97 protein-coding genes, 5 tRNA genes and 2 pseudogenes (1 of these 104 cut by a window edge) are annotated in these 115343 nt (G+C 61.6%); 46 read left to right on the top strand and 58 right to left on the bottom strand.

Annotation, left to right across the window (positions count from 1 at the left end; genetic code table 11):
- From dapE to cls, 3 genes are all read left to right on the top strand, one after another.
- Window positions 1-545, top strand: the 3' end of a protein-coding gene (dapE, locus tag OKW43_RS24035) for a succinyl-diaminopimelate desuccinylase (protein WP_187633010.1). The gene continues 595 nt to the left of window position 1, outside the view; only the last 545 of its 1140 coding nucleotides appear in the window; the start codon falls outside the window, past its left edge; it ends in the stop codon at window positions 543-545.
- Window positions 546-559: 14 nt separating this feature from the next.
- A complete protein-coding gene (gene prmB, locus OKW43_RS24040) occupies window positions 560-1444 on the top strand; it encodes a 50S ribosomal protein L3 N(5)-glutamine methyltransferase (RefSeq protein ID WP_187633011.1) in 885 nt (294 codons plus the stop codon).
- A 201-nt stretch (window positions 1445-1645) separates the two neighbouring features.
- Window positions 1646-3133, top strand: coding sequence for a cardiolipin synthase (cls, locus tag OKW43_RS24045; protein WP_187633012.1), 1488 nt, complete (start codon window positions 1646-1648; stop codon window positions 3131-3133).
- A 10-nt stretch (window positions 3134-3143) separates the two neighbouring features.
- Here the strand turns inward: cls and OKW43_RS24050 are convergent, their stop codons facing one another.
- Window positions 3144-3623 (bottom strand): glutathione peroxidase, encoded by a 480-nt coding sequence (locus OKW43_RS24050; protein ID WP_187633013.1) that lies wholly within the window; start codon window positions 3621-3623, stop codon window positions 3144-3146.
- A 166-nt stretch (window positions 3624-3789) separates the two neighbouring features.
- On the opposite strand from OKW43_RS24050, the gene OKW43_RS24055 reads away from it, so the two are divergent.
- Window positions 3790-5745 carry an ATP-binding cassette domain-containing protein gene (locus tag OKW43_RS24055; RefSeq protein WP_429450303.1) on the top strand — a complete coding sequence of 652 codons (1956 nt, stop codon included), beginning with the start codon at window positions 3790-3792 and terminating at the stop codon, window positions 5743-5745.
- 88 nt (window positions 5746-5833) lie between these two features.
- The gene (locus tag OKW43_RS24060; protein WP_429451772.1) at window positions 5834-6901 is read left to right on the top strand and encodes a CaiB/BaiF CoA transferase family protein; all 1068 of its coding nucleotides are present in this window, start codon (window positions 5834-5836) and stop codon (window positions 6899-6901) included.
- Window positions 6902-6937: 36 nt separating this feature from the next.
- On the opposite strand, the gene OKW43_RS24065 is transcribed toward OKW43_RS24060, so the two are convergent.
- From OKW43_RS24065 to alr, 3 genes are all read right to left on the bottom strand, one after another.
- Window positions 6938-7216, bottom strand: a complete 279-nt coding sequence (locus OKW43_RS24065; RefSeq protein WP_429450306.1) for a DUF2866 domain-containing protein — start codon at window positions 7214-7216, stop codon at window positions 6938-6940.
- Window positions 7217-7369: 153 nt separating this feature from the next.
- A complete protein-coding gene (gene radA, locus OKW43_RS24070; RefSeq protein ID WP_187633016.1) occupies window positions 7370-8746 on the bottom strand; it encodes a DNA repair protein RadA in 1377 nt (458 codons plus the stop codon).
- Window positions 8747-8749: 3 nt separating this feature from the next.
- On the bottom strand, window positions 8750-9820 hold the full coding sequence (alr, locus tag OKW43_RS24075) for an alanine racemase (protein ID WP_187633017.1): 1071 nt from the start codon (window positions 9818-9820) through the stop codon (window positions 8750-8752).
- Between the two features lie 219 nt (window positions 9821-10039).
- Here alr and lplT point away from each other — a divergent pair, with 219 nt between their 5' ends.
- Both lplT and thiD read left to right on the top strand, forming a co-directional pair.
- Window positions 10040-11347, top strand: a complete 1308-nt coding sequence (lplT, locus tag OKW43_RS24080; RefSeq protein ID WP_187633018.1) for a lysophospholipid transporter LplT — start codon at window positions 10040-10042, stop codon at window positions 11345-11347.
- Window positions 11348-11409: 62 nt separating this feature from the next.
- Window positions 11410-12216, top strand: coding sequence for a bifunctional hydroxymethylpyrimidine kinase/phosphomethylpyrimidine kinase (gene thiD / locus OKW43_RS24085; protein WP_187633019.1), 807 nt, complete (start codon window positions 11410-11412; stop codon window positions 12214-12216).
- Between the two features lie 6 nt (window positions 12217-12222).
- Here the strand turns inward: thiD and OKW43_RS24090 are convergent, their stop codons facing one another.
- Genes OKW43_RS24090 through tsaB form a run of 4 tightly spaced genes read right to left on the bottom strand, consistent with a single transcriptional unit; the run spans window position 12223 to window position 15581 of the window.
- On the bottom strand, window positions 12223-13248 hold the full coding sequence (locus tag OKW43_RS24090; protein WP_429451774.1) for a DUF1853 family protein: 1026 nt from the start codon (window positions 13246-13248) through the stop codon (window positions 12223-12225).
- Window positions 13249-13250: 2 nt separating this feature from the next.
- Complete coding sequence (locus tag OKW43_RS24095) at window positions 13251-14267, bottom strand: uracil-DNA glycosylase family protein (RefSeq protein ID WP_429450310.1); 1017 nt, start codon at window positions 14265-14267, stop codon at window positions 13251-13253.
- Window positions 14254-14748: a ribosomal protein S18-alanine N-acetyltransferase gene (gene rimI / locus OKW43_RS24100; protein ID WP_187633021.1), complete on the bottom strand. Its 495-nt coding sequence runs from the start codon at window positions 14746-14748 to the stop codon at window positions 14254-14256. Before rimI ends, OKW43_RS24095 begins: the two co-directional genes overlap by 14 nt.
- The gene (tsaB, locus tag OKW43_RS24105) at window positions 14745-15581 is read right to left on the bottom strand and encodes a tRNA (adenosine(37)-N6)-threonylcarbamoyltransferase complex dimerization subunit type 1 TsaB (protein WP_429450312.1); all 837 of its coding nucleotides are present in this window, start codon (window positions 15579-15581) and stop codon (window positions 14745-14747) included. The genes rimI and tsaB overlap by 4 nt, the downstream gene beginning before the upstream one ends.
- Window positions 15582-15748: 167 nt before the next feature.
- Here tsaB and OKW43_RS24110 point away from each other — a divergent pair, with 167 nt between their 5' ends.
- Entirely contained in the window at window positions 15749-16018 is a 270-nt protein-coding gene (locus OKW43_RS24110) for an acyl-CoA-binding protein (protein ID WP_187633023.1), read from the top strand.
- 278 nt (window positions 16019-16296) lie between these two features.
- Here the strand turns inward: OKW43_RS24110 and OKW43_RS24115 are convergent, their stop codons facing one another.
- On the bottom strand, window positions 16297-16512 hold the full coding sequence (locus OKW43_RS24115; protein WP_187633024.1) for a hypothetical protein: 216 nt from the start codon (window positions 16510-16512) through the stop codon (window positions 16297-16299).
- A gap of 8 nt (window positions 16513-16520) precedes the next feature.
- Between OKW43_RS24115 and OKW43_RS24120 the strand changes: the two genes are divergently transcribed.
- Both OKW43_RS24120 and aceA read left to right on the top strand, forming a co-directional pair.
- Complete coding sequence (locus OKW43_RS24120) at window positions 16521-18131, top strand: DEAD/DEAH box helicase (protein WP_187633025.1); 1611 nt, start codon at window positions 16521-16523, stop codon at window positions 18129-18131.
- A 399-nt stretch (window positions 18132-18530) separates the two neighbouring features.
- Window positions 18531-19835 carry an isocitrate lyase gene (gene aceA / locus OKW43_RS24125; RefSeq protein ID WP_429451776.1) on the top strand — a complete coding sequence of 435 codons (1305 nt, stop codon included), beginning with the start codon at window positions 18531-18533 and terminating at the stop codon, window positions 19833-19835.
- Between the two features lie 281 nt (window positions 19836-20116).
- On the opposite strand, the gene OKW43_RS24130 is transcribed toward aceA, so the two are convergent.
- Complete coding sequence (locus OKW43_RS24130) at window positions 20117-20551, bottom strand: universal stress protein (RefSeq protein ID WP_187633026.1); 435 nt, start codon at window positions 20549-20551, stop codon at window positions 20117-20119.
- 136 nt (window positions 20552-20687) lie between these two features.
- Window positions 20688-21590: a LysR family transcriptional regulator gene (locus OKW43_RS24135; RefSeq protein ID WP_429450315.1), complete on the bottom strand. Its 903-nt coding sequence runs from the start codon at window positions 21588-21590 to the stop codon at window positions 20688-20690.
- 149 nt (window positions 21591-21739) lie between these two features.
- On the opposite strand from OKW43_RS24135, the gene OKW43_RS24140 reads away from it, so the two are divergent.
- Together OKW43_RS24140 and aceB are read left to right on the top strand one after the other, a co-directional pair.
- Window positions 21740-22546 (top strand): haloacid dehalogenase type II, encoded by an 807-nt coding sequence (locus OKW43_RS24140; RefSeq protein WP_187633028.1) that lies wholly within the window; start codon window positions 21740-21742, stop codon window positions 22544-22546.
- Between the two features lie 73 nt (window positions 22547-22619).
- Window positions 22620-24206, top strand: coding sequence for a malate synthase A (aceB, locus tag OKW43_RS24145; RefSeq protein WP_429450318.1), 1587 nt, complete (start codon window positions 22620-22622; stop codon window positions 24204-24206).
- 124 nt (window positions 24207-24330) lie between these two features.
- Here aceB and OKW43_RS24150 read toward each other — a convergent pair whose 3' ends face one another.
- Window positions 24331-24732 carry a gamma-glutamylcyclotransferase family protein gene (locus OKW43_RS24150; RefSeq protein ID WP_429450320.1) on the bottom strand — a complete coding sequence of 134 codons (402 nt, stop codon included), beginning with the start codon at window positions 24730-24732 and terminating at the stop codon, window positions 24331-24333.
- Between the two features lie 180 nt (window positions 24733-24912).
- On the opposite strand from OKW43_RS24150, the gene OKW43_RS24155 reads away from it, so the two are divergent.
- On the top strand, window positions 24913-25812 hold the full coding sequence (locus OKW43_RS24155) for an AraC family transcriptional regulator (protein ID WP_429450322.1): 900 nt from the start codon (window positions 24913-24915) through the stop codon (window positions 25810-25812).
- A 47-nt stretch (window positions 25813-25859) separates the two neighbouring features.
- On the opposite strand, the gene OKW43_RS24160 is transcribed toward OKW43_RS24155, so the two are convergent.
- From OKW43_RS24160 to gltX, 7 genes are all read right to left on the bottom strand, one after another.
- Window positions 25860-26324 carry a GNAT family N-acetyltransferase gene (locus tag OKW43_RS24160; protein ID WP_187633032.1) on the bottom strand — a complete coding sequence of 155 codons (465 nt, stop codon included), beginning with the start codon at window positions 26322-26324 and terminating at the stop codon, window positions 25860-25862.
- Between the two features lie 150 nt (window positions 26325-26474).
- A tRNA-Asp gene (locus OKW43_RS24165) sits at window positions 26475-26551 on the bottom strand.
- Window positions 26552-26632: 81 nt separating this feature from the next.
- Window positions 26633-26708: transfer RNA gene (locus OKW43_RS24170), tRNA-Glu, on the bottom strand.
- 61 nt (window positions 26709-26769) lie between these two features.
- Window positions 26770-26846, bottom strand: a tRNA-Asp gene (locus OKW43_RS24175).
- A 90-nt stretch (window positions 26847-26936) separates the two neighbouring features.
- Window positions 26937-27012 (bottom strand) — tRNA-Glu (locus OKW43_RS24180).
- A 189-nt stretch (window positions 27013-27201) separates the two neighbouring features.
- Window positions 27202-27277 (bottom strand) — tRNA-Ala (locus OKW43_RS24185).
- Between the two features lie 118 nt (window positions 27278-27395).
- A complete protein-coding gene (gltX, locus tag OKW43_RS24190; protein WP_187633033.1) occupies window positions 27396-28805 on the bottom strand; it encodes a glutamate--tRNA ligase in 1410 nt (469 codons plus the stop codon).
- Between the two features lie 488 nt (window positions 28806-29293).
- On the opposite strand from gltX, the gene OKW43_RS24195 reads away from it, so the two are divergent.
- Window positions 29294-30244 carry a patatin-like phospholipase family protein gene (locus tag OKW43_RS24195; protein WP_187633034.1) on the top strand — a complete coding sequence of 317 codons (951 nt, stop codon included), beginning with the start codon at window positions 29294-29296 and terminating at the stop codon, window positions 30242-30244.
- 112 nt (window positions 30245-30356) lie between these two features.
- Here the strand turns inward: OKW43_RS24195 and OKW43_RS24200 are convergent, their stop codons facing one another.
- The 6 genes from OKW43_RS24200 to OKW43_RS24225 form a co-directional block, all read right to left on the bottom strand.
- Complete coding sequence (locus OKW43_RS24200) at window positions 30357-31019, bottom strand: C40 family peptidase (RefSeq protein WP_187633035.1); 663 nt, start codon at window positions 31017-31019, stop codon at window positions 30357-30359.
- A gap of 136 nt (window positions 31020-31155) precedes the next feature.
- On the bottom strand, window positions 31156-32787 hold the full coding sequence (locus OKW43_RS24205) for an ABC transporter ATP-binding protein (protein ID WP_187633036.1): 1632 nt from the start codon (window positions 32785-32787) through the stop codon (window positions 31156-31158).
- Window positions 32784-33890, bottom strand: coding sequence for an ABC transporter permease (locus OKW43_RS24210; protein WP_187633037.1), 1107 nt, complete (start codon window positions 33888-33890; stop codon window positions 32784-32786). The genes OKW43_RS24205 and OKW43_RS24210 overlap by 4 nt, the downstream gene beginning before the upstream one ends.
- Complete coding sequence (locus tag OKW43_RS24215; protein ID WP_187633038.1) at window positions 33890-34927, bottom strand: microcin C ABC transporter permease YejB; 1038 nt, start codon at window positions 34925-34927, stop codon at window positions 33890-33892. The genes OKW43_RS24210 and OKW43_RS24215 overlap by 1 nt, the downstream gene beginning before the upstream one ends.
- A gap of 49 nt (window positions 34928-34976) precedes the next feature.
- On the bottom strand, window positions 34977-36893 hold the full coding sequence (locus OKW43_RS24220) for an extracellular solute-binding protein (RefSeq protein WP_187633039.1): 1917 nt from the start codon (window positions 36891-36893) through the stop codon (window positions 34977-34979).
- A 188-nt stretch (window positions 36894-37081) separates the two neighbouring features.
- Window positions 37082-37429: a hypothetical protein gene (locus tag OKW43_RS24225; RefSeq protein ID WP_187633040.1), complete on the bottom strand. Its 348-nt coding sequence runs from the start codon at window positions 37427-37429 to the stop codon at window positions 37082-37084.
- A gap of 463 nt (window positions 37430-37892) precedes the next feature.
- On the opposite strand from OKW43_RS24225, the gene OKW43_RS24230 reads away from it, so the two are divergent.
- The 3 genes from OKW43_RS24230 to OKW43_RS24240 all read left to right on the top strand — a co-directional run bounded on the left by OKW43_RS24230 (window position 37893) and on the right by OKW43_RS24240 (window position 42878).
- Window positions 37893-39179, top strand: coding sequence for an MFS transporter (locus OKW43_RS24230; RefSeq protein ID WP_187633041.1), 1287 nt, complete (start codon window positions 37893-37895; stop codon window positions 39177-39179).
- Between the two features lie 19 nt (window positions 39180-39198).
- Window positions 39199-41622: a TIM-barrel domain-containing protein gene (locus tag OKW43_RS24235; protein WP_429450327.1), complete on the top strand. Its 2424-nt coding sequence runs from the start codon at window positions 39199-39201 to the stop codon at window positions 41620-41622.
- Window positions 41623-41693: 71 nt separating this feature from the next.
- Complete coding sequence (locus OKW43_RS24240; RefSeq protein ID WP_429450330.1) at window positions 41694-42878, top strand: porin; 1185 nt, start codon at window positions 41694-41696, stop codon at window positions 42876-42878.
- 311 nt (window positions 42879-43189) lie between these two features.
- Here the strand turns inward: OKW43_RS24240 and OKW43_RS24245 are convergent, their stop codons facing one another.
- Entirely contained in the window at window positions 43190-43828 is a 639-nt protein-coding gene (locus OKW43_RS24245) for a response regulator transcription factor (protein ID WP_187633044.1), read from the bottom strand.
- Between the two features lie 1191 nt (window positions 43829-45019).
- Between OKW43_RS24245 and OKW43_RS24250 the strand changes: the two genes are divergently transcribed.
- Both OKW43_RS24250 and OKW43_RS24255 read left to right on the top strand, forming a co-directional pair.
- Complete coding sequence (locus tag OKW43_RS24250) at window positions 45020-46894, top strand: hypothetical protein (protein ID WP_187633045.1); 1875 nt, start codon at window positions 45020-45022, stop codon at window positions 46892-46894.
- Between the two features lie 49 nt (window positions 46895-46943).
- Window positions 46944-47639 carry an adenylate/guanylate cyclase domain-containing protein gene (locus tag OKW43_RS24255; RefSeq protein WP_187633046.1) on the top strand — a complete coding sequence of 232 codons (696 nt, stop codon included), beginning with the start codon at window positions 46944-46946 and terminating at the stop codon, window positions 47637-47639.
- Between the two features lie 106 nt (window positions 47640-47745).
- Here the strand turns inward: OKW43_RS24255 and OKW43_RS24260 are convergent, their stop codons facing one another.
- The 7 genes from OKW43_RS24260 to OKW43_RS24290 all read right to left on the bottom strand — a co-directional run bounded on the left by OKW43_RS24260 (window position 47746) and on the right by OKW43_RS24290 (window position 53536).
- Window positions 47746-48657: a TIR domain-containing protein gene (locus OKW43_RS24260; RefSeq protein ID WP_187633047.1), complete on the bottom strand. Its 912-nt coding sequence runs from the start codon at window positions 48655-48657 to the stop codon at window positions 47746-47748.
- 244 nt (window positions 48658-48901) lie between these two features.
- Window positions 48902-49102 (bottom strand): hypothetical protein, encoded by a 201-nt coding sequence (locus OKW43_RS24265; RefSeq protein ID WP_187633048.1) that lies wholly within the window; start codon window positions 49100-49102, stop codon window positions 48902-48904.
- Between the two features lie 15 nt (window positions 49103-49117).
- Entirely contained in the window at window positions 49118-49450 is a 333-nt protein-coding gene (locus OKW43_RS24270) for a hypothetical protein (protein WP_187633049.1), read from the bottom strand.
- A gap of 202 nt (window positions 49451-49652) precedes the next feature.
- Complete coding sequence (locus OKW43_RS24275) at window positions 49653-51146, bottom strand: hypothetical protein (RefSeq protein ID WP_187633050.1); 1494 nt, start codon at window positions 51144-51146, stop codon at window positions 49653-49655.
- Entirely contained in the window at window positions 51147-52058 is a 912-nt protein-coding gene (locus OKW43_RS24280) for a hypothetical protein (RefSeq protein ID WP_187633051.1), read from the bottom strand.
- 14 nt (window positions 52059-52072) lie between these two features.
- A complete protein-coding gene (locus OKW43_RS24285; protein ID WP_429450335.1) occupies window positions 52073-52600 on the bottom strand; it encodes a Pycsar system effector family protein in 528 nt (175 codons plus the stop codon).
- Between the two features lie 39 nt (window positions 52601-52639).
- The gene (locus OKW43_RS24290) at window positions 52640-53536 is read right to left on the bottom strand and encodes a WYL domain-containing protein (protein WP_187633055.1); all 897 of its coding nucleotides are present in this window, start codon (window positions 53534-53536) and stop codon (window positions 52640-52642) included.
- 105 nt (window positions 53537-53641) lie between these two features.
- Here OKW43_RS24290 and OKW43_RS24295 point away from each other — a divergent pair, with 105 nt between their 5' ends.
- From OKW43_RS24295 to OKW43_RS24315, 5 genes are all read left to right on the top strand, one after another.
- Entirely contained in the window at window positions 53642-55171 is a 1530-nt protein-coding gene (locus OKW43_RS24295; protein WP_187633056.1) for an adenylate/guanylate cyclase domain-containing protein, read from the top strand.
- Window positions 55168-55950 (top strand): E2 domain-containing protein, encoded by a 783-nt coding sequence (locus OKW43_RS24300; protein WP_187633057.1) that lies wholly within the window; start codon window positions 55168-55170, stop codon window positions 55948-55950. The genes OKW43_RS24295 and OKW43_RS24300 overlap by 4 nt, the downstream gene beginning before the upstream one ends.
- Window positions 55951-56943: 993 nt before the next feature.
- Window positions 56944-57777: a DUF932 domain-containing protein gene (locus OKW43_RS24305; RefSeq protein WP_187633058.1), complete on the top strand. Its 834-nt coding sequence runs from the start codon at window positions 56944-56946 to the stop codon at window positions 57775-57777.
- A gap of 131 nt (window positions 57778-57908) precedes the next feature.
- Window positions 57909-60191, top strand: coding sequence for a ParB/RepB/Spo0J family partition protein (locus OKW43_RS24310; RefSeq protein WP_246529956.1), 2283 nt, complete (start codon window positions 57909-57911; stop codon window positions 60189-60191).
- Between the two features lie 82 nt (window positions 60192-60273).
- On the top strand, window positions 60274-60519 hold the full coding sequence (locus OKW43_RS24315; RefSeq protein WP_187633059.1) for a hypothetical protein: 246 nt from the start codon (window positions 60274-60276) through the stop codon (window positions 60517-60519).
- Here the strand turns inward: OKW43_RS24315 and OKW43_RS24320 are convergent.
- The 5 genes from OKW43_RS24320 to glcC form a co-directional block, all read right to left on the bottom strand.
- Entirely contained in the window at window positions 60420-61193 is a 774-nt protein-coding gene (locus tag OKW43_RS24320) for a hypothetical protein (protein WP_187633060.1), read from the bottom strand. The two genes, OKW43_RS24315 and OKW43_RS24320, sit on opposite strands and share 100 nt — an antisense overlap.
- Window positions 61186-61878 carry a P-loop NTPase gene (locus OKW43_RS24325; RefSeq protein ID WP_187633061.1) on the bottom strand — a complete coding sequence of 231 codons (693 nt, stop codon included), beginning with the start codon at window positions 61876-61878 and terminating at the stop codon, window positions 61186-61188. The genes OKW43_RS24320 and OKW43_RS24325 overlap by 8 nt, the downstream gene beginning before the upstream one ends.
- Before the next feature lie 9 nt (window positions 61879-61887).
- Window positions 61888-62349, bottom strand: a complete 462-nt coding sequence (locus tag OKW43_RS24330; RefSeq protein WP_187633062.1) for a hypothetical protein — start codon at window positions 62347-62349, stop codon at window positions 61888-61890.
- A 311-nt stretch (window positions 62350-62660) separates the two neighbouring features.
- Window positions 62661-63011, bottom strand: a complete 351-nt coding sequence (locus tag OKW43_RS24335; protein ID WP_429450340.1) for a hypothetical protein — start codon at window positions 63009-63011, stop codon at window positions 62661-62663.
- A gap of 328 nt (window positions 63012-63339) precedes the next feature.
- The gene (gene glcC / locus OKW43_RS24340) at window positions 63340-64116 is read right to left on the bottom strand and encodes a transcriptional regulator GlcC (protein WP_312892490.1); all 777 of its coding nucleotides are present in this window, start codon (window positions 64114-64116) and stop codon (window positions 63340-63342) included.
- Window positions 64117-64343: 227 nt separating this feature from the next.
- Here glcC and glcD point away from each other — a divergent pair, with 227 nt between their 5' ends.
- From glcD to glcF, 3 genes are read left to right on the top strand one after another with little or no spacing between them, the layout of a single operon-like run.
- On the top strand, window positions 64344-65843 hold the full coding sequence (gene glcD / locus OKW43_RS24345; protein WP_187633064.1) for a glycolate oxidase subunit GlcD: 1500 nt from the start codon (window positions 64344-64346) through the stop codon (window positions 65841-65843).
- A complete protein-coding gene (glcE, locus tag OKW43_RS24350; RefSeq protein WP_187633065.1) occupies window positions 65843-66910 on the top strand; it encodes a glycolate oxidase subunit GlcE in 1068 nt (355 codons plus the stop codon). Before glcD ends, glcE begins: the two co-directional genes overlap by 1 nt.
- Window positions 66911-66923: 13 nt before the next feature.
- Window positions 66924-68234, top strand: a complete 1311-nt coding sequence (gene glcF, locus OKW43_RS24355) for a glycolate oxidase subunit GlcF (RefSeq protein ID WP_429450342.1) — start codon at window positions 66924-66926, stop codon at window positions 68232-68234.
- Window positions 68235-68236: 2 nt separating this feature from the next.
- Here the strand turns inward: glcF and OKW43_RS24360 are convergent.
- Window positions 68237-69174: pseudogene (locus OKW43_RS24360) on the bottom strand (IS5 family transposase); the annotation flags it as partial.
- Between the two features lie 29 nt (window positions 69175-69203).
- On the opposite strand from OKW43_RS24360, the gene OKW43_RS24365 reads away from it, so the two are divergent.
- Complete coding sequence (locus OKW43_RS24365; RefSeq protein WP_187633066.1) at window positions 69204-69341, top strand: hypothetical protein; 138 nt, start codon at window positions 69204-69206, stop codon at window positions 69339-69341.
- A 166-nt stretch (window positions 69342-69507) separates the two neighbouring features.
- On the opposite strand, the gene OKW43_RS24370 is transcribed toward OKW43_RS24365, so the two are convergent.
- The gene (locus tag OKW43_RS24370) at window positions 69508-70395 is read right to left on the bottom strand and encodes an IclR family transcriptional regulator (RefSeq protein WP_187633067.1); all 888 of its coding nucleotides are present in this window, start codon (window positions 70393-70395) and stop codon (window positions 69508-69510) included.
- 455 nt (window positions 70396-70850) lie between these two features.
- Between OKW43_RS24370 and OKW43_RS24375 the strand changes: the two are divergent.
- Window positions 70851-70997: pseudogene (locus tag OKW43_RS24375) on the top strand (helix-turn-helix domain-containing protein); the annotation flags it as partial.
- Window positions 70998-71042: 45 nt separating this feature from the next.
- The gene (locus OKW43_RS24380; protein WP_312892491.1) at window positions 71043-71606 is read left to right on the top strand and encodes an IclR family transcriptional regulator; all 564 of its coding nucleotides are present in this window, start codon (window positions 71043-71045) and stop codon (window positions 71604-71606) included.
- Window positions 71607-72022: 416 nt separating this feature from the next.
- Here OKW43_RS24380 and OKW43_RS24385 read toward each other — a convergent pair whose 3' ends face one another.
- Window positions 72023-73750 (bottom strand): N-acyl-D-amino-acid deacylase family protein, encoded by a 1728-nt coding sequence (locus OKW43_RS24385; RefSeq protein WP_187633069.1) that lies wholly within the window; start codon window positions 73748-73750, stop codon window positions 72023-72025.
- A gap of 217 nt (window positions 73751-73967) precedes the next feature.
- Here OKW43_RS24385 and OKW43_RS24390 point away from each other — a divergent pair, with 217 nt between their 5' ends.
- The 3 genes from OKW43_RS24390 to OKW43_RS24400 are packed head-to-tail and all read left to right on the top strand — an operon-like array spanning window position 73968 to window position 77399.
- Entirely contained in the window at window positions 73968-74900 is a 933-nt protein-coding gene (locus OKW43_RS24390) for an alpha/beta hydrolase (RefSeq protein WP_187633070.1), read from the top strand.
- A 49-nt stretch (window positions 74901-74949) separates the two neighbouring features.
- A complete protein-coding gene (locus OKW43_RS24395) occupies window positions 74950-76632 on the top strand; it encodes a flavin-containing monooxygenase (RefSeq protein WP_187633071.1) in 1683 nt (560 codons plus the stop codon).
- Window positions 76629-77399, top strand: a complete 771-nt coding sequence (locus OKW43_RS24400; RefSeq protein ID WP_187633072.1) for an SDR family NAD(P)-dependent oxidoreductase — start codon at window positions 76629-76631, stop codon at window positions 77397-77399. The genes OKW43_RS24395 and OKW43_RS24400 overlap by 4 nt, the downstream gene beginning before the upstream one ends.
- Window positions 77400-78410: 1011 nt before the next feature.
- Here the strand turns inward: OKW43_RS24400 and OKW43_RS24405 are convergent.
- The 4 genes from OKW43_RS24405 to OKW43_RS24420 form a co-directional block, all read right to left on the bottom strand.
- A complete protein-coding gene (locus tag OKW43_RS24405; RefSeq protein ID WP_187633073.1) occupies window positions 78411-79817 on the bottom strand; it encodes an MFS transporter in 1407 nt (468 codons plus the stop codon).
- Window positions 79818-80009: 192 nt separating this feature from the next.
- Window positions 80010-80690, bottom strand: coding sequence for an SDR family NAD(P)-dependent oxidoreductase (locus OKW43_RS24410; RefSeq protein WP_187633074.1), 681 nt, complete (start codon window positions 80688-80690; stop codon window positions 80010-80012).
- A gap of 1026 nt (window positions 80691-81716) precedes the next feature.
- Window positions 81717-82895 carry an NADH:flavin oxidoreductase/NADH oxidase gene (locus OKW43_RS24415; protein WP_187633075.1) on the bottom strand — a complete coding sequence of 393 codons (1179 nt, stop codon included), beginning with the start codon at window positions 82893-82895 and terminating at the stop codon, window positions 81717-81719.
- Between the two features lie 488 nt (window positions 82896-83383).
- Complete coding sequence (locus tag OKW43_RS24420) at window positions 83384-84550, bottom strand: acyl-CoA dehydrogenase family protein (RefSeq protein ID WP_187633076.1); 1167 nt, start codon at window positions 84548-84550, stop codon at window positions 83384-83386.
- Window positions 84551-85292: 742 nt separating this feature from the next.
- On the opposite strand from OKW43_RS24420, the gene OKW43_RS24425 reads away from it, so the two are divergent.
- Entirely contained in the window at window positions 85293-86339 is a 1047-nt protein-coding gene (locus OKW43_RS24425) for a LysR family transcriptional regulator (RefSeq protein WP_187633077.1), read from the top strand.
- 480 nt (window positions 86340-86819) lie between these two features.
- A complete protein-coding gene (locus OKW43_RS24430; protein WP_187633078.1) occupies window positions 86820-88076 on the top strand; it encodes a thiolase family protein in 1257 nt (418 codons plus the stop codon).
- 38 nt (window positions 88077-88114) lie between these two features.
- Here the strand turns inward: OKW43_RS24430 and OKW43_RS24435 are convergent, their stop codons facing one another.
- The 7 genes from OKW43_RS24435 to OKW43_RS24465 all read right to left on the bottom strand — a co-directional run bounded on the left by OKW43_RS24435 (window position 88115) and on the right by OKW43_RS24465 (window position 96056).
- Complete coding sequence (locus tag OKW43_RS24435) at window positions 88115-88864, bottom strand: substrate binding domain-containing protein (RefSeq protein WP_187633214.1); 750 nt, start codon at window positions 88862-88864, stop codon at window positions 88115-88117.
- Complete coding sequence (locus OKW43_RS24440; RefSeq protein WP_376776318.1) at window positions 88780-89166, bottom strand: LysR family transcriptional regulator; 387 nt, start codon at window positions 89164-89166, stop codon at window positions 88780-88782. The genes OKW43_RS24435 and OKW43_RS24440 overlap by 85 nt, the downstream gene beginning before the upstream one ends.
- Window positions 89167-89192: 26 nt before the next feature.
- Window positions 89193-90566: an MFS transporter gene (locus OKW43_RS24445; protein WP_187633080.1), complete on the bottom strand. Its 1374-nt coding sequence runs from the start codon at window positions 90564-90566 to the stop codon at window positions 89193-89195.
- Window positions 90567-90687: 121 nt separating this feature from the next.
- Window positions 90688-92196, bottom strand: a complete 1509-nt coding sequence (locus OKW43_RS24450) for a class I adenylate-forming enzyme family protein (protein ID WP_187633081.1) — start codon at window positions 92194-92196, stop codon at window positions 90688-90690.
- 12 nt (window positions 92197-92208) lie between these two features.
- Complete coding sequence (locus OKW43_RS24455) at window positions 92209-93342, bottom strand: amidohydrolase family protein (RefSeq protein WP_184057084.1); 1134 nt, start codon at window positions 93340-93342, stop codon at window positions 92209-92211.
- A gap of 22 nt (window positions 93343-93364) precedes the next feature.
- On the bottom strand, window positions 93365-94180 hold the full coding sequence (locus OKW43_RS24460) for an SDR family NAD(P)-dependent oxidoreductase (RefSeq protein WP_184057087.1): 816 nt from the start codon (window positions 94178-94180) through the stop codon (window positions 93365-93367).
- Window positions 94181-94280: 100 nt separating this feature from the next.
- Complete coding sequence (locus OKW43_RS24465; protein ID WP_187633082.1) at window positions 94281-96056, bottom strand: flavin-containing monooxygenase; 1776 nt, start codon at window positions 96054-96056, stop codon at window positions 94281-94283.
- Window positions 96057-96461: 405 nt separating this feature from the next.
- On the opposite strand from OKW43_RS24465, the gene OKW43_RS24470 reads away from it, so the two are divergent.
- On the top strand, window positions 96462-97190 hold the full coding sequence (locus OKW43_RS24470) for a carboxymuconolactone decarboxylase family protein (protein ID WP_184057091.1): 729 nt from the start codon (window positions 96462-96464) through the stop codon (window positions 97188-97190).
- Window positions 97191-97348: 158 nt separating this feature from the next.
- Here OKW43_RS24470 and OKW43_RS24475 read toward each other — a convergent pair whose 3' ends face one another.
- The 3 genes from OKW43_RS24475 to OKW43_RS24485 form a co-directional block, all read right to left on the bottom strand.
- Window positions 97349-98050, bottom strand: coding sequence for a nitroreductase (locus tag OKW43_RS24475; protein ID WP_187633083.1), 702 nt, complete (start codon window positions 98048-98050; stop codon window positions 97349-97351).
- Between the two features lie 92 nt (window positions 98051-98142).
- Window positions 98143-99771, bottom strand: coding sequence for a tripartite tricarboxylate transporter permease (locus OKW43_RS24480; RefSeq protein WP_187633084.1), 1629 nt, complete (start codon window positions 99769-99771; stop codon window positions 98143-98145).
- 3 nt (window positions 99772-99774) lie between these two features.
- The gene (locus OKW43_RS24485; protein WP_187633085.1) at window positions 99775-100254 is read right to left on the bottom strand and encodes a tripartite tricarboxylate transporter TctB family protein; all 480 of its coding nucleotides are present in this window, start codon (window positions 100252-100254) and stop codon (window positions 99775-99777) included.
- A 340-nt stretch (window positions 100255-100594) separates the two neighbouring features.
- Between OKW43_RS24485 and OKW43_RS24490 the strand changes: the two genes are divergently transcribed.
- The gene (locus tag OKW43_RS24490) at window positions 100595-101413 is read left to right on the top strand and encodes an SDR family NAD(P)-dependent oxidoreductase (RefSeq protein ID WP_187633086.1); all 819 of its coding nucleotides are present in this window, start codon (window positions 100595-100597) and stop codon (window positions 101411-101413) included.
- 11 nt (window positions 101414-101424) lie between these two features.
- A complete protein-coding gene (locus tag OKW43_RS24495; RefSeq protein ID WP_187633087.1) occupies window positions 101425-102378 on the top strand; it encodes a zinc-binding dehydrogenase in 954 nt (317 codons plus the stop codon).
- A 101-nt stretch (window positions 102379-102479) separates the two neighbouring features.
- On the opposite strand, the gene OKW43_RS24500 is transcribed toward OKW43_RS24495, so the two are convergent.
- From OKW43_RS24500 to OKW43_RS24510, 3 genes are all read right to left on the bottom strand, one after another.
- Entirely contained in the window at window positions 102480-103454 is a 975-nt protein-coding gene (locus tag OKW43_RS24500) for an Ldh family oxidoreductase (protein ID WP_187633088.1), read from the bottom strand.
- A gap of 21 nt (window positions 103455-103475) precedes the next feature.
- Complete coding sequence (locus tag OKW43_RS24505; protein WP_187633089.1) at window positions 103476-104474, bottom strand: Bug family tripartite tricarboxylate transporter substrate binding protein; 999 nt, start codon at window positions 104472-104474, stop codon at window positions 103476-103478.
- A gap of 90 nt (window positions 104475-104564) precedes the next feature.
- Entirely contained in the window at window positions 104565-105146 is a 582-nt protein-coding gene (locus OKW43_RS24510) for a carboxymuconolactone decarboxylase family protein (RefSeq protein ID WP_187633090.1), read from the bottom strand.
- Window positions 105147-105982: 836 nt separating this feature from the next.
- Between OKW43_RS24510 and OKW43_RS24515 the strand changes: the two genes are divergently transcribed.
- The 8 genes from OKW43_RS24515 to OKW43_RS24550 all read left to right on the top strand — a co-directional run bounded on the left by OKW43_RS24515 (window position 105983) and on the right by OKW43_RS24550 (window position 114883).
- Window positions 105983-106480 (top strand): MaoC/PaaZ C-terminal domain-containing protein, encoded by a 498-nt coding sequence (locus tag OKW43_RS24515; protein ID WP_187633091.1) that lies wholly within the window; start codon window positions 105983-105985, stop codon window positions 106478-106480.
- A gap of 9 nt (window positions 106481-106489) precedes the next feature.
- Window positions 106490-107701 carry a thiolase family protein gene (locus OKW43_RS24520; RefSeq protein ID WP_184057110.1) on the top strand — a complete coding sequence of 404 codons (1212 nt, stop codon included), beginning with the start codon at window positions 106490-106492 and terminating at the stop codon, window positions 107699-107701.
- A 25-nt stretch (window positions 107702-107726) separates the two neighbouring features.
- Complete coding sequence (locus OKW43_RS24525; protein WP_187633092.1) at window positions 107727-108146, top strand: Zn-ribbon domain-containing OB-fold protein; 420 nt, start codon at window positions 107727-107729, stop codon at window positions 108144-108146.
- 51 nt (window positions 108147-108197) lie between these two features.
- Window positions 108198-109427, top strand: coding sequence for a CaiB/BaiF CoA transferase family protein (locus tag OKW43_RS24530; protein ID WP_187633093.1), 1230 nt, complete (start codon window positions 108198-108200; stop codon window positions 109425-109427).
- Window positions 109417-110571: a CaiB/BaiF CoA transferase family protein gene (locus OKW43_RS24535; RefSeq protein ID WP_187633094.1), complete on the top strand. Its 1155-nt coding sequence runs from the start codon at window positions 109417-109419 to the stop codon at window positions 110569-110571. Before OKW43_RS24530 ends, OKW43_RS24535 begins: the two co-directional genes overlap by 11 nt.
- Before the next feature lie 40 nt (window positions 110572-110611).
- Complete coding sequence (locus OKW43_RS24540) at window positions 110612-112021, top strand: MmgE/PrpD family protein (protein ID WP_187633095.1); 1410 nt, start codon at window positions 110612-110614, stop codon at window positions 112019-112021.
- Between the two features lie 138 nt (window positions 112022-112159).
- A complete protein-coding gene (locus OKW43_RS24545) occupies window positions 112160-112975 on the top strand; it encodes an enoyl-CoA hydratase/isomerase family protein (RefSeq protein WP_187633096.1) in 816 nt (271 codons plus the stop codon).
- 603 nt (window positions 112976-113578) lie between these two features.
- A complete protein-coding gene (locus OKW43_RS24550; RefSeq protein ID WP_184057120.1) occupies window positions 113579-114883 on the top strand; it encodes an MFS transporter in 1305 nt (434 codons plus the stop codon).
- The last annotated feature ends 460 nt before the right edge of the window (window positions 114884-115343 follow it).

The following is a 115343-nucleotide window of genomic DNA, read 5'->3' on the forward strand; positions in this document are numbered from 1 at the left end:
CCTACCCGCATCTGGCGAAGAATCCGGTGCACCTGCTCGCGCCAGCGCTCGCCGAACTCGTCGCCGAGCGCTGGGACGATGGCAACGAATATTTCCCGCCGACCACCTGGCAGGTGTCGAACCTCCACAGCGGCGCCGGCGCGACCAACGTGATCCCCGGCCATGCGGACGTGATGTTCAACTTCCGCTTCTCGACCGCGAGCACCGTCGAAGGACTGCAAAAGCGCGTGCATGCGATTCTCGACAGACACGGCCTCGAATACGAACTGCAATGGACCGTGAGCGGCCTGCCATTTCTCACCCCGCGTGGCGAGCTGTCGAGCGCGCTCGCGCAGGCGATCAAGGACGAGACCGGCGTCGACACCGAGCTCTCGACCACCGGCGGCACGTCGGACGGCCGCTTCATCGCGCGCATCTGCGAGCAGGTGATCGAGTTCGGTCCGCTGAACGCGAGCATCCACAAGATCGACGAACATATCGAAGTCGCCCATATCGAGCCGCTGAAGAACGTGTATCGCCGCGTGCTCGAACAACTGATCGCGTAACCAGGAACTTTGCGATGACGCTTCCTTTTTGCACCGTGCGCGACCTGCTGCGTTATGCAGTGTCGCGTTTTAGCGAGGCCAAACTGTCGTTCGGCCACGGCTCGGCCAATGCCTACGACGAAGCCGCCTATCTGATCCTGCACACGCTGCATCTGCCGCTCGACCTGCTCGAGCCGTTTCTCGACGCGCGCCTGACCACGGCCGAAATCGAGGCGGTGCTGAAGGTGATCGAGCGGCGCGCGGCCGACCGCGTGCCGGCCGCGTACATCACGCAGGAAGCGTGGATGCACGGCTATCGCTTCCACGTCGACGAGCGTGTGATCGTGCCGCGCTCGTTCATCGGCGAGCTGCTGCAGGACGGCCTGCAGCCGTACGTCGAGGATCCCGAGCAGGTCGGCGCGGTGCTCGAACTGTGCACCGGCTCCGGGTGTCTCGCGATTCTCGCCGCGCACGCGTTCCACAACGCCGACGTCGACGCGGTCGATCTGTCCGCGCCCGCGCTCGAAGTCGCGACGCGCAACGTGTTGGACTACCACCTCGACGAGCGCATCGCGCTGTTCGAAGGCGATCTGTACGCGCCGCTCGCCGAGCGCCGCTACGATGTGATCATCAGCAATCCGCCGTACGTGAACGCCACGTCGATGCAGGAGCTGCCGGCCGAATACAGGCACGAGCCGGAGATGGCGCTCGCCGGCGGCGCGGACGGCATGGACGTCGTGCGCCGGATCATCGCCGACGCGCGCAACTGGCTGACCGAAGACGGCGTGCTCGTCATCGAGATCGGCAACGAGCGCGAGCACGTCGAAGCGGCGTTCGGCGGTCTCGATCTCGTGTGGATGTCGACCAGCGCCGGCGACGACAACGTGTTCCTGATTCAGGCCAGCGACTTGCCGGTCTGAGTCCGGCATCCTGTCCGTTTGATCGACGTTTCAAGCGCGTCTCTCAGGCAGGGTTACGAGCAATCGCCGCGACAGCGCGTGGCCTTGCCCGCAACCGCAGCCTGAGCCCGTTGCCCGACGCGTTCGCCGCAGACCACGGAGCGAGCCCATGCCCGCCTCCGTTTCCTGAACCACGGCGCTTCGCCAACCGTTCGCGAGCTTATGTCATTCGACCTGCTTCATGTCGGCACGCTGGTTGTGGTTGCCCATATTCTCGGCATCGTCGCGGCCGCCCACGCGATTCTCCATACCCGCACCTCGCAAGGCGCGATTGCGTGGGCCGTATCGCTGGTCGCGATGCCTTATCTGACGCTCGTGCCCTACCTGTTCCTTGGCCGCAGCAAGTTCGCCGGCTATGCGGACGCGCGCCGCGTCGAGAACGAGCTGTTGCGCACGCGCGCGCATCCGCAGCTGTGGGACACCCAGGCGTCGTCGGCCGGGGTGCCGACGCAGCAGCTCGGCTCGCGGCTCGTGCAGTCGCTGACGCGCCTCGGCGGCATGCCGTTCCTGCCCGGCAATACCGTGCGCACGCTGGTCAACGGCACGGCGACTTTCGAGGCGATCTTCGATGCGATCGGGAACGCGCGCCGCTATGTGATCGTGCAGTTCTTCATCGTGCGCGACGACGCGCTAGGCGGCATGCTGAAGGACGCGCTGATCGCGAAAGCGCAACAGGGCGTGCGGGTCTACTTCCTGTACGACAGCATCGGCAGCTTCGATCTGCCGCACCGCTACGTCGCGGCGCTGCGCGCGGCCGGCATCGAGACGCATCCGTTCGCGACGAACCGCCGCTTCGTCAACCGTCTGCAATTGAATTTCCGCAATCACCGCAAGATCGTGTCGGTCGACGGCGAGCGTGCGTTTATCGGCGGTCATAACGTCGGTGTCGAATATCTGGGCGCGAAGCCGCCGCTATCGCCATGGCGCGATACCCATATCGAGGTGCGCGGCCCGGCGGTCGCAAGCATCCAGTTCGTGTTTATCGAGGACTGGTACTGGGCCACGCAGAAGTTGCCCAAGTTCGACGTGCCGGCCGCTGATTCAGCCGAGCCGCGCGTCGAGCAGCCCGTCGACCACGGCGCCGACGAACGCGCCGCGAACAACATGCACTGCCTGGTGCTGCCGAGCGGCCCGGCCGACAGGCAGGAGACCTGCTCGCTGTTCTTCGTCGAAGCGATCAACGCGGCGCGCGAACGCATCTGGATCACGACGCCCTATCTCGTGCCCGACGAAGCCGTGTTCGCCGCGCTGCGGCTCGCGGCGCTGCGCGGCGTCGACGTGCGCATCCTGATTCCGAGCCGGCGCGATCACCGGGTGGTGTTCGCGGCGTCGAAACTGTATGCGTACGACTCGCTGCGCGCGGGCATTCGCGTTTTCCGCTATCAGCCGGGCTTCCTGCATCAGAAGGTCGTGCTGATCGACAGCAGCGCGGCTGCGATCGGCAGCGCCAATCTCGACAACCGCTCGTTTCGCCTGAACTTCGAGATCATGGTGCTGACCGTCGATCGCGGCTTCGCGCTCGAAGTCGAAACGATGCTGCTCGACGACTTCGCCGAGTCGCGCGAAATCGACCGCGACGAGTACCGCAAGGCGAACGCGCTGCGACGCATGCTGATGCACGTCGCTCGACTCTTTTCGCCGATCCTGTAGGGGCACCCGCTTACAGCTGCGCTTCGATATCCCCGGTGATCGCCTCGGGCTTGGTCAGCGGCGCATAGCGCTTGACGACGTTGCCGTCGCGGCCGATCAGAAACTTCGTGAAATTCCACTTGATTGCCTCGAGGCCAAGCAGCCCCGGCGCCTCAATCGTCAGATAGCGGAACAGCGGGTGCGCGTTCGGACCGTTCACGTCGATCTTGTCGAACATCGGAAACGTCACGCCGTAGTTCTTCTCGCAGAAGCTGCCGATCTGCGCGGCGTCGCCCGGCTCCTGCTTGCCGAACTGGTTGCACGGAAAACCGAGCACCGCGAGCCCGCGCGCCGCGTACACGTCGTACAGTTTCTGCAAGCCCGCGTACTGCGGCGTGAACCCGCATTCGCTCGCGGTATTGACGATCAGCATCACCTTGCCCTGGTACTTCGCGAGACTCGCTTCCTCGCCGCCGAGCGTGCGTGCCGAAAACGAATAGATCGATGTCATGTGCCCTCCGCTGAAAGCCGTCAGTCTATGCCAAAAGCGCTGCCGATACAGTCGTCCGGATGGCCGATGACCGCTGCGCGCAAAGTGACAGACGGGCAATCGGCGCCGCGCGCCCGGCAACGCGCCCGGCAGTCTAAAATAGCGGTTTTCTTCAGCCGGCCACGTCGTGATCCGTTTCAATCAGTTTAGCCTCGCGCGCGGCACCAAGCCGCTTTTCGACAACACCACGTTCACGTTGAACCCCGGTGAAAAAGCCGGCCTCATCGGCGCCAACGGCGCGGGCAAGTCGACGCTGTTCGCCGTGCTGCTCGGCGAGTTGCATGCGGACGGCGGCGATTTCTCGATCCCGCCCACCTGGCGCATCGCGCACGTCGCGCAGGAAACGCCCGCCGTCGCCAAAACCGCGCTCGCCTACACGCTCGACGGCGACGCCGCGCTGCGCGACATCGAGGCGCGCATCGCGGCCGCCTCCGCGGCGCACGACGGCGCGGCCGAAGCCGAAGCGCATGCGGCGTTCGCGGACGCCGACGGCTACACCGCGCCGGCGCGAGCCGAAGCGCTGCTGCTCGGCCTCGGCTTCACGCTCGACCAGACACGCGAGCCGGTCAGCAGCTTCTCGGGCGGCTGGCGCATGCGGCTGAATCTCGCGCAGGCGCTGATGTGCCGCTCCGACCTGCTGCTACTCGACGAACCGACCAACCACCTCGACCTCGACGCGATCGTGTGGCTCGAAGACTGGCTGAATCGCTATGCGGGCACGCTGATCGTGATCTCGCACGATCGCGAATTTCTCGATTCCGTCTGCAACGTCACGCTGCATCTGGAACAGCAGCAGATCAGGCGTTACGGCGGCAATTACTCGCAATTCGAAGTGCTGCGCGCGCAGCAGATTGCGCTGCAACAGAGCGCGTACGATAAGCAGCAACGCACGGTCGCGCATCTGCAGAGCTACATCAACCGCTTCAAGGCGCAAGCCACCAAGGCGCGTCAGGCGCAAAGCCGGGTGAAGGCGCTCGAGAAGATGGAGTTGATCGCGCCCGCGCACGTCGCGTCGCCGTTCACGTTCGAGTTCCGTACGCCCGACTCCGCGCCGAATCCGATGATGGTGATGGAAGACGTGCGCTGCGGCTACCACGCCGAAGACGGCGGCGAGATTCCGATCGTCGAGCGCGTAGTGCTGTCGATCCAGAACGGTCAACGCATCGGCCTGCTCGGCGCGAACGGCCAGGGCAAGTCGACGCTGATCAAGACGCTCGCGGGCACGCTCGAACCGTTGAGCGGCCACGTACGCGAAGGCAAGGGTCTGCGCATCGGCTACTTCGCGCAGCATCAGCTCGAAACGCTGCGCCCGGACGACACGCCGTTGCAGCACCTCGCGCGCCTCGCACCCGATACTCGCGAGCAGGAGCTACGCGACTTCCTCGGCAGCTTCAACTTTTCCGGCGACATGGCGACCGCGAAGATCGCGCCATTCTCGGGCGGCGAGAAAGCACGCCTCGCGCTCGCGCTGATCATCTGGCAGAAGCCGAACCTGCTGCTGCTCGACGAGCCGACCAACCACCTCGACCTCGAAACGCGCCACGCGCTGACGATGGCGCTCGCGCAATTCGAAGGCACGCTGATTCTGGTGTCGCACGACCGCCACCTGCTGCGCGCGACGACCGATCAGTTCATGCTGGTCGCCAGGCATCGTCTGCAGGAATTCGACGGCGATCTCGATGACTATCGCGACTGGCTGTTGCAGCATGCGGCCGAGCAGCGCGCCGCGCTGAAGGCGAATGCGTCGGGCGCGCCAGGCGCATCTGTCGACGGCACGAATGGCGCCGACAGCAACGTCAATCGCAAGGAACAGCGCCGCCTCGAAGCGGAAACCCGGCAGAAGCTCGCGCATCTGAAAAAGCCGCTGCAAGGCCGCATCGCGAAGATCGAAAAGGAAATGGACGCGCTCAACGCGGAGAAAGCGACGCTCGATGCATTCGTCGCCGATTCCGCGAGTTACGAGCCGGAACACAAGAGCAAGCTGACGGAGGCGATCCGCCGTCAGGCAGACGTGAACGCGCGCCTCGACACGCTCGAAGCCGAATGGCTCGAGACGCACGAGGAACTCGAACAGATCGGCTAGCGGCACGCAGCAGCCGGGCCGCGCCGGCATCCACGGGAGCTTGGCTTTGTCATTTGCGAACTCATCGGCCGCGGAGGTGCCGCCGCCGTTGCAAGGACTGCGGGTGCTCGACCTCACGCGCCTGCTGCCCGGTCCGGTGGCCGCACTGCGCCTCGCCGAGCTCGGCGCCGATGTGCTGAAGATCGAAGCGCCCGGCGCGGGCGATCCGACGCGCACGATGATGCAGTCGTCGAGCGATCGCGTCGCGGGCCGGCCCGGCGCGTTCTATCGGATGGTCAATCGCGGCAAGCGCGAGACCCGCCTCGACCTCAAATCCGAAGCGGGACGCCACGTGCTGCGCGCGCTCGCGGCCGAAGCCGACGTGCTGATCGAGAGCTTCCGGCCGGGTGTGATGGAGCGGCTCGGCCTCGGTTACGCGACGCTTTGCGCAACCAATCCGCGGCTCGTCTATTGCGCGATCAGCGGATTCGGTGCGAGCAGTCCGTTCGCGGATCATGCGGGACATGATCTGAACTACATCGGCTATGCGGGCGTGCTCGACCAACTGGCAAGCAGCGACGGCGCGCCGATCCTGCCGAACTTCCAGATCGCCGATCTGCTCGGCGGCGCATTGAGCGCGGTCACGCAGATTCTCGCCGCGCTCTGGCATGTCGCGCGTGGCGGGGCAGGCCGCTTCGTCGATGTTTCGATGACGCACACGAGCTATGCGCACAACTTCGTCGCGCAGGTGTCGCTGGTCAACGAAGGGGCGGCGCCCGCCGCGGGCAGCGGTCTGTTGAACGGCGGCGTGCCCTGCTACAACCTGTACCGCACGAGCGATCAGCGCTGGCTCGCGGTCGGCGCGCTCGAATTGAAGTTCTGGGAAAGGCTGTGCATGGCGCTCGATCGGCCCGAATGGGCGACGCGTCACTGGAGCCTCGGTCAGGCGATCGGCGGCCCCGATGCCCTGGCACTCATTCAGGAGCTCGCCAATGTGATCGCGACGCGCACGCTCGGCGAATGGGTGGAATCGCTGGAATCGCTCGATTGCTGCGTGTCGCCGGTGCTGACGCCCGCCGAAGCGGCGCAGCATCCGCTGTTCAATCCGCCCGCGTATGCTGCGGCGGCCTCGAGCGCCGCCGCGGCAGACGACGACGGCGGCAGCGCGGAGCTCTAACGCACATGGCGCAGTCGCGGCGCGGCAGCACCTCCGTCAACGCCGCGTCACCGTCTGCCTCCGCAGCGTTTGACGCGGCGACTTCTCGTCGTCGTACAGCAGGTGTTTGCGGCCTTCCACGTGGCGGCTGATCGTGGCGCGCACTTCCGCGGCCGTCACGTCTTCTGCCACCACTCGCCGCGAAATCTGCCCCGCGGGGTCGATCCATTCGACGATCCGGCAGGCGCCGCCCCAAGGCTGATGAATCGGTGCGGAGACCCGGCAGCCGCGCACCTGGAGGTGACACTCGACTGCGATTTCATATGGCTGTTTCAAAGCGCGATCCTTTTTCGGGCATCAGAAGGGATGCATATCGTTACAGCTTAGAAAAAAGGTATGGCGACCAGGTTACAGCCAACATGGATACCTTTACCGGGCATTACGGGAGCGCAAGCGTACCAAATCCTCGCGAGCCGCCCGGACCCCCGGCTATTCGAGCGTGCGGACGCGGTCGATGGCCTGTTCGATCCGTTCGACCGCAACGACCTGTAAGCCTTCGATCGGCTGTTTCGGCGCATTGGCCTTCGGAATCACCGCGACCGAGAAGCCGAGCTTGGCCGCTTCCTTCAGGCGCTCCTGCCCGCGCGGCGATGGCCGGATTTCGCCGGCAAGGCCGACTTCGCCGAACACGACGAGCCCCTTCGGCAGCGGCTTGTTGCGCATCGAGGAATGGATCGCGAGCAGCACCGCGAGGTCGGCGGCCGGCTCGGAGATCTTCACGCCGCCCACCGCGTTCAGAAACACGTCCTGATCGAAACAGGCGATGCCCGCATGCCGATGCAGCACCGCGAGCAGCATCGCGAGGCGGTTCTGTTCGAGTCCGACCGCGAGGCGTCGCGGATTCGGCGCGTTGGCCGCATCGACCAGCGCCTGCACTTCCACGAGCAGCGGCCGCGTGCCCTCCTGCGTGACCAGCACGCACGAACCCGACACCGACTGCTCGTGCTGCGACAGAAACAGCGCCGACGGATTCGCGACGCCGCGCAGGCCGCGCTCGGTCATCGCGAATACGCCAAGTTCGTTGACCGCGCCGAAACGGTTCTTGATCGCGCGCACGAGACGGTACGACGAGTGCGTGTCGCCCTCGAAGTACAGCACCGTATCAACGATATGTTCGAGCACGCGCGGACCCGCGAGCGCGCCCTCTTTCGTGACGTGACCGACCATGATCATCGTGGTGCCGGACTGCTTGGCGATGCGCGTGAGTTGCGCCGCGCACTCGCGCACCTGCGCGACCGAGCCCGGTGCGGATGTCAAGGCATCCGAATAGACGGTCTGGATCGAATCGATCACGGCCACGTCGGGCCGTTGCTCGGCGATCGTCGCCTGAATTTTTTCGAGCTGGATTTCCGCGAGCAATTGCAGCTCGCTCGCCTTCGAGCCGGGTTCGAGCAGCGCCAGCCGTTGTGCGCGCAACGCGATCTGCGCCCCCGATTCTTCGCCGCTAATGTAGAGCGCGCGTTTGTCCGCCGCGATTTCCGCGAGTGATTGCAACAACAGCGTCGATTTACCGATGCCCGGATCGCCGCCGATCAGCACCACGCCGCCCGGCACGAGGCCGCCGCCGAGCACGCGGTCGAATTCGCTGACGCCGGTGGAAAAGCGCGGCACGTCCGACGCTTCGAGGTCGGCGAGGCGCCGTACCGGCGTACTCTTCGCGAGCGACTGGAAACGGTGCGTGGACGGCGCCTCGGCGACAGATTCGACGAGCGTATTCCACGCCTGACAGGACGGGCATTGCCCGGACCACTTCGGTGACTGACCGCCGCATTCCCCGCAGATGTACAACGTCTTCGCTTTCGCCACGCGTTACTCCGCGCGAACCGGCACACGCGGCGCGACTGCGCACATCAGCTCATAGCCGATCGTGCCGCAAGCCTGCGCGACGTCGTCGATGGGCAGCGCGGTGCCCCACAGTTCGACGCGAGAACCGACGTTGGCGGTCGGCACCGGGGTCAGGTCGACGGTCAGCATGTCCATCGACACACGTCCAACGATCCGCGTGCGCACGCCATCGACGATCACCGGCGTGCCTTCCGGCGCGATGCGCGGATAGCCGTCGGCGTAACCGCACGCGACCACGCCGATGCGCATCGGCCCGCGCGCGGTGAACGTCGAACCGTAGCCGACCGAGCTGCCTTCGCCGAGCGTCTGCACCGCGATCAGTTCCGACGCGAGTGTCATCGCGGGCTGCAGGCCCGTGCCGTCGATGGCCGCCGTCACGCCGGACGGCGACGCGCCATACAGAATGATGCCCGGGCGCACCCAGTCGAAATGCGCTTCCGGATGCCACAGCGTCGCTGCCGAATTCGCAAGACTGCGCGCACCGGCAATGCCTTGCGCGCCGCGCTCGAACGCTTGCATCTGATGCGCGACGCCGCGTTCGCCATCGGCATCGGAAAAATGCGTCATCAACGTGATCTGGCCGACGCCCTGGCAGGCGCGCGCGCGCTCCCATGCGGCACGGAATTTTTCGACGGTATAACCGAGCCGGTTCATGCCAGTGTTCATCTTCAACTGGATGTTGACCGGTTTCGACAGACGCGCCATTTCGAGCATGCGCAGCTGCTCGTCCGAATGCAGCGCCGTGGCCAGACTGTAGCGGTCGATCACGTCGATATCGGTCGGCCGGAAAAAGCCTTCCAGCAGAAGAATTGGGCCCGCCCAGCCCAATTCACGCAACTTCACCGCTTCTTCGAGGTCCAGCAACCCAAAGCCGTCGGTAGCGCGCAAACCCGGAAACACGCGAGCGAGGCCATGCCCGTATGCATTGGCCTTGACGACGGCCCAGACTTTCGATTTGGGCGCATAGCGGCGCGCGACAGCGAGGTTATTGGCGAGGGCAGCGGTATGAATCGTGGCGGAAAGGGGGCGCGGCATGGGATTTTTTCGTAAAGACACTTTGCGAATCAGCGGCTTACAGCGCGTTTTCAGCGCTCGGCGGCCCGCTGGGCGGTGCGATCAAGGATTCTGCTAGTCCGAATACAGCTATTTTCATGATATAAAGCCGTGCGCACAACCCATTTCGATCGGCATAAGCCCGGACGTATGACAAACGGCCGGGGCGGACAGACCGCAGCGAGGACAGCATCGCATCAGATGAAAAAAGGTTTTTACACCATCATGGCCGCGCAGTTTTTTTCGTCGCTGGCCGACAATGCGCTTCTGATCGCCGCTATCGCACTGCTAAAAGATCTTCACGCTCCGAACTGGATGACGCCGCTGCTCAAGCTGTTTTTTGTGCTGTCGTACGTCGTTCTTGCCGCATTCGTGGGCGCATTCGCCGACTCCCGTCCGAAAGGACGCGTGATGTTCATCACCAATACGATCAAGGTGGTCGGCTGCCTGACGATGCTGATCGGCGCGCATCCGCTCCTTGCGTATGGCGTCGTCGGCTTCGGCGCGGCGGCCTACTCGCCCGCCAAATACGGCATTCTCACCGAACTGTTGCCGCCTGACCGGCTCGTCGCCGCGAACGGATGGATCGAAGGCACCACGGTCGGCTCGATCATTCTCGGCACGGTGCTCGGCGGTGCGCTGATCAGCCCACATATCGCCGCGCCGATTCTCAGGTGGCATATCCCCAGCGTGAACACGCCCGCGGAAGCCGCGATGCTCGTGATCATGGGCATGTACGTGATCGCCGCGCTGTTCAATCTGCGCATTCCCGACACCGGCGCGCGCTATCCGCGACAGGAGCACGGGCCGATCCGCCTGATCACCGATTTCGCCGACTGCTTTGTCGTGCTGTGGCGCGACAAGCTCGGACAGATTTCGCTCGCCGTGACGACGCTGTTCTGGGGCGCGGGCGCGACGCTGCAATTCATCGTGCTGAAGTGGGCCGAGGTGTCGCTGAACATGTCGCTGTCCGAGGCGGCGATCTTGCAGGCGGTGGTCGCGGTCGGCGTCGCGGGCGGCGCGATTCTCGCGGCCTCGCGCGTGCCGCTGAAAAAATCGCTGTCGGTATTGCCGGTCGGCATCGTGATGGGTATCTCCGTGATGCTGATGGCGTTCTACACACGCGATCTGTTTCCCCCGCACTGGGGTGTTTATTTTGGCCGCATGCACGTGGCGGGCTATCTGATTTTCGCGTATATCTTCCTGATGTTCGTGGGCGGCCTGTCGGGCTTTTTCGTCGTGCCGATGAATGCGCTGCTGCAGCATCGCGGGCACGTGCTGCTGTCGGCGGGCCATTCGATCGCCGTGCAGAACTTCAACGAGAACCTGTCGGTGCTCGTGATGCTATGCCTGTACGCGGTGCTCGTGTGGCTCGACGTGCCGGTCTCCGCGGTGATCGTGCTGTTCGGCACCTTCGTCTGCCTGATGATGTGGCTCGTGATGCGGCGCCATCAGGCGAACCAGCGCGCATTCGACTCGGTCGCGCTGATCGGCGAAGCCAAGCACTGACCGGCTGCGCCAAGGCCGGCCGCGACAACCGCGAGCGCGCCCTCCTTCTTCTTCGCTCGACCATGACTCAATCGATTCCCAATGTGCTGACGATCGCCGGTTCCGATTCCGGCGGCGGCGCTGGCATCCAGGCCGATCTGAAGACCTTCTCCGCGCTCGGCGCGTATGGCGCGAGCGTCATCACCGCGCTGACCGCGCAAAACACGCGCGGCGTGACCGCGATTCACGCGCCGGACCCCGGTTTCATCACCGCGCAGCTCGACGCGGTGTTCGACGATATCCGCATCGACGCGGTGAAGATCGGCATGCTCGCGAATGCATCGATCGCGCGTGCGGTCGCCGACGCGCTGCGCCGTCACCAGCCCAAACACATCGTGCTCGACACGGTGATGATCTCGAAGAGCAACCACGCGCTACTGCTGCCCGATGCGGTCGCGGTGGTGCGCGACGAACTGCTTCCCCTCGCCGATCTGCTGACGCCGAATCTGCCGGAAGCGGCCGCGCTGCTCGGCACCCAGGCCGCCGCCGACGAAGCCGGCATGGTCGAGCAAGGCGAAGCGCTGCGCGCGCTCGGCGCGCACGCGGTGCTGATGAAGGGCGGCCATCTGAGCGCGGCGGATAGCCCCGACTGGCTCGTGCAGGAAAGCGGCACGCTGCGTCTTGGCGGTCCGCGCGTGCCGGTGAAGAACACGCATGGAACGGGCTGCACGCTGTCGTCGGCGATTGCCGCGCTGATTGCGCAGCGCGACGATCTCGCTAGCGCCGTCGCAGATGCGAAGCTTTATCTGACCGGTGCGTTGCAGGCGAGCGAGCGGCTCGACGTCGGCCACGGCGTAGGGCCGGTGCATCACTTTCATCGGTGGTGGTAAGCGGCGTCATTGCTTCGCGTAACGCCGCGCCTGCTCGGGCCAGTCGTCGGGCACGATAAAGCCGCGCGAGCATTCATGCAGATTGCCCGCGTTGTCGTCGATGAATGCGGCGACCATCGTCGGGCCATGTTGAAGTGAGGTCTGCGCGGTAAGCGTGTTTGCGTCGACGCAGCACGCGTAGTCCGTGCCGCGTTGCGTGTGATATCGCGGCGCGAGCCATTCGAGTCGCGGCAACACCCGCCACCGGTGCGCATGCGCGGATGCGAAAGCCGGCCAGTCTCGACGCGTCACCCACCAGCCACGCCCATGCGCGGGATCGAGTTCGGACGGATCAGTGGGCGTCTCGCCGTGCCGGTAAAACAGCCAGCCTTTGACGAAGATCTGCGGCGTCCACGCGCCCGCATAGCCTGCCGATGCAAATTCCTCGCGCGCGCTGAGCGGCAGCTGATGAAGGAGCAGATGCGCGAGTTTCAGATCGAAGCGGTCCTTCAGATTCGGGCCGACATAATCGGCGAGACGTGCCGCCTGTGCGCCATTCGCGTCGCCCGCATGCAGATAGCACTTCACCGCGAGTTCCCAATGCAGGCGCGCGCCCTGCCGCGTCCGCACGAGGAAATCGCATTCGCCGAGCGTGAGGCCCGCGTGCCGTAACGGCACACCGGCTGCGATCAGTTGCGTCGCCGGTCCAAGCCGCAGGAAAAAGCCCAGCAGGCGTTCAGCGTAGCGGCCAAGACGCGTGATGCGCGTAGCCGCGAGATCCTGGCGCAGAAGTTCCGGCGTGACGTCGAGCGCGCGCAGCCAGTCGAACGTGGCCTGCAATTCCTGCGGTGTGTCGAAGGGATCGGCGAGCGCGCCTACCGGAGGCTGCGGGCGCAACAGATCGGGACTCAGCAGCAGCCACGCGAGATCGCGGACAGCGGGATCGCGCAGCGCATCGACTGAAGCATCGCCACGCAAACCCAGCAACGTGTCGAGAAGCGCCGCGCGGCTGATAGACGCGCCGGGCATACGCGCCGCCGGCCCCTCGGGCATCGTCACTTTGATTCGTTCGACGGCGCGCCGCCGCTCGCGAGCCACGTCGCGCGCGCGAGACACAGGTCGCCCCAAGCTTTGGCCTTGTCGGGCAGGCTGCGCAGCAGGTAGGCCGGGTGATAGGTGACGATCACCGGCACGCCTTCGTACGTATGCACGCGGCCGCGCAGCGACGAAATGCTCGCGTCGGTCTTCAGCAGGCTCTGTGCGGCGAAACGGCCGAGCGCGACGATTAGCTTCGGCTTTACGAGCGCCACCTGGCGCTGCAGATACGGCTCGCAACGCGCGACTTCGTCGGGCTGCGGATTGCGGTTGCCAGGCGGCCGGCACTTGATCACGTTCGCGATATACACGTTGGTGCCGCGCGCGAGCGCGAGCGAATGCAGCATGTTGTCGAGCAGCTTGCCGGCCTGGCCGACGAACGGTTCGCCCTGACGGTCCTCGTTCTCGCCCGGCGCTTCGCCGATCAGCATCCAGTCGGCCTCTCGATCGCCGACGCCGAACACCGTGTTGGTGCGCTTCTCGCAAAGCCGGCACGCTTCGCATCCGGCGACACGTTCGGCTAGCGCGTCCCAGTCGAGTGTCTGGATGGGCGGCAGCGCGGGCGCGTCGCGGCGCGCTTCGGCGGCTGCGGGGACCGCTGCGGCTGGATCGTCGAACCACGCGAAGTCGTCGTCGGGCGGGGCGTCGAAAGTCGGCGGGGTCGAAGAGTCGAGTTGCGGCTGCGGCGATGTTGTTTCTCGCCGCGGCGCAGTTGCGTCGAAGCGCGGCGCAGATTCGCGCTCCGCTTGCGGCGGCTGCATGTCGACGGATGCGCGCAGCGATTCGTGCGCGGTCTGCGGCGCAGGCTCCGCGCGACGCTCGCCGCTCGTCTCTTGCCGCATCGATTGCAACGGCTCGTCCGCTTGCGCGGCAACGGCATCACCCTGCCCGGCCTCCGTCTGTGGCGCCGCGAGCCCGCGACGCACCCACAACGGCGCGAGTCCGAATTCTTCGAGCAACGATTCATGCAGCGCCATCTGCGCCCTCCGTGGCAAACGACAGACGCATCACGATCGCGTCCTCCCGGCCGCGATGCCGCGCCGGATAATAATTTTTGCGCCGGCCAATCGACGCGAAGCCGAAGCGCTCGTACAACCGGATCGCCCGATGATTCGACGGCCGCACTTCGAGCAGCAGCCCCTCGAGCTTCTCCGCGCGCGTGATGCGCACCGCCTCGCGCAGCAGCGCGAGGCCCGCGCCGGCGCCTTGCGCTTGCGGCGTGACGCATAGATTGAGCAGATGCATTTCATCGACGACCGGCATCAGTACGCAATAGCCGATCAGCGTGCCCGTCACGTGCCGCAGACAGACGCCGAAATAGCCATTGCGCAACGAGTCGCCAAAATTGACGCGGCTCCACGGAAACTCATACGCGAGTTTCTCGATCGCGACGACTTCGTCGAGGTCGCTTTCGGTCATCGGCGACATATAGCGGTCCGTGAGCAGCACGCCGCTCATGGGCGCGCCTCGTCGTCGGACGGCTGGCCGGACGCGCCGTCGCGCGCGCGGCGCGCGGGTTGCTCGGTGGTAAGAGCCGCTTTGGCCGATTTCGCCGCTTTGTCGGCCATGCGCTCGGCGGTCGTCTGCGCGACCTTGTCGCGCACGTACTCGGGCGCGGCCTGATCAGCGGGCACTGTGCGGCCCGCATGAAACGCGCGCAGCGCCGCGTACGCGAGCGGCAGCGCATGCGGCAACGCTTCGCCATCGACACTGCGCGCGGCCGCGACCGCCGGCAAGCGCTCGCCGAACGCGGCGGCGGCGTTGCCGGCGAGCGTGAACGGCACGTCGGGCAGCACGAGTCGTTCAGGTGTATCGAGCGACGCCGTCTGCACGGTGCGCCATTCGCGTTGCGCGTCGTCCCACGCGTAGTCGGCCCAGTAGATTTCGTCCATGCGCGCGTCGAGCGCGGCGAGCACGCGCGTCGTCGACCGATCGTGCAGGCGGGCGCTCTCAGCGCACACGAGCAGCGTGCCGATCGGCACGACCGGCAGGTTCAGGCCGAATGCGAGGCCTTGGGCGACGCCGGTCGCGGTGCGCAGTCCGGTAAACGAACCCGGACCCGAGCCGAACGCGATCGCGTCGCAGTCCGCCAGCGTGAGGCCGGCTTCGTCGAACAGCTCGCGGATCGCCGGCAGCAGGCGTGTACTGGACACCGCGCCGGTTTGTTCATGGCGCACCCAGACGCGGGGCTCGGCGGTGGGCTGACCGGCGGCATCGACGGCCGCGGACACGAGCGCCGCCGAACAGAATTCGGTCGATGTATCGAGGGCAAGGAGCACTATTTGAGTCATGGACCGTATTGTAATCGGCGCCGTGCGCGTGAATGGCGGTTTGCGCGGTCGCGCTGCCTACGTGCGCGGCGGCCACCGTTTGGAATAAGCCCTCGGTCCCGCCGCGGCAGGCAATTGTTATGATCTTCGGCCGATCTCATCTAACCCGCCACGCGGGCCAAACGACCATGACCGACATCAACGCACAGTTCGCGCAAGCCCAGGAAGACGTCAAGCAACTGCCCGAACGTCCGGGCAACCTGACGCTGCTGCGTCTTTATGCGCTGTTCAAGCAGGCGAGCGAAGGCAATGTGCACGGCGACAAGCCGGGCTTCACCGACATCGTCGGCAAATACAAATACGACGCGTGGGCGGCGCTCGCGGGCACCGCGCAGGACGCTGCGAAGCAGCAATACGTCGAACTCGTCGAGTCGCTGAAGAGCGGCGCCGCGGCCTGAGTTTGCGCCGCGGCGACCCTCTGCGGAGATGGCCGTCTGACAAGGTCGCGACGGCCTCGCGGCGGTTTCGGAGTCGAAGCCCAGGGCCGCAGCCCTCGCTTGCAGGCCTGATTCCGGCATTTGTTCCGTCGGAATTGTCCGAATAGTGGCGCGGCGCAGCAAATGTCGCTATAATCCCGCCTGCGCTTTCACTGCTTTGCCCGTTTTTCCAGCGGTCCTCGCGGCGCAGCGTCCCATAGCGTTTGCTCCAATCCAGTTTAGAACCTGTCCCCTTCTGCCTAGCCCACTTCGGGCTCAAGTCCCAGGCTGGCGACTCGCCATGTTGGCACGTCGCATCCGATACAGCTTCTAACGAAAAACTCGCCTTCATTGTCGCGAGTTGCCCCCGTTTTTCGATTTGCTCGCTGCTGTTTTTGCTCGCTGAATCCGACGACTTGGGTATGCCGATTGGCGTTGACGTTTTCATCCGATGATCCACCCAGGATCGTTTTCAAGGATTCACATGACTTTGAGCAACACCCCCAGCAGCCCGTTGAACGCCATCGCCGACGAAGCACTCGGTCTTTCGCCCGCCGCTCCCGAAGCCGCCGCGCAGGCTGACGCCAAGCCGACCTTCGCGTCGCTCGGCCTGTCCGCGGACGTCATCTCCGCGCTGACCGCCGCCGGCTACGAGCACCCGACGCCGGTGCAGCAACGCGCGGTGCCGGCAGGTATCGCCGGCCGCGATCTGCTCGTTTCGAGCCCGACCGGCTCGGGCAAGACCGCCGCATTCATGCTGCCCGCCATCGAGCGTTTCTCGCAGCTGCAAAAGACCCAGGCGAGCCAGCCGCGCGAACCGCGCCCGGCCGACGGTGGCCGTGGCCGCCGTCCGCAGCCGGTCGCACGTCCGACCATGCTGGTACTGACCCCGACCCGTGAACTCGCGATGCAGGTCACGACCGCCGCGGCGACGTACGGCAAGCACCTGAAGCGCCTGCGCACCGTCAGCATTCTCGGCGGCGTCGCTTATGGCCAGCAGTTGATGCTGCTCGCGAAGAACCCCGAAATCCTCGTCGCAACGCCGGGCCGTCTGATCGACCACCTCGAGCGCGGCCGCATCGATCTGTCGCAACTGCAGATCCTCGTGCTCGACGAAGCCGACCGCATGCTCGACATGGGTTTCATCGACGACATCGACACGATCGTCGCAGAAACGCCGGCTACGCGTCAGACCATGCTGTTCTCCGCCACGCTCGACGGCAAGATCGGCTCGCTGACCGGCCGTCTTTTGAAGGACCCGGAGCGTATCGAGATCGTCCAGCGCCTGGAACAACGCACCAACATCGCGCAAACCGTCCACTACGTCGACGACCGCGATCACAAGGACCGTCTGCTCGACCATCTGCTGCGCGACTCCGGCCTCGACCAGGCCATCGTCTTTACGGCAACCAAGATGGACGCCGACCAGTTGGCAGGCCGTCTGGCCGACGCCGGCTTCGAATCGGCCGCGCTGCACGGCGACCTGCCGCAAGGCGCGCGTAACCGCACGATCCGCGCACTGCGCGAGCGCCGCGTGCGCGTGCTGGTCGCAACCGACGTCGCCGCTCGCGGTATCGACATCCCCGGCATCACGCACGTGTTCAACTACGACCTGCCGAAGTTCGCCGAAGACTACGTGCACCGTATCGGCCGTACCGGCCGTGCGGGCCGCTCGGGTATTGCGGTGAGCCTCGTGCATCACGCCGAACAGGGCGCACTCAAGCGCATCGAGCGCTTCGTGCGCACGCCGCTGCCGGTCAACGTCGTCCAAGGCTTCGAGCCGCGCAAGGCGGCGCCTTCGGGCAATGGCCGTGCTGGCTTCGGCGGCCGCGGCCGTCCTGGCGGTGGTAATGGCAGTCGCTTCGGCAGCGGTTCGGGCAAGCCGGGCGGCTACGGCGGCTCGCGCAACGGTAACGGCAATGGTAACGGCAACGGCGGCGGCGGCGGCTGGGGCAACAAGTCGGCCGGCGGTTCGCGTGACGGTCATGGTTCGCGCGAAGGCTTCGGCGGTGGTTCGCGCGACGGTTACGGTTCGCGTGACGGCTACGGCGCGCGCCGTAGCGACGGTCCCCGTTCGGCACGTCGCGGCAGCTAATCGTCCCATCGGACAAACCGGACGGCGTCGCGCCGCCCGTGACACTCAAAAAAACCGGCGCTGAGGCGTCGGTTTTTTTTCGCCCGTGGGCTGCCCGCCCCAAATTTCACGATGTAAAAAAATTTTTTGCGTCGTAAAAAACCATGTTGCAAAGCACAAGAAGAGCCATTGCAACAGGGAAGATATCGTTTCTTATCGCGAAACGAAAACCTCAAGCCATTGATTTAATAGAAAAACAAATATTGGGAAAACGCTTGGTGGCGTCTATTGCGCGCCCTTCGATTTGCCTAGACTCTTATATAAGACTTCACGAAACAGAACGCCTCTCCGGGCCCGATGCTTCGAGAAGACAAAGTCACCCATCCTCCATAACTGGCATCGAAGGAGCACATCATGACCATGACCCGTGAACAGCAAGTGCAGCAACTTAAGCAGCAATGGGAAGCGGACCCGCGTTGGAAAGGTGTCAAGCGCACCTACTCGGCCGAAGACGTGGTGCGTCTGCGCGGCTCGGTGCAACCCGTGCACACGCTCGCCAAGCGCGGCGCGGAAAAGCTGTGGGCGGCCGTGAACAACGAGCCGTTCGTCAACTCGCTCGGCGCGCTGACCGGCAATCAGGCGATGCAGCAGGTGAAGGCCGGTCTGAAGGCAATCTATCTGTCGGGCTGGCAGGTCGCGGGCGATGCCAACGTCGCTGGTGAAATGTACCCGGACCAGTCGCTGTATCCGGCCAACTCGGTGCCGCTGGTCGTCAAGCGCATTAACAACACGCTGACGCGCGCCGATCAGATCCAGTGGTCGGAAGGCAAAAACCCGGGGGATGAAGGCTACGTCGATTACTTCGCACCGATCGTGGCCGACGCGGAAGCCGGTTTCGGCGGCGTGCTGAACGCGTTCGAACTGATGAAAGCGATGATTGAAGCGGGCGCGTCCGGCGTGCACTTCGAAGACCAGCTCGCGTCGGTGAAGAAGTGCGGCCACATGGGCGGCAAGGTGCTCGTGCCGACCCGTGAAGCCGTCGCGAAGCTGACCGCCGCGCGACTCGCCGCCGACGTGTCGGACGTGCCGACCGTACTGCTCGCCCGCACCGACGCGGAAGCCGCCGACCTCGTGACCTCGGACATCGACGACAACGACCGCCCGTTCCTGACCGGCGAGCGCACCGTCGAAGGCTTCTACCGCACGAAGCCGGGTCTCGAGCAGGCAATCTCGCGCGGCCTCGCGTATGCGCCGTACGCCGACATGATCTGGTGCGAGACCGGCAAGCCGGACCTCGAGTTCGCGAAGAAATTCGCCGACGCGATCCACAAGGAGTATCCGGACCAGCTGCTGTCGTACAACTGCTCGCCATCGTTCAACTGGAAGAAAAACCTCGACGACGCGACGATCGCGAAGTTCCAGCGCGAGCTCGGCGCGATGGGCTACAAGTTCCAGTTCATCACGCTGGCCGGCTTCCATGCGCTGAACTACTCGATGTTCAACCTCGCGTACGGCTATGCGCGCAACCAGATGACCGCGTTCGTCGAAATGCAGCAAGCCGAATTCGCGGCGGCCGAAAAGGGCTTCACCGCGGTCAAGCACCAGCGCGAAGTCGGCACCGGTTACTTCGATGCCGTCACGCAGACGGTCGAGCGCGAAGCATCGACGACCGCGCTGCACGGTTCGACGGAAAACGAGCAGTTTTTCGACAAGAAGGTCGCCTGAGATCAGCCGGTCGGGGTCGTGCAGTCCGAGCGCAGGAACGATCGGCAAGCGCCGAGCGGCACCGCGAGCGTGCCGCCGACGCAGGGAGGGTCTTGCCGCGCCGGATTGGCAGAAGCGTCAGCGCGCATGCCAGCGGCCCGGGTCCGAGAAAAGCCAGCACGCGACCAGCATGCGGCGAAGCTAAACGCGCCGGCAGCGCCGCCGGCGCGTTTTTTTCGAATGTGCCGCGCGCCGGCAATCGGGCGGCAATCGGACGGCAATCCGGCGGGCAGCACATCGTTTCAGCGATAGACGATCACAGGAATCTTCGTATGCGTGAGCACGCGCTGCGTTTCACTGCCGATCAGCAGGCTGCCGAGCCCGCGCCGCCCGTGCGATGCCATGAAGATCACGTCGCAACCGCCCTGCTCGGCCGCTTCGATGATGCCGAGATACGGCGCCGGATGCACGCTCGTGCGGCTCTCGACGCTGATGCCGACGCGGTGCGCCGCCTGCTCGACCTCGCGCAAATGCACGCGCGCCTCGCGCTCGCTGCGTTGCAGGAACTCGCCGGGCGGTTCGACCACGACTTCGGAGAACGGCGAGTACGGATATTGCGGCAGACACGCGTACGCGGTGACTCGCGCGCCGACGGCCTGCGCGAGATCGATCGCGCCCGCTATCGCTTTGCGCGACAGGTCTGAACCATCGGTTGGAACCAGGATGTGCCTGAACATGATGCCCTCCGTCACCAGCTGCGCGCAGCGCGGCGTCAGCGTCCAACAAAGCCCAGGGTGCAGGCTGCTCGAAGCGATTCTAATGCGGATGAATGCGGGTAAGGATCGGCTTCGTGCCGGTCTGGAGATTGGCGCCTCAGTCCCAGTAACCGGGTTCGCCGTACGTATGCTTGAGAAAGTCCAGAAACAGCCGCACCCGCAGCGGCAGATGACGGCGCTGCGGGAACACCGCGTGGATGCCGATGCGCGGCGCGGCGAATTCGTCGAGCACGCTGACGAGGCGGCCCGCCGCGATCTCCGCGCCGACCTCCCACCACGAGCGCCACGCAAGCCCGTGTCCGGCGAGACACCATTCGTGCAGCACCGCGCCGTCCGAGCACTCCATCGTGCCGGACACCTTGATCGACACGACCTTGCCGTCGTGCTGGAACATCCAGCCGCGCTGCTGGTTCGCGCTCGCGCCGAGCGCGAGGCAGTTGTGGCGTGCGAGATCGGCGAGGCTGTGCGGCGCGCCGCGCCGGCTCAGATACGCGGGCGACGCGACACACACGCGCCGGTTTTCGGCGAGCTTCAGCGACACCAGCGTCGAATCGGGCAACTCGCCGAGCCGCACCGCGCAATCGAAGCCTTCGTTGACGAGGTCGACGAGACGATCGGACAGATCGAGCGTGATCGACACGTCCGGATGCGCGACTGTGAACGCGGGCACGAGCGGCGCCACGTGCCGGCGCCCGATGCCGGCCGGCGCCGACAGCCGCAGGTGACCGCTCGCCTTCACGCCGCCCGCCGACACGCTCGCTTCGGCGTTCTGCATGTCGTGAAGGATGCGCTGACAGTCTTCGAGAAAGGCAGAGCCTTCGAAGGTCAGCGTGATCTTGCGCGTCGTGCGCACGAGCAGCTTGACACCGAGGCGCTCTTCGAGCGCGTCGATGCGCCGGCCGATGATCGCGGGCGCGACGCCTTCGGCGAGCGCCGCCGCGGACAGGCTCCCCTTGGCCGCGACGGTGGCGAAAGTCTCGATCTGCTTGAAACGGTCCATGAACGAAGACGCGCGGCGACGCGCGAAAGTGAAGGGTGCGCGTCAGATTAGGTATATGAAAGTAAAAGATCAAGTGATCTTTAGCCTATTTTTCATCAAGTACAGTCACCAATACAATCGACCCCGACCTCTGACAGGAGCGCATGGCAATGTCGGCCACAACGACACCTTCCCCGCGAGCAGTCATTTTCGACGCCTACGGCACGTTGTTCGACGTGCATTCGGTGATCGCCGCCGCGGAGCAATTGTTTCCCGGACACGGCGACGCGCTGTCGCAGCTTTGGCGTCAGAAGCAGATCGAATACACGCAACTACGCACGCTCGCCGCACGTACCGACGCCCCCGGCGAACACTATCGGCCATTCTGGGACATCACACTCGACGCACTGCGCTTCGCCGCCAAAAGACTGCAGCTCACGCTCGGCCGCGCGGCCGAAAAGCGTCTGATGGACGAATACGCGTGCCTGTCCGCGTTTCCCGACGCGGCGCCCGTGCTGCGTGCGTTGCGCGAGCCCGCCGCCGCGTCGCGCGTTGGGCTCGCGATTCTGTCGAACGGCAACCCGCAGATGCTCGACATCGCGGTCAAGAGCGCCGGCATGAACGCCCTCTTCGATCACGTGCTGTCGGTCGACGCGGTGCGCGCTTACAAACCCTCACCCGCCGCGTATGCGCTCGGCCCCGACGCGTTCGGCGTGTCCGCGCGCGAGATCGTGTTCGTGTCGTCGAACGGATGGGACGTCGCGGGCGCGACATGGTTCGGCTTCACGACGTTCTGGCTGAACCGGCAGAACCTGCCCGTCGAAGAGCTCGGCGTGACGCCGCATGGCACCGGCGCCGGCATGAACGATCTGCTGGGCTTTTTGCAGACGCTCGCGACGCCGTCGCGCTCGACCGGCAGCCATCGAACGAAAACTCATGGCAGTGGCAGCCGCAAGCGCGCCAGCCCGCGCGTATGACGACGCCCCTCGCATTCGGCCCCCCTTTTGTCAACCTTCGCATTTTTGCAATCTGACCGACCAAGGAGAAAACATGGCTATCTCGCTGCCGCAGGGCATGGAAATCACCGGCGACATCAAGCCCGGCTTCGAAGCGATCCTCACCCAGCAAGCGCTGGAACTCGTCGCGGCGTTGCATCGGACGTTCGAGCCGCGCCGTCAGCAGTTGCTGCAGGCGCGGGTCGAGCGCACCAGGCGGCTCGACGCGGGCGAGCGGCCCGACTTCCTCGCCGCCACGAAGAGCGTGCGCGAAGGCGACTGGAAGATCGCGCCGCTGCCGCAGGATCTGCAGTGCCGGCGCGTCGAGATCACCGGGCCCGTCGAGCGCAAGATGATCATCAACGCGCTCAATTCGGGCGCCGATTCCTACATGGCCGACTTCGAGGATTCGAATGCGCCGAGCTGGGACAACCAGATCACCGGTCATATCAATCTGAAGGACGCGGTGCGCCGCACGATCTCGCTCGAACAGAACGGCAAGTCGTATCGGCTCAACGACAAGACCGCGACGCTGATCGTGCGTCCGCGCGGCTGGCATCTCGACGAGAAGCACGTGAAAGTCGACGGCAAGCGCGTGTCGGGTGGCATCTTCGATTTCGCGCTGTATCTGGTGCACAACGCGAAGGAGCTGATCGCGCGCGGCTCGGGCCCGTACTTCTATCTGCCGAAGATGGAGAGCCATCTTGAGGCGCGCCTGTGGAACGACATCTTCGTCGCCGCGCAGGAAGTGGTCGGCGTGCCGCGCGGCGCGATTCGCGCGACGGTGCTGATCGAGACGATCGTCGCCGCGTTCGAAATGGACGAAATCTTGTACGAGCTGCGCGAACATAGCTCGGGCCTGAACGCGGGCCGCTGGGACTACATCTTCTCGGCGATCAAGAAGTTCAGGAGCGACCGCGACTTCTGCCTCGCCGATCGCTCGCAGATCACGATGACCTCGCCGTTCATGCGCGCGTACGCGCTGCTGTTGCTGAAGACCTGCCATCGCCGCAACGCGCCGGCAATCGGCGGCATGAGCGCGCTGATTCCGATCAAGAACGATGCGGCCGCGAATGACAAGGCGATGGCCGGGGTGCGTTCAGACAAGGCGCGCGACGCGGGTGACGGCTACGACGGCGGCTGGGTCGCGCATCCGGGTCTCGTGGCGGTCGCGATGGAAGAGTTCGTCAAAGTGCTGGGCGACCGGCCGAACCAGATCGACAAGCAGCGCGTCGACGTTCTCGTGACCGCGACCGACCTGCTCGACTTCCGCCCTGAAACGCCGATCACCGAAACGGGCTTGCGCAACAACATCAACGTCGGCATTCACTACCTCGGCTCGTGGCTCGCGGGCAATGGCTGCGTGCCGATTCACAACCTGATGGAAGACGCGGCCACCGCCGAGATTTCGCGCTCGCAGGTGTGGCAGTGGATCCGCTCGCCGAAGGGCAAGCTCGACGACGGCCGCAAGGTGACGGTCGAACTCGTGCGCGAGTTCGCGGCGCAGGAGTTCGACAAGGTCAAACAGACGGTGGGCGGAGATACGAAGCCGTATGAGCGTGCGGCGCAGATCTTCGAGCAGATGTCGACCGCGGAGCAGTTCACCGATTTTTTGACGCTGCCGCTGTACGAAGAGATTTGATGGTGTTGATGATGCGGGCTCGGGCGGCTTGGGACTGCTCGAGCCGAGTGATCGCATCAGCCTGAATGACGGCGCGCCGGGCACATACGTGGCGCGCCGTTTTTTCTCGCTGTCGTGCACCGGCTCAGCGCGTGCGCCGATGTTCGACCCAATCTCCCGAACGGATTTCGGGCAGCCCTTTTACCGCGTTCGGCGCGACCGGATAGAAGCGGCAGTTCACGACGTTGCCGTCCACCTTGACCATCACCTCGCGCACAAGAAAACGTTCCTCGACGCTCGGATAGACGGCTTCGATTTCGTCGAGCACCGCGACGAGCGCATCGTCGATTTCATAGACGTCGCCGCGCACCTCGACGCCCGCTTCGTCGACGACGAGACCCGGATAGTCGCCAAAATCGAACAGATGGCCTCGCACGGTGGTGCTGCCGAGCAGGCTCGGCGTGGGGATGTCGTTGCGCGCGGCGGCTTCGCTGATGTCGTTCGCTTCACCGGCACGCAGCGTGCCGTAGACAAAGACGGTCTGCATCGTCGTTGAGTCTCCTGGTCAGAAGTGATGTCGGTGGCTCGGGGCCATCGGGACATTATGCAACGGTGGTCCGTTGGCGGCAGAAACTGGGCACGCTCTACAATGGCTAAAGCCCACGGCGGTGAATGGCGGCGGCCACGCCTGGCCCCCATCGCCCCCGTTATCCGAACCGACCTTGCCATGACCTCGTCCGTCGACTCCGACCCGTTGCGCCGTGTACGTTTCGCCGACATAGCGCCCGAGTTCGCGCCGAACGACACGCATCCGATCCGCGTACGCTCGCGGCCCATGCCGGCGGGCTGGCATATCGCGCGTCATACGCATGCGTGGGCGCAGGTCGCGTACGCGTCGCGCGGCGTGCTGCGGGTCGCGACGACGGGCACGACATGGATGGTGCCGCCATCGCGCGCGATCTGGTTGCCGCCACATGTGACGCACGAAGTGGTCGCCGTCGAGGATGCGTTCCTGCGCACGCTGTACATCACCGAGAGTACGGTGCCGGCCGGGCTCGATACGCCGCGGGTCGTCGAAGTGTCGAACCTGTTGCGTGAGGTGATTGCCGCGCTCGATACACCCGGCCTGTCCGCCACGCGCGAGCAACTGCTCGGCGCGCTCGCGCTCGATGAATTGACGCGCTCCGAGCCGCTGCCACTGTCCGTACCGATGCCCAGCGAAAAGCGGCTGCGCGCGCTGTGCGAGGCCGTGATCGCCGACCCGATGCATGGCGAGTCGCTCGAACAGTGGGCATCGACCGTGGGTGCGAGCACGCGCACGATCGCGCGGCTGTTTCGTCAGGAATTGGGGGTGAGTTTTTCGCAGTGGCGTCAGCAGGCGATTCTCGCGCGCGCGATTCCTCTGCTGAGCCAGGGACGGCCGCTGTCGCACGTCGCGCAGGAATTGGGCTATCAGAGCCAGAGCGCGTTCTCCGCGATGTTCCGGCGCGCGTTCGGGGCGAGCCCGCGCGCGTTTATCGAGCGCGGCGCCGAGCATCGCGCGAGCAACGGCGAGCATGAGGATGCGCAAGCGGATGAGGAAACGGCGCAGGATCAAGCCAGTCCGGCAGACGTTGCTGAGCGGTGATCGGCGATCGCCAGCCTTGCGCGTCGGGCATCGACGCAGGCCCCGCATCAAACCCGCCGCGCCAGATGACGGATGGCGCCTAGCTGCGCGAGCCGCGGCCCGGCGAGCTTATAGCCCTTGCGCTGATACAGCCGCGCCGCCGGATTATCGACGAACACGCGCAACTGCAACTCGCGCAGCCCGCGTTCGCGCGCCCATTGATGCGAGACGTCGAGCAGAAACGTACCCGCGCCGAGCCGCCGATACCCTTCGGCAATCTGCACGTCGCGGATATGCAGCGAATCACCCTCCTCGGTGATACGCAGCACGCCCATCGGCACGCCATCCATTTCGAGAATGAAATTCTCCGATTCCCGCCAACTGCCGAGAAACAGATCGCTGCGCCACACCAGATGATGCCGGCGATAGTAGCCGCCCATGTTGTTGCGGGTCAGTGCCTCGGCAAACTCGAAATCGTCCATGCTGGCCGTGCGCAGATGAAACGGTAACGGAGCTTCGGTGGGATCGAACATGGCGAAACCGCTTGGATGAGTCGGATTAACGGTAAAACAGGCCGCGCGCGCTGGCAATGGCTGTTTGTCCCGAGCCTTCCGGGAGGCGGCCGGCAACGCACAGTGGAAATAAAAAAAGCCCACTTCTTGCGAAGTGGGCTTTCTCAAATCTGGCGGAGCGGACGGGGCTCGAACCCGCGACCCCCGGCGTGACAGGCCGGTATTCTGACCAACTGAACTACCGCTCCGGATTTTGCATCGCAGCCTGCGAGCCATGCTCGCTGGCTACTGCACCGTTCAAACTTCCAACCGAACGACGCCCGATGTTCTGGCGTCCCCTAGGGGATTCGAACCCCTGTACTCACCGTGAAAGGGTGATGTCCTAGGCCTCTAGACGAAGGGGACAACGTGCTGCTTACACCTTTAATGAAAAAGCCCGTTCAGGTTTGTATGAACGGGCTTTGTCTGGCGGAGTGGACGGGACTCGAACCCGCGACCCCCGGCGTGACAGGCCGGTATTCTAACCGACTGAACTACCACTCCAGTCTTTACACCCTGCTTGCGAGCGTCGGTTAGTTCTCTGCAAGCTGCGCCGCCTCAATATTACTCGAATACTAAAGCGACGCTGATGTTTGGCGTCCCCTAGGGGATTCGAACCCCTGTACTCACCGTGAAAGGGTGATGTCCTAGGCCTCTAGACGAAGGGGACAAAATCTTTTCAGATCCGTCTTAATTCGCTATTGCTTTGATCAACCCGCGCTAACTTTTCAGTTAATTCGCCAAGCTGTTTTCTCGTCAACTGCGAAGACCGTTATTTTAACTACGTTTCAGCGATTAGTGAAATCTTTTTTTCTACAACCTTAAGAGTTCTTAACCACTTTAACTTCTCTGCTCTGTTTGGTGGAGGTAAGCGGGATCGAACCGCTGACCTCTTGCATGCCATGCAAGCGCTCTCCCAGCTGAGCTATACCCCCGCAGATCAGAGAAACGAGATTCTAGAGGGCGATCTGCGCTTTGTAAACACCCTTTGAGCAATTACATGCGAATTTCTTCCGACGGCAGGGGAACCCTCTGATGCGCGCCTGCCCCTGATCAGCCGAGCGATCTTTCGATGCGGCTAACGACGACGTCGCGACCAAACAGCATCAGTACGTTATCGATCGACGGCGTATGCGTGGTGCCCGCCACCAGCAGACGCACCGGCATCGCGAGTTGCGGCATCTTCAGCTTGTGCGCGCCGAGCGTCGCCTTCAGCGCTGCGGCGATCGCCTCCCTGGTCCACTCCACCGTCTTCAATGCAGCGGCCAGATCAGCGAGCGCAGGGCGAACCGCGTCGGTCACGTGCTGTGCCAGCGACTCGGCATCAGGTGCCGGCGTGCGATAGAACATCGCGGCGTTCTGTGCGATCTCCTTCACCGTCGACGCACGGTCCTTCATTAGGCCCACCACGCCGGTCAAATCAGGACCTTGCGCGAGCGCGGCTTCATCGATGCCGAGCTTCGCGAAGAACGGTTTCGCCAGTTCGGCGAGGCGTGCGTTGTCGGCTTCCTTGATGTAGTGCGCGTTGAGCCAGTTCAGCTTGTCGTGGTCGTACTGCGCCGGCGACTTGCCGAGATGCTCGAGATCGAACCATTCGACGAACTGCTCGCGCGTGAAAATCTCCGCATCTCCGTGCGACCAGCCGAGACGCGCCAGATAGTTGACGACCGCTTCCGGCAGATAGCCCGCGTCGCGGTACCCCATCACGCTCATCGCGCCGTGGCGCTTGCTCATCTTCTCACCCTGCTCGTTCAGCACGGTCGGCAGGTGCGCGTACACCGGCGGCTCGCCGCCGAGCGCGCGCAGAATGTTGATCTGGCGCGGCGTGTTGTTGACGTGATCGTCGCCGCGGATCACGTGTGTGATGCGCATGTCGAGATCATCGACGACGACGCAGAAGTTATACGTCGGCGTGCCGTCCGGGCGCGCGATCACGAGGTCGTCGAGTTCTTCGTTCGAGATTTCGATGCGGCCTTTCACCGCGTCGTCCCACGCGACCACGCCGGTCAGCGGATTACGAAAGCGCAGCACCGGCTTCACGCCCGCGGGCGGCTCCGGCAGCACCTTGCCCGGCTCCGGACGCCACGTGCCGTCGTAGCGCGGCTTTTCGCCCGCTTCGCGCTGGCGCTCGCGCAGCGCGTCGAGTTCTTCGGTCGACATGTAGCACGGATAGACGAGCCCCGCGTCCTGCATCTGCTTCAGCACTTCGCGATAGCGGTCCATGCGCTGCATCTGGTAGAACGGGCCTTCGTCGAAATCGAGACCCAGCCACGCCATGCCTTCGAGAATCGCGTCGACGGATTCGGTCGTGGAGCGCTCGAGGTCGGTGTCCTCGACCCGCAGCACGAAGATCCCATTCATCTTGCGCGCGAACGCCCACGGATACAGCGCGGAGCGGATGTTGCCCAGGTGGATGAAGCCGGTGGGACTCGGTGCGAAACGGGTACGAACGGAGGTGGTCATTAGCGGTTACTCGGAAAACAGGCGCCGGCGCTCATGCGCACACGACTACGAAGCGCGGCAGCGAAGCGTGCCCATGCTGCGCGCAATGTCGCGCACGGCCACGAGGGAAATAAATGCAAGAGCCGAATTATACCTTCCGCACGCGGGTTGCCGCCCTCGTCCGAATGGCCTGAAGCGCACGGCCGAGCGGCGTCCGGACACCCGCGTACACGCTTCTTCGCCGCTCGCGCAACCCATCGTGGAGAAACGCCGCGCCAGTTCCGAACACTTCCTCTGCAACGATTCATTACAGCGAGCCGCGCGAGCCGATCGTTTGCTTTAAGATGTGCGCGCGCTGCGATAGAGGGCTAACCGCACATCGATCCATTAGAGAGGGACAACCTCCCAGCGCGCGGAATCGCCGTCGGCGGTCCGCCTGGCCTGACCTCAGCCTGACCGCGGTACGCGCGACGCCGCCTGCGTCGCTCGCGCCGTCGCTGGAGAACTCGTTGAAACCCTCATCCCCCAGTTTGAGCCGCCGCAACTTCTCGTTGGCGGCCGCATCCGCGGTGCTTGCCGCGTGCACCACGACCGCCGGCAAACTCGATAGCGCGCCGATCACCGCGACGGCCGCCCTGTCTCCAACGCCGCCTGAAAAAGCGCAACAGAAGCCGGTGCGCGTCGCGCTCGCACTCGGTGGCGGCGCCGCGCGCGGCTTCGCGCACATCGGCGTGATCAAGGCGCTCGAGGCGCGCAATATTCAGGTCGATCTGGTCGTCGGCACGAGCGCCGGCTCGGTGGTCGGCGCGCTGTACGCGTCGGGCATGAACGGCTTCGCGCTAAACAAGCTCGCGCTGTCGATGGACGAGGCGTCGATCAGCGACTGGGCGATGCCGTTTCGTACGCGCGGCTTCCTGCAGGGCGTCGCGCTGCAGAACTACCTGAACACGACGCTGAACAACCGCCCGATCGAGAAGATGGCGAGGCCGCTCGGTGTGGTCGCGACCGATCTGCAAACCGGCCAGCCGATCCTGTTCCAGCGCGGCAACACCGGCATCGCGGTGCGCGCGTCGTGCAGCGTGCCGTCGATTTTCGAGCCGGTGAAGATCGGCGGTCACGAGTACGTGGATGGGGGTCTCGTGAGTCCGGTACCGGCGTCGTTCGCGCGCAAGATGGGCGCGGATTTCGTGATCGCCGTCGATATCTCGCAGCGACCGGAGACCGGCGTCACGGCAAGCTCGTTCGACGTGCTGATGCAGACCTTCACGATCATGGGCCAGACGATCAAGGCCTACGAGCTCGACAAGTACGCCGACGTGGTGATCCGGCCGAATCTCGCTGCGATGAGCGGCAGCGATTTCTCACAGCGCAACGCGGCAATTCTCGCCGGCGAGGAAGCGGTCGCGAAGACGATGCCGGAATTGCAGCGCACCCTCGCCGCGCGGCGAACGGGCGCCTGAAGCGGTACGGGTGGCGCGCAGTGACCGCGCGCCACCATCGCAATTATTCGCGGATCAAACGCAAAAAAGCCTGCTTCAAATGAAGCAGGCTTTTTTTCGCCTCAGCGCGGAATCAGTTATTCCCGCCGAGCGTGGCGGTCACGCGCTTGCGCAGATCGTCGCCCTGATACGAAGTCTCGATCCGGCGCGCACCCGTGAAGCGCTTTTCCCAGTACCCGTCATCCATGTCGTCGACACGGATCGTGCTGCCGGTGGACGGCGAGTGCACGAACTTGTTGTCGCCGATATAGATACCGACGTGCGAGAACGTGCGGCGCATCGTGTTGAAGAACACCAGATCGCCCGGCTTCAGGTCGCTTACGCGCACCTTCTCGCCAACCCGGCTCATTTCCTCGGCACGGCGCGGCAGTGCGAGTCCCAGCGTGTCCTGGAACACGTAGCGTACGAAACCGCTGCAATCGAGCCCCGAATCCGGCGTATTACCGCCCCAACGGTAGCGAACGCCGATCATGTTCAGCGCGCCCACTACCACATCGCCCGCCTTGCCAGCCATGCCGGAGAGGAACGATTTGGCGCCGCTTTCGCTGCCGGCAGCCTTGGTCTGGGGAGTGAGGAGGGAGAGAGGATCCGAGCCGCTGGTGGTCGGATATGAGGCATTCTGATTAAAGTTGCTGACTTCGTCGGCGAAAGCGCCGGGAGCTGCTGCCATCAAGACGCCAATGAACATCCCGGCGACGACGCGCGTGCAAGCCTGGGTGAAGTTTCTGTGCTGCATTGGTCGGTAGTTTTTGCCAAAAAATCAGGGGTCTAGAAAAAAAGTTTGCTCGATACTAGCCAGTAAGTATTTGCGTGTCAAAAGGAATAGGAAAAATCAATCGGGTTACGCACCCAATTGGGGAAAGGGTGAAAAATCAACGATCAAGCGCTGCTTTCAGCAGCTTTCGAGTGTAAGGATGCGCCGGCGCCGCAAAAATCTTCTCGACTTCGCCCGTCTCGACAATCGATCCGTTCTGCATCACCACGACGCGGTGCGCCATTGCCCCGATCACTTCCAGATCGTGGCTGATGAACACGAAGCCGAGGTTGTATTTGTGCTGCAGCCCGGCGAGCAGCTTGAGCACCTGCTGCTGGATCGAGACGTCTAGCGCGCTGGTCGGTTCGTCGAGGATCAGCACGCGCGGCTCCAGTACCAGCGCGCGCGCGATCGCGATGCGCTGGCGCTGGCCGCCCGAAAATTCATGCGGATACCGATACAGCGCGGTACGGTCGATGCCGACTTCGCGCAGCACCGCGAGCACCTTGTCGCGCCGCGCCTGCGGTGTCATCTGCGGTCGATGCAGCGCAAGACCCTCGCCGACGATCCGCTCGATCGTCTGCCGCGGCGAAAGTGAGCTAAAAGGGTCCTGAAAGACGACCTGCATGTTCGAGCGCAATGCGGTCTTTTCGGCGCCGCGATAGCTCGCGAGCGCCCTGCCCTGAAACTCGATCTCGCCCTGAGCGGTGCGCTGCAGACCGAGCAGCGCCATCGCGAGCGTCGACTTCCCCGAACCCGACTCGCCGACGATGCCGAGCGTCTCGCCCTGGCGTACCGACACGTTCGCGTCGTCGACCGCGCGAAACCGCCCCGCGCCCAACCAGCCACGCAGGCCCGAAAGTTTCGTTCGGAAGTCGACCGATACGTCGCGCGCTTCGAGCAGCACCGGCGAGATCGGCAACACCGGCACGACCTCTCGCTGCGGCCGGCTCGCGAGCAGCCGCTGCGTATACGGATGGCGCGGCGCTTCGAACACCTGCTCGACCGTGCCGGTTTCGACCAGCACGCCCCGCTCCATCACCGCGACGCGCTGCGCGAAGTGACGCACGAGGTTCAGGTCGTGCGTGATCAAAAGAACGGCCATGCCGCGCTTTTGTGCTTCGTCGCGCTGCAGTTCCAGCAGCAGTTCGACGATCTGCGCACGAATCGTCACATCCAGCGCGGTGGTCGGCTCGTCGGCGAGCAACAGGCGCGGCCGGCAGGCGAGTGCCATCGCGATCATCGCGCGCTGCCGCTGGCCGCCCGACAGCTGATGCGGGTAGCTGTCGACACGTTTCTGCGGCTCGGTGATGCCGGTGCGCGCAAGCAGCGCGACCGCGCGCCTGCGCGCCTCGGTCGCGCTGACGCCATCGTGCACGACGATCGTCTCCGCAATCTGGTCGCCGATCGTATACAGCGGATTGAGCGCGGTCATCGGCTCCTGGAAGATCATTGCGATGGCCGAGCCACGCAGGCCACGCATCGCACGCTCGCTCTTCGCGAGCAGGTCTTCGCCATTGAAACGGATCGCGCCGCTCACCTGCGCGTCGTTGAGCAGGCGCAGCACCGACAGCGCGGTCACGCTCTTGCCCGAGCCCGATTCGCCGACGAGCGCGACGCGTTCACCGCGCGCAATCGCGAGCGTGACGTCGTCGACGGCCATCGTGTCGCCGAACGCGACACGCAGATGGTCGAGTTCGAGCAGCGGCGTATCCGTCGACTGCGGATCGATTTGCGGCAGCGCGCTCATTGCCGGCCTCCGGCGCGCATGGCATCGGAGATACGCGTGTCGAGCGCGTTGCGCAGCGCGTCGCCCATGAAGGTCAACAGCAGCAGCATCGTCACCAGCACGCCGAAGGTCGACATCGAGATCCACCACGCGTCGAGATTCGCCTTGCCCTGCGCAAGCAGTTCGCCAAGGCTCGGCGTCGGCGGCGGCACGCCGAGGCCGAGGAAGTCGAGGCTCGTTAGCGCGAGAATCGCGCTGCTCATGCTGAACGGCAGAAACGTGATGACCGGCGTCAGGCTATTCGGCAACACGTGACGCCAGATGATCTGCCCATGCGACAGGCCCATCGCGCGCGCGGCGCGCACATAGTCCTGCTGGCGGTTGCGCAGGAATTCGGCGCGCACGTAATCGGACAGGCCGATCCAGTTGAACAGCGACAGCAGCACGATCAGCAGCGCGAAACTGCGCTCGAAGATCGACGAAAAGATGATCAGCAGATAGAGCTGCGGCATCGCGTTCCAGATCTCGATCAGACGCTGTCCGACGATATCGGTTCGCCCTCCGAAGTAACCTTGCACCGCTCCCGCGGCGATGCCGACTATCGTGCTGATCACGGTCAGCACGAGCCCGAACACGACCGACACGCCGAAGCCGTACAGCAGACGCGCGAACAGATCGCGGCCGCGGTCGTCGGTGCCGAGCCAGTTTTCGCGCGACGGCGGCGCCGGGTTGGGCGCCTTGGAGAAGTAATTGAGCGTGTCGTAGTAGTAGTGATTCGGCGGATACAGCGCGAAATTGCCCGGCGCATCGAAGCGGCGACGGATGTGCGGATCGAGATAATCGGTCGGCGTGGGAAAGTCGCCACCGAAGGTAGTCTCGGCGTAGGTCTTGACCAGCGGGAAATACAGATGGCCGTCGTAGCGCACGACGACCGGCTTGTCGTTCGACCACAGCGGCCCCACGAGGCTCGCCGCGAACGCGGCGACGAAGATGATCAGGCTCCAGTAGCCGAGACGCTGCTGGCGAAAACGCCGCCACACGCGGCGCATCGGCGACGGCGACATCAGTGCGCGCGCGGGTTCGGTGCGCGCCGCCGCATCGGCGGAAAGGCGGGCTCGATTCATCAGCGCTCCAGTTGTTCGAATTGGATGCGGGGATCGACCCACACATAGCAAAGGTCGGAGATCAGCCGCGTGACGAGGCCGATCAGCGTGAACAGATATAACGTGCCGAGCACGACCGGATAGTCCCGCCGCATCACCGATTCATACGACAGCAACCCGAGCCCGTCGAGCGAGAACAGCGTTTCGATCAGCAGGCTGCCAGTGAAAAACGCGCCGATGAACGCGCCCGGGAAGTTGACGATCAGCGGCAGCAGCGCATTGCGAAACACGTGCTTCCACAGCACCCGCCGCTCGGACAAACCTTTGGCGCGTGCGGTCAGCACGTACTGCTTGCGGATTTCGTCGAGGAACGCGTTTTTCGTCAGCATCGTGACGACCGCGAAGCTGCCCACCACCGATGCCGTGATCGGCAACGTGATATGCCACAGGTAGTCGAGGATCTTGCCGACGAAGCTCAACTGGTCCCAGTTGTCAGAGGTGAGGTTGCGCAGCGGAAACAGCTGCAGGAACGTGCCACCGCCGAACAGCACGAGCAACAGCACGCCGAGCACGAAACCGGGAATCGCGTAGCCGACCAGCACGACGAGGCTCGTCGCGATATCGAAGTGTGAACCGTTGCGCACCGCCTTCGCGATGCCGAGCGGCACCGATATCAGATAGGTGAGAAAGAACGTCCACAGGCCGATGCTGATCGAAACCGGCAGCTTCGACACGATCAGCGACCACACGCTCTGATGACGGAAATAGCTCTGGCCGAGGTCGAAGGTCGCGAAGCGCTTGAGCATCAGCACATAGCGTTCGAGCGGCGGCTTGTCGAAGCCGTACAACTGCTTCAGTTGCGCGATCTGTTGCGCGTCGACGCCGCTATGCGAGCGCAGCCCGAACGGCGAGGCGCCCTCCGCGCCCTTGCGCAGCTCGTGCTGCATCTGCTCGACCGGGCCGCCCGGCACGAACTGAATCACGACGAAGGTCAGCGTCAGCACGCCGAGCAGCGTCGGGATCATCAGCAGCAGGCGTTTGAGGATGTAGCTCCACATAGGCGGTGTTCCAGTGCGAACGCGTTGGTGGGGGCGATGGATCTGCGGATCAGTCGGCGCCGCCCGTGGGCGTGCGCGCCTGCGGATCCTCGTGCCACCACATCGTCGTGATCCAGCCCTCCGCGCCATAGTACAGCGGCAGCGTCTTCGGCCACGCGAGCCCGCGCTTGAACGCGACGCGATGCGTGCCGCTGTACCAGTGCGGCACCACATAGTAGCCATGCGTCAGCAGACGGTCGAGCGCGTGCGCGGCATCGGTCAGTTGCCCGCGCGTTTGCGCATGCACGAGCGCGCTCAACACCGCGTCGACGGCCGGCGACTTCAGGCCGATCGCGTTGTCCGAGCCGGGCGTATCGGCGGCCTTGCTGCCGAAGCGGGTGATCTGCTCGGAGCCCGGCACCTGCACGTCGGGCATGCGAATCGTCGTCACGTCGAAGTCGAATGCGTCGAGCCGCTTCTGATAGACCGCGAAGTCGGTGGTGCGGAAGTTCGCGGTGATGCCGAGCTTCTGCAGATTGCGCGTGAAGGTCGCGATGATCGGCTCCATCGACGAAGCCGAACCCGAGTCGTCGAGTATCTCGAACTGGAACGGCTCGCCCTTCGCATTGCGCAGCGAACCGTCGCGATAGGTCCAGCCGGCCTGCTGCAGCAGATCGCGTGCCTGCAGCAGGTTGGCGCGCAGCGACCCGGGCGGATCGGTGTCGGGCTGCTTCGGCACCGGCCCGAATACCGCCGGGTCGAGTTGGGCGCGAAACGGCTCGAGCAGCGCGAGCTCCCCTGGCGACGGCGGCCCCTTCGCCTGCCATCCGGTGTTGGCGAAATAGCTGTCGATGCGCGTGTACTGACTGAAAAACAGCTGGCGGTTCAGCCATTGAAAGTCGAGCGCGAGGTCGAGCGCCTTGCGCACCCGCACGTCCTGGAACAACGGCCGGCGCGTGTTGAGGAAAAAGCCCTGCATGCCGGTGCCGTTGTGCTGCGGGAACTCGCGTTTGATCAACTCGCCGCTGTCGAACTTCTTGCCGACGTCGCGCCGCACCCAGTTGCGCGCGATATATTCGACGAGCGCATCGTACTCGCCGGCCTTGAACGCCTCGAGCCGCGCGGTGCTGTCCGCATACAGCTTGTAGACGATGCGATCGAAGTTGTTCACGCCGACGCGCACCGGCAGATCGGCGCCCCAGTAGTGCGGGTCGCGCTTGAACGTGATCGTGCGGCCGTTGTCGTAGCTGTCGATCAGATACGGCCCGCTGCCGATTGGCTTTTCGAATGCGAGCTGGTCGAACGGAATGCGGCTGCCGTCCGGCTTCATCCCCCACTTGCGCGAGAACACCGGCATGCTGCCCGCGAGCAGCGGCAACTCGCGATTGCGCTCGCGAAACTCGAAGCGCACCGTGGCCGGATCGACGACGACCGCGCGCTTGATCTCGCTGAAAAGCGATGCGAACTGCGGCGCGGCCTGCGGGCTCTTCAATGTGTCGAGCGAGAACTTGACGTCGTCGGCGGTCACGGGATCGCCGTTCGAAAAGCGCGCGCGCGGATTGATGTGGAAGGTAACCGACAGGCCGTCCGGGGCGACGACGATGTCGTCGGCGAGCAGCCCGTAGGCGGACGCGACTTCATCGCTGCTGCCGATCGTCAGGCTCTCGAACATCGTCTCGAGGCCGGGCGCCGCATTGCCGCGCAGCGTGAACGGATTGAACTTGTCGAAGCTCGTCAGACGGCTCGGGTTCGCGAGCACGAGCGTGCCGCCTTTCGGCGCATCAGGATTGACGTAATCGAAGTGCCTGAAGCCGGCCGGATATTTTGGCTCGCCGTATTGCGCGATCGCATGCGCGGCATGCGCGTGCGGCGCGGCGAGCAGACTCACGCACAGCAGCGCGACGGCGAACGCGGCGCGCAAGGGTCCGTGGATCACGCTGTGTCGAAGTCCCTCAGGCGTTTGAACCCGTCGCGAGCCAGTTGTCATGGAGTCGTGCTGGTAAGTGGGCAGTGGCAATGTGGGGGATTCTACCCAATTAGCTTGCGCGATCTGGCGGCCGACTGCGACGGAATGCGCAGCGATATGTTTCAGCGCAAAAACAAAAACCGCCTCGAAAGGCGGTTCTGTTATCGCTGTGGCCGGTTGGCGCGCCGCGGTGTCGACGCTGTGCCGACTCAGTGCCAGCCGCGATGTTGGTCGTAGTGACCGCGCGCATAGTCGCCGCGACCCGGCGGATGGTGGCGATACCAGTCGTCGCGCGCCCAGTAGCGACGACCGTCCCAGTAGCGGTCGCCATGCCAGCCGACCACGATTTGCGGACCGCCGTAGTACACGGGAGCCGGCTGATAGATGACGGGAGGCGGCGGCGGAGGCGGCGGTGCGTAGACCGGAGCCGGTGCGACGTAGACCGGCGCGGGAATGCCGATATTGACCCCGATGTTAAGCCCCGCGGCCATCGCGGCACCCGATGCAGCCAACGTCAACACGCCGAGCATGAGCGGAACAACACGAGCGGACTTCATTGATCACCCTTGTAAGAACATGTTTTGTTGGCGGAAATATAGCGCAACACAGCACCTCGCGTATTTCAGGTTTGTAATAACTGATGCTGACAATCTCGTCCCCACGGCGGCGTAACGTGCGGTTACATCCGCCAGACGGTCGTGAAAAACCGCCGCCCGCGCGGGCGATGACCGTCCGCCTGCAGGCCTCACGCAAACGAACATTTTCTGTGTTCGAAAGAACATTTTGACCCGACATCCTGCGCTTCTGTCATCCGACCACCGGTTCGAACTCAAGCAAAAAATCGTTAAATTTCCCCGAAAAATCAGTACATACATGCCGACAATTAATGGTTTCCCCGGATATCCGGTCTGTTTCCAAGTGGTAGGATGACTTCCAGCGAAAACCAATAAATGTTCGAATTCGCGCACAACCGAGCACGGCTTCCGAAAGCCATTGCTCCGTGCGCCACGGAGACTGATTTTGAAAACGATCAAGGGATTGCGCTGGTGGATCATCGCCCTCGTTTGCGTTGGGACGATTGTCAACTACCTGTCGCGCAACGCGCTCGGCGTGATGGCGCCCGAGCTGATGAAGCTGCTGCACATGAGCACACGGCAGTACTCGTACGTGGTCGGCGCGTTCCAGGTCGGCTATACGGTGATGCAGCCCGTCTGCGGCCTGATCATCGATCTGATCGGCCTGCGCCTCGGCTTCGCCCTGTTCGCGTGCCTGTGGTCGCTGACCGGCGTGTTCCACGGTTTCGCGGGCAGCTGGTTGTCGCTTGCGGCGTTGCGCGGCCTCATGGGCCTATCCGAAGCGGTCGCGATTCCGGCCGGCATGAAGGTCGTCGCCGAATGGTTTCCCGATCGCGAGAAATCGGTCGCGGTCGGCTATTTCAATGCCGGTACCTCATTTGGCTCGCTGCTCGCGCCGCCGCTCGTGGTGTTCCTGTCGCTGCGCTACGGCTGGCAAAGTGCGTTTGCGGTGACCGGCGCCCTCGGCTTCGTGTGGGCCGCTGCCTGGTTCGTGCTGTACCGCTCGCCCGCCGAGCACAAGCGCGTGAGCGACGCCGAGCGTAGCGCGATCGCCGAAGGCCAGGCACCGCCCGCGGCGCGCCGCGCGAGCGTGCGTGAAGTGCTGCGCACGCGCCGCTTTTGGGCGATCGCGCAAGCGCGCTTTTTCGCCGAGCCCGCGTGGCAGACGTTCAGCTTCTGGATTCCGCTGTATCTCGCCACGCAGCGTCATATGGATCTGAAGCAGATCGCGATGTTCGCGTGGCTGCCGTTTCTCGCCGCGGACCTGGGCGGTCTGTTCGGCGGCTATCTGTCGCCATTCCTGATGAAGCATTTTCGCGTGCCGCTGATCTGGTCGCGCATCTCGGGCGTCGTGCTCGGCGCGCTGATGATGATCGGGCCCGCATCGATCGGTCTGGTCGCGTCGCCGTACCAGGCCATCGCCCTCTTCTGCGTCGGCGGCTTCGCGCACCAGATGATCTCGGCGCTCGTCAACACGCTCGCCGCCGACGTATTCGATCCGGGCGAAGTCGGCACCGTCGCCGGCTTCGCGGGCATGGCCGCGTGGATCGGCGGCCTCGGCTTCTCGCTGATGGTCGGCGCGCTCGCCGATTCGATCGGCTACACGCCGCTGTTCGGCGCGCTCGGCGCGTTCGACCTCATCGGCGCGACGCTGCTGATCATCTTGATGCGCGGTGTGCCGCGCCACGGCCGCGCACGGCGCGCGGAGCTGAGCGTCAACACTGCTGCCTGACCTCCCTCGAAGACTCATCATGCCCTCATTGATCAATCTCAAACATCCGCCGCGCTTCGCGCTCGTCCCCACCGCGGGCAACCCGGTCGTGCTGACCGCGCAGCCGAATTGCCGCATCGAGCTGTTCGTGCTCGCCGAAGACATCATCCGCGTGCTCGTGCTGCCGGACGGCGCAACGCGCGGCCCGCGCACATGGGCGATCGCGCCCGGCGCGGACGACGTGCCGCTCGAAGGCCGCGAGCGCCACGACCTGAGCGGTTTCACGCCGCCGCCATTCACGGTGAACGAAGAAGCCGGGCACGTCGTGATCGAAACCGCACGCGTGCGCGTGAGCGTCGCGCTCGATGGCGGCGCCTGCGCATGGGACATCCTGCACGAAGGCACATGGCATCGCGTGATGAGCGATCGCAAGACCCAGGCGTACAACTTCGGCTGGTGGGACTCGCGCGTCTATCACTACGTCGAGCGGCGCCGCGACGAAATGTACGTGGGCCTCGGCGAGCGTGCCGGCTCGCTCGATCGCGCGCAGCAAAGCTACGAGATGCGCAACATCGACGCGATGGGCTACAGCGCGCGCACCACGGACCCGCTGTATAAGCACATCCCGTTCTACGTGACGTGGCAGCCGCAGACGTCGACGGGCTTCGGCCTCTTCTACGACACGCTCGCCGATTGCCGCTTCGACATGGGCCGCGAGCTCGACAACTATCACGGCCACTATCGGCACTTCATCGCCGAGCATGGCGACCTCGACTACTACTTCATCGCGTCGCCAGGTTCGCCGCTCGACGCGGTGCGCCGCTTCACGTGGCTCACCGGACGTCCCGCATGGATGCCGAAGTGGGGCCTCGGCTACTCGGGCTCGACGATGAGCTATACCGACGCGCCGAACGCGCAAAAGCAGATGGGCGAATTCATCGAGCGGTGCCGCGAACACGACGTGCTGTGCGATTCTTTCCATCTGTCGTCGGGCTATACGTCGATCGGGCCGAAGCGCTACGTGTTCAACTGGAATCGTGACAAGTTTCCGGACATCGACGGCTTCGTGCAAAGCTATCTCGATTACGGCGTGCGCCTGTGCGCGAACATCAAGCCGTGTCTGCTGCAGGATCACCCGGCGTTCGACGACGTCGCCCAGGCCGGCCTGCTGATCGAAGCGCGCGATGGCGAGCCCGCATGGGTGCAGTTCTGGGACGAAGTCGGCGCGTATCTCGACTTCACGAATCCCGCGACGATCGACTGGTGGAAAGCGCGCGTGAAAGACGCACTGCTCAAATACGGCATCGCGGCCACCTGGAACGACAACAACGAGTTCGAGATCTGGTCGCCGCATTCGATCGCGTGCGGCTTCGGCAAGCCCTATCCGGCGCTTGAGGCGAAGGTATTGCAAACGCAGCTGATGATGCGCGCGTCGCGCGACGCGCAGCGCGAGCACGCGCCCGACAAACGGCCCTTCCTCGTGTCGCGCTCGGGCGGCGTCGGCATGCATCGCTACGTACAGACGTGGTCCGGCGACAACTACACGTCGTGGGAAACGCTGCGCTTCAATCTGAAGATGGGACTTGGGCTCGCGATGTCGGGCGTGTCGAACAGCGGCCACGACATCGGCGGCTTCGCGGGTCCTGCACCGGAACCCGAGCTGTTCGCGCGCTGGGTCGCGTTCGGCATCTTCCTGCCGCGCTTTTCGATTCACTCGTGGAACGACGACGGCACCGTCAACGAACCGTGGATGCACCCCGGCGTCACGCGGCACGTCGCTGATCTGATCAAGCTGCGCTATCGCCTGATCCCGTATCTGTACGAGCTGCTGTGGCAATCGCATAGCGCGTACGAGCCGGTGCTGCGGCCGCTGTTCGCGGAGTTTCCGCACGATCCGCGCTGCCTCGTCGATGGCGACGACATGATGCTGGGCTCGTCGATGCTGGTCGCGCCGGTGGTCGATCCGGGCCAGAGCACGCGCGACGTGTACCTGCCGGCCGGTTCGCGCTGGGTGTCCTACTGGAGCGGCGAAGCGTTCGACGGCGGCCAGAGCGTCACGCTGCCCGCGCCGTTCGAGCGTCCGGTGTTCCTGCTGCGTGAAGGCGGCGTGATTGCGCTCAACATCGCGGAACAGCACTTCGGCCGTCCCGCCGACGAGCGCGCGTTCCTCGCGGTGCCGTATGCCGGCGCGGGCACCGCGCACGGCGGCTCCATCGTGGACGACGGCGAGACCGAAGCCTGGCGCGACGGCGAGCAAGGTCGCTGGAACGTCACGCTGACAGGCGACGCAAACACCTTGCGCGTGACGCTCGAGCGTCCGCAATGGATGCCGCGCGCGCAGCCGCAAGTTCGCGTGTTCGTGCCGATGCACGAAACACGCGCGATCGTCTGCACCAACGGCACGCTCGCAGCCGATCACATCGCGGACGGCTGGCGCTGCCTGACGATTTCATTGCCGCACTGAAACGCACCGAACAACAAACCGCACCGGCCCAAGGGATCGGGCCATCCATTCAGTCTGGAGACAGCCCAATCATGAAAACCACCCAGCGCGCGCGCGCCCGCGCGTTCGTCCTCTGCTGCCTGCCGTTCGCGAGCGCCGCATGGTCCACCAGCGCGTCGGCGCAAAGCAGCGTCACACTGTACGGCGTCGTCGACAATGCGTTCGCCTACGTCAGCAACCAGAAGGGGCATTCGAACTTCTACATGAGCCAGGGCAACCTGCAGGCGAGCAAGTTCGGCTTTATCGGTTCGGAAGATCTCGGCGGCGGCACGAAGGCGATCTTCCGGCTGGAGAGCGGCTTCAATTCACTGACCGGCGCCCAAAGCACTGCCGGCTACCTGTTCAACCGCCAGGCCTATGTCGGCCTCGCGAACGATCGCTACGGCACCGTGACACTCGGCCGCCAGTACACGCCCTACTTCCAGATGGTCGGCGCGCTCGGGCCGACCGGCGTGCTGACCGGCGCGACCGGCGCGCACCCTGGCGATGTCGACGCCCTCGACACGACGCTGCGCTTCAATAATTCGGTAACCTACCTGTCGCCGACGATCGCGGGCCTGCAGGCAAGTGCGCAATATGGTCTCGGCGGCGTGCCCGGCAGCGTCGCGAATGGCAGCCTGTTCAGCGCGGCGCTGCGTTATGACTTCCAGCCCGTGTCGCTCGCGGCCGGCTACGTGAAACTGAAGGACATCGCGACGAGCGCGGCGCTCGGCAGCTTCGCGATCAACTCGCCGGTCAACAACGGTTACGCGAGCGCGCGCAGCACGCAGCTGTTCGCCGCGGCCGGCCGCTACACGTGGCACGATCTGATGGTAGGCCTCAACTACTCGAACGTGCAGTATGCGCCGGGCCACGGGTCGCTGTTCCTCGACAAGGCCGTGTTCAACACTTACGGCGCGATTGCGACGTACCGGATCACGCCGAGCGTGACCGTCGGCGGCGGCTATAGCTTCACCCAGGCGAGCAAGGCGAACGGCATCACCGATCCGGCGCACTATCATCAGATCTCGCTCGAACAGACCTACAGCCTGTCGACGCGCACCACGCTGTACGCGCTCGAGGCCTATCAGCGTGCGAGCGGCAAGTCGCTGATCGCGTCAGGCACCGGTGTGACCATCGCCGACGCGGTCGCGGTGGTCGGCGACTCGCAGAACACGACGCCGTCGTCCGGTCCGTCGCAGTTCGTCGGGATGGTGGGGCTGCGGCACGCGTTCTAAACGATACCGTTGCCGTCAGTGGCGCGACCGGCGCGACCGGTTCCATCGTGTCGACTCGTTGCGGGTTGCGTTGAACAGCGGTCCGCGTCTTCAGTTGTGGCGGCGCGTCGATCACGCCGTACCTCGCTCGCAGCGGATCGCGCTCGTACGTGCGCAGCGTGCTGAGCGCATCCGACCCGTCGGTACCGATCCGGCTGCCGACGCGATAACCAATCCGCGTCGGCGCCAGCGCTCACGCGTCGTTGGCTGCGACGCGAAAATCCTAAATCGTCCCAAACCAGAACGCATCGGCTTATAACTATTTTTATTGACTAGCTCCGCGAAGGCAGCATGTATTCAAACAACTCGCGGTCGTTGGCAAAGCCGAGCTTTTTCATCCCCTGCTTGCGCTGGGTACTGACGGTTTGCAGGCTCCGATGACTTAATGCCGCGATTTCGCTGATACTCATGCCGCTGACATACAGACGCAGCACTTCTCCTTCACGCGCCGACAGACGTCCGACTTTCCTCGCGTCGAGTTCTTCGCAATGGTTAATACCGGCGATGCGCCGCACCGATGGCGCGACATAGGATTGGCCGCGTGAAACGGAACGCACCGCGCTAACCAGTTCTTCCGGCGTGTCGCTTTTCAGCAGCACGCCATGCGCCCGCGATCTGATTACCGCTCTCAACAACGGAGGATTGGTGAGCGTGGTGACGAAGATGACTTTCGTGGACGGATAGGTCCTGCGCAGCAGTGCCATCAGGGAGGTACCGTCCCTGTATATTTTCCCCGGGATCTCGAAATCGCTGAGCAGCACGTCGACCTCTTTTTCCCGAAGCAATTCGACGATTGCGGTGGAGTTCTCCGCCTCGCCAACCACGCTCAAGCCAGCTTGCCTTCCGAAAATACATCGCATTCCTATCCGCAGAATCGAATTGCCATCCGCGATAGCGATCTTAGTAAGCAAAACTCACCTCCAGACGATGGTTATCGATCACCACTGCATCTTTTCAGACTGACTTCCACATCTCTACTGAAAATCATAACGCCCCTTCATTCATAAAATCAGCATCGACAAATGGATAAAAACACCTTGTTTAGACGACTGGAATTCGAGATGAACTTATGCAATCAGCATCAACATAGCTGATCTTTACTTGCCCGGATAGCTGGATGAAGGTGGTGACCGCCCGCGATGCCCTACTAGCGCGTATTGTGAGGTGCGCCCGGCAAAATGCGAGATAGTATAAGCACGAAATATCTGTCAATAAGTGCAAACGTCGGACTGACATCGATTGATGTACACAGACACAATTTGTGTTCACGCGTTGATATTTGATTGGTGCTGCATCGCATCTTAAAAATTTATCGCGAAATTTGAATGAACTTGCGGACAGCCGCATTGCGTCCGTAGAGGACCGTGCGTAAAGCAACACCTGCGGGTGCATCGGGAGTCTGCGCAGGCCTGACGGGTAGATGCAGCGTGTAGGTCCGGTGAGTGCGACGCGGCATTTGCGCCACGAGGCGAATGATGCTCGGCGCAACGCCATACAGATGCCACTACCTTTCGAGTTTGTCTGTGGACCGGCTTGGCGCGCCAACGGCGCCACGTATCGATCAGTAGACCTGCATATCAACGCGGGACATAGTCATACGTGGCGGCGAGATCAAAACCCAAAAAAGACCCCGCAAAAACAAAAACCCCGCAGAGCCTAGACTCTGCGGGGTTCCACCGCCACTTCTGGCGGAGACGGAGGGATCGCGATGTTCGAGGCAAACCCATGCTGGGTTTGACTCCCAACTTTTCAGTCGGAGGCCACCCCTACTCACACCCCCACTTCGTCCAGCCACTGATTTTCCCACAATATGAAAAAATCGGACCTGCATGCTCGCTCACACCACGCTTCGCAACCACCTGCCGCAGTCTGGCGCAACACCTTATTTACCAAACGACGAGACTTGGCGGCGACCAAGGGTGCGCTGGCCAACGCCCGAAATAAAACAGCCCGCACATAGGCGGGCTGTCAAAAAGGCGGGGCGGAGAATACTGCGGAACAACGTCCAGGCCAGCAAACCCTGACCCCTTTTTTCTGTCGCTGAAGCGATAAGCCTCAACTGCGAGGCTAGAATAACGCTTTTCTCCAGACCTTGCAAGCCAATGCGTCTTGACCTCCGCATCGCCGCCGCTCACGGACTCACGCGCCGTCAGCACTTCTTCTGCGAGTGCTGGTTCAACCTCGTTCATGAAGCGTCCCTCGACGCATTCCGCGTAAGGGCAATGAACCCGCTCAATGTTCTGCGCGAACTGCTCAAAATGATCAACGTTGATCATGCGGGCGAAAGCGACATAGGCCGGGTGGCCGCCGAAGCACAGGCAATCCTAGCCGAATCAATTGTACTGAAAGACGTAGCGTTTGTTCCGAGTCACACCCACCTGGTGGCCCTGCTTGATGGAGCCAAGCCGGCGAACTTCAACCAGGCAAGCGAGGGCGACGCGAGCAAAGCCTGGGGAGTAGCGTTGATGAAGCAGCGCTCGCTCGTGGACGCCTTCGGTCGAGAGCTTGAGAAAGCGATTGAGATCCACTTCGTTCCGGCCAGCGTAGCGTGGTTGACTCGCGAACTGGCAGTACCGGAAGCCGCCGGCGGACTTGGCACAACCCCGCAGGAATTCGAGAAAATCGAAAGCGTGCTGGGGATGCTCCTCAGTACGCTGATCAACCGGGGCTGGAGCATTGAATCGTTGTTTATGCTGTACCGCCTGATGCTTCTGCCCAATCCCAACAGCAATGATGGTGCGACGCCCTATCGTTTTGATACGGCATTCCAGGCGGTATGCGAGCGGCTCAGCGCCTCCCCCAAGCCTTATCGCATCACGTTTGCGATCAGTAACGTGAGCAAACCGGAACAGTTTCCGGAACAAGTCGGCGACATCGAATTTCAACCTACGCCGCCCGACCTTGGGATCAATTCCAGCAACTACGTGAAGCGCTACGCAAAGTCCGGCGGAGGAAGACTTTTCGCGTCAATGACCGTCCCGGCACAGGATGGGCGCATTGCCGGATCGATTGCGAGCGACCGGATCGGGCAGGTACTGGACGTCGTCCGGTACGACTATGAGCGCAAAAACGTTCAACTCGCGGACAGCTTCCTCGTACAGAAGCAGGACAAGCATATGTTACTGCGTCTGCCCGGCACGGTGCCGAATCCTGACTCGTCGCTCAGCGCGGCACAACTGGACGAATTTATGCGTCGGCTACAGGATCTGGTCGGCAGCGGCACACTGTCCTCTGACGCGAAGGACCGGATCTATTCCGCGTTTCGACTCTACCGCATTGGCGCCGATACGCCGAATTTTGAGAACAAGCTCGTGAACTGGTGGACGGCCGTGGAATTCCTGATCAAGGGAAGCGGCGCAGGCGGAGGAGGCATCGGTGCTGGCGTCGAGCAATCGCTTGCACCGACGGTGACGCTTTCCTACCTACCGAAACACCTGCTCGCCCTCCGCGCGGTACTAATTGACCTCGGAATCGACCTGCGAGACAGCGCTGGACAGCCGATCGAACTCAAGCGTATTGGGCTCGCGAGATTCTATGAGCTGCTTCACGAAAAAGCGCATCGCGATGAGATCGAGCGAATCTGCCGCGATCGGCCATTCATCTGGTTTCGGACAACCCGTTTCCTTGGCGTCGCGCTGGATTGCAAAAAACTGGCTGCAGCTCTTGCGAACCACGAGCGCCGTGTACGCTGGCATGTGCAGCGAATCTATCGTGCTCGATGCGACATCGTTCACAGCGCGCAAAGGATGGTGGATGCAACGCTCTTGTGCGCGAATCTGGAGTTCTACCTCAAGACGGTTCTGTCGACTTTTCTCGAGGCATTACACCGCCATTCCACACTGCGCAGCCCGCGAGAGTTTTTCGACCGGCAGGAATACGCCTATCGGCAAATTGTTACCGATCTGAAGGCCGATAGTACTGCTTCACTGGCAACAATGCTGGCCAACAAAGACGCCGTTAGTGCAGCCACCGCGTAGACTCGCGCTCGACCAAGGCTAGGTTCGCATATTACTTTCAGGAGAGGCTGTGGCACTTGAAGATGACCTCAGGAGTTGGGTGAAGGATACGTTTCGCCTTCAATGGGACGAAGAAACAACCACTGCAGTGCCCAACGCTGAGGATCTCAGGCTCAACACAAACCATGCAAAGGATCTCGAAGAGGCTGTCGTACTCTACGCAGATCTCGACGGCTCAACAGACATGGTCGACAACTATAAGTGGTGGTTCAGCGCGGAGATCTACAAGACGTTTCTCAAGTGTTCGGCCGACATCATCAAAAGTGAGGGCGGCACGATTACAGCATACGACGGTGATCGCGTCATGGCCGTCTATACCGGCGATTCAAAAAATACGTCGGCTGCTCGTACTGCGCTCAAGATCAACTATTGCGTGAGCCAGATCATCCAGCCAGCGCTCGAAGAGCAATACAGCACGACGGATTTTGTGCTCAGACACGTGGTCGGAATCGATCGGAGTCAACTGCGTGCCGCACGAATCGGCGTGCGTGGCGACAACGACATCGTGTGGGTCGGGAGAGCCGCAAACTATGCCGCGAAGCTGACGAATCTTCCGGGAAAGCCCACCCGCATTACGGAAGCCGTCTACAACAGACTGAGCAATGATCTGAAAGAGACGGACGGCCAGAACATGTGGATCTGCGAGTACTGGAAGGAAAAGGACATGAATATCTACACGTCCACATGGCGCTGGGGCAGTTGCTAGGCGGCACTTCACAGCACCCGCCCGCTGGTTTCCACGAGAGCTCCCAAGCCCCGGGGCCAGACAGGTTGCAATCTCAAATTGGGGTAATGCGCCATCACGCCTAAAGTCAGATTCGCGGTCCCATCTGCTGGATATACTTACGCAATTCGTTACACGCAGGGGCAAACCTCGCCTCCGTATCTCGTTTCTGGTCGAACACGTACGGAATGGTTGTGATGCCCTTCATATCACTGGGGAGCTTGACACCCTCCCCGCGCGGCTCCATCAGGATGGCCCGGTTCAAACCCAGTTTCCCCATGGCAAGCCCAAGCTCGAAAATGACGTTGTCACGCGGCGCCGGCCAGTCGACGCCGCGGCTGGTCGTAACGTCATCTGTGTGAGCGATGGCAATCGCGAAATCACATTGCTCGAGTTCGCTTTCCAGAGACGTGAGCGTGTAAAACGTGACCCTGAACACGCCCTGGTGCCAGGGGACGATCACAAACGGATCGTGAGCAAACTGATCCTGTAACGCCCGAGTCACCGGGATAGCCTCCGCCGACGAGATGAGGAGAACGCGAACGAGGTCGCGCTTCTTGCTGACGAACCGGTTGCGCTCGCGCAATCGCTCGGCGAGTTCTTTCGCCATCCGGCGCCAGAGGTCCGGATAGCGGGCACCGAGATCACTTAGCTGTGGCTCCGTGACCCTAGCGACGAGCGAGTCCTCAGCCGCAACTACCGTAGCTGCACGCTTCGCAGTCGGATCGATCGCCGCCATCTCCCCGACCGCGACTCCGGCGGATCGCTGCTGAACGACTGTCGCATTCACGACCACGTCGAGCTTACCCGCGATAATGAAGTAGATGTCGTTATCGAGAGCGTCCTGCTCGATAACGGCCGCTCCCTGCTCCACTGCGAGAAACTCTGCGACATCCGCAAGCTCCGTCGCCAGGGCCTGATCGCCCCCGACCAGCTTCTGCGTCGAAAAAGCCTCAACGCGATGACGCTTTCCCTGCTCCCCTAAAAAACGCTCCAGCATCGTCTATCCTCTCCTGTATCGCCACCCCGGATCCTGGAATCCACCCCCACGCGATCTGTGACCCCAGCCGATCGCCTTCAACCGCCAGACGCGTCCACCGCACGGAACCTCCATCCTGCGCATCACGACGGCTGGCATCGTCGCATTCGGACCCCGCGGGCGCCTTCCAGTTCGTTCAACTCGGCCGTGGGATCCAGCGGCAAAAGCATCAAGCCACCCGCCGTCGTTCCCGGGTTCGCACCGACTATCCGACAATGTAGTGAATGTCTTGCGACTGCAGCACGCCCAGAAATTCGTCCGGCACGCTGGAAAAGATCACGAGGCCATCGATCCCGGCGCTCTCAGGTGGCTCGGAGACAATCGTCCACCCCTGCCCGCGGCGCCACGCTACGAAGATCTCCCGCACCCGCCTTGCCTGACTCGCATCAACGGATATTCTCGACATCACAAGTCCCTCTTCCTAGCCCATCTTGCCCATAACGTCGGCCACAAGCGCGTTGATCCGACCTGCGGCACGCTTCAATGCATTGATAGCATCACCCGGCTGCTGGTTCTCGGCCGCCAGGTGAGCCACCTGCAACTCTGCTTCGGCGTTCGACAGCAACTGCCTACGGCTCTCATCAAGTGCGCCAGCCGCCGCGAATTCACGTTCTGCCCGCACCCACGCGGCTCGAAGCGCCATGTGTATCTGCCCAACATCGGCCTTCTCAACGTTTCCATACAGCTGGTTAAAGACGTCGGCCAGTTCACTGGCCACCGCCACGGCTGATCTTTGAGCAGCACCGTTATACATGTCTTACTCCCTGTCACGTTCATTTCGATAGCGCCGCTGCATCACGCCTTCACGGATGCACAAAATCACGCAACGCGCCAACCTGCCTCTCCATCCTCTTTGCGTCAACACAAGTGACGCCCGCTTGCAGTGGCCATTGTTCCGACCTCGAAAATCGAGCATGACCGCAGCGGAAAAACGGGATAAAGCATAGCCTGAAAGCTCAAGGACTGCCCCCAATGATGCCACGCCCATAGTCGGCAAATTCATCCCGAAAGAGTTGCTCCGAAATCCGGACCGCTTCCGGGTACCGGGATTGAACCTGCCCGCCCAGTTGCCATTCCCCGCCTCGCGCGCTGAACACAGGACCTGTTACATCATTGATACTGCTACTGTTGATTGCACAACAAAATTCCTCGAATGCTTCTACGGAGACGATTGCGTAAGGGACCTCACTCTGGATCCCAGACAACCCCTTCCTTTCGAGCTGCTCTTCAATCCTGGCATGCAGATCAAACCAGGCTTGCGGACTAAGCAGATTCCAGTCTGCCAAAGTGACAACAAGGTTCATCGACGGCAACGCATTTTTCTTCCAATGCGTCTGTCCGTGCAACGCCAGCCGGATATTCCGATAGTTTTGAACGACAGCGCCCGCCAGAACGTCGAGTTCCTCGTCGAGATCGTTCTGGCTCGCGGCCACGCGTCCGCGCAGTGCCAGGCGTTTCGTCTTGCATTCCACAAACACGTTACCCGTAGCGTCGGAAAGGATGAAGTCCGCTCCGTGATTGATTTTCTTTCCGACGAAAAATGGGCGCTCACGATCGACGACAATATGGCCGGACGAGCACGCCCTCTCGATTACCCGACCTGCGTATCCTTCGAACGCACATCCGAACGCATTGCCAAACTCCGGCTGCCCGAGCAGCAGATAAAAAATGCCATCCGTGAATCGGGCCATTGCCCTTTCCGGCTCGGGACAGTACACCCGCTCGGGGTGCAACGAATCCAGGCTGACCAGCGGCTTGTCATCGAGAAAATTGAAGGTGTACTGCCAGGTATGGTCGAAGCGCCGTGCGTCGTCAAGCGACGCACGAGCCAAAGAAAAATGGCCACTCATCCGATCGAAGAACTTGTCTCTTGACGAGTCGCGAACTCCCAGTCGCGTCAGGTCAAGGTTCGTCACGAATCGCGGCCCCTTGGAAAACTGTGTATATGTCACGAAGCCGAGGATCGAGTACTCCCGCGCGGACATCTCTAGCGCTTTTTCAAACATGGGGGCTACTGCAGCATGCTCATAAAGCAGGACATACCGCATGAACTTCGAAACGGAAAACCGTCTCTGCGAAGGCAATTGCTGCTGGCCGATACGGTGCAGTTCGAGCTGAAACGTATCCTGGGTTACGCCCGACACCTTGTCGCTGAAGGCCATGATCGCATTCACCGCGGCGGCAAGATCCTGCCAGCGAGACAGATTCCGACCTTCGCCTCGCAGTGTCCCGTTCAACAGCAGCTCGCGACACAGCAAACTCAACTGAAAAGGAAAGATTTTCGTGCGGAGATCGGGAAAAGGGCATCCGCTGATGCCGTGATCCCCGTAGCCCGACACGTGGCGAGATAGCTGCCAGACGACGGGCAGAGAATCTTCCAGAGGAAATCCCCGCATCAGATGGCGCAGCGGCTCGTATTCGGCGTCCACGACGCAGTGCTCGCCTTCCATCTACAGTGCCCAGCCAATTTCACGCAGAACAAAGCTGGTCGCGTGGACCGCAAGCGCTGCGTCCTCGTCAGAAATTTCGCGCAGACCATAACGATGACGCTCGTTGTCCTTTGCACGCGGATGAAGCGAGTTGACAACCTCCAGCGTCGAGCGCAGCAGCCACCGGCTGTCCTGGCCAAACTGCCGCTGGATGGCCTTGATACAACGTGCAAGGTCCTCGCAGAGCAGCCCACTGTCACCGGAGAGCTGGTACAGCCATCGCGAAACCAGGACAACACAGAGATTCCGGCACTGGTCCACGACCGACGTCGGTAACTCCCGATATGCGGCATTCAGCACGCGTTCGAACGCCTGCTTCACCTGCGCAAGGTTCTCGGGATGAATTTTCGATTCATCCAGCGCGGGGAGAATTCCCATCGCCGACTCGGCGCGCAGCGTGACGAGCACGTCCTGGCTGACCGTCGACTCGGTTTGCAGCACGCGCCACATCGAGAACGATCCGGCATCACCGATTGCCAGTCGCATCCCCTCGCCCCCTCGCGGCCGGCTCAATAGCTCGGAGCAGTGAATGTAGACGCATAATTGCTTCGGGACGCGCCCATCGCTTCGACCTGCCCCGTAGTCAGACGATGCAAAGGGATGGACGTCGACCAGCACCGATTCCCAGCCCGAGTTGCCAAACGATTGAAAGATCCGGCCGCGCCGCACGCGAGAAACTGGATCGAACGATTCCTCCCGGAAGATCCAGGAAAAGGGATCATGGTCCAGGCCCCTGGGCATATTGCCCAGGTCCGACAGGGATTCAATGAGCCTGCATTGCGACACGACAGGCGTCGGTACCGCGAGATATCGTGGCGCGTCCTTTCCCTCGTAGACTTGCCCCGTATTCCGTTCAATCCCCAATCGAGACATGACCGTTATCTCCCCTAGAACTTTGTGTAGCTCGCCAGCGCCAACGCCCATGGAACGATCGCGAAGGCGGACCAGACATACGCCCGACGCAGCGACGCGAATTTCTGCGTCAGGATGACCGAGTTGCGCCAGCTCTGCGAGAGGAGATCCTCCGTCAGGGCAGTTGAACTGAGTCGCGAGAACGCCGCGATAAAGTCCTGTTCGCCACGGGCTGAAATCTCGCGAAAATAGACGAGTGAGCCCGCGCCGCCTGCCAGGTTCGGGAACGAGCCGCGGTACAGATGGTACGAACTGAACCCCAGCAGCATCACGAACAGGACGATCAGCCCCCAAAGCACATAGGGCGGAAACGTCGCAGTGCCGACTGCTGTCACTCGCGTGAACAGCACGCCCAGCATCCCGACATTCGCGCCAAGCACAACCGACAGCTTCGTGTCGACCCGCGAAAAGAAGCTGAGCACCAGATTCAACTGGTCCCGCGCTGCCTTGAGCTGATCGTCCTCACCCAGTCTTGCAAGTGCTGGTTGACCGTCCTCTGCCATATGGATTCCCCCCGTCACGGCGAATTACTGCCTGCGATTTCAGCCGGCCATTTTCCCCGCTTCGGCCTCGGCGATCGCTGCCTTGAATGCGTCGTAGTTTTCAACCACCAGCTGGTTCGCCGCAGGTGTCCGGTCATGCTCGTACATATCGAACCGCATCCGCTTGTTGAAATAGAAGAGCATCGCCATCCTGACCGGCAGGACCAGCCGCAGTCCGGGCATGCCGTAGTCATGCGCAACGGTCTGCCTCTGCGACTCACTGAGACCAGGATGTGGAGCAACGACCACATCGAACCGGCGATGCCAGTACGTGTCGTCGCTGCCAGTCGCCCCCGGCGGCCCGCTCTTGCCAAGATCCGCGCACCGGGACAGGACGAAATCCTTGAATCCCTCCGTCAGGTGACAGAAGGCGCGGACATGCCAGCGAACCCCGTTGAAGCCGAAGGCAAGCGGGGTAATCCGGCGCCAGAGCTTCTCCGGGCGCGCCACGTTAAACGACTGGTATTCAATTTCAACGGATTCGTTCGCCCGGATCGCCGCCAGCAGGCTACGCAGGATGTCTGGCGCCACCTTTCCCTGCGGAATGATCATGGCGTCCACATCCGGGGCCGCTGAAATCCACGTATCCCCCAAACCAAGGTCGCCGTCCGCCACTGCGCCAACCTGGCTCAGATACCGCTCCGCATCCGGCGACAGGAGATGCGGCCGGAATCCCGGTCCGGCGACGTAGCGCTTCTGGCTGCTGTCATAGACCAGATTGACCGGCGCAAGATTTTGATAAAGGGTCAAATCTGCCGACGCCTGGGGCACCGATACCCCGAACTTCTCGACGATCTCCCCGCGGTTCACCCCCCCTTCCCAATACACGCGGAACTCGATGAATTCGAGCCTGCGTTCAGTGCCCCACCGGATCTTGTCCCTCGTATCTTTGCCCATACCAGAATAGTTACTTGACGGGTTGCGTTTTGCTACCCATAATCAAACTATACGCGTTTCTGTGTTGCTGGCCAATACCGAACAACATTGCTGAGGGAAGAAACCATGTCGCACACTTGGAAGCATGACCACGCGGCAGAACAGATCGACAGGCGCATCAAGGATGTCGAAGCGGTCGAGATTGTCGACTACGTCCGGGACACCGATCTTGAAAGCATCCCTACAGCCAAAGCCTACAAGGTTGACGGTGTGCATCTGTATGCGGACATTCTCAATCTCGAGGACATGCTTCACTGCACCGAAGTCGAAGGCGAAACCTGTCACAAGCGGACGCTGAGATTTCTCAACCAGCACTTTCGCGCCGTCGACCGCATCCTTGCGAGAACCGACGCGAAACGCGTGGACTTCCACAACCAGCGTCTGCACGCGCTCATTTCCAAACCGTACAACACCCAGCCCGGCGCGCCGGCCGCGCGGGTAAGGCGCGCCGTCGCGATCGCCCAGCTCGTTATCGATGTGCTGAAGGTCACCGGGGACAGTGACGAGCATATTCCAGCGGGCAAAGTCCGCGTTGGGATCGACAGTGGTCTCGCGCTCGCGGTCAATAACGGCCGGAATGGTTATCGCGAGCCACTTTTCCTCGGTGAACCAGCGAACCATGCAGCGAAGATCGCGAACGGGCCAGTTTCGGGCATCTTCCTGACCAATGCGGCGCGCGTAGCGATCGGCCTGGACACACTCGACGATCCGTCCAGAACGGCGCTAACCAGGGCGGAAATCGAAGCCTGCGAGAACAAAGCGGCCCTGGGCGTAACGGCGCAGACCATCGTTGGAGAATGGGAAAAGGACATGGAGAATAACCCCATTGGGGTCTTCCAGTTTACGCGCCACACACCGCCCTTCCGGACCATGGACATTGCGACCCTGACCCCAGGGAACTCATGCCGCCAGGAGGCGCTCTCGATCTATGCCGACATCGACGGCTTCACAAGATTCGTGAGTCGGCACATTGACGACAGCCCCGAAGATGTTGTCAAGGCACTGCACGTCATCCGTGCCGAACTTGAACGCGTGTTGACCGGCGACTTTGACGGGCGCCGGATCCGCTTCATCGGCGATTGCGTGCAGGGGATACTGTGCGAAGGTACGGCGCAGACGACTGACGCCCATGCAACCATCAGTACCGGGACGCTGTGTGCTGGTGCCCTGCGCAGCAGCTTCAACCTCGCCCTTGAGAAACTGCGCGACGCCGGTGTCGATACCGACGGTCTGGGACTCGCCATCGGATTTGAATACGGCTTCGTGGCCGTCAGCCGCCTTGGCCTCAAAGGTGACCGCGTCCGCTGCGCGGTGAGCCGCGGGGTGCTTGCGTCCGAGCACGAACAGACGCTGTGCAACGGGACGCAAACCGGAATCGGCAGGGCCGCCTACGACAACGCAACCCAGGCGGTTCGCGACCTCTTCGGCAAAGGCCGTCGTGTTAGCCGCTTCGACTTCAACGAGGCAACAGAAGCCCTGTCCAGCAGTGGCGACGACATTGCCAAAGCCGTCAGATCGGAGGCTATGAAACTGGCGGCACCCGCAGTGCCGAAATCGGTCGCTTTTGAGGTGCGGCCACATTGCGCGAAGCAATGACCGGTTCGACAGATCCACTGGGCCTGCTCACCAGCGAGGCTCAGAGTTTCGGCGCGACGGTCCGCTCGCGCGCAGACCCTGAAATGCAGTTTGACATTGCGTTGCGTCGTGCGGATGGCCGGGAGGTGCAATATCGCATTCTGGCCCGGAACAACGACGCAGTCGTGACCGCCCGTGAATGGGAACCCCGGCGGCTGCCCGCCTTCTGCCCAGAGCGGCACATCAATCACGACGGCACGTTCTGCATGTATTGGGCAAAGCGCCATCGCATCGAGGTAAATGACCGGAACGCTGCCATCGAATGGTGGAACACCCTGGTCGCGTTCCTGTCGCTCCAGGAGCGCGCGTCGAATCTGGGGCGTTGGCCCGACAAACGGGTCTGGGCTCACGGTGACGCTGCGCAATACCAGCATATGGCCACTGAATCGGCGATCCGTCTGGGTAACTTTTTTCCGGAAGCGCTTGCAGATGGGCGCCTCACCGTCGAGCTCTGCCGGGATATGCCGGGTCGCCGCAAGATGCTTCGGCTGCGGCTTGACGCCAGACATCTCTACTCCGTCCTGGTCGACGACCTCCGGGTAGCGAACGGGAAGCAGCCCTGCCTCTGTACGAACATGCCTCGCAGAAAACCGCTACGCGCGTGCAGCGACCACGCAAGCGCAGCCGCGCAACTCGCCTGCGCCCTGCATCTCTGGGACATCAAGGAACGCGAATTCTGGACGGAACTTGCCCACAAGCCATGCTGTGCCCAGATGGCCGGATGTCCGTTGCATAGCTGAAGTGCACATTCAGGGTGGTTCGGCGCGCATCAGACTGCATGGCGGCTGGTGGTTCGGCAATGCTCACCCAACAACCTCACAGACACCCCACGGCGTGTCGAGAATCGTCCCAGTTTCGACCGACGCACCTCCGACCGGCCTTGCCAGAAAAACAACACGGCCTGACCCGCCCTCGCGGACAAACGGGCCGATCGCCGTCACCTCGAGCTCTGCGTCATGGCACATGATGCGCGACCCAACCCGCGTGCTTGCCCGCCTGTTCACTGCGAGGCACGCAGTCTTGCCCGGAAAGCGTCGATCAGGTCCATTCATACTGCATCCAGCACGTGTGCCGGCAGATAGCGACCATGCCGTAACTCTCGAACAACATCCAGGTACCTTGGACACGCGTCCATCCGTCTCGACCTCCATTCGCTGATTTCCGGCATTTTATCGGCACATCCTCCCGGGCGCACAGCTGGCTTATCCGGCGAGACGCACGCGGCGCTGCGCTTCTATCCGCGTTCATATTCGGTCAACGGATGCTCCAAAGCCCGTCATGCATAACCATCCATACAGGCCGGACGCCTCCCGACGCTGACGCACCGGGACCGGGCTTTCGCGCTGCGCGTCGAGCCGCGTCCCGCGTCTCGCCCCTGTCGGGCATCAATCCCTGGCGCAGCAGTCAACCCCGCTCATCGTCTAGTTGGAGGCCTGCCCGGTCAACCCGAGGCACGGCGTGCACCTCGCTCCCAGGTTTCCGCCCTTGACCCGCGACCGTAGCCGATATCGGGCAGGCATCAAGGGGCGAGGGACCGTGTTGCCCGCACCCCTCCCTCGCCTTTCTCCTTGACGCCTGCCCGATATCGGCTCCTTGAGTCGCACGGGCGGAAACCTGGGAGCCTGGCGGCAGCAAAGCCAACCCCGGGTTCCACCGGGAGGTGTCCAGCGCTAACAGCAAGACATATCCCGCCGCCCGGTTCAGGTCCTCAACCCTTTGCTCTGGAGACTGTCATGCAACTCGCTTCTTCCTTCCGTTACGGCTCCCCGATGCTCCGCTCCGACTCGCCGCTGTCGGACGACCAGATCCGCCGTGTTGCCCCTTCCATCTTCGCGGACGGCAAGCATCAAAGCCGCTCCGAGCGCTACACCTACATCCCCACCATCGACGTGCTGCGCGGTCTGCGCAACGAAGGTTTCCAGCCCTTCATGGTCTGCCAGACCCGCGTACGCGATCAGGACAAGCGTGAATTCACCAAACATCTGATCCGCATGCGCCCTGCAAGCGAGATTACCGGCGAGGACGTCAACGAAATCATCCTCCTCAATTCGCATGACGGAAGCAGCGGGTTCCAGCTACTCGGCGGCGTCTATCGCTTCGTCTGCCAGAACGGCATGGTTGCGGGCGAAACCATCGGCGAGGTTCGCGTCCCGCACAGGGGCAACATCGTGCAGAACGTCATTAACGGCGCATTCGACGTGCTCGACGGCTTTGACCTGATCCGCGAACAGAAAGACGGCATGAAGGCCGTCACGCTCAACCGTGACGAGCAGCACGCGCTCGCGCGCTCCGCCCTCGCGCTGCGCTACGACCCGACCGACGCGAAAGCGCCCGCCCCGATCACCGAAAGCCAGCTTCTGAACGTGCGCCGCTTCGAGGACCGCCGTGATGACCTCTGGACGGTTTTTAACCGCATTCAGGAGTCGTTGACCAAGGGTGGCCTGCACGGACGCTCGCGCACCGGACGTTCCATGTCCACCCGCCCCGTCACCGGCATCGACCAGAACGTGAAACTGAACCGCGCGCTGTGGATGCTCGCGGACGCGATGCGCCAGATGAAGGCGTAAGCACGGCACGGGCGGCGGCCCATTGCCGCACGACTTCGGTTCATACCATCAGGATTCCTATCCGGGTCAGGCCTGATGGCAAGCCGCAACATTGTGACCCGGAACCTTCCTTTCTCTATCTGGAGTGAATCATGCAAGCCGAATTCAACACGCAAATGAACGACACCGCAAACGGCGCCGAAGCCCATACCCTTACAGACGCGACGGCCAACGCTGCGCCGCTGCTCGAAACCAGTTTCGGCAACGAGCAGCCGGTCGTGTCCGTGCCGTATTCCGCGCTGCGGCGCTCGCCGCTCAATGCCCGTACGAAACCGCTATCTGGCATTGACTCGCTCGCGACGAACATCAGGGCAAAAGGGCTGTTGCAGAACTTGATTGTTCACGAACTAAAGGGCTCGCGCGGCAAACATCGCAAGCTTGGCGTCTGTGCCGGTCAACGCCGACAGGCCGCACTCGACCTGCTATTCGAGCAGAAACACATCGCCGCCGATTATCCGGTGCCGGTGCGCATCGTCAGCGAAGGCGAAGCCCTTGCCATTTCACTGATCGAGAACAGCGAACGCGAAGGACTCGACCCGTTCGACGTGCTGCGCGCGTACCGGATGTTGGCCGAGGAGGGGCGCAGCGTCGATTACATCGCCGCGCTGTTCTCCGCGTCGCCGCTCACCGTCAAACGTCGCATGAAGCTGGCGAATGTGTCGCCAAAGCTGGTCGCGTTGCTGCGCGAGGACGCCATCACGCTCGACCAGCTTTCGGCGCTCTCGCTCGCCGATGATCACGAAACGCAGGAGCACATCTGGTTCGAAGCAAACGAGTGGCAACGCCAGCCCAACTATCTGCGGCAGGCGATCACACGTACCGAGATCGACGCGAGCCGCAGCCGCTTGGTGCGCTTCGTGGGGCTGGACGCCTATGAAGCAGCGGGAGGTTACGTGAGACGTGACCTCTTCAGTGACGACGAAAACGCGGGTTACATTGCCGCCCCCGAACTGCTGCAACGTCTCGCCGCCGCGAAGCTCGACGCCGCCGCCGAAGAAGTCTGCGTCGAAGGTTGGGGCTGGACCGAACAGCGTATCGAGCGCGACGTGTTCGAACTGAACCGCTACGGCAGACTGCAACCTGTGCAGCGCCCCTTCACCGACGACGAACTGCGGGAAATGGACGCGCTCACCGCACAGCAGGATGAACTGGCCGAAAAGTTCGAAGCATTGTCTGAGGACGATGAAAACGCGTACGAGGAAGCCGAACGGCTCGAAACCGAAATCGACAGGGTGAACGCGGCCATTTTCGCGCTCGAAAGCCGCGCGGAAACATGGGACGTGCAACAGATGGCCGAAGCGGGCGCATTCGTGATGGTCGGCCCGCAGGGCGAACTGATCATCGAGCGGGGTCTGGTGCGCCGTGAAAACAGCGCGGCACTGGATGCGGTGGGCGCGACCGTGACCGGCACGCCGGAAACTGAACGCGCATCCGGCCAGACGCATGAACCCGAAGCAAAGGAGAAGCCGATCCACAGCGCAAAGCTCTGTCAGCGCCTCACCGCGCACCGCGCCGCCGCTGTTCACGCGGAACTGATCGCGCAGCCGACCATCGCCCTCGCCGCCATCCTGCAACACCTGATTCCGGAAGTCTTTCCGGGGGGATATGGGAGGGGTTTCGCACCACATGCGCTGAAACTGTCCTGCACGAGCAACCACGACAGTCTGCTCGGCGCGGCGGACGACCTGCCCGTCAGCACCGCGTGGAGTCTCATCGAGGCGCAGCGCGAGCGGTGGGGACGCGAACTCCCTGCGCGCCGCGCGGACCTGCTGCCGTGGTTGATCGAACAGGACCCCGGCACGACCCTGCTCGACCTGCTCGCCTTCTGCGCCGGCGCGTTGCTTGACGGCGTCGCGGGTGACGAAAAACCTCACGCCATCAACGCACTCGCAAGTGCGCTGAACCTCGACATGACGCGATACTGGACGCCCACACGCGCCTCTTATTTCGATCACGTCAGCAAGGCGCGCATCACGGAGGTCGTCGCCAGCGCCGTGTCGCCGAAGGTGGCCGCCGACCTCGGCAAGATGAAGAAGACCGACGCGGCAGCCGCCGCTGAACTGCGGCTCGTGAAAGCCTCATGGCTCCCGGAAATCCTCACCGATCGCGAAGTCCCGGCCACGCCTTCGTGGGAAAGCCACGACGACGAGGATGAGGACGACAGCGACGATGCCAATACCGGGGACGGAGGGAACGACACGCCGGAAGCTGAGGACGGCGACACGGAACCGATTGCCGGGACCGGCACGGAACGCATCAACAACACACCTGCCGACGCGGAAGCCGCTCCCGGCGCCAGCAGTCCGCTGACGCCGTGGCCCTTCCCCACTGCGGATGGCATGAACGGCACGCAATCTGGCCCGCGCGCGGCCTGACCCTACGCCTCGCCTTGGCAACGGGGCGAGGCAGGCGACAGGCCCATACCCGCTGTCTGCTTCTCTGACGGAGAAAACCATCATGACCAACCGTATCCGCATGACCGTGCTCGCCACCAATGCCGAAGGATCGCCCGACCTCTACCTGACGTTCGTCGAGGTGACCGCCCTGCAATACAACGAGGGGCAGCACTACGACATGGCGCTCGCCCGCGCCGAAGATGAAGGCTACCGTCCACCGATGATTGCCTTCGACCAGAACGACGCGGCAGCAGGCATGCTCCGCCACGCCACCGCGTTCATGGAAGGCGAGACCGATGGAGCGTAGGCCGTGCGGGCGGACGGCGAACCGTCTGCCCGCACAGAATGGCTGCTCGCCCACCAACCTGCCAGCCCTCCAAAGCCACCCGCCAGCATCATCACAACCAGCCCGCCAATTGCCAGCCCGTAACACACCCTCACAAACCGCCGTGCGGCAACCCGTTCATACAACGCCACTGCGGCATCGAGCCGTTGCCGCTGATCGCGTGCCGCGACAGCTATCGCACCCACGAGCCGGTTGCCTGCTGCATAGGCAATCCGGTTCGCGGCCCGTTCCGACAGCAACGTCAACGCCTCGCTGTTCAGTTCCGCGAGCGCGGCCCGATAGCGCGTTTCGTGCTCGCTGATCATCTGCTCCGCCAGTTCAATCGTCGCCTTGCAGCGCGCGAGCGCGTCGCGATGCTGCGCCATCAGCGCATCCACCGCCGCGCCCGTCTCGGCCCGTACCGCATCGAGACTGCCTGCGCCCGCCTGCCGGATGCGTTCCGGCATCGCCTCATAGAGTCGCCCGTAGTATTCGAGCATGACCAGCACAGACCACAGCGCATCGTTATCGCGCAGGTTCAGCGCTCCCGACACCCGCCGCATCCGCAAGATACTGGCGTCGTCGGGTAATTCACCCGTGACGTCGAGAAACATGCGGGCAAGTGCGTCCGGCGGCCTGCCTCGCCTGTTACCCATCGACCGTCACCCTGTCAAACATCGTTCCGCACAGCGCGCGCCATCGCAGCAGCTCCGCCCGTTCGCCGATATGCATCGTCGCGACAGCCTTGCGTATCGACAGACGCTGACCACGAAGTTCGTCGGCAACCCGATCCGCGAGTTCGGGAAAATCAAGCGACTTTCCCTTAGTCTCGATGGTTTTACGAAGCTCCGAGGTCTGATATAGCGTGAACTTGTCCGGCGTGCCGAAGTACCCGTTGCGTACGACGTGTGTTACCGCATCGGGGAAGGTCCGGCTGAAACCATGCAGCAGTTCCAGACTGTCGCGCTGCCGGTTAATCACCCACAGGACGACGAGTCGGCGTTGAAGATCACCCAGCGTACCGGCCAGCATCGCACCAAATCGCGCAACACCCGCCTGGTTGCGCGCCGCCGTGTTGACGATCACCGCCGCGTCACGATGTCCATCGCAGAAGTTGACGAGACCAATCCAGCCGTCTGCATCATCCAGACTATAGGCAACGCAATGAATCTCGTCCTGCACCGCTTTCATGACGTCTGGATTTGAGGTGTCGGTTTCAACCAGCGCGGCATGGATATCCTGACGCTGGAGATAATCGGCCAGCGCAAGCGATACAAAGCTCTTGCCCACACCGCCCTTACTGCCACCAACCAGATAAATCGGGGGAATCGTCGTGTCCATTTGAGCCCTCTACAAGTTTTCAACATCGGGCGTGATCTCGAACGAGAACGCGTCCCGAATCACCATTGACCCCTGCTGACTGACTGCTCTTCCCCCATCCTGCGTTTTCCAGGCAGGCTTGCTGCTGGAATCTGATAACCGTTCCCGACCACCCTTCTTCGCGCGCGTTGCCGTTGTCGCTCCCGGCACTGCGGTCGCTTCCGCCTGCATAGGGCGATTCTCTTTCGCCGCGCGCTGCATCGCGTATCTCAACGTGCTTGCGCTGATTTCGACGCCCTCCTGGGCAAGCTGATAAACGATCTCCTCCAGCGTGTACCCCTTCTTCTGGGCGCTGCTGATCTGGGCCTGCATCGACCTGATTGCATCCCGGACATTGACGCGATGCTCATGCGCAGGCTTTACCGGCAGCGTATCGAGACGGCGCGAGGCGGCGTCCCATTGCGCCTGGGTAAAGCTCTTCACCATCGGCATGATTCGCTCCGGTATTCGGCCTGAATGCCATCTTGCAAACGGCTCCCGGTGATCGTCAAGACCCGGAATCAGGCCTGAAGCAAGGTACGGGAACACGGCGGAATACAGAGGAACTGACCAGAACAGGAGACTTTTTTGCGTCGTTGTGCACGGGCAACACGCAGGGATTCGCGCGAGAAGGCACAACCGTCCAGGCTAACCAGTGGTAGCAATCAATGGTTGCGCGCCGATACAGTTTTGACTGACAGGAACATTGCTCACCGTAGAAATCACGGTCGCGCACGTTGCGCCGGGCAATCGCAGGATTCGATTTAATCCGCTTCGTTACACGGGTTTTTCCTGCGCTGCTCGTCAACACCCAGCATCTTCAAGTTGCAGAAGGGGCTGCTTTCTTGCGTAGGAATCCAACAGGTCATTTGAATTTTGCTGCGCGAAACACCGAGCCCTGCGTTCTCCATATTGCGCCAGCACCTACGATTTCTTTCGTCAACCTCACCAGTCAATTTGCGCGAGTAGAGAAATCTACCCGTACGATGCCACGCGCCTTCCCTCGCGAGTCGCTCAATTTGTTGTGTGCTCCAGATGGTTTTTCTACGGCAGAGGATCGCTTTTCTTGCGCTGGACAATCGTTCTTCTTGCGCGGCAGCGGCTACCTCGCTCACGGGATCTGCGGATGACAACATGAACAACGGAAAAACAAGGGATGGCAGGATAGGCTTGCGCCGGTTTTGGGCGCCCAAGGGGTCAACGCTTGAATTCCAGAGGGTCGTCCGCGCCGCCTCCGCATCGTCATAGTGGTCGTGCGCGTCGTATTCGTCGCCGACGCACTGAACTGGATGTCCAACACTGGGCCTACACGGAACACGACAATCTCATGTTGCAGCTACAAATCAAATTTTGCTCATTCCTTTCATTCAAATTGTGGAGGCACCTCAATCAAAGCGCATCACCGACCGGGGCGTCCCATTCTGCGTTTCAACGCAACACGCGTCACCTCCATCCTTCAAGCCTTAGTGTTGCCCGCACAAGGCGTTGCTCCTCCTGCTCAATTTCATGCAGGCTTTTGCGCACGCCGTTGATGTGATCTGCAGCAGCCCGATACGCCTGCTCGGGCAGCCTACCCGTCACGGCGTTGTAAAGACGCGCGTGCTGCCGGTCGATGAGCTTGCGATGTGGCTGACGATGGTAAAGGTTGTTCACCGACGCGAAAACTGAACTCAGCAGCAGTTCCGTCAGCGAACGCAGCGTGTGCACCAGCACCGGGTTATGCGACGCCTCGCAGATCGCTAGGTGAAATGCATGATCGAGGCGCGCGTGCGTGGCCGGATCGGTTTCGGCATCGTGCGCGGCGAGCATTTCTTCGTAGCGGCGCGTGATCATCATGCAGTCGACGGGGGTGCCGCGCAATGCGGCGAGCCGCGCCGATTCCGCTTCGAGCATGCCGCGCACTTCGAACAGATCGTAGAGCGTGCGCGGCTGCGAAGCGAGCAGATGCATCAGCGGCGACTGCGGCGGCTGTGAAGTCAGATTAGCGACGAACGAGCCCTTGCCGTGCGCCGTTTCGATGATGCCGCGCGCGCGCAGCAGCTTCAGCCCTTCGCGTAGCGCCGTTCGCGATACGCCAAGCTTGTCCGTGAGGCGCCGCTCGGACGGCAGCGCCTGCCCCGACCTTAAAACACCATCGACGATCAGGCGCTCGATGCGCTCCGCGACTACATCGGCGATCTTGCGATCGGGCTCTCTTCCTTCACTTCCCGTGTGTGAAATCACTGGTAATACCACTTGAAATGGGCGGGCTTCGCGTTGTGGTCATGATATCGCCATTTACGTCACTGCACGTGCCTCTAGCCCGATTCAGCAGCAATCGGCGCATGAAAGAAACTGGTATTACCACCTATTCCGTCTATCGACAGGCAAAGATGAAACGGGAACAATCGGCACCTACACGGATAAGCGGCGCGAAAAACACAACCGCGCGCCCACGGAGACACCCCATGAGCTACGCCTACGACGAACGGATCGACGGCCCCCTTCCCTCGCACGACAAAGCCACGCTGGTCGCCGAGCTTCAGCAGTTCGTGCCTTCGATGCAACTGCTGCACGACAGGGAAGACCTGCGCCCATTCGAATGCGACGGCCTCTCCGCGTATCGCACGACGCCGATGATGGTCGCGCTGCCCGACTCGATCGAGCAGGTGCAGGCGCTGTTGAAATTCGCGGCCGCGCGCAAGGTGCCCATGATCGCGCGTGGCGCAGGCACGGGGCTATCAGGCGGCGCGCTGCCGCTCGAACAGGGCATCCTGCTCGTGATGGCGCGCTTCAACCAGATTCTGCACATCGATCCGGAAGCATCGATTGCTCGCGTGCAGCCCGGCGTGCGCAATCTCGCGATCTCGCAGGCGGCTGCCGTTCACGGTCTCTACTACGCGCCCGATCCATCGTCGCAGATCGCGTGCTCGATCGGCGGCAATGTCGCCGAGAACGCCGGCGGCGTGCATTGCCTGAAGTACGGCCTGACCGTGCACAACATCCTGAAGCTCGAAGTGCTGACCATCGACGGCGAGCGGCTGACGATCGGCTCCGAAGCGCTCGACTCGCCCGGGTTCGATCTGCTCGCGCTGTTGACGGGTTCCGAAGGCATGCTCGGTATCGTCACGGAAGTCACGGTGAAGCTGTTGACGAAGCCGCAAAGCGCGAAGGTGCTGCTCGCTAGCTTCGACGATGTCGAGAAGGCTGGCGATGCCGTCGCGCAAATCATCGGCGCGGGTGTGATTCCGGGCGGCCTCGAAATGATGGACAATCTCGCGATCCGCGCCGCCGAAGATTTCATCCACGCGGGTTATCCCGTCAACGCCGAAGCGATCCTGCTGTGCGAGCTCGATGGCGCGGAATCCGACGTGCAGGAAGACTGCGATCGCGTCGGCGAGTTGCTGCGCGAAGCGGGCGCCACCGACATCCGCATCGCGAAGGATGAAGCCGAACGCCAGCGCTTCTGGGCAGGCCGCAAGAACGCGTTTCCGGCTGTCGGCCGCATCTCGCCAGACTACTACTGCATGGACGGTACGATTCCGCGCCGCGAACTCGCGCGTGTGCTGCGCGGCATCACGGATCTGTCGAATGAATATGGCCTGCGCGTCGCGAACGTCTTCCATGCCGGCGACGGCAACATGCATCCACTGATTCTCTTCGACGCCAACGCGCCCGGTGAAATGGAACGCGCCGAAACGCTCGGCGCGAAGATTCTCGAACTATGTGTCGAAGTGGGCGGCAGCATCACGGGCGAGCACGGCGTAGGTCGGGAGAAGATCAATCAGATGTGCGTGCAGTTCAGCAGCGAGGAACTCACGCTGTTCCATTCGCTGAAGGCCGCCTTCGATCCCGACGGCTTGCTCAATCCCGGCAAGAACATTCCCACACTGCATCGCTGCGCCGAACACGGCGCGATGCATATTCATCGCGGCAAGCTGCCGTTTCCCGAGCTGGAGCGCTTCTGATGCGACGCGAATTCGATTCGATGGACGATAGCGCGCGCCTCGTCGCACAGGTGCAGCGAGCGATTGCCAAACACGCGCCGTTGCGCATTCGCGGCAGCGACAGCAAGCGTTTTATCGGCCGCGACGTGCGCGGCGAGGAACTCGACACGCGCTCGCATCGCGGCATCGTCGCGTATGACCCGACAGAACTCGTGATCACCGCGCGCGCCGGAACGCCGCTCGTCGAACTGAACGCAGTGCTCGACGACGCCGATCAGATGCTGCCGTGCGAGCCGCCTCTATTCGATGGCAACGGAACGCTAGGCGGCGCGGTCGCGACTGGCCTTTCCGGTCCGCGCCGCCCGTGGTCAGGCTCGATGCGCGACTTCGTGCTCGGCTGCCGCGTGATCACGGGCGACGGCGATCATCTGCGATTCGGCGGCCAGGTGATGAAGAACGTCGCCGGCTACGACATGTCGCGTTTGCTCGCGGGCAGCTTTGGGACGCTTGGCGTGTTGACAGAAGTGTCGCTGAAAGTGCTACCGAAACCACGCGAGTGCCGCAGCTTCGCGCTCTCGCTCGGTGCCGACGAAGCGATGCGAGAACTGTCCGCATGGCGCAAGGCCGCGTTGCCCGTGAACGGCGCCTGTTATGTCGGCAGCAAGCTCTACGTGCGGCTCGAAGGCGGAGGCGGATCGGTGAAGTCGGCCGTGGAGCGGATCCGCGGCGAAGAGATCGACTGCGCGTTCTGGGATGTTCTTCGCGATCATCGGCTGCCGTTCTTCGCCGACATGCGTCCGTTATGGCGTCTATCGCTGCCGAATGCGACGCCCCTGATGCCGTTGCCCGGCGATGTCGTGCTCGACTGGGCAGGCGCGCAGCGCTGGCTCAAGAGCGAGGCATCCGCCGCTGAAATTCGCCGACTCGCGCACGCGGCGGGCGGTCACGCGACGTGCTTCACGCCGTCGCCCGAGCGCGAGCCGTTCCAGCCGCTCGCCGCGCCGCTGCTGCGCTATCAGCAGCAACTCAAACGACGCCTCGATCCGAATGGCGTGCTGAACCCCGGCCGACTATACGCCGGTCTCTGAAGCGAGCGCGATCATGCAAACGAATCTCGACTCCCACGCGAAAGCCCTGCCCAATGCCGAGGAAGCGGAAAGCATCCTGCGCTCATGCGTGCATTGCGGCTTCTGCAATGCGACGTGTCCGACGTATCAACTGCTCGGCAACGAACTCGACGGACCGCGCGGGCGCATCTATCTGATCAAGCAACTGCTCGAAGGCGAGCCAGCCAGCGAGAAGACGCAACTGCATCTGGACCGCTGCCTCACGTGCCGCAATTGCGAAACGACGTGTCCGTCGGGCGTCACGTATCACCGCTTGCTTGACATCGGACGTGCCGAGCTCGAGCGCCGGGTCGAGCGGCCCATCGGCGAGCGGCTGACGCGCAAGGGCTTGCGCACGGTGATTTCACGTCCCGCTGTGTTCGATGCGCTGCTCAAGACAGGTCGCGCGGTGCGGCCGCTGTTGCCCGCGAGTGTGCAGGCGAAGGTTCCTGCACGTTCCGTCGTGCCTGCGAAACCGCGCCCTGCTCCACGTCACGCGCGGCGCGTATTGATGCTCGAAGGCTGCGTGCAGCCATCGCTGTCGCCGAATACGAACGCGGCAGCGGCGCGGGTGCTTGACCGGCTCGGCATCAGCGTGACACCGGCACGCGAGGCCGGCTGCTGCGGTGCCACCGACTATCACCTGAACGCGCAGGACGCGGGCCTCGATCGCGCGCGCCGCAATATCAATGCATGGTGGACCTCCGTCGAAGCCGGCGTCGAAGCGATCGTGCAGACAGCGAGCGGCTGCGGCGCGTTCGTGAAGGAATACGGGCACCTGTTGTTGCGCAACGATCCGCTTTACGCGACGAAGGCAGCACGCGTGAGCGCACTCGCGCGCGATCTCGTCGAAGTGCTGGCGACCGAACCACTCGACGCGTTGCAGCCCGCCGCCGACGTGATTGCGATGCGCGTCGCGTTCCACTGCCCTTGCACGCTGCAGCATGCGCAAAAGCTTGGGGGCGCGGTGGAGAGCGTGCTGACCCGGCTGGGGTTCGATCTTTCTGCCGTGCCCGACGCGCATCTGTGCTGCGGCTCGGCGGGAACGTATTCGATCACGCAGCCCGAGCTTGCGCAGAAGTTGCGCGACAAGAAGATGGCCGCGCTCGAAAGCGGACAGCCGGGCATCATCGCGACGGCGAACATCGGTTGCCAGATGCATCTGGATCGCGCGGGCAGGACGCGCGTGCGTCACTGGATCGAACTGGTCGAAGAAGCGCTGGGGGTCGCAAACACCCGAGTGCACGCGCGACCAGGGAAAGAGTTGACACAGTCGGCCCTGAACAATTCGTTTCCATGTCAGTAGCATCACACCATCGCGTCGGCGGCGCTGTTGCACTCGAGAAAAGCGGCGAGAACGAAGGCGCAAAGAAGCCGCAGCTTCCTGAGGATCATCCGGAGGTTGTAGCCAGCGCCGCACAACACCGCGTGCATCGCATCACCGAGCGCGCCTTTGAGCCAGTCGCGATCGGGTTTTCCGTCTGCCTTCATGTGGCCGATGGCTGGCTCGATTGCATTGCGCCGTCTGATCATCGCGCGTAATCCGCGTGTGACGCCCCGCCGCAAGCCCGGGTGGTAGATCTTCACGTCGTCGACCGCGACGCCCTTGTAGCCACGTCGACAATGGCGATTTCCGGCGTGGCATCACACAGGATTGTGGCCTGCTCCAGCGCCTCAGCAAGCGTGTGACCGTCGTACGGATTGCCTGGCGTCGAGCGCATGCCAACTACCAGGCCTTCCTTGTGGGTCGTCGTGATCGACACCTTCACACCGAATTCGTACGGTGTGCCGGTTTTGCCTTTCGCCAGACATTCAACTTCCGGTGCGTGCAGCGCATAGAGCTTGTTTTTGTCCTTCGGCTTCTGCGACAGGATCCGCTTCGTGCGGTCCACCAGCTTTTGCAAGGCTGCGCGGTATGAACCTGCTACCTGAGCGACCTGTCGCTCCACATCACGCATCACCCGTCCAACGCGTGAGCGCAACGTGCGCAGTACTTTCCTCATGCGCTTGTACTGCTGCGCGTGAGCGTAGCGGCCAATCTGAAGCCCCCGCCGGGGCGCCTCGCGGTTGTAGTTCTGCCGCAGTTTCAGGCCATGCCGCGCGGCCGCCTTCACCAGATGTTCGCGACACCGCTCGAGCAGACGCGAATCGGTTGGATGGACAATCGCCTTTTCCATGATCGTCGTGTCCACAATCACGCGCTTCACGCTCGAAGCCTTGATCAAGCCGGCACGTTTGGCTGCTTCCTGCTAGCCTTGATGGACCGATACAGTGCATGGAGCGCGAGGAGTTCGAGATGATTGCGGTGGGGCGTGCGTTGCTCGGCGATCCGCGTTGGGTGGCCAAAGTGCACGCTAGTGATCGCTATGGGTTGACGAGTTTCAACCCAGAGGTGTTGGCTGAGTTAGTTTGAATAAGCCCGATGCCACAAAGTCCAGTTTGCCCGCGATAAAGAATTGCACGGTTCGGATGGTTTCGAAGTGCATGTAGCTGCGTGCCTTGCGTTGGGTGGCTCGAGCAGACGCTTGATGGCTTCGACGAAGCCATTGCTCTGGCGGGGTTGAGTCCGGGCAACGTATTCAACTTCCATCGAGCGCGTGATGACCAAGATGCACGGCCAATTTTTCCTGTAACAGTTGCGCGATCAGGGCCAGTTGTGGGCCTATCTCGCGCTCTAGGCGCACGCGCGGGATCCGCGAAGTGCGGCCTATGCACGAGAGCACCCAAGGCGGGCGCCCCGGAATGAGAATCGGCGTACTCGCCGAACTTAGTTCCGGCACCCATTCGCCGGGCGAAATGCAAAACCCGATATGATGCACTTGGGAGATTTTTTCCGCGATGCGCCGTCGCTGGGCAGTCCAGTCACGCCCTGCCCTGCGCGCCAACGTTTCCTGCAAATAAGCGCGCTCTTGCTCCGGCAGCGCCGCCAACAACGCTGCCCCCGCGACCGAGGCGGCGAGGCTCATCCGCGTGCCGGGCATCATGTCCAGCGCGAGCATCGCATGGCCCCCCAAAAAACTCTCCACGACCACCACGTCGAGTCTATCGCGCTTGCCCAGCGTCACATAGGTATCTGTAGTTTCAGCGAACCTGCGCATTTCCTCACCGGCCACACTCTGTATTTCGCCGTCCGCAATAGCCCCGTACCCTAATCCCAGTGCAGCTGCCGCCAAGCGGTATTTGCGCCGTGCAGCATCATGTTGCACATAACCGAGCGCCGTCAGGGAGCGCAGTAGGCGCGAGACAGTCGGAGGCGCTAGACCGGTTAGCAGCGCGATCTCCTTGTTGCCTTTCCAAAGCTGTTCCCGCCCGACGGCCGCCAAAACCGCCAGACCCCGCGCCAGCGGCAAAACCATCGTGTCGCTATCGCCTTCCCGCGCATGTTGCGGCGGCCTCGGCCCGGAATCGCCCGTTTTGAAATGGCTGTGGTGGCCTCTTGGCCGCACGGCGAAAGATGGATGCCCCATTGGATCTCCTAACTTCTGCTTTGTCTCATAGATCAAGTTTGTGCCAGCCTCCGCACCGTGAGCGAGTCGGGTAAGACCGTGCGGAGGCAGCCGGTGCTTTTCGCCGCAAAGCGAAGCCAAGGGACTCCTCCCGACCGAAAGTTGACGCGCAGTTTAGGGGCGGGTTGGCCGTCCTATTGATGTCTTTCGTAGAGCGACATCATTACCTCTATTAAGTCGACGTTGCCCGCTGCCGAAAAGGAGAAAGCACGATCTTTTCCGTACTTTGAATGGAGTTTTCTGCACAAACGGTGGGCAGCGGATGGCGTATACTTTTAGACGCTGACACCCGTTGCAGCCCGTTGTTCTATCCGGATTTCCTTCCGGCGCACCAATCAGCCGTGTACGTCCCGCGCAGCGTGGATCGCATTGACGAACCAGGAAGAGCGATGTCTGATTCCCCTATACCCGCCACTATGACGCTGAAGCGCGGGTTGGATTTGCTGCGCGCCTTCCGCGCCGAGAGGACGCCGCTTACCAACGCTGAACTCGTGCGACGCACGGGCCTATCGCGCTCTAGTGTGTCACGCCTCACGATTACGTTGGTTAAACTAGGCTACTTACGCCGCGTCTCGGGGGGGCGGGCACTCGAGTTATCGGTTGGCGGCTTGAGCATCGGCACCGATTATGCGAGAAGTAACCCCGTCACGCAGCGCGTCCATCCATTCATGCAACGCCTTGCCGATCGGCTCAACGTGACCGTGGCACTTGCAGTGCCCGACAGACTCGATATGCTCTATATCGCCTGCCGCACCAGCGCGCAGATCTCCACGCTGCGGCTCGAAGTAGGCTCGTTGCTTCCCATGGGGCGTACAGCAATCGGGAGAGCTTGGCTCTGGGCGTTGCCCGCATCCGAACGACGACGCTACATGCAGGCCCTGTTAGAGGCCGCCGGTCCGGAGGCTGATGACCTGTGGCAGCGAATCAAACGAGACTTTGACCAGATAGATTCCACCGGCGCGTGCATCACCGTGGGTGAATATCAGCGCAATGCCTACGGCATCGCACTGCCAGTGCGAGTTGGACGGTCCGAGACGCTGATGGCGATGAGTTGTGGCGGGGCAGGACTGGCGTTGGACATTGCGGCGATCCGCAACTGCATTGCGCCGGAACTCAAGAGCGCCGCCCGGGAAATAACGACGCTACTGCGCAATGTGGATGCAGAGCCCTGACCTGCCGTTTTATACGCGGCTCCGCTGAGTACGAGATCCTCATTTCCTCTGTCCCGAAAGCCTACGACGGCGACCACTAGCCGTAACCCGCAGCCTGGAGCGAAGGGGAACACCAAAGCTTGCGCGGGATGCTGGGTTCGCGGCTCCCGCACTTGGGACCGGACATCTTCTTGGGCGGTCGTCTGCATCGCCCCACTTCGGTAATGACGCTCTCGAGTCCAACAGAGCGGTCGGCCCCAAATATCGCCCTCCCGGCTGATTCCCGACCGCTTAAAGCAGTTCATGTGTATTCGCAGCGCCGGTGCGGAGTCCAATAGCCCGGAAGCTCAGCGCCGCATCGGCGGATCGACGTGTGGGGGCCGGGAATGCATGCGCCGCCTCCCGGTAATCTGCCGCTGCCCGACAGGCAATGTACGTCAGGGCGACTTGCGGTTACGTTGCAGGCGCCCGGGCAGCGCGCCCGTGTGCTCGCCATTGCGGTAAGTCACTTGTCCGGCCACAAGCGTTGCCACGTAGCCATCTGCCGTCTGCACCAGGCGGCGGCCGCCCGCAGGCAAATCGAATACCGGCTTCGGTGCGTACAACGTCAATCTTTGGTAATCAATCACGTTGATGTCAGCCTTGAGCCCTTCCTTCAGTTCGCCGCGATCAGTCATTCCAATCGCCTTTGCATTGTCGCTCGTCAGGCGCTTTATGGCCCATTCGAGCGCAACCCGCCCCGATGCGCGGTCGCGGGTCCAATACGCCAGCAGGGTCGTCGGATAGCTGGAGTCACAAACCATGCCATAGTGCGCGCCACCGTCGCCGAGGGCGATCAGCGTATTTTCGTCGGTGATCATCTTGCGCACCGCTTCCAGGTTTCCTTCGACCAGGTTAGACGCCGGGTTCAGCATCAGGGCGTTGCCCTCATCTTGCAATAGCAAGTCGTAGGCGACCTCGGCAGCGGTTGTGCCGGCCGCTTGCGCGATGTCGTTCAGCGTGTGGCCCGGCCCCGGTTCATAATTCGGCGGATTGCCCAACGGGAACGAAACCTCAAAGTTCGACACCAGGCGCACATAGTGCGGATTCGAATGTGTGGGCTGCTCCGCGAGGATGGCCTTGCGGCGCTCGGGCTTGCGCATTTCGGCGACCCGTTGCGCCAGCGGCAGTTCGTGAATCGCCATGTAGCTAGGATGGAAACGGAAGGGATGCAGCGACAGCCCCAATCCGAACAACAGTCCGACTGGACGCGGGAACACCTGCGCTTTGATGGGCAAGCCCTGATCTCGCGCCTCACGCGTAAGTGCGAGCAACTGGTCAGGCAATTCACGGCTCTCAGTCTTGTGCACCAGGGAATAGCTTACCGGCCGCCCCGATGCCGTCGCCAGCTTGCGAATCAGGCGCATGATGTCCTGTGCGGTACTGCCACCGAAGAAGCCATCGGTAAGCAGTTGGAACACTCCGCTGCCGGCCTGACGCAGGCCGGCAGCCAATGCGACCAACTCGTCCTCCTTCGCCTTGATTGAGGGTGCCAGCTGACCCTCGACCGTGCGATGCCCTTCATGCTGCGAAGTGCTGACTCCGAAGGCGCCAGCACGAATGGCATCACGGACGATCGCCGACATCTGACTCATTTCCTCGGGCGAGGCGGGCTGCCCCATTTCTCCACGCTCGCCCATGACATAGACGCGTACAGGGCTATGCCCCACCTGAGTGGCGACGTCGATGTCGAAGTGGCGTTGTTCCAACGAGTCAAGGTACTCGGGGAAGGTTTCCCAGTTCCAGGGAATACCCGCCGTCATTACTACTTCGGGGATGTCCTCCACCCCCTCCATCACGCGCACAAGGGTTTCACGTTCGTGCGGACGGCATGGAGCAAAGCCCACGCCGCAATTTCCCGTGACGACGGTGGTGACACCGTGACTCGACGAAGGGATCAACCGATTCTCCCAGGTCACCTGGCCGTCATAGTGGGTATGGATGTCGACAAATCCGGGAGTCACAATCAGCCCGCGCGCATCTATTTCCTCGCGCCCGCGCTGTGACACCGTACCAATGAACGCAATCTTCCCATCCTTAACTGCTACGTCGGCCTCGCGGGACGGGCCGCCGGTACCGTCGATCACCGTGCCACCACGTATCACCACGTCGAATTCGGTTGACATCACTTGTCTCCTTTCGTGTGCAACACTCAAAGCGACATCTTCGGCAGCACACAGGCGACAGACAACATGCGACAGCGCATCGTTCCGTACTTCAAAGCCATACTCCGACGCAATCAGACTCGTTCCAAAGTACGGGACAGAGCCACGGGTCCTATTGGATTCCTGTGCGGTTTGCTCGCTAATAGGAACAAGACAAAGCCTATGCGGAGACAAACCGATGAGCCTCGACGCTGAAACTCGGACCTTCCTCGACAGGGTTGCCGCCAGCAATACCAAGCCACGCCATCTGATGACGCCAGAGGAGGCCCGCGCCGCCTTTAGCGGTTTGCGCTCCATCGTCGCGCTCGGCCCGTACGTGCGCACTGTGCGCGACCTGAAGATCCCCGTGGAAGGTGCGGCCCTGCCCTGCCGTCTGTTCGTTCCGAGCGCAACGCCACGCGCTTTGCTGGTGTATTTTCATGGCGGCGGCTGGGTCGTTGGCAGTGTCGAGGAATTCGACGCGTTGTGCCGCGAAATCGCGGTGGGCGCCGATGTGGCGGTGGCTCTGGTCGAATATCGCAAGGCGCCCGAACACCGATTTCCCGGCCCGGTGAATGACGCGTGTACGGCTGTCGCCTGGCTGCACGCATCTCGCGCGACACTCCTGGGATCCGAGCTGACGCTGGTTGTCGGTGGGGACAGCGCCGGGGCCAACCTTGCCATTGCCGTGACGTTGCAAACGCGGCGACTAGGCGGCCCCGCGTTGGCCGGTCAGCTCCTGATCTACCCGGTCACCGATTGCCGATTCGACCGACCGTCCTATGTCGATCGCGACAACCAATTGCTAACAAACCGCGACACCATGCAGTGGTACTGGTCGCACTACTTGCCCGACCCGTCCGAGCGGCTTTCTAGTTTGGCATCCCCGTGCCGCGAAGCCGATCTTTCCGGCCTGCCCGAGGCCATCGTCCTCACCGCCGAGCACGACGTGCTGCGCGACGAGGGCGAGGAGTACGCACAACGGCTGAAAGCGGCCGGTGTGGTCGTCCACCATTGGCGCGCGCCGCAACAAATGCATGGTTTTCTGATGATGTTGGGCTTACTGCCCGGCAGCCGTGATGGCCTGCAATTCGTTTGCGGGCAACTTCGACAGCTTACAGCCGCAGCATGAACCCGCATTTAGCGGCTTACCTCTTCACTTCCGATCCAGGAGTAGCCTGATGAGTCAAGAAGTCAAAATCGTCGACGCCGTAGTCATCGGCGCCGGCTTTGCAGGGCTTTATGCCATTAAGCGCCTGCGCGATGCAGGTTTTTCGGTGCAGGCATTCGAGGCCGGCGACGGCATTGGCGGCACGTGGTACTGGAACCACTACCCTGGCGCCCGCGTCGATCTGGAATGCTGGGATTATTCATATTCGTTCTCGTCCGAGCTGCAGGACGAATGGGAATGGAGCCAGCGGTATCCGTCGGCGCAGGAACTGATGGCTTATCTGGAGCACGTGGCCGACCGGTTCAAGCTGCGTCAGCAGATTCAGTTCAACACCCGCGTGGAGGCGGCTGAATTTATCGAAGCGGACAACCTCTGGCTTGTGCGCACTTCAGATGGCAAGACTCGGAAAGCCCGCTTCCTGGTGCCAGCCACGGGAGGACTTTCAGTGCCCAAGCCGCCAGAAATACCCGGCATTGAGACCTTCAGGGGCGAGGCATACCACACCGGCCGCTGGCCGCGGCAAGAACCCACCTACGAGGGAAAACGCATCGGAGTGATAGGCACCGGCTCCTCGGGCGTCCAGGTGGTCCACTCCTTGGCCGGTAAGTGCAAACATCTCACGGTGTTCCAGCGCACCGCGGTATTCGTCGTGCCGGCCAAGAACCACCCGCTCACACCCGAGATGCGCCAGCGCGCGCGCGCTACGTATGCGGAGCGCCGCAGCTTGAGCCGTATCACGCGCTTCGGCATTCCGGCACCAATGGCGAACGAGTCCGCGCTGGACGCTACGCCGGAGGAACGCCGTGCCAAGTTCGAGAACGCGTGGATCAACAGCCAATTGCTTGGGTTCCGCCAATGCTACGGTGACATTCTCGCCAACGACGAATCCAACGAAATGGTGGCTGAGTTTATCCGCAGCAAGATCCGCGAGATTGTCAAGGATCCGGAGACCTCCCGGAAGCTGCTGCCCTATGGTTTCCCTTTCGGCACCAAGCGTCCCTGTCTCAGTGACACCTACTATAGCGTCTTCAATCGCGACGACGTATCACTGGTCGATTTGAAGTCCACCCCCATCGTTCGCATCGTTCCTAAGGGCGTCGAGACCAGCGAGGGACTGATTGAACTCGATATGCTGATCTACGCCACCGGCTACGACGCTTTCACTGGTGCGCTGTCGCACATCGACGTGCGCGGTGTCGGCGGTCGCAAGCTCTCCGATAAGTGGGCTGCTGGTGCCAAGACCTATTTGGGGCTGGTCGCGCAAGGATTTCCCAACCTTTTTACCGTCACCGGCCCCGGCAGCCCGGGCCCGCTGGCCAACATGGCCATGAGCATCGAGCAGCACGTCGATTGGATCGCGGACTGCATGACCTATCTGCGCGCAAACCGTATCACTCGGATCGATGCCGACAAGGGCGCCGAAGAGAACTGGATGCAGCATGTGCAAGACGTCGTGTCGCGCACGCTCTACGAAAAAGCAAATTCTTGGTATCGCGGCGCCAATGTGCCCGGCAAGCCGCAACTCTTCCTACCCTACCTTGGCGGACATGGCAATTACCGAAAGAAGTGCGAGGAGGTTGCCGCTGCGGGCTATCTCGGATTCGTGCTGACCCGTGAGACAACTGCGACGGGTATGGCGGATAAGGCCGCATCGCGAATCGCAGCGGCGGGTCTTGCGGGAGGTGCCGTATGACGGTCGCACAAGCACGGCTGGCCGGCAAAGTTGCCTACATTACGGGCGCCGGCAGCGGAATTGGTCGCGCCGCCGCGCAGCGCTTTGCTCTTGAAGGCGCGCGCGTGGTAATCGCCGAATTCAATGAAGCGTTGGGGCTCAGTTGCGCGGACGCTATCCAGGCCACGGGCGGTCAGGCTTTCTACGTCAATACCGACGTGACGAATGAAGACAGTGTGCGCACCTCGATCATGGCCGCAACCGCGCACTGGGGGCGTCTCGACGTGCTCTACAACAACGCCGGTGGATCCACCTCCGTCGATGCGCAGGTTACTGATTGTCCGGTCGATGAATTCTGGCGCGCGATTCGTCTCGATCTGTTTGGCACGTGGGTGACATGCAAATACGGGATCGCGGCGTTGATGCGCAACGGCGGCGGGTCGGTAATTAATAGCAGCTCGGTCTTCTCATTGGTGGGGACCCGCGGCAAGGACGCCTACACGGCGGCCAAGGGCGGCATTTCGGCCATCACGCGTTCGATGGCAGTGGAATACGCTCCGCACCGCATCCGCGTCAACGCGCTGGCCCCCGCCGTAACAATGACCGAGAGGGTTAAGAGCCTGCTGCAGACCCAGCCAGATCTGCTTAACAAGACCTGCGAGCGTCAACTGCTCGGCCTAACCGAGCCGGAGGAGGTCGCGACGATGGCCGTTTGGCTGGCATCGGACGAATCGAAGACAGTCACAGGTCAGGTGATCGCGATCGATGGCGGCATGTCCGCCTCCTGACCCGACAACAAGTACCGGCAAGAGCAACGAAGGAGGCGTGGCATCAGCAAACCACCGATCATGCTCGTATCGACGGTACGGGCGGCTTACGGCGACATGAACGACGGACGGAGGATCCGCAGCCTACGTTCGCCGGACTGAGCGGGCGCGGCTGCAACATCAGCAATCGACCATAAAGCGGCGTATCGGCGGGTACGTTACCTTGAATACAAGCACGATGACCGCAATCCGCAGCGGTCTCTCTTAAAGCGCACCGGCAATCCCCGAGACGTTTTTTCTGGGGTTATGCTGCAATCGGCCCTCCAGCGAATGCTTATGGTAAGTGGCTCCGGCTCTGCCCGGTGGATCTCTCTTCGGCCCGTGAGATCGTAGGAATCACGCACGACGCTGCCCCTCGGCGCGCGATGCCCGCTTCTGCCAGCAGCTAGGGGTACCGAACATATACCTAACGCGTTCCGCGGCCCGGTTCAATGCACTTGTTGCCTTCAGCATGGTCGCTCTCCATGCAGCGCCCGCTCAGGCGCATTCGACACGAGGTTCGTGCTTGCCCGGTTCAATACCCTCCCGTCAGCAATCCGTCGTGCGACAGTTGATAGTGAAGCCAAGATGGCAGAACAGCGCATCGCACTGACCGTCGTGCCAGTCGACGTGGCTCCGCGATCGGGACGAAGACGGGTAGAACGTCAACCGAGCGATCGACAGCACTGTGCTGATAGGCTCTGCACGATTCATCCGACCGGTGATCATCAATGAAAGCGATCAACACTCTTCTGCGGTCGAGTTCGGCCCGCGCGAAATACGCTGACGCCTTGCCAGCCCGGAAGCGCCCCGGCATTCGAACCTCGTAGTTCTCGACGGACTGTGCGAGCGGTAGAACGTCGAACAATGCGACCAACTGCGTGTACGTCACCGTTACGCGCCCCGCAGATACAACAAAGTATCTCTTATCGAATACGCGAGGGCGGCAATGCCGCGCAGCGCTGCGACAATCTTTTCCTCAAATCTGAATGACTAAGCAGCGTTCAGCGCCCCATTTGCTTTCCGCTCTTCGAGCAGCCTGCGATAATGCTTCAAGCTCGAGAACAGCAACCAGCACGCAATGACCGATGCGATCGGACAGACGATCGCGATCGAAGATCCGACCATCTTCGGATCCTGGAAGACTTTGTCCGTCATGAGCGCGATGGATGTCGGGCCCAGGCCGAATCCGATTGATTGACTTGAGAAGGTGTAAAACGCCCCGACGGTGCCCCGCATGCGACTCGGGGTGGCCAGTTGTATGGTGGTTGGCATGATGCCGGTCGGAAGGCTGAAGAAAAAGACTGCGGCAGCCGTCACCGCCAGAGTACTCGTCACATCCGGCGTGAATGGCACCGCGGCGCAGCAGATCGCCGCAGCGATCATGGACCATGCCGCCGTACGCAGCAATGCGTCACTGCGGCCACGCTTTTCGAAAATCGCAGAGCTGATCCACGGCCCGATCAAGATACCGACGGTGGCGCAGATGATTACCACCACCCCAAATTGGAAACCGATGGTAGCCCGTGCCGCGCCGTGAACGCGAATAAGAAACGTAGGCAGCCACGCGGGCAAGCCCAGAATCACAATTGCGAACATACCGATGCTTAGGTAGAACCGCACGTAGAATCCGCGACGCGTCCAGATGAATGTCGCCGTTTCGCGGACCGTGTAAGGCCGGTCCGCGGCCTTCGGATGAGTTGTCTGCGAGCGAGTGGGCTCACGCACGGTTAAGAAGACGACGGCGGCAACCAGCAAGCCTGGTAGACCGATCAGGACGAACGCCATTTGCCATACGGCGAGCGTGTTCAGGATGGGTAGTAGGGTGCGCACGTTGTTCGCCAAGGCGAAAACAAGGCCGCCGACAACCAGCGAGACCCCGCTACCAACCAGCGGCGCGACGTGGAAGAGGCTTACCGCGCGCGGCATCCGTTGGGCGGAGAAATAATCCGCAATCAGAGAGTAACAAACAGGAATGATGCAAGCCTCGCTAGCCCCGACGAAAAAGCGAAAGGCGAACAGCTCTCCATAGCTTTCAGCGCGTCCGCATAGCGCGGTAAAAACACTCCACGCGCAAATGCCAGCCACAAGAACGTTGCGACGATTCGTGGTGTCGGCAAGGCGTCCGTAGATCGGAACGGCAATCAGATAGGCCGAGACGAACGCCGCGCCCTGCACCAGGCTTACTTGAGTATCGGTTATCTGCAGTGAGTGGCGAACAGGATCGACAAGCAGATTCAGCAGTTGGCGATCAATATAGGACAGCGCGCAAGCTACAGCCATGATGAACAGGGCGTACCAGGAGTAGGCGCTGTCAAGCACGGTGCCGCCTGACGATGCGTGTGAGAGCGGGCTGTCGACCGGACTGCCGGCGGGTAAGGTATGCGTCGAATCTTTCATCGTCTCCTCCGAGCTCAACGGTTATTGTTTCGTGGCTTGAATTTGGCGCACCGGCAGCAGGGATTTGCGTCCCGCAGCGCGAAAAATTTCCCACTCATAAAACGCGATAAACATCTGGACAACTACGCTATGCGATGCGCTATTTCGACAAACCGAACGAGCACCACGGTGTGAAGCGGCGGTTAGCGCTCGTTAGATCCGCCCTGTCACCGGCAGCAGCGCGCCCGTAATGGATCGGGCCGCATCCGACAGAAGAAACGCAATGGCCTGTGCGACGTCCTGCGGCGTCACCCATGCACTGAAATCGGCGTTCGGCATGTCCGCGCGGTTCTGCGGTGTATCGATGATGCTAGGCAGAACGGCATTGACGGCCACGTTGCGGTGCTTTAGCTCGTCGGAAAGCGATTCGGTAAAGCGCGCGACCGCCGACTTGGCCGCCGCATAGGGCCCCATCCCTGTTGCGCCACGAACAGCGGCCGCCGCTCCAACATTGACGATCCGGCCACCGTCCTTCAGCAGGTACGGCAAAGCGGCCATCGATGCGGTCACACATGTCATCGCATTGATCTCGTACATGCGGTGCCATGCAGCTAGATCGCTGCTGCTCTCCAGGGTCTGCCACGTAAAGCCTCCCGCGACGTTTACAAGTCCATCGATCCGACCAAACTCCGCTGCGATCGCGCCCATCGCGATTTGCGTATCCGCGAGCGAGGCGAGATCGACGCGCCAAAAGTGCGCGCGGTTCGGTGCGTCTTCTTCAGCGATGTCAAGCAGCGCGGCTCTCGCCTTTTGACATAGCACTTCGGCCGTCACTGCGCGCCCGAGCTGCCCGAACGCGCCGGTAATGACGATGACTTTATCGTTGAGTGACATTCAATTTGTACCTTTTATCTTTGCAACGCTGTCGATGCGGGTGGATAAACGCATACTCGTTGCTATTCCGGACCCGTACATGCTGTGCTCCGGTCGGGTCGCCTTGCGATACACGGGCAGTTCACGAATTCAACGATGTAGCCGACCGCGGCCTGCACAAGACGCCGGCCACCTGTGGTCGGATCGTGCGCCGCCGGCCCATCGAGCGTTCGATTCGCGTACTTGATAAGGTTGATGTCGGCGACTTTGTGTCCATTACGACAACCTCGATGCCGATGCGACAGTACGCCCGCCGCCGTGGTGGTAAGGGCGCAATGCGACGATGGGCGCCGGCGGTTTTCACGACTGACTTCTACGTCAGAGTGCGCGTGAATGTCGCAGACGCCGGACCTCACCATTTGCCGCGCCGCGGCAATGTCCGCGCTCACACGTCCGGAAATTCCTTCCGGGGCAGACGCGTCTGCAAAGTCGGCTGCGCCGGCACCGCCATTGGCGCTCGCACCGTTCTGACCCGCCACGCCCCGAGAGGGCTCGTCCGATGCGAGGGGCGTATTCATCGTATCGCTACTCCTGTCATTTGCGACTCGTCTCCCAGCAATGATTGAAGCGCAGCAGGGCGATGGTCAAGGAGCATTCTTCTGCCGTTCCGCGAGATGAAATAGGACGCTACAGATGTCGTACTTGGGATTCGAGGCCGTCCATGCAAGGATATGCTGCGATACGCTTGTCTTTTTTTCCTGTCGTGTAGAACCTCACGAGCGCATGAGCGTGCCCCCCCACCTGCTTATTGACTCGCTCGCTACAACGATAACGTCCTTAAAGACGGCTTAGCCGAGGCACGTATCTGAAGATGAAAGGCTGGCAATCCAGCGCGAGCGATGTTGGTGTTCGGGAGTTCAGTTCCACTGTGCAACAGATGCGACAATGCACCGGCAGCTTGATCAAGTCCCTCAGTAAGTCACAACGATTATGATGATTTCCCACTCGCAACGTTTCGGTACCCGGCAAGTGAAAGCACAAACCGGCCTATTCGATTCCGATGCGGTCTCGGTAGGAAAGCCAGTAACCGTAAGACCGCGGCCACAAATGCCATTCCGGATCTGCCGACAATGCTTGTGCCGCATGCAGCGCCCAATGGGGATCGGTCAGCGCCTCGCGCCCGATCGCGATCAAGTCTGCGCTCCCATCTTGAAGGATCTCCTCCGCTTGCGGCCCGTCGAGGATAACGCCCACCGCCATCGTCGGAATGTCCGCCTTGCTGCGAATTGCTCTCGCATAGGGCACTTGAAAGCCTCGCCTTAGCTTGGATCTGTTCTTCGCAACATCCATGACAGAATTCGCCGAGCGGATGCCGCCCGAGGAACAGTCAATGACATCGACGCCGCGGTCTTTGAGCTCACGTGCTAGCACGCAACTGTCCTCTAAAGTCCACATCGAGCCGCCGTTGGGCGGCTCCGTAGCATCCACCGCCGACAGGCGAAAGAAAAGCGGTTTGCCAGCCGGCCATCGGGTGCGTACCGCCTCTGCAATTTTCAGCGCGATTCGCATGCGGCCTCGCATACCGCCTCCGTAGTCGTCCTGCCGGAAGTTAGTAAGCGGAGATAGGAATGAATGAATCAGGTATCCGTGCGCCGCGTGGACCTCCAGCACGTCGAAGCCGGCCCGATCAGCGCGCTCGGCCGCCGCTGCGTACTTCTCGATGATCACGTCGATCTCGGCAGCCGTGAGTGCTCGCGGTTGCTGCCAACCCTGCAGTGTGGCGGTGGCCGAGGCGCTCACCGGCTGCCACGGAGCTTCCCCGCGCGCTGCCTCGGCCTCGCCAAGGGGACCGAGACCTTCCCAAGGTCGCTGACGGGATGCCTTCGGGCCGGCGTGATGAATCTGCGCAAGCGCGAGCGATCCGCGCTCATGGAGGAAATCAGTGATGCGGCGAAGCGGAGCGACGTGTTCATCTCCCCAAATGCCGCAATCCCCATAGGTGTTGCGCCCCACCGGGTCAATCATCAACGCCTCAGTGGACACCGTCCCGAACCCCCCGAGTGACCATTTCACAAGGTGCTGAAAGTGCCAATCCGTAGCAATGCCGTCTGGCCCAGTCATGTACATTTGCATGGGCGAGACGACGAGACGGTTGCGGAACATCACATCGCGCAGCCGGTATTCGGAGAACAGCGTGGGCGTTTTCGATTCCACTCGGGCATTCATAGGATCTGTTCGTCGGTAATTGGGGGATGTGTGATCTGCTCGCTTTCGCGTGCCGATCGAAATCTTTCGAATCGCGAGGGACCGGCGCCAGCTCATTGGCCGCGCTAAACGACCGAATCCGAGCGCAGAACAGCATGCGCAGGACGCCGTATGCTCCGCTATCAACGCTTGCTCTTCTCTCTCGAATTCCGTTGCAAACATCGTGAACATTGTGGCCGATATCGTCAACGCGGCGCATTGCATTGTTCCGTACGTCAGAACCGGGCTCTCGCTGGAATGTGACGCACGTGCGTCAAGGCCGTGCCCGATGGTTGGTTGCCAAGTAATCGATAGCCGTGACGGGAAGCCTCCACCTAGGACACTGACCAAGGGCGCCGCCCTCCTACTCCCGTGGCCGCGCGTGCCCGACACTTCCCTAACATCGCGAACGCGATGAGACGTCCGCTACCAGTCGCGGAATGTCGCCGAGGCACGGCGGCTCACCAAGTTCAGTAGGACTTGGGCAAACCCAGCACTTTTTCGGCGATAAAGCACATAATCATCTGAGGGCTCACGGGCGCCAACCGAGGGATCATGCATTCCCGAAGGTATCGTTCGACATGGTATTCCTTCGCATAACCCATTCCGCCCAACGTAGCGATCGCTGTCTGGCAGGACTGGAAAGCCGCCTCGGCAGCGAGGTACTTAGCGCTATTTGCCTCGGCACCGCAGGCCTTGCCTGCGTCGTAAAGAGTCGCCGCTTTCAACACCATCAGGTTGGCCGCCTCCAGTTGCATCCACGCTTGTGCCAGAGGATGCTGAATTGCCTGGTTTTGCCCGATTGGACGGCCGAATACGATCCGCTCCTTTGCGTACTGAGTAGCGCGACGCAATGCCGCTTGCCCGAGACCAATGGCCTCGGCTGCAATCAATATGCGTTCGGGGTTCAGCCCGTGCAGCAAGTACTGGAAACCTCGTCCCTCGACACCGATCAAGTCGGCCTTCGGAACCCGCAATCCGTCGATAAACAACATATTGGAATCGACGGCCTTGCGGCCCATCTTTTCGATTTCGCGCACCTCCACGCGACTGCGGTCGAGGTCGGTGTAGAAGAGACTCAACCCGTCCGTCGGTTTCGCTAGCTGGTCGAGCGGGGTCGTACGCGCGATGATCAGCATTTTGTTGGCCACTTGGGCGGTGGAAATCCAGATTTTTCTTCCCGTGATGACGTAGTGATCGCCGTCTCGCACCGCCTGGGTCTTCAGGTGTGTTGTATCAAGTCCAGCGTCCGGCTCGGTCACTGCAAAACAGGCTTTGTCCTCTCCTTTGATGAGCGGCGACAAGAACCTTTGCTTCTGCTCGTCGGTTCCGAACACCTGTACTGGGTTAAGACCAAAGATGTTGATGTGTACGGCCGAAGCTCCCGATAGGCCGGCCCCTGACGCGCTAATGGTTCGCATCATTAAGGCCGCTTCCGTCATCCCCAATCCCGCACCGCCATAGTCAGGGGACATCGCAATGCCGAGCCAACCATTTTCCGCGAGCGTTCGATAAAAGTCATGAGGGAAGCCGCCATTGCGGTCGCGCTCCAACCAGTAATCGTCGTCGAATTTCTCACAGATCTTTTCGATTGACGACTGAATCGACAACTGATCTTCATTGAGATCGAAGTTCATAAACTAAAAGTCCCTAGATAGTGTCGGGGCCGTTTGTGTATGGCCCGCTTGAAAGGTCATTCCCAATAAAAGCTTCGAGGCCGAAAAATCAGCGCGTCGGATGCGCTTGCGAGAGACCTTTCCAGTTTTCGTACACTGTCGGCTGGCACAACATGAGTGCGCGAATCATTTCGCTTTCCTTCTCATCATCGCAGCACGAATGCATCGACATACTGCGTCCCTTGTTGAGAACGTGTGCGCGAAGCATTCCTGCCGATTTGCCATCTCGCACCTTGATGAGCGGTTCAGTTTCTTGCAAAAGATGATGTCTTTCTTTTGAGGAAGCGTACCAACGCGCTGCGACTGAGTCCAGACTGCGCACGCCCATTTTCAGGCCAAGGTGCTTGTCGTCTTTCGCAAAAATGCGACGCAGTTATTGCGACGCAGCAATCCACAGCCGCGGGAGGTTCCGCGTACGTTTCCCAACATCGCGTCGCGCGCAGCGTATCGGCGAACTCCCGCCGTTGATGCCCCGCCCGCGATCGTGGTAGCGAAGGCGTCTTGCCGGCGTGGCACGAATACAGCGAGGATTGTCTCAGCAAGCGTTCCGATCAGGACGCATCCAAACCAAATGACGCACTCGAACCTTTCGTCATACCTGAGGTGATATGTATGCCAAAGGCGTCGCGGGTGCAGATCACCGACGCTCCCCGGGACGGCTCCGCGTATAGGGAGAGTCCTCGTTGACAACGCGCGACGATCAATGTCTGCTGTGGAATTGCAGGTAAATCGGGAACGCTTTCGCTCGCGAGTACGCTTCGCTGGCAAGAAATCTCTTCAAAATAGGCATCCGGGTTGGATGATGGACGACTTCACGCGCATTCAAACGTTTATTAAGGTGGTCGAAGCCGGCAGTTTTTCGGCTGCAGCCCGTTGCACCGACTCCTCCATTAGTGCGGTAGCAAGACAAATTCAGTCGCTCGAAGAAGAGCTTGGCATACGGCTCCTTAACCGCAGCACACGTAGCTTGTCGCTGACTGAGCCTGGCAGACTATTTTTTGAGCGGGTTCGCACCATCTCAAAAGAGCTAAGAAACGCGAAATCAGAAGCCACGTCCTTCCAGGATAGCGTCAAGGGAGTCCTGAGGGTGTCGCTGCGAGTCTCAACAGGCACAACGATTATCGTTCCGGCGCTCCCCCGTCTTGTCAATCAGTACCCAGAGTTGGGTTTCGATATCTCGCTGACGGATGAGCGCCCCGACCTTATAGCAAATAATATAGACGTCGCTGTCTGGATGGGCCATATACCCGACACGGAGATTGTCGCAAGGCGCCTGACTCGCAGTGAACGGATCGTCTGTGCCTCGCCCGGCTATTTTGAGGGCCACGGCGTCCCCGTGACCCCACAAGACCTACGCCACCATAACTGCTTGCTCTACGCAGCGCGTTCTTACGGCAACATCTGGGAGTTTACAAAGAACGGCACGCGGGAGGATATCGAGGTCAACGGTAACCTCCGCTCGGACAATGGCTTAGTTCTGATTTCCGCGGCAATGGCGGGCATCGGTATCCTCGTAGCCCAAGAATGGACGGTCCGGCTTCCAGTCTCTCGAAATGAACTTGCCAGAACAATGAGCGAGTATACCGTGCGACCGAGAGCAGAAGATTCCGAATTGTATGTGGTGTATCCCAGCAGCCGCGGTCTTTCACGCAAAGTTCGAATTTTTGTCGACTTCCTTGTGAATTTGTTTCATGGCGAAGAGGCTTCAACCGACGCCCCCTGCTTATTGGCCGACGTGCCGCCAAACTAGCGCAACGCGCGTTGCGGATTCACTCCTCATCGGCAAATGTACGGATCTGCAGAATCAATTCCACAACGTATGAAAATGCGAGCCCATCGCTCACGCGAATGTTCGCAGGAGTGGCTTGCCGTTGAACAACACGGCACGCGGCCAAAAATAATTGCGCAAGACCAACCATCGATCGGCTACTACGGTTGCCAGTACTCGAAGTTTTGACAACGAAGAGACCATATTCGCAAGGAAAGTAAAGCGATCCGCGCGCATGGGCGACTGGGTCGATTAGTCGCTTCCGTCCAATCGGCGGCTTTTGCATTGGGGACAAAGAACCTTGCCGCCTTAACGACAGCCCACGCGGACTGGACACGCCTAGAATCGAAGCATGTTTGTTGTCTTAAGTCGCGAAGCGCAGCGGACCCTTAACAAATTACTTTGCTCCCGAAATACTCAGAGAAATCGTCTTCCGGGAGCATACGAAAGGATGGAATACCAATGACTAGTGCATATGTAGTGGGCGTCGGAATGACAAATCTCGGGAAGTTCGTGGACAAGTCGGTCAAAGATCTGGTTCGCGAAGCAGTCAATTTGGCACTGCGGGACGCCCGGTTGGAACTCAAAGATGTGCAAGGCGCGTGGTTCACCAACGCACGTCAAGGTCAGATGGAGGGGCAAAATTCCATCCGTGGGCAATGCGCCTTGAAAGCTATTGGAGTTCAAACCATTCCCATTATCAATGTGGAGAACGCATGTGCCAGCGGCAGCACGGCTTTCAACCAGGCCATGACGAGCATCTTGGCCGGCCAGCATGACATCGTGCTCGCTGTGGGTGCGGACAAGCTCTTTTATCCGGAAAAAAAGGAAGCAATGTTCAAGGCATTCAATGGCGGAACGGATGTCCACCTCGTCAACGAGACGTTTGAGCGCCTGGCGAATCTCGGCAAGTCGGCTGTGCCACCAAGCGTGGAGGACGACATGCGAATCGGCGCACCCGGACGCAGTTTTTTTATGGATATTTACGCCGGCCTGACGCGTCAGCACATGGCAAAATTCGGTACTACTGCTGAGCAAATCGCGGCAATCGCTGCCAAGAATCACCGCCATTCCGTTCATAATCCGCACGCGCAGTATCGCAAGCCCATGACAACCGAGCAGGTTCTGCACGACGCTCCTGTCGTGTGGCCCCTCACGCGCTCAATGTGCTCACCCATTAGCGACGGCGCCGCCGCCGCTGTGCTGATGAGCGAAAAGGCGCTGAAGCAACTCGGTTCACGGCGCGCGGTCAAGGTGGCGGCTTCCGTAATCGTAAGCAGTTCAGATCGCGACCCGGACGACTACGAACGACATTCGGGACTGATCGCCGCGCGCAAAGCTTATGAGCAAGCCGGGGCAGGTCCGGATGAGATGAGTCTGGCCGAATTACATGATGCAACGGCGTTTGCCGAGGTGTTGCAATCCGAAAACCTGGGGTTTTGCGCCCGTGGCGATGGCGGACCAATGGGACTTTCCGGTGAGACCTCACTCGGCGGGCGAATCCCGATCAACGTATCGGGTGGCCTCATCTCGAAGGGGCATCCGATCGGTGCTACCGGGTTGGTAATGATCCACGACGTAGTGACACAACTTCGGGGTGAAGCGGGATCCGGACAGGTGGCAGGCGCCCGCTTTGGCATTATCGAAAACGGGGGTGGACTGCTTGGCGTTGAAGATGCCGCCACGGCTGTTCACGTGCTCGGGCCTCTGATCAACTAGCCAGCTCCGCAACCAGCATCGCTCCAATCAGCGAGCGTCTAAGACCTACTGACCCGTGCCACGAAAGTTGGCACGCTCAACCTCATGATGTGCGGGCGTAAGCAAGATTTTGCGGTTGAACTCTTCAAGGCTCTCCGTACCTCCCATGCGTGCAGCCCGGCTCCCGGACAGCGGCTGCTCCGGCAGCCACCTCTTCTGGCTGGAACAATTCGATCAAGAAGTGGATAAAGATCCTCCGTGAAAGACCGCGACCACTTGGATAAACGGCATGCATCTCCGAGTCTGCAGCGCGTGGGACTGACGACATAGTCATCCAACACCCGCATCAGCTGACCGCCTAGTATTGGCAGCCGGACCATCCACTCATGGACCATGATAATGCCGGTGCCTGCCAACGCGGCGGAGAGCAAAACCAGGCCATTATCGGACCGCAGGTTCCCGTGGACGGCAACGTCCTGTCGTGCACCATTCCTCGAGAATGCCCACATATTGCCGTACGACCGCGCTGCATAGAGCAGACAGATATGGTCCCGCAGGTCGTCAGGTGTCTTCGGAATGCCTCGCCGCCTGAAGTATTCTGGCGAGCCGCAAACAATCCGGCGGATTGGACTAATAGGTCTCGCGACCAGTTCCGCATCGGGTATGTCGCCCGCCCAGATGGCCACGTCGATATTGTTCGAAACGAGGTCTACCCGCTCGTCAGTCAGTGAAATATCAAAGCCCAGGTCCGGGTATCGCTGCAGCAGGTGAGGAAGTGATCTGGTCCCCGAAACGAGGCCGCCTCCGATTTGGCATTGCTGAGTTCCCTTGCGATCGTACTGACGCGATCATGAAACACTTGTCCCGGCTCAGTCAACGCCAGACTGCGAGTAGTGCGATTCAGAAGCCTGATACCCAGTTCAACTTGGAGCGCCTGAATCTGTCTCGCAATCGAACTGACCGAAGAGTTCGTGCAACGTGCAGCCGCCGAAAAACTGCCGTCCTCGACGACCTTTATAAACGTCTGGATTTGCGCGAACTCGTCCGTTGCGAAACTGTTCCCGGGATTCGCCGATTGGACAGCCGTCATGCGCTGCCGCACCTGCGGCATACCGTGACGACGGGGGTACGCCCTGGCTAGGAGTGCTTCACGGCTGCAGTCGTTGGCTCTTCCTCGCCCCTTGCATGCGACAGGCAGATCGAAACCGCGTACACGGCCCCCCCAGCCAATAGCGTCGGCGCGGCAAGCAGGCCAAACACGTCTGCCGCCCGCCAACCTAGCGTGAGCAGTTCACCGCCCAGGAACGCGCCGGCGACAGCGCCGGTTCGACCGACGCCAAGAACCCATGCAACGCCCGTCGCGCGCGCCTGCGTCGGATAGACCCTGGCCGGATAAGCAGATGTAGAAGTCGCCGCGCTGGTGAGGACCATCCCACAAAGGAAAATCAGAACACCAAAGAACACCGGTGCGCTACCGACGCTCCGCCCCACGATGAATACCAGCAAGGCCGCCAACACGTATGCGAACGTTATCGTGCGGTTCGCGTCGAAACGATCCATTAACCAGCCGGTAATGACGGTGCCGATCACCCCGCCAAGCGGGAACAAGGACGTCACCAAGGCACTGCGCGACGCGTCAAAGCCCGCATCATGGAAAAGTGTCGGCATCCAGTTGACGAGCAGGTAATAGACGACCAGCGTCAAAAAATATGCAGCCCAGAGCAGCAACGTGCGCGGCAAATAGCGCCGGGACAATACTAGCGCAAGCGCCGCGCCGCGCGCGGGCTCGCCGCGCTGGCTGGCAACGAACCTGCAGTTGTCGAACTGCTGTTGCGGCGCGATCCGCTTAAGGATGCGAGCGATGCGTGCATGCGTGCCTTGGCGCACCGCAAGAAATTGGGCTGATTCCGGCATTGCGACAGCGACCAGCAACGCGATCAGGCAGGGGCCGACGCCGCCCGCGATTAACACGCTCTTCCAGCCTGCATGCGGTATGAGCCACGCCGACGCTGCGCCGCCAATGACCATTCCGCAGGAGAAACCGCAGATCATGCTGTTGACCACGACACCGCGTATGCGCTCCGGAGCGTATTCCGACGTGAGCGTTATTCCAGTCGGCATCGCGGCACCAAGCCCCAACCCCGTCAGGAAGCGGAACATAAGCAGGACACCAATGGTATGTGCCTGTGCCGCCGCGAGGCTCCAGACACCAATACAAGCAATGGACAAGACCAGCACCGTCTTGCGGCCAACGCGGTCGGCCAGCGGACCGGCGGCGAGCGCGCCAATCCCGACGCCGAGCAGCGCCGCGCTCATGACGGAGCCCAAGGCGTCACGTGCCACCCCCCAATCGCGGATCAGCGCCGGCACGATGTAGCCGATTGCCGCGTTGTCAAAACCGTCGGCGGCGAACGCGAGAAAACATAGCGTCAGTATCAACCACTGGCAGGGTGAAAATCGCTCACCATCGATAAACGACTGAACGTCGAGCGTGCGAGTAGGCTGATTCATCTAGCGTGTCTCCTGTTTCAGCTTTTCGGTGCCTGGAATCGAGACATTTTCGCCTGAATCCGAGACTAAGCGTGGTATAGGTGCAGTGAAAAACGGTCAGTGTGATCTGGCATTAAAGGCGTCAGGCGTTACCTCCCGATATTGCCATCGCCCGCGCTTCCCGGCGAACGACTTTGCCCACCGCGCTCCGTGGCAGCGATGTGACGATTCTCATATGCTTCGGCGTTTTGACGGACCCAACGCGCTCCTTGCAGAATGCGATGAGTTCATCCTCGGTGGCGATCTGGCCCTCACGGAGTTCCAGGGCGGCCTCGACGCGCTCGCCCCAGTGGTCGTCGGGTACCCCGAATACCACTACCTCAGACACCGCCGGGTGCTGGGCGATTACAGCTTCGACATCCGACGGATAGACGTTGAACCCGCCGCTGATCACCACGTCACGTATCCGGTCCTTGATGTACAGAAATCCGTCTTCATCGACGAGACCCACGTCGCCCGTGCGGAGCCAACCGTCACGGATCGCCTTCGCCGATTCTTCCGGCATATCAAGGTATCCGCTCATCAGCAGATCTCCGCGCGCACAAATCTCTCCCGGTTCATTGGGGCCGAGCCGGTTTCCCTCTTTGTCCTGGATCGTGACATCCACCAGAGGTGCGACTCGACCAACCGACGTGAGCCGCCTTTCGTCCGCCATGTCGCTCGCGCGTGCGGCGGACAGAATCAGAGGCGCTTCCGTCTGGCCGTAGGCAGTTTCGATCACTGGACCGAACACTTGTAGCGCTTCGCGCAGGCGGGCGGGTGATGCAGCTGCTCCGCCCCAAATGAGGTGGGCCAGGCGGGACAGCTCGCGCGGCCGCGCCTTCTGCTCGTCAATCAGCTTATAAAGTAGCGTCGGCGGAATCCAGGTACTCGTTACGCGCTCGCGCTGCATGAGGTCGAGGAGGTGCCCGGGCGCCGCGTTCGATGTCAGCACCACACGTCCACCTTTGGATAGCGTCGGCAGGATGAACGCCCCCGCCCCATGAGTCATCGGTGCAGCGCAAAGATAGCGATCGTTCGGTGTCAGCTCGAACGTCATCACGACCGCACTGACTAGCGCGTTGATGCATCTAAAAGACTGCAACACCCCCTTAGGCACGCCCGATGAGCCGCCTGTAAATTTGATGGCGTTGATGTCTGTAATGCTGGCACTCCATTCAGCGCGTTGCCCCCAATGCTTGCGCTCGAGTAGAGTCATGGCCCGCGCGTCGGCCGGGTATGCATCGACGACCGACACGTGGCGATCACCAGCGGTGAACTTGTCCAGATAGGCTCGATGAACGACGACCACGTCCGGTTTGGCACGGCCGATCTGCGCATCGAGTTCAGGCGGGGCGTTACGCCCATTGAGCGGCACCAGAATCGCTCCGCAGGCATGGACCGCCATCAACGCTACCAGCATCTCGACACTGTTGGGTCCCAGCAGCGCGACAGTCGGCCGTGTTTTGCCTGCCAGGTTCTGTAGCCCCGCTGCCAAAGCATCACTTCGATCAATCAATTCCTTATATGTCAGACGACAATCACCATCGACCGCCGCCACGGCATCCGGACAGACGAGCGCCGAGTGGCGCAGGAAGTTTATGGGAAACATCAGTTATCCAGATTAAATGTGTTGTGGTCCGACATCACGTGCTTCTCTGCAGTCATCCGCGCTTGCCAATGCGACGCGCCACGAAGAGGTCATGTCCAATCGGAGACGATAGAACCGCGTCGCGCTTCGCCAAAACAAATCGGCCTTCTCCTCGGCGCTCGCACTGGAGGCGATCCGCTTGACGCCATTTAGTCCGACGCCGAAGCTATAGCTTCCCTTATCGACAGGGAAATTGCTACCGTACATGCATCGGTCCGCACCGAAAGCCTCGATACACGTTTCAAACCAGGGGCGCCACGCATCGGCGAGGTCTGCTGACGACGGGGCCCGGTCCCGATCCTCGAAGCGGAAGCCGGATAACCGCATACCGAGACCACTGAGCTTGACCATTACGTTGGGGCATTTGGCAAGGTCATGGAGCGAAGCCTTCCATTCGGCGAGCACCTCCTGCTGCCTACCTGCGAAACGCTCGATGCCCAGCACTCCCCCGCAATGGTTCAGCACGATGGGCGTCTCTGGAAAGGCGCGCGCCAGCGACGTTAGTCGCGGTATCTGAGGAAAGAGCAACCAGGCATCGAAACTAAGGCCAAGCTCACCCAGATGCGCAAAACCAGCCCGAAACGGCGCGCTATCCATCATGTCTTCGGTGGTCGAATAAGCTGCCGCATTGAATAGGGCGGCGTCGCCGTCCCAAGCGAGAGACTGGCGAATGCCGCGGAATCTGCCGCCTTCCGACGCTGGGCCGCCCCCCGCTGTGATATGGCGTTCCAGCACAGGACGGACGTCGTCGCCGAGAAGCAGATCCGCGAAACCCACAATGGCCGCGCACATTCGCACATCACCATAAAGCCCGCTGGCGCTCATTGCTGCCACTCCGTTGGCAAATTCGGTCTCGCCGACCGGGCTCATCGCCGGGGAAACGTCGGCCCGATACATCGTCCGCGCCTGCACATACACTGTTCCGCGCACGTCATGACCGCATCGCAGGTCGGCAAGCATGTCATCGAATAGATATTTGAGACCCGGACGTTGATAAAGGTGATGGTGCGAGTCGACGACCGGGAGTGCGGGATCGAGTGGCGCTTCGGTTCGCGCGGCGAGCCACTCTGGCCTGATCGGATTGTGCTGAAAGGCACCATGAGTCATCGGGTCCTCCTTGTCGCCGCGCCTACCTGGCCGCTGTCACGCCGCCATCCACGACGAGTTGCGTCGCGGTGATGTATTTCGCCTCGTCGCTTGCGAGAAACACTATGGCATTCGCAATGTCCCACGCGTCGCCCATGAAACCCATAGGAATCGCGGCGTTGCGGTTGGCATTCAATTCGTCGGCGGATACGCCCAATTGCTTGGTGATCCGTGTTTTGACGGTCGGTGTGTCCATCATCCCGACCACGACTGTGTTGACCCGTATGCCCTTCTTCACGTAGGCAATGGCAGTCGAGCGGCTGAACGCCATAAGTCCAGCCTTCGAAGCCGCATAAGCGACGTGCACGCGTCCGCCGACCTGATGGCTCATGTGCGCGATGCTTGAGACGTTAACGATTGCGCCACCTTTGCCTTCAGCCTCAAACTGCCGCAGCATGATGGGAAGCACATGCTTGCAGCCGAGAAACGCCGTCTTGAGATTCAGGTCCATCTGCGCATCCCACGCGTCGACGCCGAGCGACACGGGATCACCCGGGACACTCCCTCCCACAACGTTGACCAGGATATCAACCCGACCGAACTGTTCCACGCACGCGTCGATCGCCGCCTTGACGTCATCATTGGACGTCAAATCGCATCTTTGCCACGCCCAGTTCTTGTGACCTTCCCGCTCCATGATCGCCGCAGTGTCAATCAATGCCTGCTCATTGATGTCCACACCGAACACTTTGGCGCCCTGCCGAGCCATCAGCACCGCCGTGGCCCTGCCGTTGCCCCACCCCTCACCCAATGAACCCGCGCCTGCGACGAAAGCCACTTTACCAGTCAGATCCAGCATGTCTCGTATCCTCGTTTTTGAGTCGGTAAGCGATCAGGGCGGCAATTGTTAAGAACGTGTCACCCTTGTCCGCGAACTCGTGGGCCCGTGCGGTCGTGGCTCAGGTAATGAGCCCAATCTCGCGGGCCTTGATTTGCAAGGCGACGTAATGTGAGTAAATGCGTGCCTGCGATAGGCCGCTGCCGAGAAACCATAGCCCCTTTTGCGCCGTGGGCCTGTACATGTTGTTGAGTTCGCCGTCCTTCGCGATTCCCCAAATGGGACCGACTATCTCGGCAACCGCGGCACCCAACAATTCCCTCACCACGTGCTGCTGGCTTTGATAGCCCGTGGCGGTCACCAACAGGTCCGCCTTCTCCACGCGCCCGTCCTTCATCAGCGCACCGTCCTCGACAAAGCGTTCGATGTCCTCGAAGTGCAGCAGGCCGACCTGCCCATTGACAATCAATTCCGAGCAGCCGCAGTTCAGATAGTAGCCACCGTGCGTACGGCGCACCTTCATCATGTACCCGGTTCCGTCCTCGCAAAAATCTAGCTTGAAGCCCCGTGCGCGCAGACCGTCGAGCAGCACCTTGTCCAATTCCTGCTGCCGCTTCGTCACAGCCTGCGCATTTCGCACCGCAATGGGGTAGGTAGCGGACAATGCCAGCAGGTCGCAATCCTCAATAGGCAAGCCGTCATCGTAGTAGGTGGTATAGGTAACGCATGCGGCGTCAAGGCTCGTGACTGCGATCGGACCACGCTGGATTAGCTTGACGTTTGCGCCGTGGCCATGCAGGTCCTGCGCGATGTCGTGGCCGCTCGTGCCTGCGCCGAGCACCAGCGCATTCCTTCCGCGCCAGGGTGCCCCGTCCTTGTAGTCGTGCGTGTGCAGGACCTCGCCCTTGAAGTCCTCGAGCCCTGCCAGCCTAGGCCGCTTGGGCGCACCAACGATGCCATTAGCGAACACGATATGCCTTGGCCGAAGCACACGCTCGGACCCGTCGGCGCGACGCACCGTCGCATGCCAGTGGCCAGCTGCCTCATCATATTCCCCGCCCACAAACGCCGTGCTTGTCCAGACATTGCACTCCATCGCCCATGCGTAGTTCTCGATCCAATTGGCCAGCATGTCCTTCGCAAGGTACTTCGGCCAGGTTGGTGGAAACGGCATGTATGCCATGTGGTTCAGCGCCACCTGATTATGCAGCGCTAACGAGTGATACCGCTGGCGCCACACGTCTCCCACCCGAGGCAGCTTCTCCACGCATAGCGCGTCCACACCAATCATCCGAAGCCGAGCCGCTGTGGACAAGCCCGTCTGGCCAGCGCCAATGATCAATACGGCAGGCTCGCGATCTTCGAACGCTTGCTCCTTCGCACGACGCTCCGCCCAGTTCTGGCTGCCGAACTGGCGAGAGTATTCCGCGCCCGATGGACGCCGCTCCCCCACCGCCGGCTCATGGCCCTTCAGCTCCTGCAGCGACGTCATGAAAATCCAGGCCCTCTCGGGCTCGCATTCCAAGAGCCGCACGACGCCACTACCACGGCCGTCGGCTGTCTCGAAATTAAAAATAGCCTCAGTCACTGGAATCCCGATACGCTTGACGCGACGCGGCGGCGTACGATTTTCCGCAATCTCGAACCGATGCGCCTGGATTTTGTGCTGTCTGCTTATGAGCTCGTTAACGATGCTCTCGCGCCCCTGATGCGGTGTAATGCTCCAAGTGAACGCCAGCAAATCACGCCAGTGGCATTCGTCGGCAAAAAGCTGACCCAGGGCGTCGCGGTTCAGCGACTTCAGCGCCTGCTCGAGACGAGACAGCCACCTTTGAACCAGATGCGCCTCACTATGCACACTCTCAGCGCTGCTGGAGATAGAGATAACTTCTTCCATAACGTTCGTTCCTTGTTTGTGCCTGGCAAAGCAACCTTTCGAGGTTTGCCCGTGTGAACAAATTCTAGTAGCGGTGTTAGCCATCGGCTACCCGCGGACGCGGTTAGGAGTCTTGCTCCGGCCGCAAAAATCGTCGGCCCGCGCGCATCTACCGCGGTACGACGCCAACCCGACTTTTTCTGTCTGGCGCAAATGAGCTTTGCTTAAGACACGCTGGATGCGCCTCCAGTCACACGTCTATTCTTTTTCTACAACCATGCGTGGCACGGCGTTCCCGCTACCTTCACGTCCTGCGGCATGAACTGACCGCGATACCTTCCAAAGCGGGCGGCAACCCCAACTGCGACCGCGGTATTCGCTCCATCAATAGCTAGCCCGCCGGCGCAACCGGCGTAAGGAGGCGATGTGCACTATGACCAGGACCAACTCGACGGCACTTTCGATGACCCGCGCGTGCCGGAACGTCTGCGCCTGACGGCCCCGACGTCATTTGAAGCCGCCGCCCGGTTCTGGCGCGTCGCTATCGGCGACGAGCATCTTTCACCTAGAATGAAGGAGCTCGTGCTGCTTGCGCTGCATGCATCGGCGACGGCGCTGAATGAAAAGGCTATCAGGCGGCACGTCGAACGGGCCAGAGTGGCCGGCGCATCGGAGCACGACGTGATTGACGTCCTGTTGTCCATCGTCGGCTTGAGCAACCATGCGCTTTACTTCGCCGTGCCGATCCTCCTCGAGGAGCTGCGAGCGACGCGTGGGCCGGATGCCGCCGAGCTACCATCTACGCGCTCCGATATCGAAGAAATACGAGAGGACTTCGTGAAGACGCGCGGATTCTGGAACGAACAGCGCGATACCATCGCGCGGCTGCTTCCGGATTACTTCAAGGCGCTGTCGGGACTATCGACTGAACCGTGGAAGCATGGTTCGCTGACACCCAAAGAGCGAGAATTGATCTACATTGCCATCGACTCTTCCGTTACTCATATGTATGGAACGGGCCTTGCGCTTCACATACGCCATGCGCTGCAGCACGGCGCTACACGAGAAGAGATCCTGACGATCTTTCAATTGGGCGCGCTAACGGGCCTCGAAACCTTCATCCTGGGTTCGGAAGCCTTATTCGGCAGAAATTGACGGACCGCGTGGCGACCGACGACCGACGACCAGTCGCTGCGTTGCACGGTGTGGTGTCGTTGCCGGTGGCGTCTGCGCCGGGTTTGTCTATAAAAGACACCGGCGCAACCCCGACCACCCGGAGCCGGAATCTCCAGATTTTTTACGCGCAGCGATGGTCATTCCACCCACGCGACGACGTCGTCGATCGGTGCCCGCGAGGTGCGGAACCTGTTGGCGACGTGCTCCTTGTCTTCGAATCCGAAGGAGATGCCGCAGATGATGCGATTCTCGGCGCCAATATCGAGGTGCTTGCGCAAGAGATCAGGCCATGAGGCCAGTGCGGCTTGTGCGATTGCACTGACGCCTACTGCGGTGGCTGCCAACATGAAGTTGGACACCCAGGCGCCGCAATCCATGACCCCGTGAGTGCCGAGGAAACCGTCACTGCATACGACCGCGAGGTGCGGAGCACCAAATAACCGGAAGTTCTCTCTCCCCTGTCGCGCCGCGGCTTCGCGATCGCCTTTCCGCACGCCGGTGGCTTGATAAAGGGCCCAGCCGCATTCTCGCCTGCGCGTCTGATGAACGCCGCGATACTCGCGCGGCCAATCGAGTTCGGGCGACGGAGCGATGTTCGCTGAGGCGCGGGCCATCAGATCGCTACGGAGACTCTCGAGCGGCTCGCCGCTCACCATGTGGACCTGCCAGGGTTGGGCATTACACCAGGATGCAGTGCGTTGCGCCGTCGCCAGAATTTGCCGGATGACATCTCGCGATACTGGCTGCGGCAGAAAGGCTCGGCAGCTGTGTCGCCGCCGCAGCAATCCGTCGAGGCAAGTAAAATCTGCTGTGACTGTATTGGTGCAAACGGAAACCATCTTTTCTTCCTCCTTTCCAGTGCCGCTGCAGCGGCGTTAATGAACGGATAAGAACGATGCGTGTAGGCGTCGGCAGCACACAATGTCTGGACTCACATGTCGGACGTGCGGCGGCTCGCCGTTTGCGCGGCGCGCACGCCGATCGACTCAATTCCGCCCTGAGCTAGTTGTCCCGGTTGATGGGCCTGGCCCGTCTGCGCGGCAGCGCTCAGTCGTCTTTGAATCACCGCTCGCCGCAACCCGAAGCAGATTTGACTCAGCAGCAACAAGGCGCAAAGCGTGATCAGCACGGCGCTAATCGGGTGTTCGACGAAGATCATCATGTCGCCGCGTGACAGCAGCAGTGCCCGGCGGAAATTCTCTTCGAATGGTCGCCCGAGCACGAAGCCGAGCAGGATTGGCGCGACGGGAAAGTCGAGTGCAAGAAGGACCGCGCCGACTACGCCGAAGAAGAGTGCCTCGCCAACATCGAAAAGCGAATTATTCGTGGAGTACACCCCGATGGCGATAAAGCCCATCGCCAACGGCAAAAGGTAGCGGTAAGGCACCTTCAGCATTCTGACCCAGACGCCGATCATCGGTAGGTTCATGATCATCAGCAACACATTGCCGATCCAGAAGCTTGCGATCAAGCCCCAGAAGATGTCCGGGTGTTCCCTGATCATTTGGGGACCCGGCTGAATACCTTGAATCAGCAGCGCGCCAAGAATGAGCGCCATCACCGCGTCGCCGGGAATGCCGAGACTCATCGTCGGGATGAAATCGACCTGCGTCTTGGAATGGGACGCAGCTTCCGGCGCTGCAACGCCCTCGAGTGCCCCATGGCCGAAGCGTCCGGGCTTGCGAGATACCTTCCGCTCGAATGCATACGCTACGAACGACGCTACCGTCGGACCGGTCCCGGGCATTGCGCCGAAGAGCGTGCCGACCAACGTTCCGCGAATCGTCGGCCAGAAAGCCTGCTTGATCTCCGTCTTGCTCGGCAGCATATCCTTGAAGCCTACGTCCATCGTCTTGTTGCTCGACGTGACCGCGTGCATGCGGTTGATACTGACGAGAAAATCAGCCACACCGAAAAGGCCAAGTGCTAGCGCGACGAGTTCGATCTTGTCAGAGAGTTCCAGAAATCCAAACGTGAACCGTTGCACGCCGCTAGTAACGTCCGTGCCGACGATGCCGAGCAGCAATCCCAACGTCGTCATGGCGACGCCCTTGAGCGGCGAGCCGCGAGCCATCGTGGAGCCCGCCAGAAGGCCGAGCAGCATGACCGAGAAGATTTCCGCGGGTCCGAAATCGAAGGCGATTCGTACCAGCAGCGGCGAGGCGATGATCATCACGACGATGCCGAACGATGCGGCGAAGAACGATGCAAACATCGCGACGCCCAGCGCCGTTCCTCCTTTTCCAGCCTTGGCCATCGGGTACCCGTCGAGGCAGGTTACCGCATGCGGCGGGTGCGATGGCAGGTTTAACAGGATCGCACCTATGGCGCCGCCATACATCGACCCGTAGAAGATGCCGGCTAGCATCAGGACCGCGGGTACCGGATGCATCGAATAGGTAATCGGCAGGAGCATCGAGATGGCCGTCAGTGCGCCGAGCCCCGGTAAAACGCCTATCAGGTTGCCTATTAGAACACCGACGAACGACCACCAGATGTTGTGAGGTTGCAGCGCAATCTCGAAGCCATACCAGAGGTTTGTGAGCGAATCGGTCAGCATGGCTCAGGCACCTCCCCACGTAAACAGCGGAAAGGACATTCGCAGCGCGCCCCATATCACGACGATCGCAAACACCAGCATGATCGCCATCAGCAGCAAGCCGTCCTTCAGCTTATTGTCGCGGTCACCCATCGCGGCGATAAAAACGACCGCTGCGCAGGCGGCCAGCAAGCCACCATAACGGCCCAGAATGACGAAAGCGATCAACGCACCAACGATGCACGCCCACCCTCGCCACTCTGGGGGCAACGTCTCGGACTTGACCACACCCGCACGCGCACGCTCGAGCCAAGCAGCAACGGCAATGGCTGTGCCGGCAAACATCAACAAGACCCCCAACGCGACCGGGAAAAAGCCCGGCCCCATCTGCCGGAGCGTTCCGATACTGTATGTCGCGCCCATGCCAGCTGCGCTCGCACCAATCAGTATCATCAAGCCGCCACCCAGATAGTCCTTCGGTAGCGAAACCAATGGATTCGGCATTCGTCCCTTCTCCAATTGCCAGACAGCTTCCGAAGCCGTGTTCGCTGCGCACCACCTCGACCATACAGGCAGCTCGCGAACAGGACTCAGTCGTGCCTTGTCTCCGATATTTACTATATGAACTCTGGTAGCCAGATGATGGTGCGAGAGTAGTGTATGCCTCACTCCAAGCCCGATCTATGTGCCCAGCCGTTAAGCAGTTTTGCGCGCGGCGGCAAGACACTCGGCCCGCCTGCCGTACCGGCTCATTTTTGCGAGCGCGAGCAAGCAGCTTCGCACACTGGTGCGTTGACTTCGCTGCCGACACACCCCTAAGCTCGTCCGAGCTACCGGAGAAATCATGACCAACAAAACTGCTGTTGTCACAGGCGGCGCGTCCGGGATCGGGCGACGTACTGTCGAACGCCTGATTGCCCACGACTGGACCGTCTGGTCCCTGGACGTTTGTGAACATGCACCGGATCAGCATGCGTCATTGCAGACTTCGCAAAACCGACTGCGTCACCTCCAATGCGACGTGGCCGACGTCGAGAGCGTCCGGTCCGCATTCGATGCCGTCCGCCGCCAGACGGCGAAACTCGACGCCTTGATCTGTTCCGCAGGCGTGATTCGCGTCGGAGCGCTCGAGGAGCACACGCCAGAAGATGTAGATCTGCTGCTCGGCGTGAACGTCAAGGGTCCGTGGTTGACAGTGCGCGAAGCGCTTCCGCTTTTGCGTGAGCGCTCGAGTGTTGTCCATCCTGCGCGCGTGGTGATGGTCGGCTCCTGTGCAGGCATCCGACCCAAGCCCGGCTCGGGTTTCTACGCAGCGACGAAGGCGGCGCTCCATTTGCTCACCGGTGTACTCGCCGTCGAGTTGGGGCCCTCGGGCGTTGTCGTCAACGCCGTAGCGCCCGGAACCGTGGCAACGCCGATGCTGAACGGCGCGGCCAAAACCGATGTCACTTCGCTGTACAAGCCGACGGGTGTATCGCCGCTCGGCCGCATCGCCGAACCGGACGACATCGCCGATGTCATCCTGTTCTTCCTGAGCGATGCGGCCCGGTACGTCAACGGGACAGTGCTCCCTGTTGACGGCGGAACCCGTGCAGCCTTCTATCCAGGCAATACCGCCATGCAGCCGGTGGCAGACGCGTCTCTCGATGGGACTCCACAATGACAGGACCCGCCATGAAAGCGATACTTGCAACCTCCGCCGGTGCACAGCCCGGCGACACCCCCGTGCCGCGCCCTGAGCCCGACCAGATCCTTGTGCGTGTAGGCGCGGCAAGTCTGAATCGGGCCGATCTTTCAGGCGTGGCTGCAAAAGATGGCAAGGTGATTGGCATGGAGTGGGCCGGCGAAATCGCCGGGGTCGGAAGTGCCGTGACCGAATGGAGACCAGGCGACCGCGTGATGTGCACAGGAACCGGTGCATACGCGGAATACGCCGTTACGGATCGGGGCCGCGCGATGCGTATTCCGGACGGCATCGCGTTCGAGGAGGCAACGGTCCTGATGCTCGCCTGCCAGACCATGCACAATGCGATCGTCACGGCAGGCCGCATGCAGCGCGGCGAGACACTCATGATCCACGGCGCCAGCTCGGGTGTCGGACTCATGGGCATGCAGATCGGGAAGCTACTCGGAGCAGGCGCCGTGATCGGCACTTCGACGAACAGCGCAAGGCGTAGCCGGCTCCAGGAATTCGGCGCGGACTATGCGCTGGATGCCTCCGCGCCCGAATGGGTAGAAAGAATCCTTGACGCGACTGCCGGAAAGGGCGTGGATGTCATCGTGGACCAGGTGAGCGGACCGGCCTTCAACCAGACCATGAAGACCTGCGCCAAGCTCGGTCGCATCGTCAATGTCGGCCGGCTCGGAGGCAGTGAGGGTGTCGTAGATTTCAATTGGCACGCGCTGCGTCGCATCTCGTACACTGGAGTCACTTTCCGTACGCGATCAGTAGATGAGATTCGCGACCTCACGGCACTGATGGCACGCGACCTGTCGGCCGCCATTGCCGAGCGCAAATTGCGGCTGCCGATCGATCGCGTGTTCCCCCTCGAACAGGCCGCCGCGGCCCTTGACCGAATGAGTTCGAACGCCCATTTTGGCAAGATCGTCCTGTCCGTCCCGGCCTGACTCCTGTCTGCGTTACCCAGGCACGAACTCTAAAAAAAATGCCGTTCAGCGCTTTTGCTGAACGGCATGACAGGCTGCGATGACGGTCGCGATTCGCGATATTACTCCACCGTAAGGCGGCGATAGATTTCCTCTTCGATCTCGATCCAACCACGCGCACGCCCTTCGGCCAGGCGCGCGTCGGTCGCGCTTCCCGGCACCCTCACGGGACCGCCGCCCTCGATGGGACGGGAGCTTTCGATGGAGGAACGCAAGACGCCGATGCGCTGCTTGAATTCGTCGACCGGCATCAAGAGTTCAGGGTTGATCGTAATGAACAGATAGCCCCACTTACCCGCCTCGCCAATGATGGGATCGCTGCCTGCGAGAATGCCAAGCGCCTGCACGACCAGCGAGACGCTATAACCGCGCGCACCGCCCCATCCCAGAATTGCACCAGCGAGCGCCGCTGCGGGGTCCGTGGTCCGCCGTCCTTGCGGGTCGACAGCGCAGTCCGACGGAAGCGGCTTGCCGAGCTGCCCGTGGTAAATGACGTCGCCCCACATCAGCTGCGAGGTGGCGAAGTCGATCACGAGTGGCGAGCGCTCGCCGGGAAATGCAAACGCGATCGGATTCGTCCCGAGCAAACTGTCGGCGCCGCCATGTGGCGCGACTCGAGCCGTCGAGTTCGCGGCGTGGATCGCGATGAAGCCCTCGTTTGCGGCAGGCTCGACGTAATAGCGAAGCAGTCCGGAGAACCAGCTGTTGTTCACGCCCACAATGCCCACGCCGCTCGCCTTCGCAAGTGCCATAGCCTTCTTCATCGCTATGACAGATGTGACGTAGCCGTTGACATTCGCCCCGTCGATCAGCGCGGAATTATCCGTCTCCTTGACCGTCCGGATTGTGCCGCCGGTTCCGGTCTTGCGCAGCCGTTCGGCCATGGGAATGAGCCTAGGCAGGCCGGCGTACGCATGTCCGGCAAGCATTGCGTAAATGAGGTGATCGGCGACCATTCGCGAGTGTTCCTCGGACATGCCGCGTCGCACGAGGAAGGCGACCGCCACGCCATGGGCATCGGAGGTATTGATCTTCACTGGGTTCTCCATCGGGACAGGTTAGTGAGGCGTGAAATGGATGCTGGCAAGAAAGTCGCGCCATTGCGTCGTTTCCGTTTCGATCTCGTGCGCAAACAGCTGCGGGTTGGACTGGGGTATGAAACCGGAGAAAGTCGATTCGATACGATCTTTCATATCCGGTGCCGTCGAGACGGCGTGAATGTCTGCGGCGATGCGGTCGAGTACGCGTGGCGGCGTGCCCTTTGGCGCGAACACTCCATTCCAGAGGACCGGGTAAAACCCTTTGTACCCCGCTTCACGCACTGTCTGGACGTTCGGCAACTCGGGGAAGCGTTCTTCGCCGAACGCCGCGATAGGGTAAATGCTGCCGTCGGCGATATGCCCCTTCAGCGCCGCAGGTGTGTTCTCGAGCACCTGCACCTCGTTACGAATCAACGCAAGGATGATGGGTAGCGTGCCGTTGTAGTTCACTTCGGAATACTTCACACCGAGTCCCCTGAGAACAAAGCCCGCGCTCATATTGAAAGCGGTGCCCGGCCCTGTGCCACCGTAGAAGATTCCGCCAGGCACCGACTCACTGAGCGTGACAAGTTCGTGGAGATTTTTCGCCTTGGCATACGTAACGGCATTCGTAGCCAGCACCATCTTGAACTTAAGGTACTTGAGCACGGGCGCGAGCTCGACCTGGGGATCGAAATGTACGTTCGCATTGGTCAGCTTGGCCATGGTGGTGCTGAGGCTCCCGATCAGCAGCGTGTGACCGTCAGGCTTCGAACGCATGACATAGGCAACGCCGATCATCGTGCTCGCGCCCGGCATGTTCTGCACAATTACGGGCTGTTTCCACAGCGCCGAAAGCTTCGGCGCGACCATCCGTGCCCAAAGGTCTCCCGTGTTACCGGGCTCATAGGGAACGATCAACGTCACCTGCCTACCTGGAAACTCGTCCGCCGCCGCGAGACCCGGTGCAAGTCCGCCGGCCAGCAAACCAGCGAGCGCGAGGCACGCGTCACGGCGGTTCATGCGCGAAAAACCCATGAATGTCTCCGTCTGTATTTGGAATGTTCGTCCCGCACTGGGCCGGGATCTGCATGCGGTCCGGATGGATCCGCGCTACTGCCAGCCGCGTCAACTGCCCGTCTTCGTCTCCAGATAGTCCGGATCCTCCAGTTCCGGTGCAACGCCGCTTGGCAGGCCTAACTCGAACGTGTTAAGCGTGAACGATGCGAGGCAGTAATAGCCCAGAATCGCGACAAGCTCCGCCATTCCGCGCTCGCCGAGCTGCTCAATGCCGCGCGCGTATAGCTGCTCAGGCACCCGGCTCGTCGAGAGGAGCGTCGACGAGACGTCGTAGACCGCACGCATGCGGTCTTCGCTGATGGCCGGCACGCGACGCGCCGCGATGGCCTCGACAACTTGCGCGTCGAGACCCGATTTCAGCGCTATTGCCTTATGTGCGTTCCATTGCACGTGTGCAGTCCAATGCCGGGCGCATACAAGAATGGCGAGCTCGCTGAGCTGCGGCTCGAGCGTTGTCTGATAGCGAAGCAGCTCGCCTAGCTTCTGCACCCGTCTTGCGAGGTCCGGGTTTCGCAACCAGGCAATCATTGGCGCAGGCACCTTTCCGCGCGGCCCGCTGATCACTTCCGCACAAACAGCTGCCTGTTCAGAGGTCATGGCATCTTCAGATGGCATTTCCAGTCGTGGCATAAAGTTGCTCCTTTCGATTGACTACCAAGCGGCTGCTATACGGCCCAGCGGAATCAGCCCGTTGCGCGCGGCCACCAGTTCTTCACCACCAGCAGCGCCACGGTGCTTCCTCAGTGGCGCTCCCCCTGCGGCGTAGGCGTCCTGCCAACCACTTCGCTGTTCGCGCCTGATCGCCCGCACGGATATAGCGAATTCTAGGAACTGGCCGAGTGCTTGCATACGCAGTTAAGTGACAAGGATTTTTGCCCGTGAAGCAAAGACCTCGTCGCCTCGTTCCTCGATGGCGCGCACCACGGGTCATGTTTATCGGCGCTCGAGCAACGGAGCCCCACGAGATCGGTCGATCCACGGCGACCGTCCTACGCCTGGCCCGCTCTTCCCGATCACGCGTCAATCCGGCAACGAGTGGTGGAAGGCGATGGTGACCGTTAAGAGGACTGAGCCAGAAGCTCAGAGCGGAGCGCAAACGGTTCGAGCAAGTGGCCAGATGGTCATCGGCGCCACACGCGCGTGCTGCTGCAGATTTCGATGTTCTCTACCAACCGTCGCGTCGAGAGGATCCGGACCGGCAATCCGGGTGGCTGATATCGTCCGCGCAGACACGTTGGAATCTCAGTCGCAGTCGCGCTTGACCGATTCGCCGGATGAGAATTGCACCTTCCAAATTTGCGAGTTGGTTCCTGTCCTTTGATCTCTTACGCTGTATCAACGACACAACTCCGAGCTCGCGATCGAAAGACGCCAAGCAAACCTCATTTGCTGGCCGCGCTCGCGCGTCACGTAACAAACCCCGAATACTCACCACCACTGGGTTTACCCTGGGAGACATCCGAACTATGAGCAAGATCAAGAACCGCATCGATCAGACCTACGACGAGCTAGAGCTAGGGCAACTCTTCCGTTCCGGGGGACGGACTGTGACGGAGACGGACGTGGTGAATTTCTGTGCCCTGACCGGCAATTGGATCGAGATACACTCCAACGTCCAGTACGCATCAAAAACTCGCTTCGGTAAGCGACTAGTACAAGGGTCGCTCACGTATGCGATCGTAACCGGCCTGATCCAGTTTGGCCTCGGGATCCAGGCGAACTACGGCATCGACAACATGCGCTTCCTTGCGCCAGTGTTCATCGGGGACACCATTTATGCCGCGTGCGAAGTCATCGGCAAGAAGGAAAAGGATGCGAAGTACGGCGTAATCAAGTTCCTCATGAAAGCGATCAATCAGGACGGAATTGTCGTGCAGAAGGGAGAGTGGAGTCTCCTGATGCTCCGTCAACGAGAGGAGCTCGACGCGCTCATCAATCTCTCGCTGCCTGAACTGAAAGACTGAGAGGCGCGCATGACACCCAAGCCACAAGCCGCTATTGTCGGGATGGGAGATGCCTACGCGTCCGTGCGCGAGCGTAAGGATCCTCTGCAACTTGCGGTCGAAGCCACATACAAAGCGCTTGCAGATGCAGGTATAGGTAAGGACCAGATCGACGCGGTGTTTACCGGCCGCTCGCCTTGGGCCGACAAGCGCTCGCAGTGGAGCAACATCTTTTGCTCGCACATGCAGATGCCCGTGACAATCAATAGCGAAATCACCATGCATGGTGCAGGCCTGAACGCAACAGTTGCGATGGCCTCACAGATGATCGCTGCCGGCCGTGCTCAATACGTGCTGTGTCTGCAAAGCGATGCGACGGAACTCTTCGTAGATGCGGTCGCGATGGGCGCCGAAGCGGATGCTGATCCGCAATTCGAGATTCCATACGGTCCGACGATCCCTTCCCTCTATGCGCAGGCTGCCTGCCGCTACTTTCACGAATTCGGTATAACGGAAGAGGATCTGGCCGACGTCTCTATTGCCAATCAGAAATGGGCCGTGCATCACCCGCATGCCGCAAAGGCCCGGTTCGGCGAGATCGATCGCGACAAAGTGTTGGCATCGCCTTATGTGGCGACACCTTTGCGGCGTTGGATGTGTTCTACCTGGGGCGGGGGCACGGGCGGTGCCCTGGTGGTCACCTCTGTGGAAAACGCAAAAATAGCGCGCGATGCGGTGTATGTGATGGGCTATGGCTCAGCCACCACGCACGAGTACCTAGGTGATCGCGTAAACATGCCGCGCTGTCGATACGAAGCGCTCGGGCCTTTCCCGAACCTCACCTATACAGCCACGGCCGAAGCTGCGCGGCAGGCATACCAGATGTCGCAGCTTGCCCCGGCGGACATCGACATGGCGCAGATCTCGGTCAACTTCGCGCACATGGGCCCGATCATCATGGAAGACCTCGGCTTCGCTACGAAGGGACAAGGAATCAGCCTCTATCGTGAGGGCCGCACCGGCATTGACGGCGACTTGCCAACCGACACAAATGGAGGCTGGCTGTCCTTCGGTCAGCCTGGCATCTCCTGCAATATGGACAGCTATATCGAGGCAATCCGTCAGTTGCGCGGTCAAGCACTCGGGCGTGCCGCAAACAAGCGCCCGCGTACCGTGCTAGTCCAGGGATCGGGTGGCATGCTCGCAGCCGGAAGCGTAACCATCCTCTCGTCCAACACCTGAACGGCCCGCGAACAAGGAGCATAGCGTGAGCACCGAAACGCATTCCCCCAACGGTTGGCCTCAACCGTATCGCCTGCTCGATGCGCAGCCCTATTGGGAAGCGCTACAAGAAGAGCAACTCAAGTACCAGCGCTGCGCGGGCTGCGATCAGGCGGTTTGGCCTGCGCATTCGCATTGCCCGCATTGCGGATCGCGCTCGCTCGAATGGAAGCATTCAAGCGGCCGTGGAACGCTTTACTCGTTTAGTACGATCATGCGAGGTCCAACACAGCTGTGGACCTCCATAGTCCCCTATACGGTCGGATTTGTACAAATGGAAGAAGGCTATTTTCTGTTCACGCAAATCGATGCGACTGCAGAGGAAATGGCGGTAGGAAAAGGCGTCGAGGTGAAGTTCATTAGGCGCGGCGAGCAAACGCTGCCTATTTTTTCACTGATGCGCTAACTGGCGAGTGCGGCATATTCGCTTAGTCCTAAATCAAAAAGGAGTATTGATATGGCCGGTCCACTGTCGGGAGTACGCGTCCTTGACATGACGTCCAACATCATGGGCCCATATGCGTCGCTGTTGCTTGCCGACATGGGCGCGGATGTATGCAAGATCGAATCCCCGGAAGGCGATTCCACGCGCTCGGTCGGACCGGCGCGCAACAAGGGCATGAGCGTCACTTTCCTGCACGCGAACCGCAACAAACGCAGCGTCGTGCTCGACCTGAAGAAAGACAGCGGTCTTGCCGCCTTGAAGCGCATGGTGTCTACGTCGGATGTGCTCATGTACAGCCTCAGGCCGAAGACGATGGGCAAGCTGGGTCTCGCTTACCAGGATGTTTGCAACATGAACCCGCGCTTAATCTACTGCGGTGCTTTCGGCTTCGGCCAGCGCGGGCCGTATGCGGATCGGCCCGCATATGACGACTTGATGCAGGCGGCAGTCGGAATGCCGGTATTGCAGGCGCGCAAGTCGGGGCCGCCGCAGTATGTGGCATCTGCTTTCGCCGATCGCGTTGTCGGAATGGCTATGTCCAATGCGATTGCTATGGCGCTTTACTACCGTGAGCGGACCGGTCGCGGTCAGGCCGTTCAGGTCCCCATGTTCGAAACGTTCGCACATTTCGTGTTAGGCGACCATCTGTATGGTCACACATTCGTTCCGCCCATCGGCGACTGGGGGTACGAACGCATGATGAGCCCGGAGCGCAAGCCTTACCGCACGCTCGATGGTCATGTCGGCGTGAGCGTATATACCGACCGCCATTGGCAGCGCTTCTTCGAGATAGCCGGCCGGCCTGAAATGGCAGCCGATCCCCGCTATGGGACACTGCCCGCACGGATGCAGCACGTCGTCGAACTGTTCGAATTCCTTGCGCAGATTTTCGAAACAAGGTCGAGCGACGAGTGGTTAAGACTGCTCATTGAGGCGGACATTCCCATTGTGAAGATGAACACCCCGGAAACACTTCTGGACGATGAGCATATGAAGGCCGTCAGTTTCTTTTCCGTGCAGGAGCATCCCACTGAAGGGTCGATCCGCACGCTAGGAATCGCGCAAGAATGGAGTGAAAGCACGCCAGAAATGCGCTACCCCGCACCACGTCTGGGCGAACACACCGTTGAGGTGCTGCGTGAATACGGACTCGCGCAGCAAGAGGTAGAGGCCGCGCTCCGTGATGGCGGCGCTCGCGCAGAAACCCGGGATTCAAGTGAGGAGCTGAACCATGCACAATGAGTTACCCCTGTCCGGCGTGGTCGTCGTTGAGTTAAGCGATAACGCATCGCTGCCTTTCGGCGGCCAGACGCTCGCCGGCCTCGGCGCGCAGGTGTGGAAAGTGGAGCGCCCCGGCGGCGACGCAACTCGCGGCTGGGGGCCAAGCAAATGGAAAGGCAGCGGCGCTGCTTTCCATTCCCTTAACCGAGGGAAACACTCAATCTGCGTCGACATCAAAGATCCCGAGCAACTGGAAATGCTCAAGGACTTTATATTCCGCCACGCCGACGTGTTCACGCATAACCTGCGGCCGGGTTCGGCAGGTCAATACGGCCTGGACCCGGAGAGTCTGCGAGCCCGCAAGCCGGAACTGATCTGCTGTGAAGTCGGCGCGTTCGGGCATGTCGGCCCGATGAACAAAGAACCCGGCTACGATCCGCTAATGCAGGCTTTCTCCGGAATCATGAGTCTCACTGGCGAGAACGGGCAAGCTCCATCCCGCGCCGGCGTGTCCATCGTGGACTTCGGAACGGGCATGTGGACGGTGATCGGTATTCTCTCTGCACTGTACCGCCGCAAGGTCACCGGCAAGGGCGCTACCGTCAATTCCTCGCTGCTCGAAACGGCCATTGCCTGGATGTCAGTCGGCATCGCGAATTACTCCACCGACGGTGAGCCTGGCAGTCGCCACGGCTCGGGCATTGCGTTCATCGTCCCACATCGCGCATACACTACGCAGGATGGCTATCTCATCGTCAGTTGCGCGAATGATCGCCTGTTTGGAAAGCTGAGCGAGGCACTCGGTCACCCCGAATGGGCGACGGATCCAAAGTTCGCGACGAATGCCGGGCGCCTGCAGAACCGGGCCGAAATCGACGGCCTCATCGGCGATCGGCTGGCCACCGACACCCGCGCATATTGGAAAAAGCAGCTGCAAGCCTATGGTGTCGCATCGGCACCTATCCAGACCACGGCCGAACTGATCGCGCACGAGCAGACCAAGGCGTTGGGCATTCTCGGCAAGCCGTCGCCCGACGAGATCGAGTGCGTCGGCGTGCCATTGTCGTTCGACGGCCAACGGCCGCCGCCGCTTGCGTCCGCCCCGGATGTAGGCCAGGACAACGACCGGATGCATGCACTGCTGGAAGCGGCGCAGGCGAAGTAACGGCTTGCACGCCTCATTCAATTTCACGCAAGGATTTCACATGACCCACAACGAAGCTCCCGACGCCAGTCGTCTCTTTGCCGAGTTTGTTACCACGACGCGCTTCGAAGATCTGCCGGCCAAGGCGGTTGCCAGCACTAAGCGCTCGATCTTCGACACGGTGGGCGTCATGCTCGCCGGCGGCGGCCCGGGCGCCAACGCGCAGCGCATCGTGCAGATGCTCTCACGCTGGGGTGGCACGCCTTCGGGCACCGTCATTGGACACGACGTGTGCCTGCCCGCGCCTCAGGCTGCGTTCGCGAATGCGGCGATGGCGCACCAGTACGACTTTGACGATGTGCATGACGAAGCGGTAGCACACCCGACGAGCAATTCGTTCGCTGGGGCGTTGGCCGCGGCCGAGGAAATACCCGGATCCACTGGGCGCGAACTTCTCTCTTCGGTCTTGCTGGGCAATGAGATCGTGTGCCGGGTCGGCCTGGCGATCAAAGGGTCGCTATATGACTACGTCTGGATCTGGCCGGCAGTGGTGGCGATCTGGGGTTCGACGACTGCGTCCGCACGGGTGATGGGCCTCAATACACAGCAACTTCAGTCTGCCTATGGGCTGACGCTGCACCAAACCGGCACGACCTTGGAGTGCCATCACGGCCCCGGCTCCGACGTGCGGGGCTTTCGCGATGGCTTCGGTGCACGCAACGGGGTGACCGCCTCTTACATGGCCAAGGCTGGCCTGCGTGGCGACGCTGCAGCCTTCGAAGGGAAGTACGGCTTCTACGGCGCGTTCTTCCGCGGCGAATACGATCGTGAGCGCCTGATAGGCGGACTTGGAGAGCGCTACGAGGCGGAGCGGATATCAATCAAGGCATGGCCGTCGGCGCGCGAGACGCATGCGACACTGCAGGCACTGATCGAAGTGCGCGAGAGGCAGAACATCGATCCCGCGTCGATCGAGAAGGTGGTGCTTCGCGTGGGTGAGACGAATCTTCGATTTTGCGAACCGGGCGAGGCGCGGCGACGCCCGACCGTGCGAATGGACGCGCTATGCGCCCTGCCGTTCTGCGCGGGCGTTGCATTGGCCCACGGAAGTGTGCCGTTGGCCGCGTTCTCCGACGAAGGCATGGTCGACTCACGCGTGCTCGCGCTGGCCGACCGTGTGACCTGGCAGGTCGACGAGTCGCTGTCCGAAGGCACGGTCGAGGGCGGCGACGTCGAGGTGCATCTTAAAAACGGTCAGACGTATCGTCACCAGGTCCGCCACGGCATCGGGCATCCAGACTTCCCTATTTCCGACGAGTTGCTCGTTCGCAAGTTCATCGATTGTGCGGCCCTTGCGCATCGCCGTCCTAGCGACCTCAAGGTTCGCGAATTCTGGGACGTTGTACAAAACCTCGAGAATATCCAAATAGACGAATTCTCCGCGGCGATTCGCTCGTTGACAGGAACCTGACCGGCTAGCGGGCGGCGCGTCGGCGTTGCGCTGCTCGGGTCTGCTTTTTTGACTCGCCGGAGCAGCGGACCGGGGCGGCTCCTCCGGAAAGACACGAGCAGGCGCCCCTCGTTACCCCTCTGCGGAGGTTAAGTTGATATGAGCAAAGTTGAGTCGCAATCTCCTACGCCTCCTACCGTCCTGGTTGACGACAGCACGGAGCACGTCCGCATCATCACCTTGAATCGTCCGGAGCGTATGAACTCCTTCGACGGTTCGACGCTCATCGCTTTCAAGTCCGCGATCGACGAGTGCGCAGAGGTCGAACGTGACGTCCGTGTCATCGTCATCCGTGGCGCAGGGAGGGCATTCTGTGCTGGCAATGATCTCAAATGGCTCGCGAGCGGTGTCATCAATGATGTAGCGGCACATATGGGCCACCAGGATCTGATGCAAGCGACGTTCGAAGCGCTGGAAGCGGCGCCCCAAATTGTGATCGCGTGCGTACACGGCTTTGCGCTCGCTGGAGGCTTCGAACTCGCACTGTCGTGCGACATCCTCATAGTCGATGAACAAGCAGAGATGGGCGACGAACACATCCGGCGCAACCTACTTCCAGGTGGCGGTGGGTCGCAGCGCTTGCCGCGCAAACTCGGCCTTTCTCGCGCGCTGTTCTACCTTCTCACAGGCCGGCGTATGACAGGCATCGAGGCGGAGCGGATCGGTCTGGCATCTCTCGCCGTGCCCGCCGAGAAACTGGAATACGAGACGATGCAAATTGCGACAGGAATGGCGCAAACTGATGCCCGAGCGCTGGCTTCCATGAAATCTGCCGCTCGCAGGGGCCTTGAACTTCCGCTGAAGGAAGCGTTATGGCTAGAGCGGTGGACCCAATACCGATATCGGATTGCGTCACCCGCGCTTGCTGACGGCGTGCAAATGTTTGCAACACGCGCGCGTAGCGAGCGCGAGTAATGATGCGACTTTTCCCGCCAGCGATATCCGCGCCCGAATCGTGTGTGGTGTTGTGCCGGACTTGAACTAACAGCAGTTAAACGATAACGTGCATGGTCCGTTTGATAATGGGCTGCGCCAAGGCATTGCACCTGCTCATAATCCATTGGAGATGACTTTTCAAGCGAGGGTTGACCAGTGAGATAGTCGCGCCCCAGCCAAGCAGAACGGTACCGTCCCATTAGCCCGCGGCGTCATCGCGCTGTAAATGAGACAAATCGACTTCCTGCACCTGGTTTTCTTGGCATAAAGGGACGTCCACGGTGCCAAAGCCGATTCCGCTTTGGCACGAAGAAGTCTTTGACGAGATCGGATTCCCACTAGCCGACTCCTACCGACAGGGATAGGAAGATCGCGATTTGCTCGACTGACAACCGGGCGCACGCTGCGCAACTACCGCGGCCTGAAGGTGTCGTTAAGGGAAAGGCCAGAACTCTACCTTTCGAATGAATTTATCGGATCCCGCAGATATTGCGTGTAATGCAGGCGACGTCATGGGGAGTGCGTTCCCAGATGTAACTCGCTTTTAAGGCGCACCCCAAGTTACATAAATCGGAGGAGACTATGAAACGGCAATCATTGCGTGTACTCGGCGCAGCTTCTATTGGAAACTTTGGCGAGCTTTATGACTTCGCTATTTTCGGCTTCTCTGTGCCTATCCTTGCAAGGTATTTTTTTCCTGGAACAGATCGAACAGCCGCATTGCTTAGCACTTTCGCTGTGTATGCCGTCGCCTTTTTTGCCCGTCCCATTGGCGGGATCCTCTTCGGCTATGTGGCGGACAGATTAGGCCGCGTGAAGGTCCTCACTTTCACCGTATGGTTGATGGCAGGTTCCACCATGATGATCGGGCTATTGCCGACTTATCAGAGCCTTGGTCTAGCCGCACCGGTATTGCTCGTCGTTTTCCGCATTGTTCAAGGCCTGGCAATCGGCGGTGAGACGTCGGCCAGCAACAGTTACGTGATCGAATCAGCGCCCGATGACCGCCGAGGCGCGTGGATTGGGCTAACCACGTTGTTTTCGTTTATGCCAAACGCGTTCGTCGCCGTCCTGCTGTTTGCGCTGCAAAGCGCTATTGGCGAAGCCGCATACAGTGACGGCATCTGGCGAATTCCTTTCCTTCTGGGCGGCTTGGTGGGCGTTGTTGGCTTTTGGCTCAGAAGCAGCCTCGATGATCCGGAGGAGTTCAAGCAAGCGTCCCAAAAAGCACGGTTCGATAATCCGCTGGTTGCTGCGACACGCTCGGGATTGAAGTGTATGCTGCATGTCGTTCTAGTGATGCCTGTCCTGGCGGTTGGCGCATACGTGCTACTGGGCTTCATGTACACCTTCTTGGTCAGGGAGGCGCATCTGAGACCGACGGTCGCGCTGTTATGCAATGCCGCCGCTATCATGGCCTCCGCAATCTGCCTTTATCTTTCCGGAAGGTGGAGCGATCGCGTCGGACGGAAAACTGTCTTGACGATCGGCGCCGCTTGCGTAGCTATAACTGCCTACCCGGCAGTGCTACTTTCCACTTCGGGCTCGACTCTCGGCACACTGATTGGCCAGATTGTGCTGGGCATCACGGTCGGCATCTATGGCGGAGCTGCATTTACAACGATGACGGAGTTGTTTCCAACGTCCTTTCGGACCACTGGGCATGCCATTTCCTACCAGTTAAGCGTGGCGGTTTTCGGAGGCACGGCGCCTTTCATAGCCGCCTGGCTCATAAGCGTTTCCGGCTACTCCACGGCCGTCGGTGTGTACCTTGCGATTATCGGAACTGCAGGATTGATTGCCGTCCAGTTCATTCCTGAGACAAGAGGAGTAAGTTTGCGGACGTCGGTAACCGCCAGTTTGGTTGCATCTAGTCCCCGTGCCTGAAAGTTGTCGTCGCCTATGTGGCGCAACGCGGCCGCTCCCTTTGGAAGACGGCAAAAGAACGCCATCTGCAGGGGTCGAAGGCCCCGCCCGGCAACATCGCGGCTAGAACCGCGATTCGAGCTTTCCAATTCGATATGCTCCGTCCTATACGTGCGGAGCGTCTATGGGCGGCCAATGGCTCGAGACACGTGTGCGACGGGGTTTGCCGCTGTCCGGCGTTCATGGAACACGGGAGTACGTCAGTCGAAAATCCGTCGGCCCCGACAATCACGCAGTATGTACCGGCGGTCCCGATGAAGCGCTTTGTGCAGCCACTGGTCGGGCGTCTGTCGCGCGAGCTGCACAAAGGAAGCGGTTTTCGCGGCGAAGAGCGGGCACGGCGATCAACGTTATCCATGCAGGCTTTGGTGCAAGGGCGCAGCCTGAATTCCCGGTCGACCTCAGACTATGCAACGAAGTT

This window comes from Paraburkholderia sp. WC7.3g, assembly GCF_050436345.1.
In the GTDB taxonomy this organism is placed as follows: domain Bacteria; phylum Pseudomonadota; class Gammaproteobacteria; order Burkholderiales; family Burkholderiaceae; genus Paraburkholderia; species Paraburkholderia podalyriae.

Bases quoted from the DNA above. Each gene is read 5' to 3' on its own strand.
- OKW43_RS24455 (WP_184057084.1), bottom strand. From the start codon at position 93,342: ATGACTCATGGTGCCTTTCAGCACAATCCGATCAGGCCAGAGTGGCTC.
- OKW43_RS24140 (WP_187633028.1), top strand. From the start codon at position 21,740: ATGTCGGCCACAACGACACCTTCCCCGCGAGCAGTCATTTTCGACGCC.
- OKW43_RS24150 (WP_429450320.1), bottom strand. From the start codon at position 24,732: ATGCAGACCGTCTTTGTCTACGGCACGCTGCGTGCCGGTGAAGCGAAC.
- OKW43_RS24290 (WP_187633055.1), bottom strand. From the start codon at position 53,536: ATGGGCAAAGATACGAGGGACAAGATCCGGTGGGGCACTGAACGCAGG.
- OKW43_RS24095 (WP_429450310.1), bottom strand. From the start codon at position 14,267: ATGGCGCTGCATGAATCGTTGCTCGAAGAATTCGGACTCGCGCCGTTG.
- gltX (WP_187633033.1), bottom strand. From the start codon at position 28,805: ATGACCACCTCCGTTCGTACCCGTTTCGCACCGAGTCCCACCGGCTTC.
- OKW43_RS24445 (WP_187633080.1), bottom strand. From the start codon at position 90,566: ATGAATCAGCCTACTCGCACGCTCGACGTTCAGTCGTTTATCGATGGT.
- OKW43_RS24240 (WP_429450330.1), top strand. From the start codon at position 41,694: ATGAAAACCACCCAGCGCGCGCGCGCCCGCGCGTTCGTCCTCTGCTGC.
- OKW43_RS24480 (WP_187633084.1), bottom strand. From the start codon at position 99,771: ATGCTGACCGATTCGCTCACAAACCTCTGGTATGGCTTCGAGATTGCG.
- OKW43_RS24135 (WP_429450315.1), bottom strand. From the start codon at position 21,590: ATGGACCGTTTCAAGCAGATCGAGACTTTCGCCACCGTCGCGGCCAAG.
- OKW43_RS24215 (WP_187633038.1), bottom strand. From the start codon at position 34,927: ATGTGGAGCTACATCCTCAAACGCCTGCTGCTGATGATCCCGACGCTG.
- OKW43_RS24305 (WP_187633058.1), top strand. From the start codon at position 56,944: ATGCAACTCGCTTCTTCCTTCCGTTACGGCTCCCCGATGCTCCGCTCC.
- OKW43_RS24090 (WP_429451774.1), bottom strand. From the start codon at position 13,248: ATGCCCGAGGGGCCGGCGGCGCGTATGCCCGGCGCGTCTATCAGCCGC.
- OKW43_RS24390 (WP_187633070.1), top strand. From the start codon at position 73,968: ATGAGCCTCGACGCTGAAACTCGGACCTTCCTCGACAGGGTTGCCGCC.
- OKW43_RS24155 (WP_429450322.1), top strand. From the start codon at position 24,913: ATGACCTCGTCCGTCGACTCCGACCCGTTGCGCCGTGTACGTTTCGCC.
- aceB (WP_429450318.1), top strand. From the start codon at position 22,620: ATGGCTATCTCGCTGCCGCAGGGCATGGAAATCACCGGCGACATCAAG.
- glcD (WP_187633064.1), top strand. From the start codon at position 64,344: ATGAGCTACGCCTACGACGAACGGATCGACGGCCCCCTTCCCTCGCAC.
- thiD (WP_187633019.1), top strand. From the start codon at position 11,410: ATGACTCAATCGATTCCCAATGTGCTGACGATCGCCGGTTCCGATTCC.
- OKW43_RS24365 (WP_187633066.1), top strand. From the start codon at position 69,204: ATGGAGCGCGAGGAGTTCGAGATGATTGCGGTGGGGCGTGCGTTGCTC.
- OKW43_RS24300 (WP_187633057.1), top strand. From the start codon at position 55,168: ATGACCGGTTCGACAGATCCACTGGGCCTGCTCACCAGCGAGGCTCAG.
- OKW43_RS24400 (WP_187633072.1), top strand. From the start codon at position 76,629: ATGACGGTCGCACAAGCACGGCTGGCCGGCAAAGTTGCCTACATTACG.
- OKW43_RS24510 (WP_187633090.1), bottom strand. From the start codon at position 105,146: ATGCCACGACTGGAAATGCCATCTGAAGATGCCATGACCTCTGAACAG.
- OKW43_RS24475 (WP_187633083.1), bottom strand. From the start codon at position 98,050: ATGGTTTCCGTTTGCACCAATACAGTCACAGCAGATTTTACTTGCCTC.
- OKW43_RS24505 (WP_187633089.1), bottom strand. From the start codon at position 104,474: ATGGGTTTTTCGCGCATGAACCGCCGTGACGCGTGCCTCGCGCTCGCT.
- OKW43_RS24200 (WP_187633035.1), bottom strand. From the start codon at position 31,019: ATGCAGCACAGAAACTTCACCCAGGCTTGCACGCGCGTCGTCGCCGGG.
- cls (WP_187633012.1), top strand. From the start codon at position 1,646: ATGTCATTCGACCTGCTTCATGTCGGCACGCTGGTTGTGGTTGCCCAT.
- OKW43_RS24385 (WP_187633069.1), bottom strand. From the start codon at position 73,750: ATGTCAACCGAATTCGACGTGGTGATACGTGGTGGCACGGTGATCGAC.
- alr (WP_187633017.1), bottom strand. From the start codon at position 9,820: ATGCCGCGCCCCCTTTCCGCCACGATTCATACCGCTGCCCTCGCCAAT.
- OKW43_RS24540 (WP_187633095.1), top strand. From the start codon at position 110,612: ATGACCCACAACGAAGCTCCCGACGCCAGTCGTCTCTTTGCCGAGTTT.
- OKW43_RS24425 (WP_187633077.1), top strand. From the start codon at position 85,293: ATGTCTGCTGTGGAATTGCAGGTAAATCGGGAACGCTTTCGCTCGCGA.
- OKW43_RS24160 (WP_187633032.1), bottom strand. From the start codon at position 26,324: ATGTTCGATCCCACCGAAGCTCCGTTACCGTTTCATCTGCGCACGGCC.
- OKW43_RS24405 (WP_187633073.1), bottom strand. From the start codon at position 79,817: ATGAAAGATTCGACGCATACCTTACCCGCCGGCAGTCCGGTCGACAGC.
- OKW43_RS24515 (WP_187633091.1), top strand. From the start codon at position 105,983: ATGAGCAAGATCAAGAACCGCATCGATCAGACCTACGACGAGCTAGAG.
- OKW43_RS24220 (WP_187633039.1), bottom strand. From the start codon at position 36,893: ATGACAACTGGCTCGCGACGGGTTCAAACGCCTGAGGGACTTCGACAC.
- OKW43_RS24450 (WP_187633081.1), bottom strand. From the start codon at position 92,196: ATGTTTCCCATAAACTTCCTGCGCCACTCGGCGCTCGTCTGTCCGGAT.
- OKW43_RS24110 (WP_187633023.1), top strand. From the start codon at position 15,749: ATGACCGACATCAACGCACAGTTCGCGCAAGCCCAGGAAGACGTCAAG.
- OKW43_RS24275 (WP_187633050.1), bottom strand. From the start codon at position 51,146: ATGGAAGGCGAGCACTGCGTCGTGGACGCCGAATACGAGCCGCTGCGC.
- glcF (WP_429450342.1), top strand. From the start codon at position 66,924: ATGCAAACGAATCTCGACTCCCACGCGAAAGCCCTGCCCAATGCCGAG.
- OKW43_RS24395 (WP_187633071.1), top strand. From the start codon at position 74,950: ATGAGTCAAGAAGTCAAAATCGTCGACGCCGTAGTCATCGGCGCCGGC.
- OKW43_RS24550 (WP_184057120.1), top strand. From the start codon at position 113,579: ATGAAACGGCAATCATTGCGTGTACTCGGCGCAGCTTCTATTGGAAAC.
- tsaB (WP_429450312.1), bottom strand. From the start codon at position 15,581: ATGACTCAAATAGTGCTCCTTGCCCTCGATACATCGACCGAATTCTGT.
- aceA (WP_429451776.1), top strand. From the start codon at position 18,531: ATGACCCGTGAACAGCAAGTGCAGCAACTTAAGCAGCAATGGGAAGCG.
- OKW43_RS24490 (WP_187633086.1), top strand. From the start codon at position 100,595: ATGACCAACAAAACTGCTGTTGTCACAGGCGGCGCGTCCGGGATCGGG.
- OKW43_RS24120 (WP_187633025.1), top strand. From the start codon at position 16,521: ATGACTTTGAGCAACACCCCCAGCAGCCCGTTGAACGCCATCGCCGAC.
- OKW43_RS24465 (WP_187633082.1), bottom strand. From the start codon at position 96,056: ATGGAAGAAGTTATCTCTATCTCCAGCAGCGCTGAGAGTGTGCATAGT.
- OKW43_RS24330 (WP_187633062.1), bottom strand. From the start codon at position 62,349: ATGCCGATGGTGAAGAGCTTTACCCAGGCGCAATGGGACGCCGCCTCG.
- lplT (WP_187633018.1), top strand. From the start codon at position 10,040: ATGAAAAAAGGTTTTTACACCATCATGGCCGCGCAGTTTTTTTCGTCG.
- OKW43_RS24530 (WP_187633093.1), top strand. From the start codon at position 108,198: ATGGCCGGTCCACTGTCGGGAGTACGCGTCCTTGACATGACGTCCAAC.
- OKW43_RS24295 (WP_187633056.1), top strand. From the start codon at position 53,642: ATGTCGCACACTTGGAAGCATGACCACGCGGCAGAACAGATCGACAGG.
- OKW43_RS24130 (WP_187633026.1), bottom strand. From the start codon at position 20,551: ATGTTCAGGCACATCCTGGTTCCAACCGATGGTTCAGACCTGTCGCGC.
- OKW43_RS24420 (WP_187633076.1), bottom strand. From the start codon at position 84,550: ATGAACTTCGATCTCAATGAAGATCAGTTGTCGATTCAGTCGTCAATC.
- prmB (WP_187633011.1), top strand. From the start codon at position 560: ATGACGCTTCCTTTTTGCACCGTGCGCGACCTGCTGCGTTATGCAGTG.
- OKW43_RS24535 (WP_187633094.1), top strand. From the start codon at position 109,417: ATGCACAATGAGTTACCCCTGTCCGGCGTGGTCGTCGTTGAGTTAAGC.
- OKW43_RS24225 (WP_187633040.1), bottom strand. From the start codon at position 37,429: ATGAAGTCCGCTCGTGTTGTTCCGCTCATGCTCGGCGTGTTGACGTTG.
- OKW43_RS24495 (WP_187633087.1), top strand. From the start codon at position 101,425: ATGAAAGCGATACTTGCAACCTCCGCCGGTGCACAGCCCGGCGACACC.
- OKW43_RS24270 (WP_187633049.1), bottom strand. From the start codon at position 49,450: ATGTATAACGGTGCTGCTCAAAGATCAGCCGTGGCGGTGGCCAGTGAA.
- OKW43_RS24520 (WP_184057110.1), top strand. From the start codon at position 106,490: ATGACACCCAAGCCACAAGCCGCTATTGTCGGGATGGGAGATGCCTAC.
- OKW43_RS24260 (WP_187633047.1), bottom strand. From the start codon at position 48,657: ATGCTGGAGCGTTTTTTAGGGGAGCAGGGAAAGCGTCATCGCGTTGAG.
- OKW43_RS24250 (WP_187633045.1), top strand. From the start codon at position 45,020: ATGCGTCTTGACCTCCGCATCGCCGCCGCTCACGGACTCACGCGCCGT.
- OKW43_RS24430 (WP_187633078.1), top strand. From the start codon at position 86,820: ATGACTAGTGCATATGTAGTGGGCGTCGGAATGACAAATCTCGGGAAG.
- rimI (WP_187633021.1), bottom strand. From the start codon at position 14,748: ATGAGCGGCGTGCTGCTCACGGACCGCTATATGTCGCCGATGACCGAA.
- OKW43_RS24370 (WP_187633067.1), bottom strand. From the start codon at position 70,395: ATGGGGCATCCATCTTTCGCCGTGCGGCCAAGAGGCCACCACAGCCAT.
- OKW43_RS24280 (WP_187633051.1), bottom strand. From the start codon at position 52,058: ATGTCTCGATTGGGGATTGAACGGAATACGGGGCAAGTCTACGAGGGA.
- OKW43_RS24285 (WP_429450335.1), bottom strand. From the start codon at position 52,600: ATGGCAGAGGACGGTCAACCAGCACTTGCAAGACTGGGTGAGGACGAT.
- OKW43_RS24050 (WP_187633013.1), bottom strand. From the start codon at position 3,623: ATGACATCGATCTATTCGTTTTCGGCACGCACGCTCGGCGGCGAGGAA.
- OKW43_RS24485 (WP_187633085.1), bottom strand. From the start codon at position 100,254: ATGCCGAATCCATTGGTTTCGCTACCGAAGGACTATCTGGGTGGCGGC.
- OKW43_RS24325 (WP_187633061.1), bottom strand. From the start codon at position 61,878: ATGGACACGACGATTCCCCCGATTTATCTGGTTGGTGGCAGTAAGGGC.
- glcE (WP_187633065.1), top strand. From the start codon at position 65,843: ATGCGACGCGAATTCGATTCGATGGACGATAGCGCGCGCCTCGTCGCA.
- OKW43_RS24545 (WP_187633096.1), top strand. From the start codon at position 112,160: ATGAGCAAAGTTGAGTCGCAATCTCCTACGCCTCCTACCGTCCTGGTT.
- OKW43_RS24310 (WP_246529956.1), top strand. From the start codon at position 57,909: ATGCAAGCCGAATTCAACACGCAAATGAACGACACCGCAAACGGCGCC.
- OKW43_RS24315 (WP_187633059.1), top strand. From the start codon at position 60,274: ATGACCAACCGTATCCGCATGACCGTGCTCGCCACCAATGCCGAAGGA.
- OKW43_RS24320 (WP_187633060.1), bottom strand. From the start codon at position 61,193: ATGGGTAACAGGCGAGGCAGGCCGCCGGACGCACTTGCCCGCATGTTT.
- OKW43_RS24210 (WP_187633037.1), bottom strand. From the start codon at position 33,890: ATGAATCGAGCCCGCCTTTCCGCCGATGCGGCGGCGCGCACCGAACCC.
- OKW43_RS24205 (WP_187633036.1), bottom strand. From the start codon at position 32,787: ATGAGCGCGCTGCCGCAAATCGATCCGCAGTCGACGGATACGCCGCTG.
- OKW43_RS24415 (WP_187633075.1), bottom strand. From the start codon at position 82,895: ATGAATGCCCGAGTGGAATCGAAAACGCCCACGCTGTTCTCCGAATAC.
- OKW43_RS24410 (WP_187633074.1), bottom strand. From the start codon at position 80,690: ATGTCACTCAACGATAAAGTCATCGTCATTACCGGCGCGTTCGGGCAG.
- OKW43_RS24235 (WP_429450327.1), top strand. From the start codon at position 39,199: ATGCCCTCATTGATCAATCTCAAACATCCGCCGCGCTTCGCGCTCGTC.
- OKW43_RS24265 (WP_187633048.1), bottom strand. From the start codon at position 49,102: ATGTCGAGAATATCCGTTGATGCGAGTCAGGCAAGGCGGGTGCGGGAG.
- OKW43_RS24460 (WP_184057087.1), bottom strand. From the start codon at position 94,180: ATGCTGGATCTGACTGGTAAAGTGGCTTTCGTCGCAGGCGCGGGTTCA.
- OKW43_RS24440 (WP_376776318.1), bottom strand. From the start codon at position 89,166: ATGCCGCAGGTGCGGCAGCGCATGACGGCTGTCCAATCGGCGAATCCC.